At 74.4% G+C, this 115,343-nt stretch carries 87 protein-coding genes, 2 tRNA genes and 1 pseudogene (1 of these 90 running past the window's edge); 53 read left to right on the top strand and 37 right to left on the bottom strand.

The window, feature by feature from the left end:
* The 3 genes from ACIRD3_RS20645 to ACIRD3_RS20635 form a co-directional block, all read right to left on the bottom strand.
* Positions 1-219, bottom strand: partial view of an ATP-binding protein gene (locus ACIRD3_RS20645; RefSeq protein ID WP_402218509.1) — the 5' portion only. The gene continues 1,653 nt to the left of window position 1, outside the view; only the first 219 of its 1,872 coding nucleotides appear in the window; it begins with the start codon at positions 217-219; its stop codon lies beyond the left edge, outside the window.
* Between the two features lie 138 nt (positions 220-357).
* Positions 358-1,368, bottom strand: coding sequence for an MBL fold metallo-hydrolase (locus ACIRD3_RS20640; protein WP_402218506.1), 1,011 nt, complete (start codon positions 1,366-1,368; stop codon positions 358-360).
* A gap of 209 nt (positions 1,369-1,577) precedes the next feature.
* Positions 1,578-2,489 (bottom strand): GNAT family N-acetyltransferase, encoded by a 912-nt coding sequence (locus ACIRD3_RS20635; RefSeq protein ID WP_402218503.1) that lies wholly within the window; start codon positions 2,487-2,489, stop codon positions 1,578-1,580.
* A 282-nt stretch (positions 2,490-2,771) separates the two neighbouring features.
* Between ACIRD3_RS20635 and ACIRD3_RS20630 the strand changes: the two are divergent.
* The 3 genes and pseudogenes from ACIRD3_RS20630 to ACIRD3_RS20620 all read left to right on the top strand — a co-directional run bounded on the left by ACIRD3_RS20630 (position 2,772) and on the right by ACIRD3_RS20620 (position 6,089).
* A pseudogene (locus tag ACIRD3_RS20630) lies at positions 2,772-4,096 on the top strand (DUF692 domain-containing protein).
* A gap of 28 nt (positions 4,097-4,124) precedes the next feature.
* Complete coding sequence (locus tag ACIRD3_RS20625) at positions 4,125-5,237, top strand: TIGR04222 domain-containing membrane protein (RefSeq protein ID WP_402218501.1); 1,113 nt, start codon at positions 4,125-4,127, stop codon at positions 5,235-5,237.
* A gap of 69 nt (positions 5,238-5,306) precedes the next feature.
* Entirely contained in the window at positions 5,307-6,089 is a 783-nt protein-coding gene (locus tag ACIRD3_RS20620; RefSeq protein WP_402218498.1) for a TIGR04222 domain-containing membrane protein, read from the top strand.
* Positions 6,090-6,186: 97 nt separating this feature from the next.
* On the opposite strand, the gene hemQ is transcribed toward ACIRD3_RS20620, so the two are convergent.
* The 3 genes from hemQ to hemE form a co-directional block, all read right to left on the bottom strand.
* Entirely contained in the window at positions 6,187-6,912 is a 726-nt protein-coding gene (gene hemQ, locus ACIRD3_RS20615) for a hydrogen peroxide-dependent heme synthase (protein WP_402218495.1), read from the bottom strand.
* Entirely contained in the window at positions 6,909-8,339 is a 1,431-nt protein-coding gene (gene hemG, locus ACIRD3_RS20610) for a protoporphyrinogen oxidase (protein ID WP_402218493.1), read from the bottom strand. Before hemG ends, hemQ begins: the two co-directional genes overlap by 4 nt.
* Before the next feature lie 127 nt (positions 8,340-8,466).
* Positions 8,467-9,480: a uroporphyrinogen decarboxylase gene (gene hemE, locus ACIRD3_RS20605; RefSeq protein ID WP_402218839.1), complete on the bottom strand. Its 1,014-nt coding sequence runs from the start codon at positions 9,478-9,480 to the stop codon at positions 8,467-8,469.
* Between the two features lie 236 nt (positions 9,481-9,716).
* On the opposite strand from hemE, the gene ACIRD3_RS20600 reads away from it, so the two are divergent.
* From ACIRD3_RS20600 to ACIRD3_RS20580, 5 genes are all read left to right on the top strand, one after another.
* Positions 9,717-10,379: a DUF3000 domain-containing protein gene (locus ACIRD3_RS20600; protein WP_402218491.1), complete on the top strand. Its 663-nt coding sequence runs from the start codon at positions 9,717-9,719 to the stop codon at positions 10,377-10,379.
* 320 nt (positions 10,380-10,699) lie between these two features.
* A complete protein-coding gene (locus ACIRD3_RS20595; RefSeq protein WP_402218489.1) occupies positions 10,700-11,419 on the top strand; it encodes a LuxR C-terminal-related transcriptional regulator in 720 nt (239 codons plus the stop codon).
* Between the two features lie 189 nt (positions 11,420-11,608).
* The gene (locus tag ACIRD3_RS20590) at positions 11,609-12,859 is read left to right on the top strand and encodes an HRDC domain-containing protein (protein ID WP_402218486.1); all 1,251 of its coding nucleotides are present in this window, start codon (positions 11,609-11,611) and stop codon (positions 12,857-12,859) included.
* 230 nt (positions 12,860-13,089) lie between these two features.
* On the top strand, positions 13,090-14,307 hold the full coding sequence (locus tag ACIRD3_RS20585; RefSeq protein WP_402218484.1) for a thiolase family protein: 1,218 nt from the start codon (positions 13,090-13,092) through the stop codon (positions 14,305-14,307).
* A gap of 2 nt (positions 14,308-14,309) precedes the next feature.
* Positions 14,310-16,457 carry a 3-hydroxyacyl-CoA dehydrogenase NAD-binding domain-containing protein gene (locus ACIRD3_RS20580; RefSeq protein WP_402218481.1) on the top strand — a complete coding sequence of 716 codons (2,148 nt, stop codon included), beginning with the start codon at positions 14,310-14,312 and terminating at the stop codon, positions 16,455-16,457.
* 168 nt (positions 16,458-16,625) lie between these two features.
* Here the strand turns inward: ACIRD3_RS20580 and ACIRD3_RS20575 are convergent, their stop codons facing one another.
* From ACIRD3_RS20575 to ACIRD3_RS20565, 3 genes are all read right to left on the bottom strand, one after another.
* The gene (locus ACIRD3_RS20575) at positions 16,626-18,152 is read right to left on the bottom strand and encodes an ArnT family glycosyltransferase (RefSeq protein WP_402218479.1); all 1,527 of its coding nucleotides are present in this window, start codon (positions 18,150-18,152) and stop codon (positions 16,626-16,628) included.
* Positions 18,153-18,301: 149 nt separating this feature from the next.
* On the bottom strand, positions 18,302-20,206 hold the full coding sequence (gene dxs, locus ACIRD3_RS20570) for a 1-deoxy-D-xylulose-5-phosphate synthase (RefSeq protein ID WP_402218477.1): 1,905 nt from the start codon (positions 20,204-20,206) through the stop codon (positions 18,302-18,304).
* Positions 20,207-20,496: 290 nt separating this feature from the next.
* The gene (locus tag ACIRD3_RS20565; RefSeq protein WP_402218475.1) at positions 20,497-21,675 is read right to left on the bottom strand and encodes an ROK family protein; all 1,179 of its coding nucleotides are present in this window, start codon (positions 21,673-21,675) and stop codon (positions 20,497-20,499) included.
* Between the two features lie 566 nt (positions 21,676-22,241).
* On the opposite strand from ACIRD3_RS20565, the gene ACIRD3_RS20560 reads away from it, so the two are divergent.
* Entirely contained in the window at positions 22,242-23,882 is a 1,641-nt protein-coding gene (locus ACIRD3_RS20560; RefSeq protein ID WP_402218472.1) for a PQQ-binding-like beta-propeller repeat protein, read from the top strand.
* A 160-nt stretch (positions 23,883-24,042) separates the two neighbouring features.
* Positions 24,043-26,622 (top strand): aminopeptidase N, encoded by a 2,580-nt coding sequence (pepN, locus tag ACIRD3_RS20555; RefSeq protein WP_402218471.1) that lies wholly within the window; start codon positions 24,043-24,045, stop codon positions 26,620-26,622.
* Between the two features lie 182 nt (positions 26,623-26,804).
* Here pepN and ACIRD3_RS20550 read toward each other — a convergent pair whose 3' ends face one another.
* Together ACIRD3_RS20550 and ACIRD3_RS20545 are read right to left on the bottom strand one after the other, a co-directional pair.
* Positions 26,805-27,032, bottom strand: coding sequence for a hypothetical protein (locus ACIRD3_RS20550; protein WP_402218468.1), 228 nt, complete (start codon positions 27,030-27,032; stop codon positions 26,805-26,807).
* A gap of 117 nt (positions 27,033-27,149) precedes the next feature.
* Positions 27,150-29,360 carry a 4-alpha-glucanotransferase gene (locus ACIRD3_RS20545; protein ID WP_402218467.1) on the bottom strand — a complete coding sequence of 737 codons (2,211 nt, stop codon included), beginning with the start codon at positions 29,358-29,360 and terminating at the stop codon, positions 27,150-27,152.
* A gap of 304 nt (positions 29,361-29,664) precedes the next feature.
* Here ACIRD3_RS20545 and ACIRD3_RS20540 point away from each other — a divergent pair, with 304 nt between their 5' ends.
* Positions 29,665-33,597: a beta-N-acetylglucosaminidase domain-containing protein gene (locus ACIRD3_RS20540; protein WP_402218465.1), complete on the top strand. Its 3,933-nt coding sequence runs from the start codon at positions 29,665-29,667 to the stop codon at positions 33,595-33,597.
* A gap of 161 nt (positions 33,598-33,758) precedes the next feature.
* Here the strand turns inward: ACIRD3_RS20540 and ACIRD3_RS20535 are convergent, their stop codons facing one another.
* Positions 33,759-34,403 (bottom strand): HNH endonuclease, encoded by a 645-nt coding sequence (locus ACIRD3_RS20535; protein WP_402218463.1) that lies wholly within the window; start codon positions 34,401-34,403, stop codon positions 33,759-33,761.
* A gap of 492 nt (positions 34,404-34,895) precedes the next feature.
* On the opposite strand from ACIRD3_RS20535, the gene ACIRD3_RS20530 reads away from it, so the two are divergent.
* The 9 genes from ACIRD3_RS20530 to ACIRD3_RS20490 all read left to right on the top strand — a co-directional run bounded on the left by ACIRD3_RS20530 (position 34,896) and on the right by ACIRD3_RS20490 (position 46,006).
* A complete protein-coding gene (locus ACIRD3_RS20530) occupies positions 34,896-36,077 on the top strand; it encodes a mechanosensitive ion channel family protein (protein ID WP_402218462.1) in 1,182 nt (393 codons plus the stop codon).
* A 318-nt stretch (positions 36,078-36,395) separates the two neighbouring features.
* Entirely contained in the window at positions 36,396-37,586 is a 1,191-nt protein-coding gene (locus ACIRD3_RS20525; RefSeq protein ID WP_402218459.1) for an ROK family protein, read from the top strand.
* Positions 37,587-37,756: 170 nt separating this feature from the next.
* Entirely contained in the window at positions 37,757-39,112 is a 1,356-nt protein-coding gene (locus tag ACIRD3_RS20520) for an ABC transporter substrate-binding protein (RefSeq protein ID WP_402218456.1), read from the top strand.
* Between the two features lie 27 nt (positions 39,113-39,139).
* Positions 39,140-40,156 carry a carbohydrate ABC transporter permease gene (locus tag ACIRD3_RS20515; protein WP_402218454.1) on the top strand — a complete coding sequence of 339 codons (1,017 nt, stop codon included), beginning with the start codon at positions 39,140-39,142 and terminating at the stop codon, positions 40,154-40,156.
* 21 nt (positions 40,157-40,177) lie between these two features.
* Positions 40,178-41,095, top strand: a complete 918-nt coding sequence (locus ACIRD3_RS20510) for a carbohydrate ABC transporter permease (RefSeq protein ID WP_402218451.1) — start codon at positions 40,178-40,180, stop codon at positions 41,093-41,095.
* Positions 41,095-42,417 carry a 6-phospho-beta-glucosidase gene (locus ACIRD3_RS20505; RefSeq protein ID WP_402218448.1) on the top strand — a complete coding sequence of 441 codons (1,323 nt, stop codon included), beginning with the start codon at positions 41,095-41,097 and terminating at the stop codon, positions 42,415-42,417. Before ACIRD3_RS20510 ends, ACIRD3_RS20505 begins: the two co-directional genes overlap by 1 nt.
* 147 nt (positions 42,418-42,564) lie before the next feature.
* A complete protein-coding gene (locus tag ACIRD3_RS20500) occupies positions 42,565-43,584 on the top strand; it encodes an N-acetylglucosamine kinase (protein WP_402218445.1) in 1,020 nt (339 codons plus the stop codon).
* Between the two features lie 152 nt (positions 43,585-43,736).
* A complete protein-coding gene (locus tag ACIRD3_RS20495) occupies positions 43,737-44,336 on the top strand; it encodes a hypothetical protein (RefSeq protein WP_402218442.1) in 600 nt (199 codons plus the stop codon).
* 545 nt (positions 44,337-44,881) lie between these two features.
* Positions 44,882-46,006, top strand: a complete 1,125-nt coding sequence (locus tag ACIRD3_RS20490; RefSeq protein ID WP_402218440.1) for a hypothetical protein — start codon at positions 44,882-44,884, stop codon at positions 46,004-46,006.
* Between the two features lie 167 nt (positions 46,007-46,173).
* Here ACIRD3_RS20490 and ACIRD3_RS20485 read toward each other — a convergent pair whose 3' ends face one another.
* The gene (locus ACIRD3_RS20485) at positions 46,174-46,836 is read right to left on the bottom strand and encodes a response regulator (protein ID WP_402218437.1); all 663 of its coding nucleotides are present in this window, start codon (positions 46,834-46,836) and stop codon (positions 46,174-46,176) included.
* Positions 46,833-48,011, bottom strand: coding sequence for a sensor histidine kinase (locus ACIRD3_RS20480; protein ID WP_402218434.1), 1,179 nt, complete (start codon positions 48,009-48,011; stop codon positions 46,833-46,835). The genes ACIRD3_RS20485 and ACIRD3_RS20480 overlap by 4 nt, the downstream gene beginning before the upstream one ends.
* A gap of 134 nt (positions 48,012-48,145) precedes the next feature.
* Between ACIRD3_RS20480 and ACIRD3_RS20475 the strand changes: the two genes are divergently transcribed.
* Together ACIRD3_RS20475 and ACIRD3_RS20470 are read left to right on the top strand one after the other, a co-directional pair.
* Positions 48,146-49,057: an ABC transporter ATP-binding protein gene (locus ACIRD3_RS20475; protein WP_402218431.1), complete on the top strand. Its 912-nt coding sequence runs from the start codon at positions 48,146-48,148 to the stop codon at positions 49,055-49,057.
* The gene (locus ACIRD3_RS20470) at positions 49,054-49,899 is read left to right on the top strand and encodes an ABC transporter permease (protein ID WP_402218428.1); all 846 of its coding nucleotides are present in this window, start codon (positions 49,054-49,056) and stop codon (positions 49,897-49,899) included. Before ACIRD3_RS20475 ends, ACIRD3_RS20470 begins: the two co-directional genes overlap by 4 nt.
* 27 nt (positions 49,900-49,926) lie before the next feature.
* Here the strand turns inward: ACIRD3_RS20470 and ACIRD3_RS20465 are convergent, their stop codons facing one another.
* The gene (locus ACIRD3_RS20465) at positions 49,927-50,688 is read right to left on the bottom strand and encodes a tyrosine-protein phosphatase (RefSeq protein ID WP_402218425.1); all 762 of its coding nucleotides are present in this window, start codon (positions 50,686-50,688) and stop codon (positions 49,927-49,929) included.
* 185 nt (positions 50,689-50,873) lie between these two features.
* Here ACIRD3_RS20465 and ACIRD3_RS20460 point away from each other — a divergent pair, with 185 nt between their 5' ends.
* The 7 genes from ACIRD3_RS20460 to ACIRD3_RS20430 all read left to right on the top strand — a co-directional run bounded on the left by ACIRD3_RS20460 (position 50,874) and on the right by ACIRD3_RS20430 (position 62,651).
* Complete coding sequence (locus ACIRD3_RS20460; RefSeq protein ID WP_402218422.1) at positions 50,874-51,764, top strand: GntR family transcriptional regulator; 891 nt, start codon at positions 50,874-50,876, stop codon at positions 51,762-51,764.
* A 146-nt stretch (positions 51,765-51,910) separates the two neighbouring features.
* Positions 51,911-53,026: a PucR family transcriptional regulator gene (locus tag ACIRD3_RS20455; protein WP_402218419.1), complete on the top strand. Its 1,116-nt coding sequence runs from the start codon at positions 51,911-51,913 to the stop codon at positions 53,024-53,026.
* Positions 53,027-53,232: 206 nt separating this feature from the next.
* The gene (locus tag ACIRD3_RS20450) at positions 53,233-54,057 is read left to right on the top strand and encodes a hypothetical protein (protein ID WP_402218417.1); all 825 of its coding nucleotides are present in this window, start codon (positions 53,233-53,235) and stop codon (positions 54,055-54,057) included.
* Positions 54,058-54,142: 85 nt separating this feature from the next.
* Positions 54,143-56,161 (top strand): flotillin family protein, encoded by a 2,019-nt coding sequence (locus tag ACIRD3_RS20445; RefSeq protein ID WP_402218414.1) that lies wholly within the window; start codon positions 54,143-54,145, stop codon positions 56,159-56,161.
* Between the two features lie 68 nt (positions 56,162-56,229).
* Positions 56,230-61,020, top strand: a complete 4,791-nt coding sequence (locus ACIRD3_RS20440) for a DNA repair ATPase (protein ID WP_402218411.1) — start codon at positions 56,230-56,232, stop codon at positions 61,018-61,020.
* A 480-nt stretch (positions 61,021-61,500) separates the two neighbouring features.
* Positions 61,501-62,355 carry a methyltransferase domain-containing protein gene (locus ACIRD3_RS20435; protein WP_402218408.1) on the top strand — a complete coding sequence of 285 codons (855 nt, stop codon included), beginning with the start codon at positions 61,501-61,503 and terminating at the stop codon, positions 62,353-62,355.
* Positions 62,352-62,651, top strand: a complete 300-nt coding sequence (locus ACIRD3_RS20430) for a hypothetical protein (protein ID WP_402218406.1) — start codon at positions 62,352-62,354, stop codon at positions 62,649-62,651. Before ACIRD3_RS20435 ends, ACIRD3_RS20430 begins: the two co-directional genes overlap by 4 nt.
* Positions 62,652-62,970: 319 nt before the next feature.
* On the opposite strand, the gene ACIRD3_RS20425 is transcribed toward ACIRD3_RS20430, so the two are convergent.
* The 7 genes from ACIRD3_RS20425 to ACIRD3_RS20395 all read right to left on the bottom strand — a co-directional run bounded on the left by ACIRD3_RS20425 (position 62,971) and on the right by ACIRD3_RS20395 (position 70,653).
* Positions 62,971-64,695 carry an FAD-dependent oxidoreductase gene (locus ACIRD3_RS20425; RefSeq protein WP_402218404.1) on the bottom strand — a complete coding sequence of 575 codons (1,725 nt, stop codon included), beginning with the start codon at positions 64,693-64,695 and terminating at the stop codon, positions 62,971-62,973.
* Between the two features lie 93 nt (positions 64,696-64,788).
* The gene (locus ACIRD3_RS20420) at positions 64,789-65,700 is read right to left on the bottom strand and encodes a diiron oxygenase (RefSeq protein ID WP_402218401.1); all 912 of its coding nucleotides are present in this window, start codon (positions 65,698-65,700) and stop codon (positions 64,789-64,791) included.
* A 228-nt stretch (positions 65,701-65,928) separates the two neighbouring features.
* Positions 65,929-66,981, bottom strand: a complete 1,053-nt coding sequence (locus tag ACIRD3_RS20415) for an alpha/beta hydrolase (RefSeq protein WP_402218399.1) — start codon at positions 66,979-66,981, stop codon at positions 65,929-65,931.
* 148 nt (positions 66,982-67,129) lie between these two features.
* Entirely contained in the window at positions 67,130-68,389 is a 1,260-nt protein-coding gene (locus ACIRD3_RS20410) for an RNA polymerase sigma factor (protein WP_402218396.1), read from the bottom strand.
* Positions 68,386-68,763: a YciI family protein gene (locus ACIRD3_RS20405; RefSeq protein WP_402218394.1), complete on the bottom strand. Its 378-nt coding sequence runs from the start codon at positions 68,761-68,763 to the stop codon at positions 68,386-68,388. The genes ACIRD3_RS20410 and ACIRD3_RS20405 overlap by 4 nt, the downstream gene beginning before the upstream one ends.
* A gap of 152 nt (positions 68,764-68,915) precedes the next feature.
* Positions 68,916-69,944: an RNA ligase family protein gene (locus ACIRD3_RS20400; RefSeq protein ID WP_402218392.1), complete on the bottom strand. Its 1,029-nt coding sequence runs from the start codon at positions 69,942-69,944 to the stop codon at positions 68,916-68,918.
* A gap of 124 nt (positions 69,945-70,068) precedes the next feature.
* Entirely contained in the window at positions 70,069-70,653 is a 585-nt protein-coding gene (locus ACIRD3_RS20395) for a TetR/AcrR family transcriptional regulator (RefSeq protein ID WP_402218389.1), read from the bottom strand.
* 145 nt (positions 70,654-70,798) lie between these two features.
* Here ACIRD3_RS20395 and ACIRD3_RS20390 point away from each other — a divergent pair, with 145 nt between their 5' ends.
* Entirely contained in the window at positions 70,799-72,211 is a 1,413-nt protein-coding gene (locus tag ACIRD3_RS20390; RefSeq protein ID WP_402218386.1) for an amidase, read from the top strand.
* Between the two features lie 113 nt (positions 72,212-72,324).
* Here ACIRD3_RS20390 and ACIRD3_RS20385 read toward each other — a convergent pair.
* Positions 72,325-72,408, bottom strand: a tRNA-Leu gene (locus tag ACIRD3_RS20385).
* A 244-nt stretch (positions 72,409-72,652) separates the two neighbouring features.
* On the opposite strand from ACIRD3_RS20385, the gene ACIRD3_RS20380 reads away from it, so the two are divergent.
* Positions 72,653-74,233 (top strand): AMP-binding protein, encoded by a 1,581-nt coding sequence (locus ACIRD3_RS20380; RefSeq protein ID WP_402218384.1) that lies wholly within the window; start codon positions 72,653-72,655, stop codon positions 74,231-74,233.
* 153 nt (positions 74,234-74,386) lie between these two features.
* Here the strand turns inward: ACIRD3_RS20380 and ACIRD3_RS20375 are convergent, their stop codons facing one another.
* Positions 74,387-75,346 carry a GlxA family transcriptional regulator gene (locus tag ACIRD3_RS20375; protein WP_402218382.1) on the bottom strand — a complete coding sequence of 320 codons (960 nt, stop codon included), beginning with the start codon at positions 75,344-75,346 and terminating at the stop codon, positions 74,387-74,389.
* 84 nt (positions 75,347-75,430) lie between these two features.
* Here ACIRD3_RS20375 and ACIRD3_RS20370 point away from each other — a divergent pair, with 84 nt between their 5' ends.
* A complete protein-coding gene (locus ACIRD3_RS20370) occupies positions 75,431-76,027 on the top strand; it encodes a cysteine hydrolase family protein (RefSeq protein WP_402218380.1) in 597 nt (198 codons plus the stop codon).
* 76 nt (positions 76,028-76,103) lie between these two features.
* On the opposite strand, the gene ACIRD3_RS20365 is transcribed toward ACIRD3_RS20370, so the two are convergent.
* Together ACIRD3_RS20365 and ACIRD3_RS20360 are read right to left on the bottom strand one after the other, a co-directional pair.
* A complete protein-coding gene (locus ACIRD3_RS20365) occupies positions 76,104-76,628 on the bottom strand; it encodes a hypothetical protein (RefSeq protein ID WP_402218378.1) in 525 nt (174 codons plus the stop codon).
* Positions 76,629-76,698: 70 nt separating this feature from the next.
* On the bottom strand, positions 76,699-77,493 hold the full coding sequence (locus ACIRD3_RS20360; RefSeq protein WP_402218836.1) for an SDR family oxidoreductase: 795 nt from the start codon (positions 77,491-77,493) through the stop codon (positions 76,699-76,701).
* Positions 77,494-77,729: 236 nt separating this feature from the next.
* On the opposite strand from ACIRD3_RS20360, the gene ACIRD3_RS20355 reads away from it, so the two are divergent.
* On the top strand, positions 77,730-78,677 hold the full coding sequence (locus ACIRD3_RS20355) for a sigma-70 family RNA polymerase sigma factor (protein WP_402218375.1): 948 nt from the start codon (positions 77,730-77,732) through the stop codon (positions 78,675-78,677).
* Between the two features lie 121 nt (positions 78,678-78,798).
* Here ACIRD3_RS20355 and ACIRD3_RS20350 read toward each other — a convergent pair whose 3' ends face one another.
* The gene (locus tag ACIRD3_RS20350; protein WP_402218373.1) at positions 78,799-79,374 is read right to left on the bottom strand and encodes a nucleosidase; all 576 of its coding nucleotides are present in this window, start codon (positions 79,372-79,374) and stop codon (positions 78,799-78,801) included.
* A 378-nt stretch (positions 79,375-79,752) separates the two neighbouring features.
* Between ACIRD3_RS20350 and ACIRD3_RS20345 the strand changes: the two genes are divergently transcribed.
* The 10 genes from ACIRD3_RS20345 (at position 79,753) to ACIRD3_RS20300 (ending at position 93,200) form a co-directional block, all read left to right on the top strand.
* Positions 79,753-81,165, top strand: coding sequence for a hypothetical protein (locus ACIRD3_RS20345; protein ID WP_402218370.1), 1,413 nt, complete (start codon positions 79,753-79,755; stop codon positions 81,163-81,165).
* A 22-nt stretch (positions 81,166-81,187) separates the two neighbouring features.
* A complete protein-coding gene (locus ACIRD3_RS20340; protein WP_402218367.1) occupies positions 81,188-82,141 on the top strand; it encodes a glutamate ABC transporter substrate-binding protein in 954 nt (317 codons plus the stop codon).
* Between the two features lie 241 nt (positions 82,142-82,382).
* Entirely contained in the window at positions 82,383-83,750 is a 1,368-nt protein-coding gene (locus ACIRD3_RS20335) for a hypothetical protein (RefSeq protein WP_402218364.1), read from the top strand.
* 5 nt (positions 83,751-83,755) lie between these two features.
* On the top strand, positions 83,756-86,356 hold the full coding sequence (locus ACIRD3_RS20330; RefSeq protein WP_402218361.1) for a tetratricopeptide repeat protein: 2,601 nt from the start codon (positions 83,756-83,758) through the stop codon (positions 86,354-86,356).
* Positions 86,357-86,359: 3 nt separating this feature from the next.
* Positions 86,360-87,709 (top strand): PP2C family protein-serine/threonine phosphatase, encoded by a 1,350-nt coding sequence (locus tag ACIRD3_RS20325; protein WP_402218358.1) that lies wholly within the window; start codon positions 86,360-86,362, stop codon positions 87,707-87,709.
* A gap of 107 nt (positions 87,710-87,816) precedes the next feature.
* Complete coding sequence (locus ACIRD3_RS20320) at positions 87,817-89,172, top strand: VWA domain-containing protein (RefSeq protein WP_402218355.1); 1,356 nt, start codon at positions 87,817-87,819, stop codon at positions 89,170-89,172.
* A 73-nt stretch (positions 89,173-89,245) separates the two neighbouring features.
* Positions 89,246-90,460 (top strand): FHA domain-containing protein, encoded by a 1,215-nt coding sequence (locus ACIRD3_RS20315; RefSeq protein WP_402218353.1) that lies wholly within the window; start codon positions 89,246-89,248, stop codon positions 90,458-90,460.
* Positions 90,461-90,616: 156 nt separating this feature from the next.
* A complete protein-coding gene (locus ACIRD3_RS20310) occupies positions 90,617-91,534 on the top strand; it encodes an ABC transporter ATP-binding protein (RefSeq protein ID WP_402218350.1) in 918 nt (305 codons plus the stop codon).
* Complete coding sequence (locus ACIRD3_RS20305; RefSeq protein WP_402218347.1) at positions 91,531-92,676, top strand: ABC transporter permease; 1,146 nt, start codon at positions 91,531-91,533, stop codon at positions 92,674-92,676. Before ACIRD3_RS20310 ends, ACIRD3_RS20305 begins: the two co-directional genes overlap by 4 nt.
* Before the next feature lie 119 nt (positions 92,677-92,795).
* Entirely contained in the window at positions 92,796-93,200 is a 405-nt protein-coding gene (locus tag ACIRD3_RS20300) for a globin (protein ID WP_402218345.1), read from the top strand.
* 99 nt (positions 93,201-93,299) lie between these two features.
* Here the strand turns inward: ACIRD3_RS20300 and ACIRD3_RS20295 are convergent, their stop codons facing one another.
* The 5 genes from ACIRD3_RS20295 to ACIRD3_RS20275 form a co-directional block, all read right to left on the bottom strand.
* Positions 93,300-93,992 (bottom strand): hypothetical protein, encoded by a 693-nt coding sequence (locus tag ACIRD3_RS20295; RefSeq protein ID WP_402218342.1) that lies wholly within the window; start codon positions 93,990-93,992, stop codon positions 93,300-93,302.
* 29 nt (positions 93,993-94,021) lie between these two features.
* Positions 94,022-94,528: an acyl-CoA thioesterase gene (locus tag ACIRD3_RS20290; protein WP_402218340.1), complete on the bottom strand. Its 507-nt coding sequence runs from the start codon at positions 94,526-94,528 to the stop codon at positions 94,022-94,024.
* Positions 94,529-94,664: 136 nt separating this feature from the next.
* On the bottom strand, positions 94,665-96,329 hold the full coding sequence (gene ettA, locus ACIRD3_RS20285; protein ID WP_402218337.1) for an energy-dependent translational throttle protein EttA: 1,665 nt from the start codon (positions 96,327-96,329) through the stop codon (positions 94,665-94,667).
* Positions 96,330-96,577: 248 nt separating this feature from the next.
* Positions 96,578-98,017 (bottom strand): Cys-Gln thioester bond-forming surface protein, encoded by a 1,440-nt coding sequence (locus ACIRD3_RS20280; RefSeq protein ID WP_402218335.1) that lies wholly within the window; start codon positions 98,015-98,017, stop codon positions 96,578-96,580.
* Positions 98,018-98,373: 356 nt separating this feature from the next.
* Positions 98,374-98,934 carry a single-stranded DNA-binding protein gene (locus tag ACIRD3_RS20275; protein WP_402218332.1) on the bottom strand — a complete coding sequence of 187 codons (561 nt, stop codon included), beginning with the start codon at positions 98,932-98,934 and terminating at the stop codon, positions 98,374-98,376.
* Between the two features lie 635 nt (positions 98,935-99,569).
* On the opposite strand from ACIRD3_RS20275, the gene ACIRD3_RS20270 reads away from it, so the two are divergent.
* A tRNA-Arg gene (locus tag ACIRD3_RS20270) sits at positions 99,570-99,645 on the top strand.
* Positions 99,646-100,022: 377 nt separating this feature from the next.
* Here the strand turns inward: ACIRD3_RS20270 and ACIRD3_RS20265 are convergent.
* Positions 100,023-100,634: a TetR/AcrR family transcriptional regulator gene (locus ACIRD3_RS20265; RefSeq protein ID WP_402218329.1), complete on the bottom strand. Its 612-nt coding sequence runs from the start codon at positions 100,632-100,634 to the stop codon at positions 100,023-100,025.
* Between the two features lie 75 nt (positions 100,635-100,709).
* Between ACIRD3_RS20265 and ACIRD3_RS20260 the strand changes: the two genes are divergently transcribed.
* A complete protein-coding gene (locus ACIRD3_RS20260; RefSeq protein WP_402218326.1) occupies positions 100,710-101,258 on the top strand; it encodes a GNAT family N-acetyltransferase in 549 nt (182 codons plus the stop codon).
* Positions 101,259-101,391: 133 nt separating this feature from the next.
* Here the strand turns inward: ACIRD3_RS20260 and ACIRD3_RS20255 are convergent, their stop codons facing one another.
* A complete protein-coding gene (locus ACIRD3_RS20255) occupies positions 101,392-102,912 on the bottom strand; it encodes an MFS transporter (protein ID WP_402218323.1) in 1,521 nt (506 codons plus the stop codon).
* A 188-nt stretch (positions 102,913-103,100) separates the two neighbouring features.
* Here ACIRD3_RS20255 and ACIRD3_RS20250 point away from each other — a divergent pair, with 188 nt between their 5' ends.
* The 3 genes from ACIRD3_RS20250 (at position 103,101) to ACIRD3_RS20240 (ending at position 105,336) form a co-directional block, all read left to right on the top strand.
* Positions 103,101-103,793 carry a TetR family transcriptional regulator gene (locus ACIRD3_RS20250; protein WP_402218321.1) on the top strand — a complete coding sequence of 231 codons (693 nt, stop codon included), beginning with the start codon at positions 103,101-103,103 and terminating at the stop codon, positions 103,791-103,793.
* A gap of 35 nt (positions 103,794-103,828) precedes the next feature.
* Positions 103,829-104,638, top strand: coding sequence for an enoyl-CoA hydratase/isomerase family protein (locus tag ACIRD3_RS20245; protein WP_402218318.1), 810 nt, complete (start codon positions 103,829-103,831; stop codon positions 104,636-104,638).
* A gap of 95 nt (positions 104,639-104,733) precedes the next feature.
* Complete coding sequence (locus tag ACIRD3_RS20240; protein WP_402218317.1) at positions 104,734-105,336, top strand: hypothetical protein; 603 nt, start codon at positions 104,734-104,736, stop codon at positions 105,334-105,336.
* A 101-nt stretch (positions 105,337-105,437) separates the two neighbouring features.
* On the opposite strand, the gene ACIRD3_RS20235 is transcribed toward ACIRD3_RS20240, so the two are convergent.
* Positions 105,438-106,664 (bottom strand): acyl-CoA dehydrogenase family protein, encoded by a 1,227-nt coding sequence (locus tag ACIRD3_RS20235; protein ID WP_402218315.1) that lies wholly within the window; start codon positions 106,662-106,664, stop codon positions 105,438-105,440.
* 158 nt (positions 106,665-106,822) lie between these two features.
* Between ACIRD3_RS20235 and ACIRD3_RS20230 the strand changes: the two genes are divergently transcribed.
* Together ACIRD3_RS20230 and ACIRD3_RS20225 are read left to right on the top strand one after the other, a co-directional pair.
* Positions 106,823-107,464, top strand: a complete 642-nt coding sequence (locus ACIRD3_RS20230; RefSeq protein ID WP_402218313.1) for a TetR family transcriptional regulator — start codon at positions 106,823-106,825, stop codon at positions 107,462-107,464.
* A gap of 124 nt (positions 107,465-107,588) precedes the next feature.
* A complete protein-coding gene (locus ACIRD3_RS20225; protein ID WP_402218310.1) occupies positions 107,589-109,094 on the top strand; it encodes a cellulase family glycosylhydrolase in 1,506 nt (501 codons plus the stop codon).
* A 34-nt stretch (positions 109,095-109,128) separates the two neighbouring features.
* On the opposite strand, the gene ACIRD3_RS20220 is transcribed toward ACIRD3_RS20225, so the two are convergent.
* Entirely contained in the window at positions 109,129-111,153 is a 2,025-nt protein-coding gene (locus ACIRD3_RS20220; RefSeq protein ID WP_402218308.1) for a M3 family metallopeptidase, read from the bottom strand.
* Positions 111,154-111,322: 169 nt separating this feature from the next.
* On the opposite strand from ACIRD3_RS20220, the gene ACIRD3_RS20215 reads away from it, so the two are divergent.
* Complete coding sequence (locus tag ACIRD3_RS20215) at positions 111,323-113,035, top strand: bifunctional 3'-5' exonuclease/DNA polymerase (RefSeq protein ID WP_402218306.1); 1,713 nt, start codon at positions 111,323-111,325, stop codon at positions 113,033-113,035.
* 2 nt (positions 113,036-113,037) lie between these two features.
* On the opposite strand, the gene dhaM is transcribed toward ACIRD3_RS20215, so the two are convergent.
* Complete coding sequence (gene dhaM / locus ACIRD3_RS20210; RefSeq protein WP_402218303.1) at positions 113,038-113,430, bottom strand: dihydroxyacetone kinase phosphoryl donor subunit DhaM; 393 nt, start codon at positions 113,428-113,430, stop codon at positions 113,038-113,040.
* Between the two features lie 136 nt (positions 113,431-113,566).
* Here dhaM and dhaK point away from each other — a divergent pair, with 136 nt between their 5' ends.
* Both dhaK and dhaL read left to right on the top strand, forming a co-directional pair.
* Positions 113,567-114,562: a dihydroxyacetone kinase subunit DhaK gene (gene dhaK, locus ACIRD3_RS20205; protein WP_402218301.1), complete on the top strand. Its 996-nt coding sequence runs from the start codon at positions 113,567-113,569 to the stop codon at positions 114,560-114,562.
* Positions 114,563-114,566: 4 nt separating this feature from the next.
* Positions 114,567-115,193 (top strand): dihydroxyacetone kinase subunit DhaL, encoded by a 627-nt coding sequence (dhaL, locus tag ACIRD3_RS20200; RefSeq protein ID WP_402218299.1) that lies wholly within the window; start codon positions 114,567-114,569, stop codon positions 115,191-115,193.
* Positions 115,194-115,343 lie beyond the last annotated feature (150 nt).

Below are 115,343 nucleotides of genomic sequence, written 5' to 3'. Positions count from 1 at the left end.
CTCGTCGATGGCGCGCCGGAGGCCCTCCTGCGCCTCGCGCTGCTGCTGCTCGGCGCGGGCGAGGCGGCCCTCGGCGACGCGGGCGCGCTCCTCGCCCCGGGTGAGCGCGGTCTCGGCGGCGGCCGCGCGGGCGAGGGCCGCGGCCCGGCCGCGGGCGAGCACGGCCGTGGCCACGGCGGCGACCAGCGCCACGGCGATCAGCGCGATCAGCGTCGTCATCGGAGTCCTCGGGAGTGCGTGCGGGTCGGGCCGGGCAGTGGCGTCGGGGGCGCGGGGGCCGTACAGGCGTCTCGGCCCCGGGCGCCCGGGCCCCGGGCAGCGCGCGGGGGCGGTACGGGCGTCGGCGCCGGACGGGCGTCAGCCCCGGGCGGTGCGCGGGCGCGGGATCCGGGCGGTGTCCTCGGCCAGCTCCCGGGCGACCAGCGCGACCTGGCCCATGGCTTCCAGCGCGCCCGGCGCGGCCGAACCGTCCAGGTGCCGGTACTCGGCCGCGACGGTGAGCACCAGCCGCTCGGGCAGGCCGAGTTCGGGGTGGCGCTGCTCGGCGATCACCCGCCGGGCGGCGTCCAGCGCGGGTATCCCGGCGGCGTGCAGGGTGTGGGCGCGCTCGCGGACGTAGGCGAGGTAGCCGATGTGCTCCTGGACGCCCTCGCGGTCGAGCACCGGGCCGTGGCCGGGGACGAAGATCTCCGCGCCGGTGGCCAGGGCCTGCTCGCAGGCGCCGATGATGTTCTCCAGCGGGCCGGCCCAGTGCGAGGGGTGGTCGCCGGGCTGCTCGGGAGTCGAGGAGAAGATCACGTCGCCGGTGAACACCGCGCGCTGGTGCGGGAGGTGGACGATCAGGTCCCCGCCGGTGTGCGCGGCGGGCAGGCTGGTGATCCGCACGGGGTAGCGCCCGACCTTCAGCTCCAGCTCGCCGGTGAAGACGGTGTCCGGGTGCACCGGCTCGGTGGCGGACCAGTCGAAGGCCCCGAAGTGCTCCTTGAGGTAGCCGCCGAGCAGGGAGTCCGGGTCGCTGTCGGCGACCAGGGCGTGCTGCTGCTTGGGGGTGGGCTCCCAGTGGATGTGCTCCAGGGCCTCGCGGGTGGCGATCACCTCGGCGTCCGGCAGCACCCCGGCACCCCACAGGTGGTCACCGTTGGCGTGGGTGACGACCACCCGGTCGACCTCGACCCCGGCCGGCAGCAGCCGGCGGCTGGCGGCGAGGAACTCCCCGGCCATCGACGGGTCGTAGGGGGTGTCGATCCAGAGCGCGGTGGTCTCCGAGGCCAGCAGTCCGCAGTTGGCCAGGCCCCAGCCCCGCTTCGGGGGGAGCCATACGTACAGGTCCTCGGCAATCGCGCTCACGTTCGCACGGTTGATCGTCATGTGCGCGATTATGCCCATGATGTGCCGACGGCGGGGCAAAACCTGGACGGACGGCCGGAGTTCATGGCCGGTCTCGACCGGGCTGTCCTGATTCGCGCCACGTGGTCGAGACCAGTCGTCTCACTGCTCGGGACGACTGGTGGACACCCCAGCGGCCCGGCCCCACCGTCCCGGTGCCCCCGGCGCCCCGGCACCCCCGGCGCGCCCGGTCACTTCAGGCGCTTGACGCCCTTGCGCTCCCCGGCGCAGCGCTCGTACCCCAGCCAGGCGTTGATCGCCAGCATCGGCGCGTTGGTCTCGTCGTTGGAGGTGTACGCGCGCCGGTAGCCCGCCGCGGCCGCCAGGCGCAGCGACTCCCGCTTGGCCAGCTTGACCAGGCCGCGCCCGCGGAACTCCCGCCGGGAGGCGGAGAACGCGGACCAGTAGCGGTCCACCCCGTCGGTCTGCGCCAGCGTGAACGCGGCCGGCTCGCCGTCCACCACGGCGACGATGCTCATCCCGAGGTCGAAGTCCGGCCGGGCCCAGTTCCCGCGCAGCCACTCCTCGTAGTCCAGGGCGTCCATCGGCACCTCCCCGGGCTCGTCGCGGATGGCGTCCGCATCGACCAGGAACAGCGGGTACGGGTCGGCGGCCCAGTCGGCGGCCGGACGCAGTTCGACGCCGGCCGGCCGTACGGGCGCCTGCGGCAGCGGCAGCGTCAGGTCCCGGCCGCCGAACTGCGCCGCGCGGCGGAGCTCGTAGCCCCGGGCCGTGCCGAAGGCCAGCGAGGCCGGCTCGTCGTCCAGCCAGGTGTGCAGCTCCGTCACCCCGTGCGCGGTCAGGTGCCGTTCGGCCTCGGCCAGCAGCGCGGTGGCCGCACCGCGGCGGCGGAACTCCGGCAGCACGCTGCCGTTGGCGTAGCCGACGCCCGCGGTCGAGGTGCCGCGCGCCAGCCCGCAGCGCACCGCACCGACCACCCGGCCGTCGCACTCCGCGACGAAGGTGCGGAAGTGCTCGTCGGGGTTGGGCTGGTCGTTCAGCCAGAGCAGGGCCTCGGCGCTCATCACCAGGTGCTCCCGGCCGGCCCGGTGGGCGGCGGCCACCGCCTCGGCGTCGGCGGCGCGGAAATCACGGATCGTCAAAGGATTCACAGAAGTCATGGATTCCCACGTTAGCCGGACGGGCTCGTCCGCGCCTCCGACTTTTCCCCCGACAGGGCGCCCACCTGCGGGAATGACCGCAGAACGGACCGAAGTCCCGCACGGCCGGGGCACCAAGCTCAAATAATGCTCTGAGAAGACCGGGTGAGGCTTGGCAGCCTCCTCGCCCGGGGACATCCTCAGCACCACGGCCGCGCGGTCCTGGCGACGACGCCCGCACCGCCCGACGGCCCTCCCACTCAGCCCTCCGAAGGGGGCGAACCGATGACTTCCCCTGCCCTGGACCAGCCCGTACGGGCCACCGGCGACCCCGCCTCCGCCACCCGCCTGGGTGTCGGCCTCGGCTGGCGCAGCGAGATCGACACCGTGGTCGAGCGCCAACCCGGTCTGGACTGGGTCGAAGTGGTCGCCGAGAACCTCTGCGCCGGCCACCTGCCCGACTCGCTGACGGTGCTGCGCGAACGCGGCGTCACCGTCGTCCCGCACGGCGTCGGCCTCGGCCTCGGCGGCGCCGACCGGCCCGATCCCGGCCGCCTCGGCAAGCTCGCGGACACCGCGCTGGCGCTCGGCTCCCCGCTGGTCACCGAGCACCTGGCCTTCGTCCGGGCCGGCGGCCTGGAGGCCGGGCACCTGCTGCCCGTCCCCCGCACCCGGGACTCGCTGAAGGTGATCGCCGAGAACGTCCGGATCGCCCGGGACCAGCTCCCGGTGCCGCTCGCCCTGGAGAACATCGCCACCCAACTCGCTTGGCCGGACGACGAGTTCACCGAAGGCGAGTTCCTCGCCGAGCTGGTCGCGCGCACCGGCGTCCGGCTGCTGATCGACGTCGCCAACCTGCACACCAACCGGGTCAACCTCGGCGTCGACCCGGCCGCCGAACTCGACCGCCTGCCGCTGGAGGCGCTCGCCTACGTCCACGTGGCCGGCGGCACCCTGGTCGACGGCGTCTGGCACGACACCCACGCCCACCCCGTCACCGAACCGGTGCTGGAGGTGCTGGCCGAGCTCTGCGCGCGGGTCGCACCGCCCGGAGTCCTGCTGGAGCGGGACGCCGACTTCCCGCCGCCCACCGAGCTGGCCGGTGAACTGGACGCCATCCGCCGGGTGCTGGAGGGGAGCACCCGGTGATGAGCGGCCCGACCACGGCGCCCGGCGCCGGCCCGGTCCGCCCCGCGGCGGCCGAGGACGGCACCGAGGCCGCCCGGGAGCGCCTGGCCCGGCGCCAGGAGGAACTGCTGGCCGCCCTGGTGGCGGGCGGGCCCGTCCCGCCCGGTTTCGACCCGGCCCAGGTCCGCGCCCAGTCCACCGGCCTCGCCGCCAAACGGCGCGACACCACCGCCAAGGTGGCTCCGGAACTGCCCCGCCTGCTCGGCGCGCAGTACCGGTCGCTCTTCCTCGGCTACGCCCGCACCCACCCGCAGACCGGCGGCTACCGGGCCGACGCCCGGGCCTTCGCGCAGTGGGTGCTCACCGACGGCGGCCCGCTCGCCGCCGACCACCGCCGGGCCCTGGAGCAGTGGCTCCACCCGGTACCCGTACGGCCGCCCGGCCCGCTGGCGCGACTGCGCCGGGCCCTGCGCGGCCAGTGATCCGACGTCATCCCCGGGGGAACCGCCCATGTGGCACAACACCTACTTCGTCATCCCGACCGTCCTGCTGGTGGCCGCCGTCCTGTACGCCTCCCAGGCCCGGCAGCGCATCGGCCACGTGCCCCACCCCAGGGGCCTGCCCGGCCGCGGTCTGCCGCTGCTCGACACCGCCTTCCTGGCCGGCGGTCCTGGCCGGGTCTTCGACACCGCGCTGGTCCGGATGCACATGAGCGAGCAGGTGGTGATCAGCCGCTCCGGCCTGGTCACGCTCACCGGCTCCAAGCCGTACGACGCGGTCGACCAGGCGATCCAGGAGGCCGTCGGCCCCACCGGGAGCCGTGAACTCGCCCCGCTGCGCCGGACGGTGATGCGCTCGGCCGCCGTCCAGCGGATCGGCGACCGGCTCGCCGACCGCGGTCTGCTGCGCCGCCCCGAGCGGCTGCGGCGGGCCCGCACCGCCCGCCGGCTGCTCTGGCTCGCCATGCTCGTCGTCGTCGCCTTCGCCGTCGCCTCCGAGCTGATCGACGACGGCGCCTTCGGCCACGAGCGCCCCGCCCTCTGGTTCCCCGCCGTCCTGCTCGGCGTGGGCGCCGTCTCGCTGCTCGTCACGATGCCGGTCAAGGGCCGGATCACCCCGGCCGGGAAGCGCCAGCTGAGCCTGATGAACGGCTCCCCGTGGACGCCCTCCACGGGGGTGTCGCCCACCCTGACCGGCGGCGCGCTGCTCGGCGCGCTCGCGCTCGGCGGACTGGCCGCCGCAGGGCTGGACAACCCGGAGCTGGAGGCCGCGATGACGGCCGCGGCGGTGCCGGAGGAAGAGGTGGAGGAGGCGGTCCGGCAGGCCTCCGCGAGCGGCTCCTACTCCTCGTCGTCGTCCTCGTCCTCCTCGTCGTCCTCCTCGTGCTCGACCGGCACCTGGTGCGGCTCCTCCTCCGACTCCGGCTCCTCCGGCTGCGGCGGGAGCAGCGGCTGTGGGTCGAGCTCCGGCTGCGGCTCCTCCTCGTCCTCCGGCTGCGGCTCCTCGTCGTCCTCCAGCTGCGGCTCCTCGTCGTCGTCCAGCTGCGGGTCGAGTTCCAGCTGCGGCTCCTCGTCCTCCAGCTGCGGGTCGAGCTCCAGCTGCGGCTCCAGCTGCGGCTCCTGACGTCACAGTTCGGTATCGCGGACCGGGAAGACGTTCCCCGCGCCATCGGGCCAGGCATACAACAAGGCCATGTGGTTGCTCTTCCTGATACCGGCCTGTGTCGCGGCGGTGCTCTCCTGCCTCCGGCTGGTCCGGATGACCGCCACCGCCGACGCCCTCGCCGAACAGGACGGGCCGCGCCCACCGGAAGCCGTCGGCATCGGACTGTACGAGACCGCCTACCTGGCCGGCGGTCCGGACCGGGTGGTCGAACTGGCCCTGGTCCTGATGGCCGGCCGGGGCCGTCTGCACCTGGCGCACACCGGTTGGACCACCGTGGTCGACCCCAAGGGGCGCAGCCGCCTGGAACGGGCGGTCATCGCCACCGTCGGCCCCGAGGGCCAGTGCCGCACCGACGAACTGCGCCGGGCGATGGCCGAGCACCCCACCGTGCTGGAGATCGGCGCCCGGCTCTCGCTGGCCGGCCTGGCCACCCCGGCCCTGGTGCAGCGCAGCACCGTGGTGGTGGTCCGACAGGTGCGGCACGCGCTGCTGCTGACCGTGCTGCTGCTGGCCGCCGCGCTCGCCATCAGCGGCTTCACCGGAGGTGACACCCTCGCCCCGCTCGCCTGGTTCTCGTTGCCGCTGATCCTCACCTCGGGCACCCTGCTGATGGCCCGGGTCGACGTCTACCCGTACACCCGCTGGGCCTCCCCGAGCGGCCAGGAGGTGCTGCGCGAGGTCCGCCCGACCCGTCAGCGCGGCCTCGTCGACGACGAGGAGCGCGAACTGCTCACCGCCGTCGCCATGAACGGCCCGGCCGCCCTCCCCGACGCCCGGCTGCGCGCCGCCCTGCGCCCGCACCGCACCTGACCCGGCGCAGCCGTACGCCCGCAGCCGCCCGCGCGAACGCCCGGAGGCCGGCTCCCCCGCGTCGGGGAACCGGCCTCCGGAGGAGAACCGCGGTCGCTCAGACCAGGCCGTTGATCAGCTCGCTGACCGGCTTGCGGCGGCCGGTGAAGAACGGCACCTCCTCGCGGACGTGCAGCCGGGCCCGGGACGGGCGCAGGTCACGCATCAGGTCGACGATCCGGTGCAGCTCGTCCGCCTCGAAGGCGAGCAGCCACTCGTAGTCGCCGAGCGCGAACGAGGCCACCGTGTTGGCCCGCACGTCGGGGTAGCCGCGCGCCATCATGCCGTGCTCGGCGAGCATCGCCCGCCGCTCCTCGTCCGGCAGCAGGTACCACTCGTACGAGCGCACGAACGGGTACACGCAGACGTAGTCGCGCGGGCGCTCGTCGGCGAGGAAGGCCGGGATGTGCGACTTGTTGAACTCGGCCGGGCGGTGCAGCGCCATGTTCGACCAGACCGGCTCCAGCTGGCGGCCCAGACCGGTGCGGCGGAAGCGGTTGTACGCCTCCTGCAGGTCGTCCGAGTCCTCGGCGTGCCACCACACCATGATGTCGGCGTCCGCCCGCAGACCGGAGACGTCGTACGTGCCGCGCACGGTCACGTCCTTCGCGGCCAGCTGCTCGAACAGCTCGTCCACCTCGGCGGCCAGCGCGGTGCGGTCCTCGGGCAGGGCGCCCTTGAGCTTGAACACCGACCACATGGTGTAGCGGATGACCTGGTTCAGGTCGCGCGCCTTCTTCTTCTCGGGCCGCTGCTCCGGCTCCCGCTCAACGCTCTCAGTCATGCGCCCATTGTCCTCTCCGTGGAACCTTCCCCGGTCGCCGGGGTCAACAGTCTGTCGACGGCCGCGGCCGCGGTGGCGGCCGAGCCGATGCACGCCGGGATCCCCACCCCGTCGTACGCGGCGCCGCACAGCGCGAGCGCGCCCACCCGCTCGGCCGCCGCCCGGACCCTGGCCACCCGGTCCGGGTGGCCCACCGGGTACTGCGGCAGGCCCGCCGCGAAGCGCGAGACGAAGGTGTCGTACGGCCGGGCGGTCAGCCCGACCGCCTCCCGCAGGTCCGCCAGCGAGCGGGCCACCAGCTCCTCGTCCGGCAGGCCCAGCGCCTCCTCCTCGCGGTGCCGGCCCAGCGAGGTGCGCAGCAGGAACGCGTCCGGCGCGGAACGCGCCAGCCAGCCCCACTTGTTGGAGGAGAAGGTCGACGCCTTGATCCGCCGACCGTCCACCGGCGGCACCAGGAACCCGCTGCCGCTCGGGAGTTCGGCCAGGTCGGAGCGCCGGAAGGCCAGCGTCACCAGCGCCATGCCCGCGTACTCGACGGCGTCCAGCTCCCCGGCGGCCGCCGGGGCGTCCTCGCGCAGCAGCCGGGCGGCGGCCGGGGCCGGGGTGGCCAGCACCACCGCGTCCGCGTGCAGCACCTCGCCGCCGGTCACCACCCGCCAGCCGTCGGGGGTTCGCCGCAGCTCGTCCACCGGGGCGTCCGTGCGCAGGTCCACCCCCGCCTTGACGCAGGCCGCGGCGACCGCCTCCGGCAGGGTGCCCAGGCCGCCGCGCAGGCCGTTGAAGACCGGCGTGCCGGCCACCGTCGGCCGGGACGTCAGCTCGCGCACCCCCTCGACCAGCGACCCGCCGCCACGCGCGATCCCCAGCAGCTGCGGCACGGCGGCGCGCAGCGAGATCTCGTCCGCCCGCCCGGCGTAGACGCCGCCCAGCAGCGGCTCGACCAGCCGGTCCACCACCTCCCGGCCCAGCCGGTCGGCGACGTAACGCCCGATCGCGACGTCCTCGCCCACCTCGGTGGGCTCCTCGTGCCGGGCGCGCTCCAGCCCTTCGGCAGTGAGCACCCCGGAGGCCGCCAGCGCCTCCAGATCGCCCGGCACCCCCATCACCTGCCCGCCCGGCAGCGGCCGCAGCGCCCCGCGCGTCCAGATCGCCGCCTTCGCGGTGGTCGGCGGCTCCAGCTCCTCCCCCAGGCCGACCGCCCGCGCCAGCTCCACCGCCTCCGGCCGCCGCGCCAGCACCGACTCGGCCCCGAGGTCCACCCGGACCCCGCCGACCTCCCCGCCCCACAGCTTCCCGCCGACCCGCCCGGACGCCTCCAGCACCGTCACCCGCGCCCGAGCCGGCCCCCCGGCCGCCCCACTCAGGAAAGCGGCCGCAGCCAGCCCCGCGATCCCACCACCGACGACGACGACCCGTGCATCCGACATGCTCCGCAGTCTCGCAGGTCTTTACACCGAACCCTCAATCCCCCGCACGCCCGCTACCGCCACTGAGGGTGTGCGGTGAGCACTGTGGCCCCTCCGGATGTCCGGAGGGGCCACAGGAGATCCCGGGTCAGCGGGCGCTGGTCTCGTGGACGTAGGCGACGAGGCGGGTGAGGGCGTCCGGGTCCATGGAGGGGAGGACGCCGTGGCCGAGGTTGAAGATGTGGCCGCTGGTGCCGAGTGCCTTGGCGGCGTCCAGCACCTCGCGGGCCTTGGCCTCGACGACCTCGGTGGGCGCGAACAGCACCGCCGGGTCGAGGTTGCCCTGCAGGCCCTTGCCCGGACCGACCCGCTCGGCGGCGACGTCCAGCGGCACCCGCCAGTCGACGCCGACGATGTCCGCGCCGGCCTCGCCCATCAGGCCGAGCAGTTCGCCGGTGCCGACGCCGAAGTGGATCCGCGGCACGCCGTACCCGGCGACCGCGTCGAAGACCTTGGTGCTGGCCGGCATCACCGAGCGGCGGTAGTCCTCGGGGGCGAGCGAGCCGACCCAGGAGTCGAACAGCTGGACCGCCGAGGCGCCGGCCTCGATCTGCACCTTCAGGAAGGCCGAGGTGATGTCCGCGAGCCGGTCCACCAGGGCGGCCCAGAGCTCGGGCTGCCCGTACATCATGGCCTTGGTGTTCTCGTGGTTCTTGGACGGGCCGCCCTCGACCAGGTAGCTGGCCAGCGTGTAGGGGGCGCCGGCGAAGCCGATCAGCGGGGTCCCGCCGAGCTCGTCCACCAGCAGGCCGATGGCCTCGGTGATGTAGGGGACGTCGTCCGGCTCGAGCGGGCGCAGCCGCTGGAGGTCCTCGACGGTGCGGATCGGGTCGGCGATGACCGGGCCGATGCCGGGCTTGATGTCGACGTCGATGCCGACCGCCTTGAGCGGCACCACGATGTCGCTGAAGAAGATCGCCGCGTCCACCTTGTGCCGGCGCACCGGCTGCAGGGTGATCTCCTTGACCAGCTCGGGCCGCATGCAGGACTCCAGCATGGGGATGCCCTCGCGGACCTTCAGGTACTCGGGCAGCGAGCGGCCGGCCTGGCGCATGAACCAGACGGGCGTGTGCGGCACCGGCTCGTGCCGGCAGGCGCGCAGGAACGCGGAGTCGTACGCGGCGCCGCGGCGCGCGGGGGTGGTCCGGCCGTCGTTCGTGGCCGCCGTCGTGTCTGCCGTAGTCTCGCTCACGCGTCAAATCTTCGCACGCGTCCCGGGGGCCTCCTTCCGGGCGGTCTCGTCGGTTCCTCCAAGATCTGCCCGGGTTTGCCGTTCCGGCACGCCGCTGGGAGAGAAGTTGCGGCGATAACCCGGGTTCTCGACCTAGTCTTCGGGGCATGGCAGCGGTCGGAGGGCACCCCGCGCAGGGTGGCGGAGCAGGTGGCGGAACGGGTCGCGAGGGGGCGCCGAGCGAGTTCCGGGCTGCCGTGGCGGCCCTGGACGGGGCCCGGCTGCGGCCCGAGGTGCAGCTCTCCCCCGCGCCGGCGCCGCGCCGGCTCGCCCCGCACTCCTTCGCGGTGACCGCCGTGGTCGAGGTGGACGGCGAGGAGCTGGCGGACGGCCGACTGGTCCTGCTGTACGACCCGGCCGGGCAGGAGGCCTGGAACGGGGAGTTCCGGGTGGTCACGATGACCCGGGCCGAGCTGGAGCCGGAGATGGCCGGCGACCCGATGCTCTGCGAGGTCGGCTGGGCCTGGCTGATGGACGCGCTGCAGGCGCACGGCGCCGGGTACGCGGAGCCGTCCGGCACGGTGACCAGGTGCGCGTCCCAGTACTTCGGCGGCCTGGCGGACCGCCCGTCGTCGACCGAGATCGAGATCCGGGCCTCCTGGACGCCGGCCGACGGCCGTTTCGAGCGGCACCTGGCGGCGTGGGCGGACCTGCTCTGCATCAGCGCCGGCCTGCCGCCGGCGGCGCCGGCCCCGCAGGGGCCCGCCGAGGTGCCGTCACTCGGTGGAGTGGTCCCGATGCCCGCCCGGCGACGCCCGCGGTCGCACTGACGGGTGGCGTCCGGGCCCGACGGCACCGGACGGCCGGACGCCACCCCCAGGACTGACGGAGTGTGACTTCCGACCCGCTCTGCGTCAATTAACCGGTCAGAACCGACCGAACTGCATCGAATCTGATCGATTTTGTGCGAATACCAGGCATGTCGCATCAATCATTTGCGCGATTTGTCCGTATTGTTACTCACTAGATCGTGATCTTTCGCTAAAGCCGGGCACGGTAGCTGCCGAAGCAGACTGTGACCCTTTCCGAACGCGGAACACTCCGACCGCCCCCATCGGGGTTCCGTCCGCCACTCCCCGCAGGAGGCCTGGTGTCGGTCCTTCTTGAGCACCCCGCAAACGTGGTCGCCTACCGCCCGACCAAGCCCACCGCCATGGTGGTCATCGCCGATCCCCGCGTCCGAAACACCGTCACCCGTCACCTGTGGGCGCTCGGCGTCCGGGACGTGATCGAGGTGTCCTCGATCGCCGAGGCCCGCCCCCGGGTCTCCACCCCCCGCGACATCTGCGTCGCCGACGTGCACCTGCCGGACGGCTCCGGCCTGACCATCCTCGCCGAGACCCGCGCCGCGGGCTGGCCCAACGGCCTGGCGCTGTCCGCCGCCGACGACATCGGCGCGGTCCGCAGCGCGCTGGCCGGCGGCGTCAAGGGCTACGTGGTCACCGGCACCCGGACGAACGTCGCGATGCCGGGCCGCCCGGGCCTGCCGCTCGGCGCCGCGGGACTGGCCGGCCGGATGCGCCGCCCCGGGATGCCCGGCATGCCGGGCGCCGCAGCCGGTGCCCCGGGCGCCCCCGGAGCCCCCGGCGCGCCGGGCCCGCAGCAGGCCGCCTACCGCGAGCTGTCCGGCCGCGAGGTCGAGGTACTGCGGCTGGTCGCCGAAGGGCAGTCGAACAAGGCGATCGGCGTGGCCATGGGTCTGTCGGCGCTCACCGTGAAGAGCCACCTGGCCCGGATCGCCCGCAAGCTGGGCACCGGCGACCGCGCCGGGATGGTCGCCGTCGCGCTGCGCACCGGAATCATCCACTGAGCCGACCGCTCCGGACCGCCGCGGCGGCCGAGGAGGAACGTTTCCTCGTCGGCCGCCGCGCCGCGTCCGGAGCCCGGACGTGAACGGGCCGGCCCCCCCGCCCCGAGGCACCACCCCACGAGCGGGCGAGCACCTGTCTGACCAGTCCGACAACACTCCCGGTCGCGAGGACCGTCGTACCCTTGGTGGGTGACCGACGCCGTAGCAGCCATCCCAGAAGAAGCAGCCCCGGTCCCGCTCCTCGAGCCGAAGGAGGGGATCCCGCCCGTCGTGGCGGACGAGGAGGGGCTGGCCGCGACGATCGCCGCCTTCGCCGCGGGCACCGGACCGGTCGCCGTCGACGCCGAGCGCGCCTCCGGCTACCGCTACGGGCAGCGCGCCTACCTCATCCAGCTGCGTCGCGCGGGTTCCGGCTCCGCCCTGATCGACCCGATCGCCTGCCCCGATCTCAGCGGGCTCAACGACGTCCTCGCGGACGCCGAATGGGTGGTGCACGCGGCCACCCAGGACCTGCCGTGCCTGGCCGAGGTGGGCATGAGACCGCGGCGCCTCTTCGACACCGAGCTGGCCGGGCGGATCGCCGGCTTCGCCCGGGTCGGCCTCGGACCGATGACCGAGAACGTGCTCGGCCTGAGCCTGGCCAAGGAGCACTCGGCGGTCGACTGGTCCACCCGCCCGCTGCCCGAACCCTGGCTGCGCTACGCGGCTCTGGACGTCGAGGTGCTGGTCGAGCTGCGCGACGCACTCGAACAGGAGCTGGACGCCCAGGGCAAGCTCGGCTGGGCCATGGAGGAGTTCGCCGCGATCGCCGCCGCACCCCGCCCGGCCCCGCGCACCGACCCGTGGCGGCGCACCTCGCAGCTGCACAAGGTCCGCCGGCGCCGTCAGCTGGCCGTGGTGCGCGAGCTGTGGCTGGCGCGCGACCGGATGGCGCAGGAGCGGGACGTGTCCCCCGGCCGGGTGCTCTCCGACGCCGCGATCGTGAACGCCGCGCTGGCCATGCCGCTGAACATCGCCGCGCTGCAGGCCGTCCAGGGCTTCGGTCCGCGGGTGCACCGGCGCCAGCTGGAGCAGTGGCTGGCGGCGGTGCAGCGCGGTCGGGAGATCCCCGAGGCCCAGCTGCCGCCGGCCGCCGCGCCGCACGACGGACCGCCGCCGCCGCGGGCCTGGGCCGAGAAGGACCCGGTGGCCGCCGCCCGGCTCTCCGGCGCGCGCACCGCGGTCAGCGAGCTGGCCGAGCGCCACAACCTGCCCGCCGAGAACCTGATCACCCCGGACCTGGTCCGGCGGGTCTCCTGGGAGCCGCCGGCCGACCGGAGCCCCGAGGGCGTGGCCGCCGCGCTGCGCCGGCTCGGTGCCCGGCAGTGGCAGGTGGACCTGGTGGCGCCGTCGGTGGCCGCCGCGTTCGCCGCGGCCGCCGCCGCCACGGCCCAGGCCTGACCCGCAGGACCCCGGAAGGGGGTGTCGTCCGCACGGACGGCACCCCCTTCGTCGTCCCCGGGAGGAGCTCTCCTGGTCGGACGTGTCGCGGGACACACCGTCGTAACCTTCCGAGGGGCCTGGGCAGGTTGGTTACCGACCGGTAGCATGACCGTGATGCGGCGCCGCTCGGGTCTTCGCCGGCGGCAGCCTGTCCACCTCAAATGTTGGTCCCTGGGAGGAGAGCCCCCGTGCCTCGTACCGCGAGGGACGTCGTCTTCGTCGATGGCGTCCGCACCCCGTTCGGCAAGGCCGGCCCGAAGGGCATCTACCACGAGACGCGCGCCGACGACCTCGTCGTCAAGTGCATCCGGGAGCTCGTGCGCCGTAACCCGAACCTGCCCGTCGAGCGCATCGACGAGGTCGCCATCGCGGCCACCACGCAGATCGGCGACCAGGGTCTGACCATCGGGCGCACCGCCGCCCTGCTGTCCGGCCTGCCGAAGTCCGTGCCCGGCTACGCGATCGACCGCATGTGCGCCGGTGCGCTGACCGCCGTGACCACCACCGCCGGCGGCATCGCCTTCGGCGCGTACGACGTGGTCGTGGCCGGTGGCGTCGAGCACATGGGCCGCCACCCGATGGGCGAGGGCGTCGACCCGAACCCGCGCTTCGTCTCCGAGAAGCTGGTCGACGAGTCCGCCCTGTTCATGGGCATGACCGCGGAGAACCTGCACGACCGCTTCCCGCACATCACCAAGGAGCGCTGCGACGCCTACGCCGTGCGCTCGCAGGAGAAGGCCGCCAAGGCGTACGCCAACGGCGACATCCAGCCCGACCTGGTGCCGATCTCGATCCGCAACACCAACCCCGAGGTCGGCGAGACCGGCTGGGGCCTGGCCACCGTGGACGAGCCGATGCGCCCGGGCACCACGATGGAGTCGCTGGCGGGCCTGAAGACCCCGTTCCGCCCGCACGGCAACATCACCGCGGGCAACTCGGCCGGTCTGAACGACGGTGCCACCGCCTCGCTGCTGGCCGCCGAGGACGTCGCCGAGGAGCTCGGTCTCCCGGTCAAGATGCGCCTGGTCTCCTACGCCTTCGCCGGCGTCGAGCCCGAGGTCATGGGCATCGGCCCCGTCCCGGCGACCGAGAAGGCGCTGGCCAAGGCCGGCCTGACCATCGACGACATCGACGCGTTCGAGGTCAACGAGGCCTTCGCCGTCCAGGTGCTGGCCTTCCTGGACCACTACGGCATCGCGGACGACGACGAGCGGGTCAACCCGTTCGGCGGCGCGATCGCGTTCGGCCACCCGCTGGCCTCCTCCGGCGTCCGCCTGATGAACCAGCTGGCCCGCCGCTTCGAGCAGCGCCCGGACGTCCGCTACGGCCTCACCACGATGTGCATCGGCTTCGGCATGGGCGGCACCATCATCTGGGAGAACCCGCACTTCGAGGGTGGTAAGTGAGCATGAGCAACACCACTGAGCTGCTCCAGCACGGCGCCGAGCTGTTCCCGGGCGAGGTCGTCACGACCGCCCACGTGCGCCACCTGGACCTGCCGCTGCAGGCCGGCAAGCTGGCCCTGATCACCCTGGACAACGGCTTCGACCACACCAAGCCGACCACCTTCGGCCCGGGCTCGCTGCTCAAGCTGTCCGCCGCGCTGGACCAGGTCGAGGCCGAGGCCGCCGAGGGCAAGATCGTCGGTGCCGCGATCACCGGCAAGCCGTTCATCTTCGCGGTCGGCGCCGACCTCAAGGGCGTCGAGCTCCTCAAGGAGCACGCGGACGCGCTGGCCATCGGCAAGGGCGGCCACGAGGTCTTCAAGCGGATCGCCGCGCTGCCCGTCCCGACCTTCGCCTTCTACAACGGTGCGGCGATGGGCGGCGGCGTCGAGGTCGGCCTGCACTGCGACTACCGCACGGTGTCGGCGGGCGTCCCGGCCTTCTCGCTGCCCGAGGTCTTCCTGGGCCTCGTCCCCGGCTGGGGCGGCTGCACCATCCTGCCGAACCTGATCGGTGCCGGTAAGGCCGTCAAGGTCATCATCGAGAACTCGATGAACCAGAACAAGCAGCTCAAGGGCAAGGACGTGTTCGAGCTGGGGATCGCCGACGCGATCTTCGAGCCCGCCGACTTCCTGGAGCAGTCGCTGCTGTGGGCCGCCAAGGTCCTCAAGGGCGACCACGTCGTCGAGCGCGAGGCGATCGACCGCGGCAAGGCCTGGGACGACGCCGTCGCCTGGGGCCGCCTGGTCGCGGACGGCAAGGTGCACGGCGCCGCGCCGGCCGCCTACAAGGCGCTGGACATCATCGCCGCCGTCAAGGACGCCGACCTCGCCGACAAGGCCAGCCTGCAGGCCGGCTTCGACGCCGAGGACGCGGCCCTGGCCGACCTCATCATGAGCGGCGAGCTGCGCAGCGGCATCTACGCCTTCAACCTGGTGCAGCGCCGGGCCAAGCGCCCGGTCGGCGCTCCGGACAAGTCGCTGGCCCGCCCGGTCTCCAAGGTCGGCGTCGTCGGCGCCGGTCTGATGGCCTCGCAGCTGGCGCTGCTGTTCGCCCGCCGTCTGGAGGTGCCGGTGGTCCTCACCGACATCGACCAGGAGCGCGTCGACAAGGGCGTCGGCTACGTCCACGCCGAGATCGACAAGCTGCTCTCCAAGGGCCGCATCGGCAAGGACAAGGCCAACCGCCTCAAGGGCCTGGTCTCCGGCTCGCTGGACAAGGCCGCCGCCTTCGGCGACGCGGACTTCGTCATCGAGGCCGTGTTCGAGGAGATGGGCGTCAAGCAGACCGTCTTCGCGGACCTGGAGAACGTGGTCTCGCCGACCTGCGTGCTGGCCACCAACACCTCCTCGCTGTCGGTCACCGAGATGGCCTCGAAGCTGAAGCACCCCGAGCGGGTCGTCGGCTTCCACTTCTTCAACCCGGTCGCGATCCTGCCGCTGCTGGAGATCGTCCGCGGCGACAAGACCGACGACGCGTCGCTGGCCACCGCCTTCGCCGTGTCGAAGAAGCTGAAGAAGACCTCGGTGCTGTGCAAGGACGCCCCGGCGTTCGTGGTGAACCGGATCCTGACCCGCTTCATGGGCGAGATCCAGAACATCATCGACGAGGGCACCCCGATCGCCGACGTCGAGAAGGCCGTCGAGCCGCTCGGCCTGCCGATGTCCCCGATCGTGCTGCTGGAGCTGGTCGGCCCGGCCATCGCGCTGCACGTCTCGGAGACCCTGCAGGGCGCCTTCCCGGAGCGGTTCACCGTCTCCGAGAACCTCGCCAAGGTGGTCAAGGCCGGCAAGCGCGGCTTCTACACCTGGACGGACGGCCAGCAGGTCCTCGACCCGGAGGTGCTGGAGCTGCTGACCTTCGGCGACTCGGTGCTCACCGAGGAGCAGGTCCGCGCCCGCGCCCTGGAGGCCGTGGCCCAGGAGATCGGCCTGATGCTGGAGGAGGGTGTCGTCGCCGAGGCGCAGGACATCGACCTCTGCATGATCACCGGTGCCGGCTGGCCCTTCCACCTCGGCGGGATCACCCCGTACCTGGACCGTGAGGGCATCTCGCAGCGCGTGAACGGCAAGCCGTTCCTCGCCCCCGGCGTGGCCTCGGTGCCCGCCTAAGGCGTAGCCCCGTACGGAGGAACCCCGGTGACCTGGTGGTCACCGGGGTTCCTCCGTGTGTACGGGCGCTCGGGGAATCGGGCGCTCGGGGAATCGGGCGCCCGGGCGCTCGGGCGCTCGGGCGCTCGGGCGCTCGGGCGCTCGGGCGTGCCGGGCCGGGTGGACGGCTCAGTGCTTGAGGCGGTAGACGACGGTGTCGGCGAAGACGCCGACCATCTCGTAGTGGGTGTCCAGCAGGTTCTCGATCCGGGGCACCATCACGGGCTGGTACGGGGCGATGCCGGAGTCGTCGACGACGACCTCGGGCAGGCCGTTGGCCAGCTCCTTGTCGAAGGTCTGCCAGGCGTTGGAGACGCTGAACTGCTCGCCGACGTTGGCGCTGCCGTCCTTGCCACCGCTGTAGTTGGTGAGGAAGCCGGCGGTCAGGTAGCGGGTGGCGGGCTTGCGGTCGGCCAGCCAGTACAGCTCGGGGTGCATGCCCCAGACCAGCACGGTGTCCTTGGGCGTGGTCTGGGCGGCGACGGCGGTGGCGACCTCGGTGGTGCGGTTCAGCCGCTCCCCCGGCCAGGCCAGCGCGAGGCCCCAGAACACCGTGGCGGCGACCGTGGTGTACACCAGGACGGGCTTCCAGCGGATCGCCGAGGTGGCGACCGCCCCGGTGCCCAGCAGCACCAGCGGCGGGATCAGCTGCAGGTAGTAGTGGCCGAAGAAGTGGAAGCCCACGCTGACCGCGACGACCGAGGAGAGCAGCCAGACCCAGAGGTCGGCGGTCGAGCCGTGCTCCTCGCCGGCCACCGGCAGCGGGCGGTGGCGGTACTTGAGCCAGAGCCGGCGCCCGACCGGGAGCAGGAAGCCCAGGCCGGCCGCCGCCAGGATGGCCGAGTTGCCGAGCGCGCGGCCGATCATCTGCAGCCAGGCGCCGCCGAAGGAGGCGTAGTCGCCGCTGCCGGTGACCACCCAGAACAGGAAGCCCTTGGGCTTGGTGAGGATCACCGCGACCAGCGCTATCGGCAGGATGAACCCGAAGCCGATCTTGAACAGCGCGGGCGGCCAGCGCACCCCGCGGCGGCGGGCGTCCTGGAACAGCATCCAGAGCACCGGCAGCAGGACCGCGCCGCCGGTCTGCTTGGTCAGCGAGCAGAGCGCGACCGCGATGCCGGCGGCCAGCCAGCGGCGCCGCTCGGCGTACCGGAAGGCGGCCACCATCGCGGGCAGCATGAAGACCTCGAAGGTCGCCGCCTGGGTGTCCTCCGGGGAGAGCCCGATGGAGACCAGCAGGTAGAGCAGCCCGGCGCCGGCGCCCGCCCGGTTGCCCCAGCGGCCGCGGGCGATCGAGGCCAGCAGGATCGCGGTGACCAGGTGGGCCACCACGGCCAGGGTGCGCAGCGGCCAGAGCGAGGCGGAGCCGAAGACCGCGAAGCAGGCCTGGTAGAGCCAGGGCAGCAGCGGGGGCTTGCGGTCCACCACGGTGTCGTACAGCACCCCGCCGTCCGCCAGCATCCGGGCCTGGGTGGCCAGGAAGCCCTCGTCCGGACTCCAGACGGGCCGGGCGAAGGACGGGATGTGGGTGATCAGCGCGACCAGTGCGAGAACCGGCACCAGCCTGGTCCAGTACCCGTTGCGGAGGTGGGTACGGACGCGCTCGGGCAGGCGCTCGGCCGGTCCGGCGGGGCGGAGGCGGGTGGGGGTCGGCACGGTTGACAACCTACCGGGCGGGATCGGCGCTGGTGGCGCCGGTCCCGCCATTCAGTGGGATTGTCGGCTTGTTTCGTGACGAACTGTGACGACGTCGGGACGAAAGGCCGTCGGCGATCGGGGCACGACCCCGGCCGGCCCCGCCTCGGTCAGGCGTCGACCGGCGCCGCGTCCAGGCTGGCCACCAGGGCCGTCACCCTGCGGGCGATGTCCGGGGCGTTCAGGCCGATCTCGGCCAGGATCTCGGCCCGGCTCGCGTGGTCCAGGAACTCCTGCGGGATGCCGAAGTCGCGCACCGGAAGGTCCACGTCCGCGTCCCGCAGGGCCTGCGCCACGGCGGCGCCGACACCGCCCACCCGGCCGTTGTCCTCGATCGTGACGACGACCCGGTGCTCGGCGGCCAGGCCCGGCAGGGCCGGGTCCACCGGCTTGACCCAGCGCGGGTCCACCACGGTGGCGGTGATGCCCCGGGCCGCCAGCAGGTCGGCGACCTCCAGGCTGGTGGGGGCCATCGCGCCGACCGAGACGATCAGCACGTCGGCGCGGTGGGCGCCGGAGGCCTCCTCGGCGGCGCGCAGCACGTCCATGCCGCCGATCCGGCCGACCGCGGCGACGGCCGGGCCGACCGTGCCCTTGGAGTAGCGGACCACGGTCGGGGCGTCCTCGACCTCGACGGCCTCGCGCAGCTGGGCGCGCAGCTGGTCGGCGTCGCGCGGGGCGGCCAGTCGCAGGGTCGGGATCACCTGCAGGATCGACATGTCCCACATGCCGTTGTGCGAGGCGCCGTCGGTACCGGTGACGCCGGCCCGGTCCAGCACGAAGGTGACGCCCAGCTTGTGCAGGGCGACGTCCATCAGGACCTGGTCGAAGGCCCGGTTCAGGAACGTCGCGTAGACCGCGAAGACCGGGTGCAGGCCGCCGGTGGCCAGGCCGGCCGCGCTGGTGACGGCGTGCTGCTCGGCGATGCCGACGTCGAAGATGCGGTCCGGGAAGGTCTCCGCGAAGGGGGCCAGGCCGACCGGGTGCAGCATGGCGGCGGTGATGCCGACGATGTCCTCGCGCTCGTGGCCGAGCGCGACCATCTCCTCGGCGAAGACGGACGTCCAGTCCTTGCCCGCGCTCTTGATCGGCAGGCCGGTCTCCGGGTGGATCACGCCGACCGCGTGGAAGCGGTCCTCGTCGTTGTTCTCGGCGGCGTGGTAGCCGCGGCCCTTCTCGGTGAGGCAGTGCACGATCACCGGGCCGCCGAAGCCGCGCGCCTTGGTCAGCGCGGACTCCAGGGCGGTCAGGTCGTGGCCGTCGATCGGGCCGATGTACTTGAGGCCGAGGTCCTCGAACATGCCCTGCGGGGCGATGAAGTCCTTGAGACCCTTCTTGGCGCCGTGCAGCGTCTCGAACAGCTGCTGGCCGACCACCGGGGTGCGCTGCAGCGCGTCCTTGCCCCAGGACAGGAAGCGCTCGTAGCCCTGGGTGGTGCGCAGGGTGGCGAGGTGGTTGGCCAGGCCGCCGATGGTCGGGGAGTACGAGCGCTCGTTGTCGTTGACGACGATGACGACCGGGCGGTCCTTGGCGTCGGCGATGTTGTTGAGCGCCTCCCAGGCCATGCCGCCGGTGAGCGCACCGTCGCCGATGACGGCGACCACCGGGTCGTTCTTGCCCCGGAGCTGGTTGGCCTTGGCCAGGCCGTCGGCGTACGAGAGCACGGTGGAGGCGTGCGAGTTCTCGATCACGTCGTGCTCGGACTCGGCGCGGGACGGGTAGCCGGACAGGCCGCCCTTCATCCGCAGCTGCGAGAAGTCCTGGCGGCCGGTGAGCAGCTTGTGGACGTAGCTCTGGTGACCGGTGTCGAAGAGGATGCGGTCGCGCGGCGAGTCGAAGACCCGGTGCAGCGCGATGGTGAGCTCCACCACGCCGAGGTTGGGGCCGAGGTGGCCGCCCGTCTTGGAGACCTCGGTCACCAGGAAGGTCCGGATCTCCTGGGCCAGTGCGGCCAGCTGTCCGGGCGTGAGCCGGTCGAGATCGCGCGGTCCCCGAATGCGGGTCAGCAGGGCCACCCGTTCCTCCTCGTTCAGTGTTCGCGGACCGTGGGCGGTCCGACGGGCGTCGCTGCCCGGTCCGGCGGCAGGCCGACGGTCGCGGCCGATGCCGACCGGTCGAGTCTAATGTCCGCTTGCCGGACACCGAGCGGCGCGCCCGGTGCCACCGTTCGGTCACCGCCATTCCCGGAGGTCGGCCAGGGGGTGCGGGTCACGCCGGGTTGACGTACGCGCGTTCGACCGTCTTCACGCCGCGGCCGCGCCGGCGGCGGCGGAGCCGGTGCCGCGGCGGTGCGGTCGCGACGGTGCTAGGCACGGCCCAGGGCGCCGGACTCGCCCATCTCGCTCATCACCAGGGCCAGCGCGCCGAGCACCTCGGCCCGGCCGCCGAGGGTGCCCGGGACGACCGACAGCTGGCGGGCGGCACTGGGGATGGCGTAACGGGCCACCGAGTCGCGGATCGGGGCGAGCACCAGCTCACCGGCCTCGGCGAGGTCGCCGCCGAGGATCACCCGGCGCGGGTTGAGCAGGTTGCACAGGGTCGCGACGCCGGTGCCGATCTGCCGGCCGGCGTCGGCGATCACCCGGCGGCAGCCGAGGTCGCCCTGGTGGGCCAGCTCGACCACCCGGGGCAGCGTGAGGTCCGGGCCGAGGGTGGAGGTCAGCAGGGAGAGCAGGTAGCGGGAGCCGACGAAGGTCTCCAGGCAGCCGCGGTTGCCGCAGCGGCAGACCGGCCCGGCCTCGTCCAGGGTGATGTGCCCTATCTCACCCGCCGTACCGCCCGGACCGCGGTAGATCTGGCCGTTCACCACCAGGCCGGCACCGACACCGCTGGCGATCTTGATGTACGCGAGGTCGCTCAGACCGCGGCCGGCGCCCCAGACCAGCTCGCCGAGCGCGCCGAGGTTGGCGTCGTTGTCCACGTGCACCGGCATGCCGAGCCGCTCGCCCAGCTCCCGGCCGGGGGCGATGCCCGTCCAGCCGGGCAGGATCGCGGTGGACCCCAGCGCCCCGGTCTCCACGTCGATCGGGCCGGGCACGCCGAGGCCGACGCCGATCACCTTGTCCGGGCGGAACCCGGCCTGCGCCAGCAGCCGCTCGACCATCGCCTCCGCCCGGTCGAAGCCCTGCTGGGCGGAGACGTCCACGTCGATCGGGGCGCTCTCCTCGGCCAGCACCCGGTGCGCCAGGTTGCCGACCGCGACCCGCAGGTGGGTGTGGCCGAAGTCGATGCCCACCACGATGCCGGCGTCGCCGCTGAGCGAGACGCTGCGGGCGCGCCGGCCGCCGGAGGAGGTGTCGGCGACCACGACGGTGCCGCTCTCCTTCAGCTCCCGCACGATGTTGGACACGGTGGCGGCGGAGAGGCCGGTGCCGCGGGCGATCTCGGCCTGGGTCAGCGAGCCGGCCATCCGCACCGCGCGCAGCACCCGCTCCAGGTTCGCCCGGTGCAGGGACGACTGCGAGCCCGGTGTGTCCGTCGACATGATCCACCCTCCCAGGGCGGGGAACCCTACGCCGGGCGCCCCTTCAATTCCTGAAGGGTACGGCCAGGGGACCGGGGAGGGGGCGCCGAAGGGGGCGGACGGGTGGGGAGGGGTCCGCGGGTGAGGGGCGCCGAGGGGGCGGGGTGGCGGCGCGACGCGAACCGGAGGCAGAGCCGCCGAGGGGGTGCGGTGGCGGCGCGACGCGCACGGGAGGGAGGGGGCGGGCGCCGACGGCCGGTCACGCCGCGGTGTCGGGGGTGGGGGCCGGGTGATCGGGGGGTGAAAGTGTTGCGCGGCCGGGACCTGCGGGGACGGGGTTCGGCGGTCCTGGCGGCGGCCGAAAACCACGCACCACTAGCATGGTGCCCACTTCCACCCGTCCCATCGGAACCGTGGACGGTACCGGCAGGGGGACGCATCCAGACATGACGGGGAATCAGATGGCAGGGGATCACCCTACGCCGGGGGCGGGCGAAACGCCCGGCAGCGGTCCGCAGGACAACCGGGGCGTCTCGTTCGGACGTCCGCCAGGCGGCGGTGTGGATCCGGCCGCCGTAGCGGACCAGATGACGCAGCTCGACGGCTCGGCCGTCCCGGGCCCGGCCGCCCCCGCCGGGCCGCCGCCCGCGCAGCCGCCCGCACCGCCCGGGCAGCCGCCCGTCGGCAGCGCCGAGTACGCCGCGTACGCGCCGACCGCGGCCGGCGGCTTCCCCGCGCAGGCCCCGCCGCCCCCGGCCGGCGCGCCGGTCGGTCCGTACGACCCGATGCCCGGCGCCCCGTACGGCGCCGACGCGGGGCAGGGGTACAACACCGGCGGCTACAACTACCCGCAGCAGCCCGGGTACAGCTACCCCGGCGCTCCCACCGCGCCCAAGCAGCGCAACCCCGTGATGCTGTGGGGCGGGATCATCGGCGGCGTGCTGGCGATCGCGATCGTGGTCGCCCTGGTCGTGCTGCTCAAGGACGACCCGGCGCCCCCGACCCCGGGCCCGATCGCCATCAGCACCGGCCCGGACGGCAGCACCACCCCGGTTCCCGGCCCCGGCCCGAAGGGCGCGACCTTCAACGTCGCCTGGAGCGCCGCCAAGGGTGCCAACGCGGACAGCTCGAACCAGCTGCTCGGCGTCTGGGGCACCGACAAGACCGCCGTCCGCGTCGACAGCAGCGGCATCAAGGCCTACAACCTGACGGACGGCAAGGAGGCCTGGACGATCCCCGTCCCGGCCGGCAGCAAGGAGCTGTGCACCGCCTCGTACGCGTCCAACTCCAAGGGCATCGCCGCCGTCTCCTTCAACACCGGTGACAGCGACTGCTCGACCGTCGGCGCCGTCGACCTCAACCAGGGCAAGCTGCTCTGGAGCGTCAAGGTCTCGGCCGACCGGATGTCCTCGCCGACCCTGGGCGTCACCGAGAACGTCGTCGCCGTCGGCGGCAACGCGGTCGGCGCGCTGAACATCGCCACCGGCCAGCCGGCCTGGCAGTACCAGCCGCGCGACAAGTCCTGCAGCCTGCACGGCCGCGTGGCCGGCCCCCAGATCGCGGTCAGCGACCGCTGCTACGGCACCAGCGGCCCCAAGTCGCAGCTGGTCATCGTCAACGCCGACTCGGGCGCCGCGGCCAGCACGCCGATCACCCTGACCGGCTCCATCGAAGAGGTCGACCAGGTCGTCTCGGACAAGCCGCTCGTCCTGCTGATGTCCAACGGCCCGCAGGGCGACTACGTCCTGCCGTTCGACAAGGACAACAAGCCGGGCACCCAGATGTCCGTCAAGGAGCCCGGCTCGGACAGCCTGCGCCTGTCCGGCCAGGACGAGGCCGTCACCCGGAACGTGGTCAGCGGTTCCACGCTGTACGTCCAGGTCAGCGGCACCAAGCCGGGCATCAACGCCTACGACCTGAACACCGGCAAGCGGCTGTGGGCGGCCACCACGTCGTCGTCCGGCAACGACATGCGCCTGGTGTCCGGCACCGACAAGGACGGCAAGGTCCGCGCCGTCGTCGAGCAGGGCTACGACAAGCCGGCCCGGCTGGTGACCCTCTCGCCGACCGACGGGTCGATGACCGACATCGGCACCATCGCGATGTCGAACGGCCTGGACATCGTCTCCAGCACCTCCGAGTACGTCCTCTCGGACGACGGCAGCGCGATGTACGCCTTCCGCCGCTACAGCTCCACCGAGGGTCCGCTGACCAAGTGGAAGAAGTGACGCCGGGGGCGCCGGGGGTGTGACCCCTCGTCGCGACAGCGCGCGGGCGGGGCGGGTACGGGCGAACGGCCCGTGCCCGCCCCGCCTGTGATTTTTCGGCGGGCCGGTTCGTTGGGCGTGGGAGGATTCGCACCATCAGCCCGACAAAGGAGTGCAGCGAGTGCCCGGCACAAACCTGACCCGCGAGGAGGCCCGTACCAGGGCCGATCTCCTCCGCGTGGACGCCTACGACATCGAGCTCGACCTGGGCTCGGCCCGCGAGGGCGGCACCTTCCGGTCCACCACCGTGGTCCGGTTCACCGCCACCACGCCCGGCGCGGACACCTTCATCGACCTGGTCGCCCCGAGCGTCGAGGAGATCACGCTCAACGGCGTGTCGCTCGACCCGGCGAGCTTCGCCGACAGCCGCATCCCGCTGCCCGGCCTGGCCGCCGAGAACGAACTGCGGATCGTCGCCGACTGCGCGTACACCAACACCGGTGAGGGTCTCCACCGGTTCGTCGACCCGGTCGACGGCGAGACCTACCTGTACACCCAGTTCGAGGTGCCGGACGCCCGCCGGGTCTTCGCCACCTTCGAACAGCCCGACCTGAAGGCCGCGTTCGCGTTCACCGTGCACGCCCCGAAGGGCTGGGTCGTGGTCTCCAACTCGCCGACCCCGACCCCGGTCGGCGACGGCGACACCCAGACCTGGACGTTCGAACCCACCGGCCGGATCTCCAGCTACATCACCGCGCTGATCGCCGGCCCGTACGTCGGTGTCTTCGACAGCTACGAGAACGGCGAGCAGAAGGTGCCGCTGGGCGTCTACTGCCGGCCCTCGCTGCGCGAGTTCCTGGACCCGGAGGCCGTCTTCGAGGTCACCAAGCAGGGCTTCGACTACTTCCAGGAGAAGTTCGACTTCCCGTACCCGTTCCCGAAGTACGACCAGCTCTTCGTCCCGGAGTTCAACGCCGGCGCGATGGAGAACGCGGGCGCCGTCACCCTGCGCGACCAGTACGTGTTCCGCTCCAAGGTCACCGACGCCGCCTACGAGGCCCGTGCCGCGACGATCCTGCACGAGCTCGCCCACATGTGGTTCGGCGACCTCGTCACCATGGAGTGGTGGAACGACCTCTGGCTGAACGAGTCCTTCGCGACCTTCGCCGAGGCCGTCTGCCAGGCCGAGGCCCCCGGCTCCAAGTGGCCGCACTCGTGGACCACCTTCGCCAACCAGATGAAGACCTGGGCCTACCGGCAGGACCAACTGCCGTCCACCCACCCCATCATGGCCGAGATCAACGACCTGGAGGACGTCCAGGTCAACTTCGACGGCATCACCTACGCCAAGGGCGCCTCGGTGCTCAAGCAGCTGGTGGCCTACGTCGGCCAGGACGCCTTCTTCGAGGGCGTGCGGGCCTACTTCAAGCGCCACGCCTGGGGCAACACCCGGCTCAGCGACCTGCTGGGCGCCCTGGAGGAGTCCAGCGGACGCGACCTCAAGACCTGGTCCAAGGCCTGGCTGGAGACCGCCGGCATCAACGTGCTGCGGCCGTCCGTGGTGCTGAACACCGACGGGGAGATCGAGTCCTTCGCCGTGCTGCAGGACGCCCCCGCGCTGCCCGCCGGCGCCAAGGGCGAGGCCGTGCTGCGGCCGCACCGCATCGCGATCGGCCTGTACGAGCTGAACGGCGACGCGCTGGTGCGCACCGACCGGATCGAGCTGGACGTCGACGGCCCGCGCACCGAGGTGCCGGAGCTGGTCGGACGTCACCGCCCGGCCGTCGTGCTGCTGAACGACGACGACCTCACCTACGCCAAGATCCGGCTGGACGAGGACTCCCTGGCCGTCGTCACCGAGCACCTCGGCGGCTTCGACGACTCGCTCCCCCGCGCGCTGTGCTGGGCCTCCGCCTGGGACATGACCCGGGACGGCGAACTCGCCGCCCGCGACTACCTGTCGCTCGCGCTGTCCGGCCTCGGCCGCGAGTCCGACATCGGCGTGGTGCAGTCCGTGCAGCGCCAGGTCAAGCTCGCCCTCGACGCCTACGCCGACCCGGACTGGCGCGAGCAGGGCCTCGCCCGCTGGGCCGCCGCCGCCGAGGAGTTCCTGCGCGCCGCCGCGCCCGGCAGCGACCACCAGCTGGCCTGGGCCCGCACCCTCGCCGCGGTCGCCCGCACCGACGGGCAGCTCGGCCTGCTCGCCGGGCTGCTGGACGGCTCGGTCGAGATCAAGGGCCTCGCCGTGGACACCGAGCTGCGCTGGACGCTGCTCACCCGGCTCGCGGCCACCGGCCGGGCCGACGAGGCCGAGATCGCCGCCGAGCTGGAGCGGGACAACACCGCGGCCGGCCAGGAGCACGCGGCCTCCTGCCGCGCGGCCCGGCCGACCGCCGCGGCCAAGGCGGAGGCCTGGGCGTCGGTCGTCGAGTCCGACAAGCTGACGAACTACGTCCAGGAAGCGGTGATCTCCGGCTTCCAGCAGTCCGACCAGCGCGAGCTGCTCGCGCCGTACGCGGCGAAGTACTTCGCGGCGGTCAAGGGCATCTGGGAGACCCGCAGCCACGAGATCTCGCAGCAGATCATCGTCGGGCTGTACCCGGCGCTGCAGGTGACCCAGGAGACGCTGGACGCGACGGACGCGTGGCTGGCCTCGGCCGAGCCGGCGCCGGCGCTGCGGCGGCAGGTCGTCGAGGCGCGGGCCGGGATCGAGCGCGCGCTCAAGGCCCAGGCGGCCGACCGTGCGGCGGGCGGGCGCTGACGCCGTACCGGGTGCCGCGGACGACTGCGGATAGCCGCGGATAGCCGGAAGGGGCGTCGGACGGGATCGTCCGGCGCCCCTTCGGGGTCGTGCGGGTCCGGGTGGACTCTCGTGCTCGGGTCCGGGTGGACTCTTCGTGCTCGGGTCCGGGTGGACGCGTGGTGCGTTGTCGCGCGGGGTGGTTACTTCTTCTTGCCCTTGCCGTACGGCAGGCCGGCCAGACCGGCGATCACCGCGAAGGCGACGAGCGGGAGAAACACGTACAGGCCGAGGGTCTGGCCCACGCTCAGGCCGGAACCGGGGTCATCGCCGTCGTCCCTGGTGAAGGCCATGGCGGGCGACGTCAGCAGCATCATCAGCGTGACCGTTGCGGAGACCGCGCCGGCTCGCAAAGCGTTCCTCTTGTCCACGTTTCCAACTTACCCGCCGCTTATGGGAGGGCGCGCGTCGGGGTCCGCCTGGCGGGGTGGGGGTGGCCGGGGGCAGCGGGCGGCTCGGCCGAGGGGAGCCCGCGGATCGGCCGGGGGTCAGGGGGTGCGGGGTGCGGGCGGGGCCAGGAGGTGGGCGAGCAGGCGGGCGGCGGGGGCGGCGGCGAGACGGTCGAGGGTGACCGGGTCCCCGGCGCCGTCGGCGACCGGCAGGCGCCAGTTCGGGTACTGGTCCCAGGTGCCCGGCAGGTTCTGCGGGCGCGGGTCCCCGACCAGGTCCGGCAGCCAGACGCCGACCAGCTCCGCCGGGGTCGCCCGCAGGAAGCGGTACAGCACCGGCATCGACAGCGGCTCGCCCGGGGTGAGCAGCCCCAGCGCGTCCAGCTCCGCCCGCCAGTCCGCCAGCTCCGTCGCCGCCTCCTCCTGTTCCTCCCCCAGCGGGCGGGCCAGCAGGCCGAGCCGGTGGCGCAGCTCGACGTGCTCGCCGGAGAGCCGGGCGGCGGTGCTCGGCAGGTCGTGGGTGGTGAGGGTGGCCAGGCAGCCGGGCCGCCAGCGGTCCGGGGGCAGGATGCCGCCGCCGGCCTGCCAGTCCCGCTCGAACCAGAGGACGGAGGTGCCGAGGACGCCGCGTGCCGCCAGCTCCTCCCGGACGCCCGGCTCGACCGTGCCCAGGTCCTCGCCGATCACCGCCGTCCCGGCCCGGTGCGCCTCCAGGGCCAGCACGCCGAGCATCGCCTCCGCGTCGTAGCGGACGTACGCGCCCTCGGTGGGCGGGTGGCCCTGCGGGACCCACCAGAGGCGGAAGAGGCCCATCACGTGGTCGATCCGCAGGGCGCCGGCGTGCCGCGTCGTCGCCCGCAGCAGCTCCGCGTACGGGGCGTAGCCGGCCTCGGCGAGGGCGTCCGGGCGCCAGGGCGGCAGACCCCAGTCCTGGCCGTGGGCGTTGAAGGCGTCCGGCGGGGCGCCGACCGAGATGCCGCCGGCCAGGACGTCCTGCAGGGCCCAGGCGTCGGCGCCGTCCGGGTGGACGCCGACCGCCAGGTCGTGGATCAGCCCGACCGCCATCCCGGCCTCGCGGGCGGCGCGCTGGGCGTCGGCGAGCTGCTGGTCGACCTGCCAGGCGAGCCAGGCGTGGAACTCGACGCGGTCGGCGAACTCCTTCTCCGCCTGCTCGATGTGCTCGCTGTGTCCGCCGTGCTCGATGTGCTCCATGTGCTCGATGTGCTCGCCGTGTGAGCCGTGTGAGCCGTGTGAGCCGTGTGAGCCGTCCGGGTGACCCTCGGGATGCCGCAGGCCCTTCGGCCAGTGGTGCCAGTCGCTGCCGTGCACCTCCGCCAGGGCGTTCCACAGGGCGTACCGGCGCAGCCACTCGCCCTCGCGGCGCCGGAACGCCTCGTACGCGGCCTGCCGCCCGGGCCCGCGCGGGGCCTCGTGCAGCAGCTCCAGGGCCTCGCGCTTGAGCGCCCAGACGGCGTCCCGGTCGATCAGGCCGTCGTGGCCGAGGACCTCCTCGCGGAGCCTGGCCGCCCGGCGGGTCAGGTCCTCGGCCAGGTGCCGTTGCTCCGCGGTCAGGTAGGCGTACTCGGGGACGGCCTCGATCCGCAGGTGCACCGGGTCGGCGAAGCGGCGGGAGGACGGGCGGTAGGGCGACGGGTCGGAGGGGCTGCCGGGCAGGCCCGCGTGCAGCGGGTTGATCTGCACGAAGCCCGCGCCGAGGTCTGCGCCCGCCCACTGGGCCAGCTCGGCGAGGTCGCCGAGGTCGCCCATGCCCCAGGAGCGGTCGGACAGCACGGAGTACAGCTGGGCGAGGAACCCCCAGCTGCGGCCGGGCAGTTGGGGCAGTTTCTGCGGCGCGACGACCAGCGCCGCCTCGGCCTCCCTCCCGTGGGAGGCCGCCTTGAGGGTGTGCCGCCCGAGCGGCAGGTCGGCGGGCAGCCAGTGCGAGTGGCCGCGCGGCAGCTCCCAACTCCCGCCGCCCTCCAGCTCCACCCGCAGCCGGGCGTCCGCCGGCACGTCCAGCGCGGTGCGCCTGCCCTGCCGGACCACCACGGTGGGCGGCAGCAACCGGGCGCGCTGCTCGGCCCGGTGACGCTCCAGCGCCTCCCGCACCTCCTCGGGCGTCCCCGCCGCCACCCCCAGCGCCGCCAGCACGGCGACCAGCGTCCGCGCCCCCACCGACTGCCCGCCCGGCCCCGGGTACCGGGTGTCCACCCCGTACGCCTGCGCCAGCGCGACCAGTTCGGCGGGCGGCGGCGGGGCATCCTGCGCCGGTACCTGCTCGGCTCCGTCACTGTCGTGGTAAGCGGCCACTCGCGACTCCTGCGATGTCTCGGCTACGCCCGGTCAGAACTCCCCAAGTCCTACCCGGGTAACCGTCCGACGACGCTGCGCGACACGACGGCGGGCCGGTGCGCCGTCGCCCTCCGGAGCGGCGGAGGTGCTCCCGGAACGAACGGATCTCCACGTCAGGGGCGGTCGGACGGGTCGTCAGGGGCGGGTCGGGCGGCGGGATGAATCGGGACAAGGTCGGCATAGCCGTCGGCGGCGTTGACACCGGGTTGGGTAGCTGGTGGGGTGGCGGGCGATGTGGTTCTGGCCTGGCGAGGAGGCTCCTGTGCAAGCCCGAGTGTCCGTTGTGGCCGGGCGGCGGCTGAGGTCGCAGCTGGAGCAGAGCCCGGCGTTGCGGGAGGTGTTGCAGCATCCGGCGGCGTTGGCGGCGCGGCGGGCCACGGCGCGGACGTGCCGTCAACTGGCGCCCCGGACGGCGGACCGGCTGATCGCGGACCTCAAGGGGACGGAGCCGCTGCTGGCCTCGGTGCGGGCGGAGCGCGCGGCCGGGCGGCCGGGGCGGCGGGCGATGCAGATCGCGGCCGGGGTCGCGACTGCGGCCGTGGTCGGCGGGCTGCTGGCCGGGCCGTTGCCCTCGGCGGCGTACGCGGCGACGCCGGGGCCGGACGTGGTGAGCACCGCGCCGCAGACCCCGCTGGGGAGCGTGACCGACCCCCAGGTGTTCCCGCGCCCGCAGCAGCAGACCGTGGCGGGCAAGGCGGTCACGGTGCCGGGCGCGGTGACGCTGGTGGCCTCGCCCAAGGCCGACATCGGCGCGGTGCTGGCCGTCCGCGAGGTGTTGAGCATCGCCGGGGCGACCGAGGTGACCCCGCAGGCGGACGGCGGGACGCCCGCCGCCGGCGCGCTGGTGGTGTACGTCGGCGGCCCCTCCGAGGGTGCCGACGGCGAGGTGGACCGGGTACTGCGTCAGCTGTCCGCCGCGGCCGGCGGCAAGGACGGCGGCGCGCCCTCGACCGCGGGGATGGCCCCCGGCGGGTACGTGCTGTCGGCCGGTCAGCTGCCCGCGCAGGGCGGCGGGACGTACGGCGCCGTGGTGCTGGCCGGCACCGACACCACCGGGACCTTCTACGCCGCGCAGAGCCTGCGCCAGCTGCTGGCCGCCGTACCCGCCGGCCAGGGGCAGGCGGCGGGCGCGACCGGGCTCGGCCTGCCCGGCATCACCCTGCGGGACTGGCCGACCGGCGCGGCCGTGCGCGGCACCGCCGAGGCCTTCTACGGCACCCCGTGGACCGCGCAGCAGCGGCTCGACCAGGTCGACTTCCTCGGCCGTTCCAAGCAGAACTTCTACCTCTACGCCCCCGGTGACGACCCGTACCGGCTCTCCCGCTGGCGCAACGCCTACCCCGCCGCCCAGGCCGACGAGCTGCGCGAACTCGCCGACCGGGCGCGCCGCAACCACGTCACCCTCGGCTACGCCATCGACCCGGGGCAGTCCCTCTGCTACAGCTCCGGCAAGGACGCCGACGCGCTGGTGGCCAAGCTGGACGGGCTGCGCAAGCTCGGCTTCACCGCCTTCCAGCTGCAGTTCCTGGACGTCAGCTACGACGAGTGGCACTGCGACGACGACCGGGACGAGTTCGGCACCGGGCCCGCCGCGGCCGCCAAGGCCCAGGCCGCGCTGGTGAAGAAGGTGCAGGACCGGCTGATCGCCAGGAACCCGGGCCTGGCGCCGCTGTCCGTCGTCCCGACCGAGTACCACCAGCAGGGCGCCACGCCGTACCGCAAGGCCCTCGCCGCGGCGCTGCCGGACGGCGTGCAGGTGGCCTGGAGCGGGGTCGGCGTGATCCCGGAGAAGATCACCGCCGCGCAGGCCTCCGACACCGCCGACCTGTACGGGCACCCGCTGGTCACCATGGACAACTACCCGGTCAACGACGCCAGCCCGGACCGGCTCTTCCTCGGCGCCTACACCGGACGCGACCCGGGGGTGGCCACCCGCTCGGCGGTGATGGTCACCGGTGCGATGCAGCAGCCGGTGGCCTCCCGGATAGCCATCGCCACGGCCGGCGACTACGCCTGGAACCCGCTCGGCTACAAGCCGGACGAGTCCTGGCAGGCCGCCGTGCGCTCGCTGGCCGGGCCGACCGGCGCCGCCGCGACGCCCGCCGGGGCGGCCCTGCCCGCCGTCACCGCGCTGGCCGGCAACAGCGTCTCCTCGCCGCTGTCCAAGCAGGAGTCCGGCTACCTGACGCCGCTGCTCGACAAGTTCTGGGCCGCCGCCGAGCCCACCTCCGGTGCGGCCCCCGACCTCGCCAAGCTGATAGAGGCCGCCGGCCCGCTGCGGGAGGCCTTCGCCGCGATGGCCAGCGCCCAGCAGACCCTGGCCGGCACCCCGGCCACCGCCCAGCTGGCCGGCGAGGCCGCGCCCTGGCTCGGCCCGCTGCGCGACTACGGGCTGGCCGGGCAGGCGGCGCTGAACATGCTGCTGGCCCAGCACGGCGGCGACGGCACCGCGGCCTGGAAGGCCCGGGTGGAGCTCAACCGGCTGCGCGAACAGCTCGACCGGGCCCCGGCCACCATCGGCACCGGCGTGCTCGGCCCGTTCCTGGAGCGGGCCGTCCGGGCCGCCGACACCTGGGCGGGCGTGGTCAGCGGCGGAGTCACCGCGACCACCAGCATGGGCACCGCCCAGGACCACCTGCCCGGGCTGATGACCGACGGCGTGGCGGACACCTTCTACTGGAGCTCCGCTCCCCCGCAGCCCGGCGACACGGTCGGCCTGGACCTCGGCGCCGGGCGCCCGGTCAGCGGCGTCACCGTGCTGATGGGCGGCTGGGGCAACGGCCCGGACGCCCGCACCGCCGCGGACGACTACATCCGCGACGGCGTGCTGGAGTACTCCACCGGCGAGGGCGGCTGGAAGCAGCTCGCCGTGGTCAAGAACCAGAAGACGGTCAGCGCCCAGCTCCCGCCGGGCACCCTCGTCCGCGGCGTGCGGCTGCGGGCCACCGCCGCGCAGAAGACCGCCGTCGCGGTGCGCGAGTTCACCGTCAGCGCCCCGGACGACTCCCCCGCCGCCGTCACCGGCGGGCCGGACGCGCTGCCCGGCTCCTCCGCCGCCGCCGTGCTGGACGGCAACCCGGACACCGCGTACCGGGCCGCCAAGCCGCCGACCGCGCAGGACCAGCCGCTCACCGTCGAGCTCGGCGCCGCCCGTCCGCTGGACCGGCTCACCGTGCTGACCGACCCGGGCGTGCGCGCCACCGCGACCGTCGCGGTGCGCCGGGCCGACGGGACCTGGGCGGACATCGGCACCGTGCAGCCCGGCTACAACGAGCTGCCGGCCGGCGGACTGGTGGCCGACGCGTTCCGGCTGACCTGGAAGCCCGGCGGCGACCCGCCCGTGGTCAACCAGGTCATCCCCTGGTATGCGGACGCCCCGGCGGCCCGGCTCAGCCTCTCCGACCCGGCCCTGGACGTGGTCACCGGCGCGTCCTCGCCCGTCCAGACCCGGGCCACCGTGGAGGCCGGCCGCCCCGAGGGCACCACCGGCGAACTGCGCGCCGAGGTGCCGGCCGCCGCCAAGGGCCTGACCGTGACCCCGGCCGGCCCGGTGACCGTGCCGCGCGGCGGCCGGGTCGGCGTACCGCTGCTCGTCGCCGCCGCACCCGGCACGCCGTCCGGGACGTACCAGGTGCCGGTGCAGTTCGTGGCCGGGACGACCGCCGTCAAGCAGCTGCTCCAGGTGCACGTGGTGCCGCCCACCGGCGGGGCCGACCTGGCGCTCGGTGCCAAGGCCACCTCTTCTGGCGACGAGACGGCGAACTTCCCGGCCTCCGCGGTCACCGACGGCGACCCGAAGACCCGCTGGTCCTCCCCGGCCAAGGACGACGCCTGGGTGCGGCTGGAGCTGCCGCAGGCGACCAGGCTGGGCGCGGCGGTACTGCACTGGCAGGCCGCGTACGCCTCCTCGTACAAGATCCAGGTCTCGGCGGACGGGAACTCCTGGACCGACGCGGCGACGGTGGACAACGGCAAGGGCGGCGACGAGACGGTCCGCTTCGACGCTCCCGGGGTCCGGTTCGTCCGGGTCCAGGGCGTGGCGCGGGCGACCAAGTACGGCTACTCGCTGTGGGGGGTCGAGCTGTACGCGGTGACCCCGCCGGCCCAGCCCCAGCCACCGGTCGGCCAGCCCGCTCAGCCGGGCGGTGCGGCGGGTGCGCCGGCGGCCCCGCCCGCGGCGACGCCGAAGCAGTAGGAGCGGTACGGAGGGACGGGGTGCCGGGGCCCGTGGGCCGAGCCCGGTGCCCGGCCCGCGGCCGGGAAAAAGGGCGGGCCGCCGGCTCCCCGGTGCGGGGGGCTCGGCGGCCCATGAGGCGCGTACCGTCGGTGTGACGGGGGGCCCTTGTGTCGCTTCGGTCAGGCGGAGAGCGGTTCGGGCTGCTCGCCGCGGCGGACGGGGCTCGGGTGGGCGACGTGCGCCCGGCCGATCGGGACCGAGTGGTTGGGCTCGGTATGGTCGTGGTGCTCGTACTCGCCCCACTGCGGGGCGCGCAGCTGGTCGGCGGCGCCGTACGGCTCCAGGTAGGGGCGCCAGCGCGGGTCCTTGATGCCGGTGCCGATGATCCGCCAGGCGAGACCGCTGGGCGGGGCGGGTGGTCGTTTCATCCGCCAGCCCAGTTCGGTGAGGTGGCGGTCGGCCTTGGTGTGGTTGCAGCGGCGGCAGGCCGCCACCACGTTGTCCCACCGGTGCTGGCCGCCCCGGCTGCGCGGGATGACGTGGTCGACGCTGGTGGCGGCGGCCCCGCAGTAGACGCAGCGGCCGTGGTCGCGGGCGAACAGCGCCCGGCGGGTGAGCGGGACGGGCCCGCAGAACGGGACCCGCACGAAGCGGGTCAGACGGACGACGGACGGCGCCGGAAGGGCGCTGGTGGCGCTGTGCAGAGTGACTCCCGAGTCCTCCAGGCTGACCGCCTTGTGGTTGAGGACCAGGATGAGTGCGCGGCGCATCGATACGACGCCGAGTGGCTCGTAGGACGCGTTGAGGACCAGGACATGCGGCACGGATGCCTCCTTGGACGCCTGCGGCGCGTGGCTCGCGCCGGGACGAGCGGTTGGATCGCACAACGAGTGCGCGATCTCCCCCAGTGTCGCCTTACGCCTTTGTACGGCGCCACCACTCCTGTGTAACGGACCTGACGTGAACTCCGGGTGTGGTCTCTGTCATAAGCGGTATGCCCGGGGGACGGTCGGGTTGCACTCTGGTGCCGTCCGGGCACCGCCCGGTGGCCCTCCCGGGGGACGGATCGGCCGTCCGGAGCAGCATTCGGCGGGTGTGGCAAGGCCTCCGGGCCGGATTGCCGGGGGAGCGCACCGGAGCGTTGACGGGGCGTCCGGGCCCTTCCGTACGCCCTTCGGCGGCTTCCGGCGGGGCCGCGGGCGTCCTTCGGCGTGTCCGGCCGGGTGTTCGGTGCCGGTTAGGCTAAGGCGCACGGTCCGCGGGCCGCTTGCCGGCGGTGCGGACCCGCCACGCCACCCAGCAAGGAAGGTCCGCACGTGTTCAGCTCCGGCGCCACCGGTCTGTCCGACGCGTCCCCGACGCCCTCCGCCCCGACGCCGGCCCCCAGCCCCACCGCGCAGCTGCCCAACCTGGACCTGCGGATCCCGACCAGCGCGCAGGAGGTCTCGGACACCACCAAGCAGGCCGCCAGCTGGTTCGACACCCACTGGCAGTCCTGGCTGGCGTCCGGGCTGCGGATCGTCTTCATCGTGGTGCTGGCGATGGTGCTGCGGGCGGTGGTGCGCAAGCTGATCACCCAGCTGATAGGGCGGATGGCGCGCACCCCCGAGCACCAGGAGGAGAGCCGGCTGGGCGGGCTGCTGGCCAACACCGGGGTGGTGAACCCGGAACGGCGCCAGCAGCGCTCGGAGGCGATCGGCTCGGTGCTGCGCAGCGTGGCCTCCTTCACCATCCTGGGCACCGCGGCGCTGATGGTGCTCTCCGCGCTGGGGGTCAACCTGGCGCCGCTGCTGGCGAGCGCCGGTGTGGCCGGTGTGGCGATCGGTTTCGGCGCCCGCAACCTGGTCACGGACTTCCTCTCCGGGGTCTTCATGATCATGGAGGACCAGTACGGCGTCGGCGACGAGATCGACACCGGGGTGGCCACCGGCACGGTGCTGGAGGTCGGCCTGCGGGTGACCAAGCTGCGCGGGGCGAACGGCGAGATCTGGTACATCCGCAACGGCGAGGTCAAGCGGATCGCCAACATGAGCCAGGGCTGGTCGACCGCCTCGGTGGACGTCCAGATCGGGTACAAGGAGGACCTGGTGCGGGCCGAGGACCTGATCGTGCAGACCGCCGAGCAGATGGCCAAGGAAGCCCCGTACGACGAGCTGGTCTGGGCGCCGGTGTCGATCCTGGGCGTGGAGTCGGTGGCCGCGGACTCGGTGATGGTGCGGGTCGAGGCCAGGACCGCTCCCGGCAAGGCCGCGGTGGTCTCCCGGGCGCTGCGCCAGCGGCTGAAGGTGGCCTTCGACGGCGCCGGGATCAAGGTCAAGGAGGAGGCCCCGACGGCCGCAGCGGCGGCGGCGGCGATGGCCGCCGCCGCGACCGGCGTGGTGATCACGCCGACCCCCGCCGCCGAGCAGACGGCACCCTCCGCGCTCGCCGACCCGAACTCGGCCCGCTTCAAGGCCACCGAGCCGATACCGGCCCCGCGGCCGGAGCAGGCGCCGTAGCGCAAGCCCCCCACAAGCCGAAGTGCGGCCCGGACGGTCCAACCGTCCGGGCCGCACCCTTTGGGGGAGCGGGTGTTCGTCTCCGGACGCCCGGTTGCGGCACCCGGGGGCCGGTGGGGCGGTAACGCTTCGGCATCCTCCGTTCCGCTGGGCATTGACACCCCGCCGAGGGGGCGCCTACCGTCCTTGCCAAGCGACTGGAAAGTTTCCTAACAGTTCAGGGCGGGGCTCGCGCCCCGTCGTGCGGGGGTCGCTCGAAAGCCTTCCGAGGGCCACCCGGAGGGTTTCCCGACCAGCCGAACGAGGAGGATTCCGGGCATGACCAAGAGCACCGCCAAGGCCCACCTCGCCGGCACCCCGAGCCTCCTGCGGGCCATCAACGACCGCGCCGCCCTCGAACTCCTGCTGGAGAACGGGCCGCTCTCCCGCACCCAGATCGGCAGCCTGACCGGGCTGTCCAAGCCCACCGCCTCCCAGCTGCTGGCCCGGCTGGAGGCGGCCGGGCTGGTCGTGCCGGTGGGCACCACGGCGGGCGGGCCGGGGCCCAACGCGCAGCTGTACCAGGTGAATCCGGCCGCCGGGTACGTCGCCGGGCTGGACGTCACCAACAGCGGGATCCGGGTCGCGGTCGCCGACATCACCGGCACCACGCTGGCCGAGCACACGGTCAGCACCAAGGGCGTGCCGGCCGCCGGGACCGTCCCGAAGGTCGCCGCCGCGGTCGCCGGGGCGGTCCGGGCCGCCGGGCTCGCCGAGGGCAGCCTGCGCACCGTCGCGATCGGTGTGGGCGGCGCCCCCGACCCGGTCACCGGCAAGCTGCGGTACGCCTCCCACCTGCCCGGATGGCACTCGCCGCGGCTGGTCGAGGAGCTGTCCGAGGCGATCGGCGCACCGGTGTCGATCGAGAACGACGTGAACCTGGCCGCCGTCGCCGAGCAGGCCTCCGGCGCGGCGGCGGGCTTCGAGGACTTCGTGCTGCTCTGGGCGGAGGCGGGCGTCGGCGCCGCGATCGTGATCGCCGGGCGGCTGCACCGCGGCTTCACCGGCGGCGCCGGGGAGGTCGGCTACATGCCGGTGCCCGACTCCCCGGTCGAGTGGGACTCCCGCCGCCGCAACTTCGGCGGGTTCCAGGCCCTGGTCGGCGCGCCCGCCGTCCGGGCGCTGGCCCGCGAGCACGGGCTCGGCGCGCCCACCGCGGAGGAGTCGATCGCCCGGGCCCTGGCGACCCCGGGCAGCGGCGACGCCTTCCTCACCGAGCTGGCCGGCCGGCTCGCCGTCGGCTTGACCGTGATCATCGCCGTCGTCGACCCCCAGCTGGTGGTCCTCTCCGGCGCGGTGCCGAGCGCGGGCGGCGAACGGCTGCGCGCGCTCGTCGAGGACGAACTGGCCAAGCTCTCCATCGCCCGGCCGGAGGTGAGAAGCAGTGCCCTGCCCGGCTCCCCGGTCCTGCTCGGCGCCCTGCAGCGGGCCCTGGCGGACGCCCGCGAGGCGGTCTTCTCCACCCACTGAACCGCCGGTCCGCTGAAGCTCCTGTCCACCGAAGCGCCTGTCCACGCAAGCCCCGTTCCACCGACACCCGCCCGCCCTGACGCTCCCCCTGCACCCACCTCTCCCCCAACCCCCGAACGCGGGCCCGGAGGCGATGACGCCTGCCCGCGCACCCCCAGGAGGACCTCGAAGTGCACGCCACCACCTCCCGCAGAGGCCGCCGCACGATCGCCGCCGTCGCCGGCAGCGCCGTCCTGGCCCTGCTCGCCACCGCCTGCACCGGTTCCAGCGACTCGGGCGGCAACGACGACTCGGCCAGCGGCAAGGACGTCACCATCACCTTCTGGCACGGCTGGAGCCAGGACAACGAGACCAAGGCGATCAACGACAACATCGCCGCCTTCGAGAAGGCCCACCCGAACATCCACGTCAAGGCCGTGGGCAACATCCCGGACGACAAGGTCAACCAGGCCCTGCGGGCCGGCGGCGACGACGCGCCGGACGTGGTGTCCTCCTTCACCACCAACAACGTCGGCATGTTCTGCTCGACCAAGGCCTTCGTCGACCTCAAGCCGCTGCTCCAGAAGAGCGGCATCGACCCGGTGAAGACCTTCCCGGCGGCGATGCTCAACTACACGCAGTTCCAGGGCAACCAGTGCTCGCTGCCGCTGCTCGGCGACGCGTACGGCCTGTACTACAACAAGAAGGCCTTCGCCGCCGCCGGCATCACCGCCCCGCCGAAGACCTTCAGCGAGTTCGCCGAGGACGCCGCCAAGCTGACCGTCGCCGACGGCGACTCGTACAAGCAGCTCGGCTTCATGCCGCTGTACCACGGCTACGAGTCCACCACCGAGCACTTCCTCGGCCAGTACGGGCCCACCTACTTCGGCGCCGACGGCAAGTCGAACCTCGCCACCGACCCGAAGGTCGCCGCGATGCTCACGTGGCAGAAGGGCCTGGTGGACCAGCTCGGCGGCTACGCCAAGCTGGACAAGTTCCGCGCCACCTTCGGCGAGGAGTTCAGCGCCAAGAACCCCTTCCACACCGGCCAGGTCGCGATGGCCATCGACGGCGAGTGGCGCACCGCCTCGCTCGCCGAGAACAAGCCCGACTTCGAGTGGGCCACCGCCGCCTTCCCCGTCCCGGACGACCAGGCCGACACCTACGGCCGCGGCTACCAGACCGGCACCATCGTCGGCATCGCCGGCACCAGCAAGAAGCAGGCCGCCGCCTGGGAGCTCGTCAAGTACCTGACCACCGACACCGACGCGGTCGTCAACTTCGCCAACGCGATCCACAACGTGCCCAGCACCTTCGAGGCGCTCGACTCGCCGAAGCTGGTGAGCGACGCCAACTTCAAGACCTTCCTGGACGTCGCCAAGAACGCCCACTCCGGCACCACCCCGGCGGCCGTCAACGGCGGCGGCTACATCGTCTCCCTGCAGAACCTGGGCTACGACTACGAGTCCGGCAAGCAGACCGACCTCCGGGCCGGCCTGGCCGCCACGGCCAAGCAGATCGACACCGACATCGCCCAGGCCAAGTAAGCGCCGGGAACGGCCCACGGAGCTCCCATGTCACTCGCGTTCGGCACCCGCAGGGGAAGCGGCCGCACGGCCGGCGCCGGACCGACCGACCCGGCGGCGCCCTCCACGCAGCACCTGCTGCGCCGGAAGCGCCGCCGGGAGGCGGCCCGCACCCTCGCCTTCCTCTCCCCCTGGCTGATCGGGTTCAGCGTCTTCTTCGTCTACCCGCTGGTCTCCACCGCCTACTTCTCCTTCACCTCCTACAACGGCTTCGGCCAGCCGGCCTTCAACGGCCTCAAGAACTGGGACTACGTCCTCGACCAGCTGCCGACCTTCTGGCAGGGGCTGCGCAACACCCTGTGGCTGGTCGTCGTCATGGTGAGCCTGCGGGTCGCGTTCGGCCTCGGCGTCGGGATGCTCATCACCAAGGTCAAGACCGGTGCCGGCTTCTTCCGCACCGTCTTCTACCTGCCGTACCTGGCCCCGCCGGTGGCCGCGACCGTGGCCTTCGCGTTCCTGTTCAACCCGGGCACCGGCCCGGTCAACCACCTGCTCGGCGAGCTCGGCCTGCCGCAGCCCGGCTGGTTCGCCTCCCCGGACTGGTCCAAGCCCGCGCTCACCCTGCTCGCCATGTGGGGCGTCGGCGACCTGATGGTCATCTTCATGGCCTCGCTGCTGGACGTCCCCCGGGAGCAGTACGAGGCGGCCGAGCTCGACGGCGCTGGCCCGTTCCAGCGGTTCCGGTACGTCACGCTGCCGAACATCTCGCCGATCATCATGTTCGCGGTGGTCACCGGGGTGATCCAGACCATGCAGTACTACACCCAGGCGATCGTCGCCGGGAAGGTCGCCAGCGGCATCGCCGGCAACTCCGGCCAGCAGTTCGAGCCGGGCTACCCGAACGGCTCCACCTGGACCCTGCCGCAGATGGTCTACAACCTCGGTTTCCAGCGCTTCAACTACGGCGCGGCCTGCGTCGTCGCCCTGGTGCTGTTCGCCATCTCGATGGCCGTCACCTCGATCCTGCTCCGCCGCCGCTCCGGCTTCCTGGCGAGCGACGACTAGCGGGCCAGTGAGGACCTGATCATGACCCTTGGCACCACGCCCACCGAGGCGCCGGCCGCGGCCGGCCCCGCCCGTACCGCCCGTACCGGCGGGCCCGCCGCCCGGGCCGCCCGGCGCCGCGCGCTGCTCGACTGGGTGGCCGTGCACGCGCTGGCCGTCGCCGCCGCGCTGTTCTTCCTGCTGCCCTTCGTCTTCGTCTTCCTCACCTCGGTGATGTCCGACCAGCAGGCGCTCACCACCGACTACTGGCCGGCCACCTGGCAGTGGGGCAACTACGGCAAGGTCTGGGACACCCCCGGCTTCCTCACCTGGTGGCGCAACACCCTGCTCTACGCCGGGCTCGGCACCCTGCTGACCATCGTCTCCAGCCTCCCCGTCGCCTACGCGCTCGCCAAGTTCCGCTTCCGCGGCCGCAACCTGGCGCTGATGGCGGTCATCGCGATGATGATGCTGCCGCCGCAGGTCACCGTCATCCCGATGTACCTGTTCTGGGCCAAGCAGATGGGCATGGGCGGCTCGCTCTGGCCGCTGATCATCCCGATGGCCTTCGGCGACGCCTTCTCCGTCTTCCTGCTGCGCCAGTTCCTGCTGACCATCCCCAAGGAGTACCTGGAGGCCGCCCGGATCGACGGCTGCGGGGACCTGCGCACCCTGCTGCGGGTGGTCCTGCCGATGGCCAAGCCGGCCATCGCGGCGGTCGCGCTGTTCCAGTTCTTCTACTGCTGGAACGACTACTTCGGCCCGCAGATCTACGCCAGCAACAACCGCGGGGCCTGGACCCTCAGTTACGGACTGGAGTCCTTCAAGGCCGCCCACCACACCAACTGGAACCTCACCATGGCCGCCACCCTGCTGGTGATGGCGCCGGTGATCGTCCTCTTCTTCTTCGCTCAGAAGGCCTTCATCGAAGGCGTGACACTGACAGGGGTCAAGGGCTGATGTCCGCACCGAAGACGTCCGGAGCCACCGGAGCCGCCTCGCTCAAGCTGGCCATCGTGGGCGGGGGTTCGACGTACACCCCGGAGCTGATCGACGGCTTCGCCCGGCTGCGCGACACCCTGCCGATCGGCGAACTGGTGCTGATCGACCCGGCCGCCGAACGGCTGGAGCTGATCGGCGGCCTCGCCCGGCGGATCTTCGCCAAGCAGGCGCACGCCGCGCGGGTCACCGTGACCACCGACCTCACGGCGGGCGTCGCGGACGCCGACGCCGTCCTGCTGCAGCTGCGCGTCGGCGGGCAGGCCGCCCGCGACCGGGACGAGACCTGGCCGCTGGAGTGCGGCTGCGTCGGGCAGGAGACCACCGGTGCCGGCGGGCTCGCCAAGGCGCTGCGCACCGTCCCGGTGGTGCTGGACATCGCCGAGCGGGTGCGCCGGGCCAACCCGGACGCCTGGATCGTGGACTTCACCAACCCGGTCGGCATCGTCACCCGGGCGCTGCAGACCGCGGGGCACAAGGCCGTCGGGCTGTGCAACGTCGCCATCGGCTTCCAGCGCAAGTTCGCCGCGCACCTCGGCGTGGACCCGGAGCTGGTCCGGCTCGACCACGTCGGGCTCAACCACCTCACCTGGGAGCGCGGGGTGACCCTGCTCGACGGCCCGGGCACCCCCGGCGGCCGGGAGGTGCTGCCCGACCTGCTGCGGGACCACGGCAAGGAGATCGCCGAGGACCTGCACCTGCCGCAGGCCGTGATCGAACGGCTCGGCGTCGTACCGTCCTACTACCTGCGGTACTTCTACCAGCACGACGCGGTCGTCGCCGAGCTGCGGGAACAGGGCTCCCGGGCCGCGCAGGTCGCCGAGATCGAGCGGCAGCTGCTGGAGCTGTACGCCGACCCCGCCCTGGACACCAAGCCCGAACTGCTCGGCAAGCGCGGCGGCGCGTTCTACTCCGAAGCCGCCGTCCAGCTGATCGCCGCCCTGCTCGGGACCGGCGGAGGCACCTCCGTCCAGGTCGTCAACACCCGCAACGACGGCGTGCTGCCCTTCCTGCCGGACGACGCCGTCATCGAGGTGCCGGCCGAGGTCGACGCGGCGGGCGTGCGGCCGCTGCCCCAGCGCCCGCTGGAACCGCTGTACGCCGGCCTCGTCGCCGCCGTCACCGCGTACGAGCACCTCGCCCTCGACGCCGCCCTGCGCGGCGGACGCGACCGGGTCTTCGACGCGCTGCTCGCCCACCCGCTGGTCGGCCAGATCGACCTCGCCGACCAGCTCACGGACCGCCTGCTCGCCCACAACCGCGAGCACCTCGCCTGGGCCTGACCCGGCCCGCCGGTGCCCGGCCGCCGCCCCCACCGGGCGGCGGCCGGGCACCGCGAGGAGAGCGTCCGCACCCGCCCGGGGACCTCTCGGCGGGGCACCTCCGGCCGCCGCACCGCGACCGGACCACGTACGAGCCGCGGGGACCTGATGACCCACCAGCCCGAACCACTCCTGCCCGGCGTCCTCGCCATCGACGCCGGGAACTCCAAGACCGACGTCGCTCTGATCGGCGCCGACGGCACCGTCCTCGGCACCGCCCGCGGCGGCGGCTTCGCACCCCAGAAGATCGGCGGCGCCGCAGCCGTCGCCGGCCTCGCCCCGCTGGTCGAACAGGCCGCCGCCGCGGCCGGCCACCCGGCCTGGAACGGGGTGCTCACCAGCCACGTGAGCGCCTGCCTCGCCAACGCCGACCTGCCGGTGGAGGAGGAGGCGCTGCGCAGGGCCCTCGAATCCCACCCCTGGGGCGCCAGCACCACCGTGGCCAACGACACCTTCGGCCTGCTGCGGGCCGGCACCGACGGGCCGCGCGGGGTCGCGGTCGTGTGCGGCGCCGGGATCAACTGCGTCGGCCTCCTGCCCGACGGCCGCACCGCCCGCTTCCCCGCCCTCGGCGAACTCACCGGCGACTGGGGCGGCGGCTCCGGCCTCGCCGTCACCAGCATGTGGCACGCCGTCCGGTCGGAGGACGGCCGCGGCGGACCCACCGCGCTCGCCGCCGCCATCGCCGACCACTTCGGCCTGCCCAGCGCCGGCGCCGTCGCCGAGGCCGTCCACCTCGGGCAGCTGCCGAGCGCCCGGCTGCACGAGCTCGTCCGGGTGCTGTTCGCCGTCGCCGACGACGGGGACGCCGTCGCACGTGACCTGATCGACCGCCAGGCCGACGAGATCGTCCGGCTCGCGGTGGTCGCGCTCGGCCGGCTGGACCTGCTGGACTCCCCCACCCCGGTGGTGCTCGGCGGCGGCGTCCTCGCCTCCCGGCAGCCGCTGCTGCTGGACAACCTCACCGCCCGCCTCGCCGAGGCCGCGCCGCTGGCCGAGCCCCGGATCGTCGTCGCGCCGCCGGTCCTGGGCGCCGCACTGCTCGGCCTCGACCACCTGAAGGCGGACGCGGCGGCGCAGTCGCGGCTGCGCGAGGCGTACGAGGGGCCCCGGACGATGGCGGCCTGACGCCGCCTCACCGAAAACCCCCACCGACCTCGCCCACCGACCTCCCTGCCCCCGACGGATCCGCACGTCCGCCGGGGGCAGGGAGCCGTACTCCCGGGCCCGTCGTGTCGCCCGAGTACCGGCGAACGCCGCCGCCCGGGGAAACTGGTGTCATGGCCGTGCCCCGCAACCTCCTCGCCGCCGCCCTGCTGGCCTGCGGCGCCGCAGCCGCGCTCACCGGCTGCACGCCCGCCGAGTCCCACCCGACGGTGGCCGCCGCCTCCGCCGCCGCGGTCGCCGACGAGGCGGCCGACGGCCTGCTGGACGAGGACGACGAGTTCCTGGAAGAGGAGGAGGACGAGGCCTACTCCCCCGCCGCCGGACCGTCCGCCACCGGGGCTTCGACCGCCGGGCCGGAGTGCACGGCCCCCGCCGAGCTCCCCGGCCACGAGGTGCTCGTCGTGGTCGCGGCCGGCCCCGCCGAGATCACCGCCCAACCCGCCCGCCACACCTGCGACCCCGCCCGCTACGTCCCCGCCGGCAGCCCCGTCCACTACGGCTTCGCGGCGGCCGGCGTGACCGCCACCCTGGTCGACCGGCCGCACGGGGACCCGGCCAAGGCGGTACCCCTGCCCGAGCTGATCACCCACCTCGACGACTGCCTGGCGGAACGGGACCCGGCGGACCCGTTCGGCTGCCACGGGAACGCCTACGACGTGGTGCTGGACTCCCACGGGCGGATCATGCGGATCGGCGAGCTCGCGGGGCCGTGAGGGGGAAGGGGTCCGGCCGGGGACGAGTCCCCGACGGGCGCGGCCCTGACGCGCGGGTACCAGAGGGGCGGCGGGGTACGGGTGGGCGTCCGCGGTGGCGGCGGTGTTCCCGCTGGTGGGGGGGTGGGGCCGGTGCCGGGTGCCGTCCCGGCGGGCGTCGGGCAGGTCCCCCGGCCGGGGCGGCGGCGTGGTGGGCCCCGGGGGCCGGCGCGGCGCATACGGTGTAGAACCTCCCCGCAACTGTTGACATTCGGCTGAGCTACGCGCGTCAGCCGCCCCCCAGCTGCGGGTTTTTGACGTTCTATACCTCCACCGGAGCCTCCCTTGGGGCGGGTCTTACTCGCGGCCTCGTTGACCCGGTTTCAGCGGCTCTGCTTTGCTTCCGGCCGTCGACGACGAACCGGGCCCCCAACCCCGGTGCGGCGACCGTCCCTGACCGGCGGTCCGCCGTTCCGGCCTGCCGTCGTCGCGCTTCCCTTCGTCCCCCCACGGTGCCGCCGCGCCCCACCGGTGTGCGGTCGGCGCCCGAGAGAGGAACCCTCACGATGGGCATCTCCCCCACCTCCCGCTCCTCCCGCTCCTCCCGCCGGACGCGGGTCCGGGCCCTGACCGGGCTCGGCGCGCTGGCGCTCGCCACCGCCGGTTTCGCCGCCGCCCCGGCCGCCCAGGCGGACCAGCCGGTGCCCGAGACCGCCGGGCACACCCACCCCTACCGGCACGGCACCGTCCCCACCAAGGAGGCCTCCGCCGCGGCCACCGGGAAGCGCACCACGAACCTCAAGTACGGCGGCGGCGTCGACGGCATCGGCGTCACCACCGGCGCGCCGAAGGTCTACCTGGTCTTCTGGGGCACCCAGTGGGGCACCCAGGGCACCGACACCAACGGCTACACCACCCTGACCGGCGACCCGATGGGCGAGGCCGTCCGCGCCCAGCAGCTCTTCAAGGGCCTGGGCACCAACGGCGAGACCTGGTCCGGCGTCATGACCCAGTACTGCGAGGGCGTCGCCACGGGCGCGACCAGCTGCCCGGCCACCGCCGCCCACGTCGGCTACCCGACCGGCGGCGCGCTGGCCGGCGTCTGGGTGGACTCCTCGGCCGCCGCCCCGGGCCAGGCCACCGGCAACCAGCTGGCCGCCGAGGCGGTCAAGGCCGCCGGGCACTTCGGCAACACCACGGCCGCGTCCAACCGCAACGTGCAGTACGTCGTGCTGTCGCCGACCGGCACCCACCCGGACGGCTTCAACACCGCGTCGGGCAACTTCTGCGCCTGGCACGACTGGAACGGCGACACCACGCTGAGCGGTGGCGCGGCCGCCTCCCCGTACGGCGACGTAGCGTTCACCAACGACCCGTACGTGACCGACATGGGCACCTCCTGCGGGCAGAACTACGTCAACAGCGGCAGCGCGGGCCTGCTGGACGGCGTGACCATCGTGTACGGCCACGAGTACTCGGAGACCGTCACCGACCAGAACCCGGCCGGCGGCTGGACCGACTCGACCGGCTACGAGAACGCCGACAAGTGCGCCTGGAAGGGCACCGGCGGGGTCGGCGGCGCGCAGAACGTGGCGATGGCGACCGGGTCCTTCGCCATGCAGGGCACCTGGGCGAACGACTACAACAACGGCGCGGGCGGCTGCGAGATCTCGCACCCGGTCGTGCACTGACGCCCGGCGACCGGTGACGGTCGGGCGGGGACGGCTCGACTGACGGCGGTCGGCCGAGCGGAAGCGCCGGGGCGGGCTGTGCGGGCCCGCCCCGGCTTTTCGCGCGCCCGGGCGCCCGTGTTCCCGGAGCCCGTGTTCCCGGAGCCCGCGCGCCCGGGGGCCCGGCGCTACGGGGTGACCAGGCCGAACTCGTAGGCCTGGATGACCAGGTGGACGCGGTCGCGGGCGTCGAGCTTGGTGAAGAGCCGGGCGACGTGGGCCTTGGCGGTGGCCACGCTGATGGTGAGCTCCGCGGCGATCTCGGCGTTGGACAGGCCGCGGCCGACCAGGGTGAGCACCTCGCGCTCGCGCTCGGTGACGCTCCCGGTGACGGCCCGCCGGGGGCGGTCGGCCGCGCCGGCGGCCGGGCGCGCGGCGAACTCGCCGATCAGCCGGCGGGTGATGCCGGGGGCGATCAGCGCGTCCCCGGCGGCGACGACCCGGATGCCGTCCAGGATGGTCTCCAGGGCGAGGTCCTTGACCAGGAAGCCGCTCGCGCCCGCCCGCAGCGCGCCGTACACGTAGTCGTCGTCGTCGAAGGTGGTGAGGACGAGGACGTGGGTGGGCAGGTCCGGGTCGGCGGTGATCCGGCGGGTGGCCTCGATGCCGTCCGTGCCCGGCATCCGGATGTCCATCACGGCGACGTCGGGGCGCAGCCGGGCGACCAGCTCGACGGCCTCGGCGCCGTCGCCGGCCTCGCCGACCACCTCCAGGTCCGGGGCGTCGGCGATGAGCACGCGCAGCCCGGTGCGGATGAGCGGCTGGTCGTCCACCAGAACGACGCGGATCACGGTCCCACCTCCACGGGGATCGGCAGTCGGGCGGCGACCAGGAAGCCGCCTCCGGGGCGCGGGCCGGCGGTGAACTCGCCGTGCAGCAGGGCGACCCGCTCGCGCATGCCGGCGATGCCGTAGCCGGTCCCGGGGGTGGCGCCGGTCGGGCCGGCGCCCAGGTCGACGACGGTGACGGCGAGTTCGCCCGGCCGGTGGTCGACGGTGACGTGGCAGTCACGGGTGCCGGAGTGCTTGACCACGTTGGTCACCGCCTCCTGGACGATCCGGAAGGCGGCGAGGTCGACGTCGGCCGGCAGCGGGCGCGGTTCACCGCTGCGGGTCACCGCGACCCGGACGCCGGCGCCCGCGCCGCGCTCCACCAGGCGGTCCAACTCGGCCAGGCCCGGGGCGACTTCGAGCGGGGCGGACTCCGGTTCGCCGGCCCGCAGCGCGCCGAGCATCCGGCGAAGCCCGGCCAGGGTCTCCCGGCTGGTGGCCTCGATGGCGTTCAGCGCGGCCCGGGTCTCGGCGGGCTGGGTGTCCATGACCCGGCTGCCCATGCCGGCCTGGATCGCGATGATGCCGATGGCGTGCGCGACCATGTCGTGCAACTCGCGGGCGATCCGCAGCCGTTCGGCGGTGACGGCCTGCACGGTGGCGCGGCCGCGCAGGGCCTCGGCGTGGGCGCGGCCCTGGTGGATCGTGTTGCCGATCAGCCAGGCGATCAGGACGGTCGCGGCGAGACCGGCGTAGGCCAGCGGGTTGATGGCCTGGCCGTGGACGGCCCCCCAGAGGAACAGTCCGACGAGCAGGACGAGCGGCATCCCCAGGGCGGTGAGCGAGACGGCGCGGGAGCGGGTGGCCGCGCAGTAGCCGACCACGGCGTCCGCGATCAGGAACTGCAGCGGCGCCGTCTCGGGGACGGTCCACATGCCGAGCGCGTAGACGCTGCCCGCGAGCGCCACCGCGACGGCGGCCAGCGGCAGGCGGACCAGGAACGTCGCCACCAGGGTGGTGACCACGGCCGTGACCACGAGCGGCATGTCCTCGGGGTTGCCGTGGTACTCGAGGAGGTGGCGCAGTTCGTCGGGGCGGGTGAAGAACCGGATCACCACCAGGGTCGCCCAGAACGCCCCCACCCACAGGCCGGCGGGCAGGCGCCTGAGCAGCGGCGGGCGGGCTTCGGTGATCATGACGCGATGGTAGCCGCGGCCCGTCCGGCGGGGCATCGGCCCGCGGGCGTACGTCCCGGGGCCAGTACCGCGGTGGGCGGTTGTGGCCCGCCGCCCGATGCCGGGGCGGGGCCGCGACCGGCAGCGTTCTCCCCGTGATCGAGATCGAGCGACTGACCAAGCGGTACGGCGCCACCACGGCCGTCGACCAGTTGACCTTCACCGTCCGGCCCGGCGCCGTGACCGGCTTCCTCGGCCCCAACGGCGCGGGCAAGTCCACCACGCTGCGGATGATCCTGGGGCTCCACGCCCCGAGCGAGGGCAGCGTCACCGTCGACGGCGTGCCCTTCGCGAACCGGCCGCGCGGACTGCGGCACGTCGGCGCGCTGCTGGACGCCGGCGACGTGCACGGCGGCCGCAGCGCCCGGGCGCACCTGTCGGCGCTGGCCCGGAGCAACCGCATCCCGCTGGGGCGGGTGGACGAGGTGCTGGCGGAGGTCGGGCTCGCCGAGGCCGCCGGGCGGCGGATCGGCGGCTACTCGCTGGGCATGAAGCAGCGGCTCGGGATCGCGGGCGCGCTGCTCGGCGATCCACCGGTGCTGCTGTTCGACGAGCCGCTGAACGGGCTGGACCCGGAGGGCGTGCTCTGGGTGCGCGGGCTGTTCCGCCGCCTCGCCGCCGAGGGGCGCACGGTCTTCGTCTCCAGTCACATGATGGCCGAGATGGAGCACACCGCCGACCGCCTGATCGTGATCGGACGCGGCCGGCTGATCGCGGACGAGGGCCTGGCGGAGTTCTCGGCCCGCAACGCGGTGTCGTCGGTGGCGGTGCGGACACCGGAACTCGCGCTGCTGGCCGAGGTGTTGCGCAGCGAAGGAGCCGACGTGCGGGAATCGGACGCCCGGTGCGGGACGGTGACCGGCCTGCCGGTCGAACGGGTCGGTGAACTCGCCCTGCGGCACGGCGTGGTGCTGCACGAACTCGCCCTCCGGACGTCGTCGTTGGAGTCGGCGTTCCTGTCCCTGACCGCCGACAGTGTCGAGTACCTGGCTGGAGAGGCCCGATGAGCACGACCCTCGCCGTTCGTCCCGTGGGGCAGGCGCCCCGGTTCGCCGATCTGCTCGCCGCCGAGTGGATCAAGCTGCGCTCGCTGCGGTCCACGTACTGGGTGCTGGCACTGGCCTCGCTGGTGGCGATCGCGGTGAACCTGAACGCCGTCCACTCCGACCTGACGTACATCGACCACGCGCCCCCGCCGCCGCCCGGCCTCCCGGCGTACCGGTACGACCCGCTGTTCCACGGGCTCGGCAACGTCGCGGGCGACCTGATGGCGATCGCGGCCGGCAGTCTCGGCGCGATCACCGTTTTCGGCGAGTACACCACCGGCCTGATCCGCACCACCTTCGCCGCGGTACCGGACCGGCGGGGCGTGATCGCGGCCAAGGTGCTGCTGGTCGCCGGGATCACCGCGCTCGCCGGGGCGGTGGTGTCGGCCGGGTCCTTCTTCGCCACCAACGCGATGCTCGCCTCGCGGCACCTCGGGCTCTCCATCGCCGACGAGGGCTGCCTGCGGGCCGTCCTCGGCTACGCGGCGATCGTGCCGGTCTGCGCGCTGATCGGGATGGCGCTGGGCGCGCTGCTGCGGCACGCCACCGCCTCGATCGTGTCCCTGGTGCTGCTGATGTTCGTCCTGCCGCTGATGTTCGGCGGGGACCGCTACCGGTGGCTGAAGGAGATCGGCACCCATCTGCCGCTCAGCACCGTCAGCCGTCTCACGATCAGGCCCGACTCCTCGGCCACGATGGGGAAGTACGCGCCCACCGTGACGGACGCGTGGATCACCATGGGGCTCTGGGCGGTGGTCGCGGTGACGGTGACGGTGGTGCTGGTGCGGCGACGGGACGTGTGAGGCGGGGGCCGTCACCGCGGCGGCGGGTCAGACCGCGACGGCGCCGGCCTTGGTGCGGAAGGCGGTGAGGGTGGCCGCCGGGACGCCGCAGGCGGGCAGGAAGGAGGCGGCGCCGCCGTGGTGGGTGCGGACGCGGTCCAGGAAGACGGACATCGCCTCGGCCGGGGCCTCCAGGAGCGGGGCCGGGATGGTGAGGTTGCGGCCCCGGGAGTCGGTGACCCGCGAGGTGGTGCGGTCGTTGAGGGCGGTGCGGTGGCGCTCGGCGAGGCCGGCGAAGATCTGCGGAAGGGCGTCGGTGGTGCGGGCGTAGTCGGCGACGATGAGCTCGGCGGGGACGTCGAGGAGGTCGAGGAGCAGCGCGGTCAGCAGACCGGTGCGGTCCTTGCCGGCGGCGCAGTGCAGCAGGACGGCGCCCGGGCGGACGGTGGCCTCGACGGCGGCGGCGACCGCCTCGGGGGCGGACTCGGCCAGCAGCACGTAGAAGTCGCCGAGGTCGGCGGCGGTGGCCATGGTGGCCATCCGCGCGGTGAGGGCGTCGGTGGCGGGGTTCACCGGGGCCGCGACGACGGCTATGCCGGCCGCCTCGGCGGCGGCCCAGTCGGCGGGGTGGGTCTCGCGCGGGTCGCGCAGGTCGACGATGGTGCGGATGTCGCAGGCGCGCAGCTGGGCGACGGTCGCCTCGTCGGCGGCCGGGAACGGCTGGGCGGAGCGGTAGAGCACACCCGGGCGGAGCCGACGGCCCTCGGGGTCGCCGAGGACGGCGGCGTCGCGGAAGTTGACCAGGGACATGCGGGAGGCCTTTCGGTGGAGCCGCGCCCGGAGGAGCAGGACATCTAGACGTCTAGATGTCTAACGCCTCCCGGGGGTGCCGGGCAAGCCGCGGCACCGGCGCATCCCTCCATCCCACTCCTGTCGGCGGTCGGCGGCGACCGGGAGCGGTCGGCCGCGCCCCGCGGGCTTCGTAGGATCGGTTCGTGGCCACCAACCAGCCGAGCGACGGGCAGCAGGGCGACGGGCGGCGGAGCGCCGAGCAGCAGGGCGACCGGCATCCGGGCGCCGAGGCGGCCGAGCGGCCGAGGACCCCGCTGTACCGGAGCCTGGCCCGCCGGCTCCAGGAGCGGATCGACACCGGGGCGTACCCGGCCGGCACCCGGCTGCCGAGCGAGCCGGAGCTCAGCGCCGAGTTCGGCGTCAACCGGCTGACCGTGCGGCAGGCGGTCGCGGAGCTGGAGCGGGCGGCCGTGGTGGAGATCCGCCGGGGCGTGGGCACCTTCGTCCGCCCGCCCGCCGTCCGCGTGTCGATCACCGTGGACCCGCGCAGCCAGCGCTTCGACCTCGGCAGCGTGCACGCCGCCCTGCCCGACGTCGGCCGGGGCGAGGACGAGGGCGCGAACGGGGGCGACAACGGGGGCGGCGGAGCGGGGGACGGCGAGTTCGTCGTGGCCGCGCCCCCGGTGAGCGGCACGGCCGAGGACACGGAGGCGGCCCGGCAGCTGGGCCGCGCGCCGCGGGAGCTCTCCCGGGTGGACTCGGTGATCCGACTGGGCGGGCGGGCCCGGGCGGCCTGCAGCTACTGGGTGCCGTTCGGACCGCTGCCCGCCGAGCTGCTCCGGCCGGGCCGCGCCGGGAACCTGGTGCTGGACCTGGCGCGGGCGGCCGGGGTGGAGCTGGAGTACGACTGGCGGGCCTTCGGCGCGGTCGGCGCGGACCTCGCGGACGCCGAGCTGCTGGGCGTCCCGCCGGGCACCGCGCTGCTGGTGCGCGAAGGCGTCAGCTGCACCCCGGACGGCACCCCGGCGCTGTACGTGCGGCGGCGGATCGACGGCAGCAGCGCGCGGTTCGTCCTGCACTTCCGGGACCGGTAGGGCCGGGCGTCCGGCCGCACCGGCACCCGGCTTCCGGGTGCCGTGCGGGACGGCTCCCCGGGGCGGCGGCACCGGCCTTCGGCCGTACCGGTCCTGCTAGTGTTCAGCGCCGCATTACCAGGTCGTACGGGGGATGGCAGGACACGGTGACCGAGGGGATCGAACACGACATACCCACCGAGCTGGCCGAGGCCTACCTCGTCCTGCTCGCCGACGTCTCGCGCACCGGACGGCTGCTGCGCCGCGGCGAACTGGAGGGTCTGCGCAAGCTCGGCGAGCACTGCGCGGAGGCCGGGTACGGGCTGCGCGAGGTGGTGGCGCACTGCCTCGCGGCGGCGCGCCGGGCCTGGCAGACCCTGCCCGGGGCGGCCACCGCGACCAGCGTCACCGAGCTGCGCCGGACGGGCGACGCCGTGCTCGCCGTCACCGACGCCGCGCTGGCCGCGCTCGGCGAGGGCCACGAGCGCGCCCAGCGCCTGGCGGTCCGTCAGGCGGAAGCGGCCCGAAGGGAGTTCATCGACGACCTGCTGTTCGGCCGCAGCGACCTCGGCCTGCTCGCCGAGCGCGCCGAGCACTTCGGGCTGCGGCTGGCGAGCGCGTACACGGTGGCGGTCGCGGTGGGCGACGAGCCGTTCGCGGACGTGCACCCGCTGGTGCACCGGGTGGAGCGCGAACTGGCCGGACGGTTCGGCGAGCGGGACGTCCTGCTGGCCGGCAAGGACGGCCGGCTGGTCTGCATCGCCCCGGACAGCGAACGGGCCGTGCTGGAGGCCTTCGCCGACCTGACGCTGCGCCCCGGCCCCGGCTACCGCCCGGTGCTGCGGGTGGCCACCGGCCGCCGGCACTCGGGCCCGAGCGGGGTGCTGCGCAGCTACGAGGAGGCACTGGACGCACTGGACTACGCCCGGCGCCTCGACCTGCCGGCCAAGCAGCTGAAGGCCGAGGAACTGCTGGTGTTCCCGGTGCTGATGCGCGACCGGGCGGCCATGGCGGACCTGGTGCGCAGCGTCCTCGGCCCGCTGACCGAGGCGCGCGGCGGCGCCCGCCCGCTGCTGGACACCATCGCGGTGCAGGCGGAGGCCGCGTACGTGAACGCGGAGGCGGCCCGCCGGCTCGGGCTGAGCGTGCGCACCCTGGGCTACCGGCTGGAGCGGATCAAGGCGCTCACGGGGTACGACCCGTCGGACGCGCTGCAGCGCTTCACCCTGGAGACCGCGGCGATGGGCGCGCGGCTGCTGAACTGGCCGGAGCAGCCCCTCTGACCCCACGCGCGCAAACCCGCGCGCAGGAGCTGCGACGGCCCGGCGACCGACCTGTTGCCGGGCTGTCGCAGTGTCACGGGGGCCGTCCGTACCAGGCTGTCAAAAGGCCGTAAAGATTGCCGGATCCTGGCAATGTGCCGCCGGCTCCGGGACTGCCATGATCTCCCCGGCGCCGAAGCGCGGTGCCGGGGGAAGGGCGGGGGAGCGTGGCCGGGACGGGGGGATTCTTCGCGGCCGCGCTGGCCTTTCCGACCGCGCTGTTCAGCTTCGCGCTGGTGGTGGTCGTCGGGTACTGGCTGGTGGTGCTGCTCGGGGGACTGGGGTTCGGCGCCGTGCACGGGGGGCACGGCGGCGGGCACCACCCGGGTGCCGATCACGTCGGTCACGGCGGGCACCTCGGCCAGGTCGGCCACGTGGGTCACGTGGGTCACGTCGGGCACGGTGCCGGGGGGCACGGTGTCGGGGGGCACGTGACGCACGGGACGACCGGCGGTCACGGCACCGGGGGGCACGGCACCGGCGGCCACGGCCCCGACGCGGGCAAGGACGCCCACGCGGGGGCCGGCCGCCACGGGGGCGCGCCGGACGCGCTGGGGCTGGGCGGGGTGCCCGTGACGGTGGCGGTGTCGCTGCTGGTCGCCCTCGCCTGGTTCGTCAGCCTGGCCGGCACCGTGCTCACCTCGGGGGCGCCGGCGCGCGGCGGTGTGTTCGTCGTCGCGCTGGTCGCCTCCTGGGCGGGCACCAGGGTGCTCGTCAAGCCGCTGCGGCGGCTGTTCCCGCAGGACCGGCCGACCACCCGGGGGGACTTCGTCGGCCGGGTCTGCGTGATCCGGACCGGCCGGGTGACGGGCGGCTTCGGGCAGGCCGAGGTCACCGCCGAGGACGGCTCCACCGCGACCGTCCAGGTCCGCACGCCCTCCCCGGAGCCCGGGCTGACCGTCGGGCGGACCGCCCTGATCTACGACTACGACGCCGAGGGCGAGCACTTCCTGGTGGCCCCCTTCGACCCGTCACCGCCGGGCCTCGACTGACGCCGCCGCGTCGGCCGGCACCCCGTCGCACTCCGCCGTTCACTCCACTCCTCGCACCGTCCCGCCATCGTCAAAGGACTCCGTGATGGACACCATCGCCGTGGGTTTCGGCGTACTCGTCGCCGTCGTGCTGCTCATCGTGCTCGCCATGCTGCTGTTCGTGGGCCGCCTGTTCCAGAAGGTCGAGCAGGGCAAGGCCCTGATCGTCTCCCGGACGAAGAAGGTGGACGTCACCTTCACCGGCACGATCGTCCTGCCGATCCTGCACAAGGCCGAGCTGATGGACATCACCGCCAAGACGGTGGAGATCCACCGGGCCGGCCGGGACGGTCTGATCTGCCGGGACAACATCCGCGCGGACATCCGGATCTCCTTCTTCGTCCGGGTGAACAAGACCGTCGAGGACGTCGTCAAGGTCGCGCAGTCGATCGGCACCGCCCGGGCCAGCGATCCGCAGGCGATCCAGGACTTCTTCGCCGCGAAGTTCGCCGAGGCGCTCAAGACCGTCGGCAAGCAGCTGGACTTCACCGACCTGTACACCCACCGGCACGAGTTCCGGGACCAGATCATCGCGGTCATCGGCACCGACCTCAACGGCTACACGCTGGAGGACGCGGCCATCGACCACCTGGAACAGACCCCGATGAGCCAGCTGGACGGCGACAACATCCTGGACGCCCAGGGCATCCGCAAGATCACCGAGCTGACCGCGATCGAGCACGTGCGCACCAACGAGTACCAGCGCACCGAGGAGAAGGAGATCACCCGGCAGAACGTCGACGCCCGGGAGACCGTCCTGGAGCTCGAACGCCGCCAGGCCGACGCCGAGATCCGCCAGCGCCGCGAGATCGAGACCCTGCGGGCCAAGGAGGACGCGGTGATCGCCCGGGTGCAGGAGGAGGAGCGGCTCAACGCGCAGACCGCCTTCCTGCGCACCGAGGAGCTGCTCGGGGTGCAGCGGGAGAACCAGGCCCGCGAGGTCGCGGTGGCGCAGAAGAACCGCGAGCGGGTGATCGCGGTGGAGAACGAGCGGATCGAGAAGGACCGCCTGCTGGAGGTCGTCGGCCGCGAGCGGGAGACCGAGCTCGCCACGATCGCCAAGGAGAAGGAGGTCGAGTCGGCCAAGCGGGACGTGGCCGACGTGGTCCGCGAGCGGGTCGCGGTGGACCGGACCGTCGCCGAGCAGGAGGAGGCCGTCAAGACGCTGCGCGCCACCGAGGAGGCCGAGCGGGTCCGCAAGGCCGTCGTCATCCAGGCCGAGGCGGAGGCGCAGGAGCGGCTCGTCAAGGACATCAAGGCCGCCGAGGCCGCCGAGCAGGCCGCCGCGCACAAGGCCCGCGAGGCGCTGGTGCTGGCCGAGGCCCGGCAGCGGGCGGCCGAACTGGACGCCGCCGCCAAGATCCGGATGGCCGAGGGCGTCCGGGCGGAGGCCGCCGCCGAGGGCCTGGCCCGGGTGCAGGTGCGGGAGCAGGAGGCCGCGGCGGTGGAGAAGGTGGGTCTCGCCGAGGCCGCCGTCCAGGCCGAGAAGGCCAAGGCCGCCGCGCTGGAGGTCGGCGCCAAGCTGAAGGCCGAGGCCGAGGGCCTCACCGAGAAGGCCGTGGCGATGGCCAAGCTGGACGAGGCCTCGCGCGGGCACGAGGAGTACCGGCTGCGGCTGGCCGCCGAGAAGGACGTCCGGCTGGCCGGGCTGGACGCGCAGCGGCAGATCGCCGAGGCGCAGGCCGCCCTGGTCGCGGCCGGGCTGGAGAAGGCCAAGATCGACATCGTCGGCGGGGACTCGGTGTTCTTCGACAAGCTGGTGCAGTCGGTGACGGCCGGCAAGAGCGTGGACGCCTTCGTCGGCCACTCGCAGACCGCGCAGACCCTGGCCGGGCCCTGGCTGGACGGGCGGGCGAGCTTCACCGAGGACCTCACCAGGGTGCTGTCCTCGGTCTCCACCGCGGACGTGCAGAACCTGACGGTGTCCGCGCTGCTGATGAGGCTGATCGGCTCGGGCGCCGGCGAGCAGTCCGGACAGCTGCGCCAACTGCTGGATTCGGCACGGAAGCTGGGCGTCGCCGAGACCCCGATCGGGGCGCTGGCCGCGATGAACGGCTCCAAGTAGCCGCCCGCGCCCCGCAGTCACCCCCGACGTCACCCGAGTTCACCCCCTGAGCACCCGAGGATCTGACCGTGGACGCCCTCGACGCCCGGCTCGACGCCGGCACCTACGAGGTCCTGCGCGACCGGCTCGCCCGGGCCGCCGCCGAACTCGCCGACCGCGCAAGGGCGTTGAACGCCCGCCGGGTCGAGGAGTTCGGCGGCGGGGAGCTGCGGCTCACCGGCACCGGGCGGCTCACCACCGCCCGGGCCTGCCTCCCGCAGGACCTGACCGCCGCCGGCGGGCTGCTGCTGCTCGGCACCCGCCCCACCGGGGTCGTGGCCGGCGCCGAGGACTTCACCGACGTCCTCGGCCTGCACCACCCCGACCTCTCCCCCGCCCCCGCCGAGGGCACCCTGCTGGACGACCCCCGGCTGCGCCAGGACCTGGCCGACCTGCGGCGCTACTTCCGCGACGCCCGTCTGGAGCGGCTGCGCCCGGCCGGGGGCCGGCTGCTCGCCGTCTTCCGCACCGGCCCCACCGCCGCCGACGTCCGGGTGCTGCGCTGGCGCCTCGAGGACGGCGCCGACGACGCCCGGCCCGCCTACCTGGACGGGCGCGGCGAACGCGACCACACCCCCGCCGACGGACAGCAGCTCGCCTGGACCGCCCTCACCCGCGACGACCAGCTGCCGGCCGGCCCCGGCCGGCCGCCCCGGGCCGACCTGGCCGGCGAGCTCCACCTCGGTGTCGACGGCGGCCGGTTGACCCTCGCCGCCCCGGACGGCCGTGAGCTGCACCGCGAACCGCTCGCCGAGGCCCTGCAGACCCTCGCCGACGCGCAGATCGCCCACGCCCGGCTCGGCACCCTGCTGCTGGTGCGGGTGCGCCCGTACCAGGAGGAGACCGTCCGGCACCTGGTGGTGCACCTGCCCACCGGCGCCGTCACCCGGATCGACCCGCTCGGCCAGGCCTGCCTGCGGCTGCCCGCCGACCAGGGCGTGGCCTTCCCCGGCGGCTGCCACCTGGCGGACGGCACCGTGCGCACCTTCGACCAGCCGGTGGACGGCCTGGCGTACGAGCGCACGATCGTCTCGCCCAACGGCGAGGACGTGCTGTACGAGTTCCGCGCCCCCGACGGCCGTGCCCTGCTGCAGCCGTACAACAGCGTCCGCCAGGAGGCCGCCGCCCCGCTGCCCTGCCAGGGCTACGCACTGCTCGCCGACGGCACCCTGATCGCCCTGCGCCCGGCCGAGGACGGGCCCACCCGGCTGCACCCCGTCCAGCTCTGGCAGACCCCGTTCACCAGCGAGCGCTTCGCGGCCGAACAGCCGCCCGGCACCGGCCCGTTGGCCCGGATCGGGAACGCCGACCTGGTCCGCGGCCTGGCCGACTGCCTCGCCCTCGCCCGGCTGGCCGCGGCCGGCGCCGACACCCCGGCCGGCCACCGCGCCGTCCTCGCCGCCTGCACCCGCACCGCCGACCGGCACCACTGGCTCGGCCAGAGCGGCCTCGGCGACCTCACCGCACCGCTCGCCGAGATCCGCGACACCGCCCGGCAGGTCATCGCCGAGTACGAGGCGATCGCCCGGCTCACCGCGCACGCCGCCGGGCAGACCGACGAGGCGGCCGAGCACGTCGAGGGCCTGCTGCGCACCGCCCGCGGCGAGACCCTCGCCGACGCCGCCGAGTGGGTCGACCGGCTCGCCGGACTGCGCCGCGCCCAGGGCCGGGTCGAGGCGCTGCGCGACCTGCCGCGCGCCGACCCGGAGCGGATCGACGCGCTCGCCGCGCACCTCGCCGAGGGCCTGGCCGAGGCCGCCGTCCGGGCCGTCGGCCGGCTCGCCGAACCCTCGGCCTTCGAGCCGCACCGCGCCCGGGCCGCCGCACTCGCCGAGCGGTGCGCCGCCCTCGCGACCGCCGCCGGGGCCGAGCCGCTCGGCCTCGAACTGGACACCCAGACCGAGGCGCTGCAGACCGTCTCGGAGCTGGTCGGCACCCTCGACCTGGCCGACGCCACCACCCGCACCGCCATCCTGGACCGGCTGGCCGACGTCCTCGGGCTGCTCAACCGGGCCCGGTCCGCGCTCACCGTGCGCCGACGGGAGCTGCGCACCCGGGAGGCCGCCGCCGAGTTCGCCGCCGAGACGGCCCTGCTCGCCCAGGCCACCACCGCCGCGCTCGCCGCCGCCGACACCCCCGAGGCCTGCGACGACCGGCTCGGCCGGCTCCTGCTGCGGATCGAGCAGCTGGAGACCCGCTTCGCCGACGCCGACCCGGCCCTCGGCGAGCAGCTCGCCGACCGGCGCACCGAGATCCACGACGCGCTCACCGCCCGCCGCCAGCACCTGCTGGAGGAGCGGGCCCGCCGGGCCGACCGGCTGGCCGCCTCCGCGGAGCGCGTCCTCGCCACCCTGCACCGGCGGCTGGCCGCCCTGGACACCGCCGCCGAGATCGACGCCGCGCTCGCCGCCGACCCGACGGCCGTCAAACTCCGCGAGCTGGCCGGCCAGTTGACCGCGCTCGGCGACCGGGTCCGGGCCGAGGAGCTGACCGGACGGCTGCGCGCCGCCCGCGGCCGCGCCCACCGCGCGCTGCGCGACCGCGCCGAACTCGCCGGGGACGGCCCCGGCACCCTGCGGCTCGGCCGGCACCTGTTCGCCGTCACCACCCAGCGGCCCGAACTCGTCCTCGTGCCCTGGCGCGGGCGCCCCGCCTTCACCCTCACCGGCACCGACTACCGCTCCCCCGTGACCGACCCGGCCTTCGCCGCCACCGCGCGCTACTGGGACCGGCCGCTGCCCTCGGAGACCCCGCGGCTCTACCGCGCCGAGTACCTCGCCGCGAGCCTGCTGCTGGCGGCCGAGTCGGGCCCGGCCGGCGACGGCCCGCTCCGCGACGCGCTCGCCGGACCGTTCTCCGGCTCGCTCTCCGGCTCGCCCGGCGACGCGCTCGCCACCGACGCGGACCTGCTGGAGTACGTCCGGCGGGCCGCCGAGCGCCGACCGGACGAGGGCTACCAGCGCGGCGTGCACGACCACGACGCGGCGCTGCTGCTCCGCGCCCTGATCGAACTCGGCGCCGAGGCCGGCCTGTTGCGGCACCCGGCAGCCGTCCGGGCGGCCGCGCAGCTGTACTGGGCGCACGGCGCCGACGAGCGCCAGCGGCTGCTCTGGCACACCCGGGCCCGCTCGCTCGGCCTCGCCCGGCAGGCCTTCGGCGGCGCCCCGGTGCTGGACGCGCTGGCCGAGCTGGCCACCGAGCTCTCCGCCGCGGTCGCCGGGTTCGTCCCCGGAGCGGACGCCGCCGGGCCGTACCTGGTGGCCGAACTCGCCTCCGCGGAACCCTCGTTCGTCCACTCGGCCGGAGCCGCCGCACTGCTCGACAAGTTCCGCGCCGCCCCCGAGTCCACCGGCCTCACCGAGGCGCTGGCCGCCCTGCCCGACGAGCCCGGGCTGCTGCCCGTACGACGCCGGCTCGCCACCGCCTGGCTGGCGGCGAGCGCCACCGACGCCGACCCGGCCGACCTCGCCGAGGCCGTCGCCGTCCTGCTCTGCCCGTCCCTGCCGCGCCGGCCCGTGGAGGCGGCGGTGGGCACCCGGCTGACCGGGCTGCTCGGCGACCACCCGCGGCTGGTCGGCGGCGCGCTCGACCTTCGCCTGGACGAACTCCTCTCCAGGGTGATGGAGTTCGAGGAGGTCGAGGTGCCCGGCCACCGGGCCTACCAGAAGCTGCGCGGCGAGCTGCTGGCCGCCGAGCACGCCCGGCTGCGGCTCGACCAGTACCGGCCCGCCCCGCTCAACGGCTTCGTCCGCAACCGGCTGATCGACCAGGTGTACCTGCCGCTGATCGGCGACAACCTGGCCAAGCAGCTCGGCACCGCGGAGCCCGGCGGGCCGGTGGACCGCAGCGGCCTGCTGCTCCTGGTCTCCCCGCCCGGCTACGGCAAGACCACCCTGGTCGAGTACCTCGCCGAACGGCTCGGCCTGCTGCTGGTCTCCGTCAGCGGCCCGGCGCTCGGCCACCGGGTCACCTCGCTGGACCCGGCCGAGGCCCCCGACGCCACCTCCCGGCGCGAGGTCGAGAAGCTCAACTTCGCCCTGCACGCCGGCGACAACGTGCTGCTCTACCTGGACGACGTCCAGCACACCTCGCCCGAGTTCCTGCAGCGCTTCATTCCGCTGTGCGACGCGCAGCGCCGGATCGACGGCGTCTGGAACGGCGAGGCCCGCGAGTGGGACCTGCGCGGCAAGCGCTTCGCCGTCGTGATGGCCGCCAACCCGTACACCGAGTCCGGCCGGCTCTTCCGCCTGCCCGACATGCTCGCCAACCGCGCCGACGTGTGGAACCTCGGCGACGCCGTCGCCGGGCGCGAGGACCTCTTCGCGCTCAGCTTCATCGAGAACGCGCTGCCCGCCAACGCCCACCTGGCCCCGCTCGCCACCGCCGAGCGCGCCGACCTGGACACCCTGCTCGCCCGGGCCTCGGGCGTCCCCGGCGGCACCCTGGCCGGCGCCTGGCCCGCCGCCGCGGTGGAACGGATGACCGCCGTCCTGTCCGGCCTGCTGCACCTGCGCTCCACCGTGCTGGCGGTCAACCGCGCCTACCTGGACTCCGCTGCCCAGGACGACCGCAACCGCGCCGAGCCCCCGTTCCTGCTCCAGGGCTCGTACCGCAACATGGCCAAGCTCGCCCAGCGCCTCGACCCCGCGCTCACCCGGCCCGAGCTCGACGCCCTCCTCACCGACCACTACCGCGCCGAGGCCCAGCCGCTGGGCGCCGACGCGGAGGCGCAGCTGCTGAAGCTGGCGCAGCTGCGGGGCGCGCTGACACCGGAACAGGCGGAACGCTGGGCCGAGCTCAAGCGCGCCTGGCGGGGCTGATACGGCCGGCGCGGCAGAAGCGCCGGCACGGCTCGGGCACCGGCGCGGCGCGGCTCGGGCACCGGCGGGGCTCAGGCACCGGCGGGGCCGAAGCACCTCTCACGGGGCTGGGCGCCGACCCGGGGGAGCCGGCGCCACCAGGGCGCAGGTGCTGCGCGCCGTCGCGGTCGAGACGCTGCTGTGCGTGGCGGCCGGCACCCTGCTGGGCGGGCTCGGCACGGCCGTCAGTCCCGGCGGTTCCCGGGCCGCCCTGACCCACCCGGTCGGCCCGACCCCGGTGGTCGTGCCCTGGGACGCGCTGGGCACGCCGGCCGGCTGCTGCGCCGTCATCGCCCTCACGGCGGCGGTGGTGCCGGCCGCCCTGGCGCTGCGCGAGGGGCCCGGCCGCGGAAAGTGCTACCAGCGTACGAACCCTCCCGGCGGGTCAACCACCGTGGCGCCGCCCGGAGTCGGCCCCCGCCCGCGGCTAGCGTGTCCGGCATGGGCGCTCAGCAACTCGATCTGGCCGGACTGCGCCGGGTGTACGGGCGGACCGGCAGCCGGTGGTTCTACACCCGGGTGGCGCGCAACGCCCGGCACTGGGGGTGGACCGAACCGGGGCAGTCCAAGTGGCGGCTGTGGCGGGCCCAGCGGCAGCTGGAGGACGTGCTGGGGCGCAAGCTGGCGCTGGCGCCCGGAGCCCGGGTGCTGGACGCCGGCTGCGGGGCCGGGGTGGTGGCGCGCGCGATGGCGGCCCGGTTCGGACTGGTGGTGGCCGGGGTCGACGTCCTGGACTTCCACCTGGCCGAGGCCCGTCGGCTCAGCGCCCGCGCCGCGCTGGACGGTCGGACCGCCTTCTCCTGGGGCGACTTCCACCAGCTGCCTTTTCCCGAGGACGAGTTCGACGGCGTCTACTCGATGGAGACGCTGGTCCACTCCTACGACCCGCCGCGCGCCCTGGCCGAGTTCCACCGGGTGCTGCGCCCGGGCGGCCGGCTGGTGCTGCTCGGCCCGATGAGCACCGCCCCGCTGGACGAACTGGATCCGGACACACGGGCGTTGCTCGAACCGTACCTGGACGCGATGGCCATGACGGGCGCCAAGCTCTACCACGCCCGCAACCTGCCGGAGCTGCTCACCGCGGCCGGGTTCGAGGTCGAGGAGGCCCTGGACGCCACGCCGTACTACACGCCCACCTCCGAGGCGGTGTACGCGTACTTCCGGCTGCCGTGGGAGCTGCTGCGGCGGGTCGGCGATCCGGCGAAGTGGCTCAACCTCCGTTCCACGGTGGAGATGTACGCCGTCCGCCGGTACGTCGCCTGGTACGTCCACACCGCCGTGAAGCCGTCGAGGTGAGTGCCGCCGCGAACGGACGCCCCGCCCCGCTGCCGTACCCGAACGGCCGGTTCTGCGTCGGGCGGGTGCGCGAGCTGCCGCCCGGGCGGGTGCGGACGGCGCGGCTGACGGGCGAGGACGTGGTGCCGTACCGGACCCGCCGGGGCGCGGTGCGCGCGGTCGGGCCGTTCCGGCGCTGGGCGCGGCGGTTCTACCCGGGGGCGAACCCCGTCGAGTCGGAGGGGAACGACCCGGCGGGGAACCCCGTCGGCCCGGTCGGGAACCCCGTCGGCCCGGCGGCGGCTCCCGTGGAGTGAGCCCCGCCGTCCGGCGCGGACAGCCGTTCCCACACCGGGTCGGGCAGCCCGGGGACCGTCCGTCCCTCCGACTGCCACAACCGGGCCAGCTCGGCATAGATGGGGGCCTCCTGGTCGGGTTCCGGAGGGTGCCCCGCTCCTTGCAGGATCGTTTCTTCGGCCGACCGCCACCGCGACGCCGGCATCGCCCCAAAACTACTCACATCCGCCCAACGCGCCCCCCGCACCCCGGGTCACGGCCGCGTCAACGGACGGCCCGCGCATCAACCCCCCGCGGGCCGCCGTCGTTCGTACCGCACCCACCGCCGCCCGGCGCCGCCTACCGCCGGCGGCCCGCCGCCAGCAGTTCGGACACCGTGGCGAGCTTCACCCGGGGCCGCCCCTCCGCCGCGCCCCGCTCGCGCTCGGCGCGGTCCACCGCCCGCAGCTCCTTCAGCCCGACCGCGTCCGGCCGCCGACGCCGCACCAGCCGGGCGAAGTCCTTGCGGCCCGCCTCCGGGACGGGCAGCGCGCGGGCGGCCGCGTCGTCCAGCAGCGCGTCCACGGTCTCCCGCGCGCAGGCCCGGTTGGCGCCGATCCCGCCGGACGGACCGCGCTTGGCCCACCCCACCACGTACGTGCCCGGCAGCGGCTGCCCGGTCGCCGGGTCGACGACCCGCCCGCCCCGGTGCGCGACCGTGCCGCCCCGCTCGTCGAACGGGAGCCCCGGTACCGGCACGCCGCGGTGCCCGATCGAACGCACCACCAGCCCGGCCCGCAGCACGTCCTTCTCCCCGGTGGCCTCGACCCGCTCCCCGTCCACCGGCGCGGTCCGCTCGACGGTCAGGGCCTCGACCCTGCCGTCCCCGGACAGCTCGACCGGCGCGGAGAAGAACCGCAGCACGATCCGCCGCCCCGCCCCCGGCTGCGCCGCCCCGTCGTACCGGACCAGCGGCAGACCGGCGAGCAGCGCGGCCCGCGAACCCCGCCCGGCCCCCGGACCGGCGGCCGACGGCGCTTCCAGGGCCGACGGCTCCCCCGAGGCCGACGGCGTCCCCGAGGCCGCCTCGATCGCGGCCCGAACCTCCGGATGGTCCTCGACCACCAGCTCGACGCCCGGCAGCTGCCGCAGCGCCAGGAACTCCGCCCCGGTCCACGCCGCGTGCTCCGGGCCCCGCCGGGCGAGCAGCACGACCTCCCGCACCCGGCCGCGGCGCAGCGCGGCGAGGGCGTGGTCGGCGATGTCGGTGGCGGCGAGCCGGTCGGGGTCGGTGAGCAGGATGCGGGCGATGTCCACGGCGACGTTGCCGTTGCCGACCACCACCACGCGCTCGGCCGAGAGTTCCACCGCGTCGGCCGGCACGGTCGGATCGGCGTTGTACCAGCCGACGAAGGCGGTCGCGGGCAGGCTGCCGGGCAGGTCCTCGCCGGGGATGCCGAGCCGGCGGTCGGCCGCGGCGCCGACCGCGTACACCACCGCGTGATGGTGGGCGGCGAGCTCCTGATGGGTGAGGTCGGTGCCGATCTCCACGTTCAGGTGCATCCGCAGCCGCGGGTCGTGGAAGACGCTCGCGAAGCTCTCCGCGATCCGCTTGGTGGACTGGTGGTCGGGGGCGACGCCGTGCCGCAGCAGACCGCCGGTGACCGGCAGCCGGTCGATCATGGTGATCTCGGCGCTGGTGCTGCGCAGCAGTTCCTGCGCCGTGTAGCCGGCGGACGGCCCGGTGCCGACCACCGCGATCCGCAGCGCGCCGAGCTCGCCCGGCAGGCTGCGCGGGAAGGTGGGCCGGCCCCAGGCGTGGTCGTTGGGGTGCTCGCGGAACCAGTCCCGGTTGAGGTCGCCGAACACGGTGTCCGGTCCGCGCAGCCGGTCGACCGGGTACACCGCGTCCACCGGGCAGGCGTCCGCGCAGGCCCCGCAGTCGATGCACGCCCGCGGGTCGATGTACAGCATGTCGGTGGTGCCGAACTCCGGCTCGTCCGGGGTCGGGTGGATGCAGTTGACCGGGCAGACGGACACGCACGAGGCGTCGTTGCAGCAGGTCTGGGTGATCGCGTAGGCCATGGCCGGGGTGGAGTCCTCGCTGCGCGTGGGGGATCGGTCTCGGTCTCGGGGGTCTCTCGGTCTCGGGATTCGCAGGGCTCGCCCGACGGACCGTCAGAGCATGTGCACGCGGCGGTAGACCGCCGCCGCGCGGCCGGTGAGCAGCCCGGCCTCGGCGAGGAAGGCCATCAGGTGCCGGGAGCTGGTGCGCATCATGGCCTTGCGGTGCTCGTTGGCCCGCACCTCGGCGAGCGCCCGCCCCACGTCGAGCCCGGCGGCCTTGTACACGCCGGGGTGGACCATGCTGGTGACGATGACGTACGCGCCCACGGCGATGCCGGTGGCCGAGGTGCGCCGGCGGGCCGGGCTCGCGTACCGCATCCGCTCGCGGATCTCCTGCCGGGCGAACTTCATGTGCCGCGACTCCTCGACCACGTGGATCCGGGAGGTGCCGCGGACGATCTCCAGGACGTTCTCGCCGCGCATCCAGTCGCGCTGCATGACGTCGAGCACCTCTTCGGCCACCAGGATGCCGCCGTACGCCAGTTCGCCCTTGGCGAGTGCCTTGAAGGCGCGCCCGGCCTGGGCGATCACCTTGTTCGGACGGTAGGCGGGGACGCCCATCTTCTCGCAGGCCCGGGCGAACATGATCGAGTGGCGGCACTCGTCGGCGATCTCGGTGAGCGCGAAGCGGAACTCGGCGCTGGCGGGGTCCTTGAGGTACTGGTCGCGCAGCACCATCTGCTGGAGGATCATCTCGAACCAGATGCCGGTGTTCATGATCGAGCAGACCTCGTGCCGGGTCAGGGTGATCCGCTGGCGCTCGGTCATCTCGTCCCACAGCCGGGTTCCGTAGAGCGTGCTCCACTCGGGGTTGAGGCCGTAGTGCTCCTCCGGGAGGGGGGCGTCCCAGTCGATCTCGGTCGAGGGGTCGAAGGAGAGGGTGGCGGCCGACTCCAGCAGCCGCTTCGAGACGTCGTCGTCGGCGGTGGTGTGGCCGTGCTCCGTCGGCCGGGTGAGAGCCATGGCTGCCTCCAGGTGCCTGCCCCTGCGGGTTCCCGCTCACCCGCTTATTAGACGGACAGTACAATAAGAGCCCGCCGCCGAGAACCCCCCGCGCGACGGTGAACCGGTGTGCGACCGGCGCGCGGCCCCGCTCCGGACACGGCGCCCCGGGCCCCGTGCGGACACGACGGAGGGCGGGGCCCCGTCGAGGCCCCGCCCGGTCGCGCTCCGCTCCCCTCCCGCCGCCGGCTACGCGGCTTCCAGCGCCTTCCGCAGCGCCTCGGCCGCCTCGGCCGTCGCCTCCCGGAAGCGGTGGCCGATGCCGATGTAGTTGGCGTACCCGTGGATGAGGTCCGGCTGCCGGCTCAGCCGTACGGCCACCCCGGCCTCCTCCAGCGCCCGCGCGTACGCCTCGCCCTCGTCGCGCAGCGGGTCGAAGCCCGCGGTGCCGATGTACGCGGGCGGCAGGCCGGTCAGGTCCTCGGCGAGCAGCGGCGAGAGCCTCGGGTCGGTGCGGTCGGCGGGCGCGGGCGCGTACCGGTCGGCGAACCAGTCCATGTCGGCGCTGGTCAGGAAGAACCCGTCGGCGAACAGGTCGCGCGAGGGGCGCCGGACCGAGGCGTCCGTCGCCGGGTACAGCAGCAGCTGGAACACCGGGGCCGGGCCGCCCCGCCGCACCGCCTGCTGGGCCGCGACGGCGGCCAGGTTGCCGCCCGCGCTGTCCCCGCCGATCGCGATCCGCTCCGGGTCCGCGCCCAGGTCGGCGGCCTTGGCGTGCGCGTAGTCGAAGGCGGCCAGCGCGTCCTCGGCCGCCGCCGGGAACACGTGCTCGGGCGCCAGCCGGTACTCCACCGACAGCACCCGGACGCCCGCCCGCTGCGCCAGGAACCGGGCGACGTGGTCGTGGCTCGCCCGGCTGCCGACCACCCAGCCCCCGCCGTGCAGGTAGACCAGCAGGCCGGACCCCTCCGCCAGACCGCCCGGGGTGTACAGCGTGGCGGCCGACTCGCCCTGCTCCCGCGGGATCCCGACGGGCCGCGCGGCCACCTCGTGCAGCGTGCGCCCGCCCACCAGGTGCCGCGCGTGCTCCATCGCGGCCCGCGAGGGCTCGACCCCGCCCGGCATCACCAGGGCCGCCCCGGACTGCCGCTGCAGCTTGAGTATCAACTGCGCGTCCAGCGCCAGGGTCTGCCCGTCCCGCACCACCGGCTTGCCCGCGATCGCGCGCCGCAGCCCCTCCGGCAGGGCGTACAGGACCCGGATGACGGCGGCCTGGATCCGGACGGGAAGGGGGATCGTCATCTCTTCTGCCTCCTGGGGCGGTACGGCCTGGATCGGGAGCCCGTGATTCGGGAGCCCATGATGGGGCCGTCCCGGCCCGGCCGGAAGCCCTCTCGACGCGCTCTGAACCCGCCCTCGACCCGCCCCGGTGCGGCGATGCCGCTCGCCCCTACCCGTTCACCCCGTCCTCGGCCCGGCGCGCCCGGGCGGTCAGGTGGCGGCGTTCCGGGGCGCTGGCGGTACGGGCGGCGGCCTCCCGGTAGGCGCGGGCGGCGGCGGCCGGATCGGTGCCGAGGCGCTCCAGCAGGTGGGCGCGGACCGCCGGGAGGCGGTGGTGGCGGGCGAGGCGCCGGTCGGCGGCGAGGGCGTCGAGCAGGGCGAGCCCGGCCGCCGGGCCGTGCACCATCGCCACCACCACCGCCCGGTTGAGGGCGACCACCGGGTTGTCGTCGAAGCGCAGCAGCAGGTCGTACAGCGCCAGGACCTGCGGCCAGTCGGTGGCCCCGGCGGTCCGCGCCTCGCCGTGCACCGCGGCGATCGCCGCCTGCACCTGGTACGGCCCGGGCCGCCCGGCCGGCAGCGTGGCGGCGATCAACTCCAGTCCTTCGCGGAGCAGTTCGCGGTCCCAACGGTCGCGGTCCTGCTCGTCCAGCGGCACCGGCGCGCCGTCCGGTCCGGTGCGGGCCGGGCGGCGGGCGTCGGTGAGCAGCATCAGGGCGAGCAGTCCCGCCGTCTCGGCGTCGCCCGGGGCCAGGCGCAGCAGAAGCCGGGTCAGCCGGATCGCCTCGGCGGCGAGCCGCGGCACGGTCAACTCCTCGCCGCCGCTGGCCGTGTAGCCCTCGTTGAAGATCAGGTACAGCACGTGCCGGACCTCGCCCAGCCGCCCGGCGCCGCCCTCCCCCGCGGGCGGCACCAGCCGTCCGCCGGCCGCCTTCAGCGTCTGCTTGGCCCGGCTGATCCGCTGCGCCATGGTCGCCTCGGGCACCAGGAACGCCGCGGCGATCTGCGCGGTGGTCAGGCCGCCGACGGCGCGCAGGGTCAGCGCGATCCGGCTCGGCACGGACAGCGCCGGGTGGCAGCAGAGGAACAGCAGCGCGAGCGAGTCGTCCGCCGCCGGGTCGGGCGCGTCGGCCGCCGGGGCGAGCAGCGCCGACTGCGGGGTGGCCGACGCCAGCGACTCCTCCCGCCGGCGCCGCGCCGCCTCGCTGCGCACCCGGTCCACCAGCCGCCGGTCCGCGACGGTCGCCAGCCAGCCGCCCGGGTTCGCCGGCACGCCGTCCCGCGGCCACTGCAGCGCGGCCGCCAGCAGCGCCTCCTGCACCGCGTCCTCGCACACGTCGAACGCCCCGCCGTGCCGCCGCACCAGCGCGCCGAGGACCTGCGGCGCCAGTGCGCGCAGCAGGCCCTCGACCTCCGTCGGCTCGCTCACGCGCCGGCCGACGGCTCGTCGGCCGGCGACTCGTGCAGGATCGGCCAGAGTTCCACCGGCTCCACGTCCGCGAACGGCATGTCGGCCGCGATCCGCTGGGCCCGCTCCAGGCTCTCGCAGTCCAGCAGGTAGAAGCTGGCCACGTACTCCTTGGTCTCCAGGTACGGCCCGTCGGTGACCACCGGCACGCCCTGCGCCCGCCGCACCAGCTGCGCGGCGGCGGCGTCCGCCAGCCCGTAGGCGCCGATCAGCTCGCCGGTCTCCCGGTACCTGGTGTTGAACGCCTCCTGCGCGGCGATCGCCGCCGGCCACTCCTCGGCCGGGAAGGCGTCCCACTTGGCCTGGTTGCCGTAGATCATCGCGACGTACTTCATCTCGGGGGTCCCTCCGGTCCCGCGCGCCCCTCCGGCGCGCTGTCACCTCCCAGTCGGAGCCGTGGGGCGGCGTCTCGACACCGGCCGGAGGATTTCTCCGGAGAATCTCCCCGGAGGTCCTTCCGCCTCCCGTCGGCGCCCCGGGGCGGGGCTCAGCGGCCGCGCCGGTCCTCGGCGTCGAAGGCCGCCAGTGCCCGCGCCCCCGGCTCCAGCGAGCGCCGCAGCGCGGCCAGGACGGACGCCTCCAACCCGCCCAGGGCCTCGGCGAGTTCCTCCGCCGCGTCCTGCGCGACCTCCGCCGCCACCGCCTCCGCCGCCGTGCGCGGCCCCAGCTTGCCGACCGCGGCCGCCGCCCGGGCCGGCGTGAGCAGCTCCGACGCCCGTACCAGCAGCCAGGCCGGCACCCCGGCCGCGCCCTCCGGCGGGGGGAGGTACGGGCGGGCGCCGCCGTAGCGCCCGTCCTCGGCGAAGGCCCGCTGCTTCACCTTCACCAGCGGACGCTCCCGCGCCCCCGGCGCACCGGCCTCCCGCCACTCCCCCGCGGGCTTGAGGACGTACCCCTCCGCGAGGTTGTCCGCGAGCTCGGGCAGCCCGAACAGCGCGGGCACCCGGCTGGGGAAGCGCACCGGCAGGTCCTGCAGGGCGTGCCGCGCCCCGGTGCCGAGCAGCGGTACGCAGGCCAGCCCGGCGGTGCCGGCGGCCGTGCGCAGGGCGCGGTCGGCGATCCACCACCGGCCCCCGGGCGTCTCCACGGTGGCGTCGAACGGCAGCCAGCGCAGGCCGGGGTGGTACCAGACGCCGGTCTGCACCGGGTCGACCCCGGCGGCGGCGGCCACCCCGGGGTGCGGGTAGCGTCCGCCGGCCAGCTCGCCGTAGACCGTCACCGTGGCGTCGGGGCCCCACGTCCCGCGCAGCGCGGCGGCGAACCGGGCCGCGGCGACGGCGACCCCCGGCCAGATCCGGCTCACCCCGAAGAAGCCGTCCAGCCCCTCGTCGTCCAGCAGTTCGCGTCGCTTCGCGGGCCGCACCGAACCGCCCTCGCAGACCACCGCGAAGTGCGCGCCGTGCACCTTCTCCGTCGCGGTCCACTCGCGGGCGCCGGGCCCGCCGGAGCGGCCGCGCGCGGGGATCTTGGGGTAGGGCCGCAGCTCGGACCCGTCGAACGCCGTCGTCTCGGACACGGACAGGATCCTCGCGGCCGGGCCCGCCGAGCGGCAACCGGTTTCGCCGGGGGCCGACGGCCCGCCGTCACGCGGACGCGCCGCTCAGAGCCGCCACTCCGAGCGCACGGCGCCGACGCGGGGCTCAGCGGCGCTCCCGGAGTCCGTCCAGGTGTGCCCGCAGGACCTCCTCGGCCTCCGCCGCCGTCCGGTGCCCGATCAGGACGTGCGCGGTGAGCCCGTCCGCGAGGGCGAGCAGCGCCCGGGCCTCGGTGCGCGCCCACGGCGCCCCGCCGGAGGCCTCCGCCGTCAGCCGCGCCACCAGCTCCTCCAGCGCCGCGTAGCTGCTCCGCAGGGTCCGCGCCAGCCCGGCGTCGACCGCGGCCGCGGCGACGAAGGCGAGCCAGACCCTGGCCTCGGCCCGGTGCTCCTCGCGCAGCAGCGCCACCTCCCCGGCGACCAGGCCGAGTTCACCGGCGGCCGACCGGGTCGGCCCGGCGGCCAGCCGGGCGCGCACCCGCTCGGTGACCCGCTCGCCGACGTGCGCGAGGGCGAACCGCAGCATCTCCTCCTTGGTGCGGAAGCAGCGCTGGACGGCGCCCATCGACACCTCGGCGCGGATGGCGACGTCCCGCAGGGTGACGGCCCCCAGCCCGCGCTCGTCCACCAGCGCGCAGACCGCGTCGGCGATCTGCCGGCGGCGGCCCTCGTGGTCGACCTGCTTGGGCATGTCCGCCTCCTCATCGCCGGCCCGCCCCGGGCCCGGCCCGTTTATTCGATGCGATCGTATCGCTTCCGGGCTAGGGTGCCGATGGTTCCGATGCGGCCGCATCGGAAAGAGGCGCATCGGAAAGAGCCCGAGGAGTCCCGCCCCCATGCCCCTGTGGAGCAAGCCCGCCACCGCACTCGCCGCCGCCGTCCGCACCGGCGCGGTCTCGGCCCTGGAGGTGGTCGACAGCCACCTCGACCGCATCGCCGAGGTCAACCCGCACCTCAACGCCGTGACCCGGCTCCTCGCCGACGAGGCCCGCGCCGCCGCCCGGCACACCGACCGCCGGCTGGCCGCCGGCGAGGACCCGGGCCCGCTCACCGGCGTGCCGTTCACCGTCAAGGAGTGCACCCCGATCGCGGGCGTGCCCACCACTTTCGGCACCCCGCACTTCCGCGACCACGTCGCCCCCGCCGACGCCGTGCCGGTCGCCCGGCTGCGCGCCGCCGGGGCGATCCCGATCGGCCACAGCAACCTGCCGACCCTGATCCTGGCCGGGATGCACACCCGCAGCGAGCTGTACGGCGACACCCGCAACCCCTGGGCGTCCGACCGCACCCCGGGCGGCACCAGCGGCGGCGACGGCGCCGCGGTCGCCGCCGGCCTGGCCCCGCTCGGGCTCGGCAACGACTCGGGCGGCTCGGTCCGGATCCCGGCCGCCTTCTGCGGCGTCGCCGCCCTCAAACCGACCACCGGCCGCTTCCCCGCCGACCAGCGCCTGATCGGCCCGGACGACCCCGGCCCGGCCTCCCAACTCCTGGTCACCGACGGCCCGTTGGCCCGTACCGTGGCCGACCTCCGGCTCGCCTGCGAGACCCTGGCCGGCACCGACCCGCGCGACCCGCGGGCCGTCCCCGTCCCGCTGTACGGCGAACCGCTCGGGCGGCCGGTCCGGGTCGCCGTCGTCGCCGACCCGGGCGGCCGCGGCGTCCACCCCACCGTCCGCCGGGCCGTCGAGACCGCCGCCGACGCGCTGCGCGACGCCGGGTACGACGTCCGCGAGGTCCCCGACGTGCCGCGGCTGGACGAGGCGCTCGACGCTTACCACCGCCTCACCGTCACCGAGTTCGCCCCGAGCTGGCCCGCCGTACGACGGCTGCTGGGCGAGGGCGGCGACCGCTACGTCGAGCTGACCATGCGCGGCGCCCCGCCCGCCGACGCCCCCGGGCTGATCCGGCTGATGAGCACGTGGATGGGCATCCGCCGCTCCTGGACGGAGTTCCTGCAGGAGTACCCGCTGGTGCTGGGCCCGGTGTTCACCGAGCCGCCGGTCGAGCCCGGCCTGGAGTCCCGGGACCAGGCGGGCCGCGACCGGGTCGCCTCCGCGATGCGGCTGTGCTCGGTGACCAGCTTCGTCGGCGTCCCGGCCGTCGCCGTCCCCACCGGCCTCGCCGAGGACGGCCTGCCCACCGGCGTGCAGCTGATCGGCCGGGCGTTCCGGGAGGACCTGTGCCTGGCCGCCGCCCAGGCCGTCGAGGACCGGCTCGGCGTCCTCACCCCGATCGACCCGCGGCCGTAGCGCGGACCCCGGCCCTCGCCCCCGCGGCCCCGGCCCTCGGCGTCGGGGCCCGGGCCTGCCGGGGGAGACGACAGAACGGCCGGTCGATCCGAAGATCGACCGGCCGTTCGCTGTGCGCGAGGGGGGAGTTGAACCCCCACGCCCTTTCGGGCACTGGAACCTGAATCCAGCGCGTCTGCCTATTCCGCCACCCGCGCATCTGGGTGATGGGTTAACTATAGACCATCCGGAGGGGTGCCTCCGACCACGTCGGGATGACGCCGCCCCTCCACCCCGCCGAGCCCCGCCCGCACCACCTCCGCACTCCGTCGGCGATCCGTCCGCACTCGGCCGGCGATCCGTCGGCGATCCGTCCGCGCTCCGTCCACGATCGGTTCGCACACCGGACGAAGAAGGCCGGAATGCGGATGGGGCACGAAGGACGCGGGCTAGTCTGTGGAGATGGTTGCGAACACCGAAGAAGTGGCCATGAACGAACCGGAGTTCATCAGCGCCCCGGCCCTGATCCTCCGCTCCCTCGCCGCCGACCCCGCCAGACGGGCCGTCACCACCGCCGACGGGGAGGTGATCACCGCCGGCGACTTCGCCGCCGCCACCTACCGCCTCGCGCAGGAACTCGCCGCCCGGGGCGCGGCGCGCGGCACCACCGTGACCCTGCTGACCGGCAACACCGCCGAGGCGCTGAGCGCCCGGTACGCCGCCGGGCTGGCGGGTGCGCGGGTGGTGAACCTGTACGACGGCATGAGCGCACCGACCCTCGCCGAGATCACCACGAGCGTCGACACCACCGTCCTGCTCGTGGACGCCGAACGGTACGCGACGGCCGCCGAGTTGCTCCCGCTCGTCGACGTGCCCACCGTCCTCACCCTGGGCCCGGGCCCCGAGGCCTCCGGGGGCACCGCCCTCGGCGAGGACGCCGTCGCCGCCTCCGCCCGCCGGCCCGCCGAACCGCCCGCCGTCCGGATCCGGCCGGACGACGACCTCGGCATCCGCCACACCGGCGGCACCACCGGCATCCCGAAGGGCATCCTCAGCCTGCACGGCCCCTACCGGAGCGTCTTCGACATCCCGTACGGCGGCGGTGCCGACGCCGACCCGCCCCGCTTCCTCGCCGCCACCTCGCTCGCCCACCTCGCCGGGCTGTTCTGCGACCTGACCCTGCACGGCGGCGGCTCGGTGGTCCTCCAGCGGTCCTTCGACCCGGGCGAGGTCCTGGCCGCGGTCGAGCGCGAGCGCATCACCGACCTCTGGGTGCTGCCGCCGCTGCTCTACCGGCTGCTGGACCACCCGGCGATCGGCCGCACCGACCTGTCCGGCCTGCGCCGGCTCTCGTACGGGGGCTGCGCCGCCTCGCCGGCCCGGATCCGCGAAGCGATCGAGGTGTTCGGGCCGATCCTGGTCAGCGGCTACGGCCAGTCGGAGGCGCAGAACGTCGCCATGCTCGCCCCGCACGAGCACGACCGGACCGGGCACGACGGCCGACTCCCGGTCGGCAAGCCGCTCCCCGGCGTGCAGGTGGTGATCCGCGCCGCCGACGGCACCGAGCTGCCGACGGGCGAACAGGGCGAGATCCACGTCCGCTCGGCCGCCGTGATGGCCGGGTACTGGAAGCGGCCCGACCTCACCGCCGAGGTGCTGCGCGACGGCTGGCTGAACACCGGCGACATCGGCCACCTCGACGAGGACGGCTACCTCTACCTGGCCGACCGCCTGAAGGACACGATCATCGTGGTCGGCGGGCACGTCTACCCCAGCGAGGTGGAGGAGTTGCTCCTCACCCACCCGGCGATCGCCCGGTGCGCGGTCTACGGCGTGCGGGACGCCGAGGACGCGGAGCACGTCCACGTCGCCGTCGTCCCCGCACCGGGACAGCGGCCCGAACTGGCCGACATCCGCGCCTTCGTCACCGCCCGCAAGGGCCGGATGTACGCACCGGAGGCCCTGCGCGTCCTGGACGAGATCCCGCTGACGGCCGTCGGCAAGCCGGACAAGAAGCTCCTCCGCGCCTCCCCCACGGCCTGAGCCCACCGCCGGTCCACAGGACCCCCGCCGAACCCCTCGAAGATCCCCACCGGACTTCACCCCACCGAGCGGTTTGGCTCAACGAACCACCACCCCGCTGCCGAGAAGCCAGAAGGGGTGGCGGCGCTGAGGGCCGCCACCCCTCCCCACTCCCTAGCCCTCCTCCCGTCCCCGGAAGGAGCGGCGGTACTCCCGCGGGGCCACGCCGACCCGGGCGGTGAAGACCGGGCGGAGGGAGACGGCCGAGGTGAAGCCGCAGTGGGTGGCGACGGTGTCGACGGGGAGGTCGGTCTCCTCCAGGAGGCGCTGGGCGGTCAGGACGCGCTGGTCGAGCAGCCAGCGGGTCGGGGTGGTGCCGGTGGTGGCGGTGAAGCGGCGGGCGAAGGTGCGCTCGGACATCAGGGCGGCGGCGGCCATCCGGGGGACGGTCCAGGGGGAGTCGAGGGAGGCGAGGATCTCGGCGCGGACCCGGGCGAGGGGGTCCTCGGCGGCGGGGGCGGGGACCGGGGTGGGGATGAACTGGGCCTGGCCGCCGGCCCGGAAGGGTGCGGTGACCATCGCGCGGGCGATGGTGGCGGCGGCCTGCTGGCCGTGGGCGGTGCGGACGAGGTGGAGGCAGAGGTCGATGCCGGCCGCGACGCCGGCCGAGGTCCACAGGCCGTCCCCGCCGGTGAAGAGGACTTCGGGCCGGACCGTCACCGCCGGGAAGCGGCGGGCGAGTTCGGGGGCGAGCGCCCAGTGGGTGGTGGCCTCGCGGCCGTCGAGCAGGCCGGCCTCGGCGAGGACGAAGGCGCCCGCGCACAGGGAGGCGATCGGGATGCCGCGGGCGCGGACGGCCCGGAGGGCGGCGAGGACGGCGGGGTCGCGATCGGCGCCCGGGTCCTCGACGCCGGGGACGACGACGAGGTCGCAGTCGGCGAGCGCGGCCGTCCCGTGGTCGGGGACGCGTTCCAGCCCGCCGCCGAGCCGTACCCGGGCGCCGTCCGGTCCGCAGATCCGCAGGTCGAAGGCGGGCAGCCCGGCCCGGGAGCTCCGGTTCTCCCACACCTCGCCGATCACGGCGTAGTCGAAGGCCCGGACCCCGTCGAAGATCAGACACCCCACGGTTCGCATGGGGGAAATCTATGGCAGGAACCTATCGATGGGTGTCGTCTCTGCCCATCACGTCCCGGGCCCGCGGGCCAGCACGATGGACGCATGACGAACACCGACGCCTTCGACGCCCCGCTCACCCTCGACTCCGACGCCGTCCTGATCCTGATCGACGTCCAGAAGGGCTTCGAGGACCACGACTTCTGGGGCCCCCGCGACAACCCGCAGGCCGAGCAGCGGATGGCCGAGCTGGCCGCCGCCTGGCAGGCCACCGGCCGCCCGATCGTCACCGTGCAGCACGCCTCCGCGTCCGGGCCGCTGGCCGAGGGCACCCCGGGGTACGAGCTGAAGGACTTCGTCGCCGGGCTCACCCCGGCGCTGCACATCACCAAGACGGTCAACAGCGCCTTCTACGGCACCCCCGACCTGCACGCCTGGCTGCAGCGGCGCGCCACCCGCCAGCTGGTGGTCACCGGGATCATCACCAACGTCTGCAACGAGACCACCGCCCGGATGGCCGGCAACCTCGGCTACGACGCCGTCTTCCCCATCGACGCCATGCACTCCTTCGACATGACCGGCCCCGACGGCACCACCGTCCCGGCCGCCGAACTGGCCCGCGCCACCGCGACCACGCTGCACGCGATGCGCTTCGCCAAGGTGGTGACGACGGCGGACGTCCTGGCGGCCGCCAAGGCCTGACCGGCCGGACCCCGCCCACCACCGGGCGCCGGCCGGCCCCGGGCGGCGCCGACCGAACCGGGCCGCTCCCGACCGGCTACGGCGTGAGCAGCGGCCGGTACGCGAGGCCCTCCTCGGCGTTGAGCAGCACGTACGACTCCCCGAGGCCGAGCGCGACCTCCCGCAGCCGCGCCAACGCCGCCTCCGCGGTGGGGACTTCGAGCCCGAGGGCGGCCGCGGCCGGGGCCCGTTCGGCGAGCAGCCCGGGGTCGTCCTCCAGGTAGTCCTCGACGGCCTCGGCGTGCTCCCGCGCCGTCAGCTCCCGGCAGTCCCGCCAGAACGGCGCGGCCAGCAGCAGCCGGACCAGTTCCGGCAGTCCGACGGCCAGCAGGGCGGCGCCGCCCTCGGAGTCGGCGTACAGCACGGGCCGTTCCTCGCCGCCCTCCCCGCAGAGGAAGTAGGTGCCGCCGGCGCCGTCCTTGGCCACCACCTCCAGGGCCTCCCCGGATGCGAGCACCACCTCCTCGACGTGCTCGTAGGTGCGGGAGGTGTCGAACTCGCCCGGCCAGGTGAGGTAGTCGTCGGCGGCGGGGTGGGTGCGGATCGCGTCGAGGAGGGACATGGCGGCCACCCTACGGCGCACCGCCGACAGGACGGCCGCCGACGGGAACCGCCGCGGACCGACGGGGGGTTCAGGCCGCCAGCCGCTCCGCCAGGTACTCCTCCCAGGTCCGCCGCCCGTGCTCGGCCCCGGCCAGGGTCAGGTTGTCGCCGGCCCGGTAGGCGCGCCCGACCTTGCCCGGCACCCGTACGGGCAGCTGCCGGCGGCTGCGGCCCCGCGCCGCCAGGTAGCGCCTGGTCAACTCGCCCATCTCGTACACCGTGGGGCCGGCCAGGTCGGGCACCCGCCCGGCCGGCCCGGTCAACGCCGACTCGACCAGCCGGGCGGCGACGTCGCGCACGTCCACGGGCTGCCAGCGGACCCCGCCGGGCGCCGGGACGACCGGCAGCTTCGCCATCTTCTCGACCACCGTGAACGCCAGGTCGTGGAACTGCGCGGCCCGCAGGATCGTGTACGGCAGTCCCGAGCCGGCCACCGCCTCCTCGGCCGCGTGCTTGGCCCGGAAGTAGCCGAGCGGGATCCGGTCCGCGCCGATCACCGAGATGTACACCAGGTGCCGCACGCCGGCCCGCCGGGCGGCGTCGACCAGCAGCCGGGTGGCGGCGTCGTCGCCCTTCGGGCCGCCCGCGAGGTGCAGCACGGTGTCCACGCCGGCCAGCGCCGTGTCCAGCCGCGCGGCGGCCTCCGCCGGGTCGCCGAGCAGGTCGCCGCGGACGTACGCCACGCCGTCGGCGGCGGCGCGCTCCTGCCGGCTGAGGACGCGCACCGGGTGCCCGGCCGCGCGCAGCAGCGGCACCACCTGCCGGCCGAGGGTCCCGGTCCCGCCGGTGACCAGCACCGGGGTCCTCGCCTCGGCGCCCTCCACCTCGGCGCTGTCCACCGAAGCGCTGCTCGCGCCGGCGCTGTTCACCTCGGCGCTGTTCACCGAAGCGCTGTTCACCGAAGCGCTGCGCGCCTCGGGGTCGTTCGCCTCGGGGTCGTTCGTCACGAGATCCACGGTCGTCTCCGATTCGTCCCGGGCCGGGAGTTGATCTCCCCGCCGCCGCCGTTGTTGGGTGGCTCCTGCTGCTCTGACCCACGGCGACGAAGGAATGTGACACGGTGGACGAGAATTCCGCTCCGGAGGCCCGCGGCGCCGGAGCCGCGCTGTTCGAGGAGCACCGCCCGCACCTGAAGGCCGTCGCGTACCGGATGCTCGGCTCGATCAGCGAGGCCGAGGACGCCCTGCAGGAGGCCTGGCTGCGGTACGACCGCACCGACACCACCGGGGTGGAGAACCTCGGCGGCTGGCTGACCACGGTGGTCTCCCGGGTCTGCCTCAACCTGCTGCGCGCCCGCGCCCAGCGCCGTGAGGAGCCGCTGGAGCCCGCCGGGCCGGACGGCGAGCCGGGCCCGCCGCGGATCCCGGATCCGCTGCTGCGGCGCGAGGGCGTGGTGGACCCCGAGCAGGAGGTGATGCTCGCGGACTCGGTCGGGCTGGCGCTGATGGTGGTGATGGAGTCGCTGTCGCCGGCCGAGCGGGTCGCCTTCGTGCTGCACGACCTGTTCGCCGTGCCCTTCGACGAGATCGCCCCGCTGATCGAGAAGACGGCGGCCGCGACCCGTCAGCTGGCCAGCCGGGCCCGCCGCAAGGTCCGGGGGCAGGCGCCCGCCCCGGATCCGGACCTCGGCCGGCAGCGGGTGGCGGTGGACGCCTTCTTCTCCGCCGCCCGCAACGGGGACCTGGACGCGCTGCTGGCCGTGCTCGACCCGGACGTGGTGCTGCGCTCGGACGGCGGGGCGGTCATGGCCCGGCACACGGTGGTGCTCTCGGGCGCCGCCACGGTGGCCGGCCAGGCCGTGCTCTGGGGCACGCTGTCGCCGTTCGCCCGCCCGGCGCTGGTCAACGGCACCGCGGGCGCGGTGGTCATCGGCGACAACGGCCGGGCGCTGTCGATCATGGCGTTCACCGTCGTGGGCGGCGCGATCGTCGGGATCGACGTGCTCACCGACCCGGAGCGGCTGGCCGCGCTGGACCTCTCGGACTTCCGGGACGTCCGGAGCGCCTGAGGGAACGGGGGCGGGCGGGCCACCGCCCGCCGCGGGGTCCGGGTCCAGGTCCGGGTCCGGGTCCGGGTCCGGGTCCGGGTCCCGGTCCCGGTCCCGGGGCGCCGTCACCGCCCGCCCGTCGTCACCACCCCTGCGCGGTCACCCAGGCGGCGAGGTGCCGGGCGCAGTCGTCGACCGACTCCCGCCAGGTCTGCGCGGCGCCCTCCCCGGCCTCGTCGCTGACGTGCTTGACCAGCCGCACCGGCACCCCGGCCCGGTGCGCGACGGCGGCGAGGGCGTAGCCCTCCATGTCGACCAGGTCGGCGTGCTCGGCGAGCCGGTCGCGGGCGGCCGGGTCGGAGACGAACAGGTCGCCGGTGGCCAGCACCGGTCCGTCGCCCTTGCCGATCACCAGCGGGGGGCCGTACTGGTGCCCGGTGAGCTCCTGCAGCGTCGCGCTGTCGAGGTCGTGCTGGATCACCTGGACGACGTGGTGGGTGCCCTCCCAGCCGGGACGCAGCGCACCGGCCGTGCCGAGGTTGATCACCTCGGAGGGCTTCTCGCCCTGGGCGAGGACGGCGGCCAGCGCGGCGGCGGCGTTGACCTTCCCCATCCCGGTGAGCAGCACGGGCAGCCGGTCGTCCAGGTGGGCCGCCTCCTCGCTGACGGCGAGGACGAGCAGCGGACGGTCGGGCGAGATCGTTCCAAGCAGGCGCATGTCCCCATCGTACGGAGCGGGGGGGTGCCGTACCCGGGAACGCGCGCGCCCCTCGACCGGCGCCCCGCCCTCCGCCCGTTCGGCGGGAACCGCGCGGGGTGCGGGCCGCGTCGGACGGTTCGCCACCTCTCCGTACGGGCCCGGGCGGCACCGGGCGACGGCCCGCGGAGGCGTGCGGGAACCGTGCACGACATGCTCAAGATCGGCGCAAGTCGGGTGTGGCCGGGGGGAGTCGCGGCCATACTGCTGCCATCGGCCGGGCCCCGGGGAACGGGCCGGCTCCAGGGGAGGATGAGGCGGGTGGCGACACCAGTAGGCAACGGCGCACCGGGCGCCGGCATCCCGGCACGGCCGGAGCGGCCGCCGGGAGCGGTGGCCGTGACGGGACCCCCGGTGCTCGCGAAACCCGGCGGCCCGGCGGCGCCCGGCCCCGGCGGCGCGGTCGCCCGGCGCCCCCGGGCGGCCGTCGTGACCGGCGTCCGCGCCCGGCTGGCGCAGGCCACCCGGACCGCGCCGGGCCGGCTGCGGCTGGCCGGGGCGGTGCTCGCGGTGCTGACCGTGGCCTTCGGCGCGCTCACCGCCTGGCAGTTGGAGACCAGGGCGCAGGCCGCCGACCGGGTGGTCTCGTACAGCCAGCCGCTGAGCCGGGACGCCGCCGAGATCCACCGCAACCTGGCCGACGCCGCCACCACCGCGGCGAGCGGCTTCCTGTTGGCCGGCGCCGAACCGGCGGACGTCCGGGCCCGCTACGAGCAGGACCTGGCGACGGCCGCCAAGCTGGTCGCCGAGGCCGCCGCCCGGACCACCGCGACCTCTCCCGCGCAGGGCTCACTCGCCCGGCTGAACCAGCAACTCCCGGTGTACTCCGGTCTGGTGGAAACAGCCCGGGCGGACAACCGGCAGGGCATCCCGCTCGGCGGCGCCTACCTGCGGTACGCCTCCGAGCAGATGCAGACCGTCCTGCTGCCGGCCGCCGCCGAGCTGGCCGCCGCCGAGGACAAGGAGCTGGCGGACGACTACGCCGCGGCCACGTCGGTGCCGTGGGGCGCGTACGGCCTGGCGCTGGTCACCCTGGCGGCGCTGGCCTGGGTGCAGCTGACGCTGTTCCGCCGCACCAACCGGGTGTTCAACATCGGGCTGCTGGGCGCCACCGCGGCGGTGCTGGCCGGCGCGCTCTGGCTCACCGTCACCGGGCTGACCACCAGTGCCGCGCTCGAGCGCAGCGACACCGAGGGCGCGACGCCGCTGCGGGCGCTCAACTCCGCCCGGGTCGACGTGCTGACCGCCCGGCTGGCGGAGAACCTGCACCTGGTCGCCCGCGGCTCCACCGCCAAGTACGCCGACCAGTGGACCAAGGCCACCGGGCACCTGGAGGACGCCGCGGCCGGGGACCAGCCGCTGGAGCGGCGCTCCGGCTCGCTCCCGGAGGCCGTCCGGCTCGCCCCCGCGGCCGCCGGACCGAGCGTCCGGGACGCGGCGGCCCGCTTCGACGAGTGGCGCGCGAAGCACGACGCGGCCCGGAAGCTGGAGGTCGACAACGCCGACTACCAGGGCGCCCTGGACGCCACCGTGACGGCCGCCGCCGACGCGCCCACCGCCGACGCGGCCTTCAACGCCACCGACCGGGCGCTGGCCCGGGCCGCCGACGTCGAGCAGCAGCAGTTCACCCGGTCCGCCGAGGGCACCGGCGGGGACCTGCGCGCCACCGCCGTCGCGGCCGCGCTGCTCGGCCTGGTGGCCGCGGCCGCCGCGCTGCGCGGCCTGGGCCGTCGACTGGCCGAGTACCGGTAACCGGCAAGGGGGAAACGGACAGATGCGCAAGGGAACCGTACGTACCAGGCCCGCCGCCGCGGCGGCGCTGCTGGCGGCCGGCGCCGCGGTGCTCGCCGGGGGCGGCCCGGTCGGCGCCGCACCGGCCGGGCCGGCCACCGCACCGGCGGCCGTGCAGCGGACGCAGGGGGAGCAGCAGGACCAGGCCGACTGCGACGTCTACAAGAGCGTCCCGCCGAGCACCGAGGACGGCCCCGCCGTGAAGGCCGTCAAGGCCAAGCGGAGCCTGGTGATCGGCGTCGACCAGAACAGCTTCCGCTGGGGCGCCCGCAATCCGAACACCGGCCAGATCGAGGGCTTCGACATCGACCTCGCCCGGGCCATCGGCGCCGCCCTCATGGGCGATCCGGAGAAGGTGGTGCTCAAGCCGGTGGCGACCGCCGACCGGGTCGACGCCATCAAGAAGGGCCGGGTCGACCTGATCGTCCGCACCATGACGATCAACTGCAAGCGGATGGAGGACGTCGCCTTCTCCAAGCCGTACTTCAACATCAGCCAGCGCGTCCTGGTGCCCAAGTCCTCGCCCGCGAAGGACGTCGACGAGGCGATCAGGGGCAAGCGGGTCTGCGCCGCCGACGGCTCCACCGCCCTGAACGTGGTCAAGGACAAGAAGACCGCCGGACAGGTCGTCACCGTGGAGAACCAGCTGGACTGCCTGGTGCAGATGCAGCTCGGCAAGGTCGACGCCACGGTGACCGACAACGGCCTGGCGGCCGGTCAGGCGGCCCAGGACCAGACCGTGCGGATCGTGGACGGCGAGGCGCAGCCGGAGGTCATCGGCGTCGCCATGCTGAAGGAGAGCCCCGACCTGACCGCCCGGGTCAACCAGGTGCTCGCCGACTACTACGCGCGCGGCGACTGGGCCCGTTCGTACGAGCACTGGCTCAAGCCGTACATGCTCAACGAGGCCGACCGCTACTGGCCGGGCACGCGCTGAGGCGTCCGGGGCGAGGGTCCGGGCAGGGGACGATGGGCGGACGGGGGGCGGACGGGGCGCGCGGGCCGGGGCGTTGACGCGGTCTTGACGCCCCGCGCCCGTTCCGCCCGAACGGCCACCGGCTAGGGTTCGGGACGATCACCGCGGGGAGACCGGTGGTGGACACGGGGGTTGTCGTGGGATCACCCGGCTCGCGCGTCAGGCGCGCCGGGCTCGCACGCGAGGAAGGAAGGACACCGCGGTGGCGGCATCGGCTGGCCCGGTTCTGAGCCGGGAGGAGGTGGACCGCGCGCTCGCGCGCCTCGGCGCGGAGCGGGACGCGGTCGAGTCGGCCCTGCTCTCGCTGCAGGACCACCCCGGCCTGCGGCTGCTGGAGGGCGCCGAGTTGGCCGGTCGCACCCTGGAGCGCTGGTCGGTCGCCGGGAAGGGCCTGCCGCTGCTCTGGGCGCTGTTCGACCGCTACTCCGAGGCGCTGGCCTCGGCCCGCGCCGTACGGGCCCGCAAGGCCAAGCCCGGTGCGCCCGAACTCGCCGAGCTGAGCGAGCTGTTGACCGGGGACGCGGTGACCGTCCCGGGCGGCGCGGTGCCGGACGGGCCGCAGCTGCTGGGCGCGCCCGCCAAGCTGGTCGAGCGGATCAGCCTGGACGCGCTGATGGCCCGGATGAACTCCTGGTACGCCACGGTGCTGGAGGTTGTCAGCGCCGCCGACGCGGTCTGGTCGGCGCTGCCGGCCCGGATCGACCTGCTGCTGGCCGAGCTGCACCGGGTGCGGACGCTGGCCGGCTCGCTCGGCGTGCGGGCGGGCGGCCACCCGCTGGCCGACGACCTGGCCGGGCTGGAGCAGGACCTCACCGAGCTGCGCGCCGAGGTGCACGGGGACCCGCTGGCGCTGTGGCGCCCGGCCCGGGTGCCCGCCCAGCGCGGCACGGTCCCGGAGGGGTCGGCCTTCGCGGGCCCGGCCGGGGTGGTGGACACCGAGCGGTTCGACCGGGCCGGGCGGGCGCTGGACGGCGTCCGGCTGGAGCTGGAGGACCTGCTGCGGCTGCGCGACGAGGCCGAGGAGCGGCTCCAGGGCGTCGGCGACCTGCTGCAGCGGGCCGACGTCACGCTGGCCGAGGCCCGCCGGGCGCGCGGCGAGGTGCTGGCGAAGATAGCGTCCAGCGACGTCCCGGCGGTGCCCGGCCCGGCCTCGGCGCTGCGCGAGCGGATCGTCGCGGCGCTGGAGCTGCGCCAGGCCGGGCAGTGGGGCCGGCTGGCGCCGCTGCTGGACGCGCTGGAGGACGCCGCCGCCAAGGAGCTGGCCCGGGCCCGGCAGTCGCTCACCGAGGTGACCCAGCCGCTGGCCGTCCGGGCCGAGCTGCGCGGCCGGCTGGACGCCTACAAGGCGATGGCCGCCCGGCTGCGGGTCGCCGAGGACCCGGAAGTGATCGAACGGTACGAGAAGGCGCGCTGGCTGCTGTGGAGCGCGCCGTGCGACCTGCGGGCGGCGGCCGCCGCGGTGGCCCGGTTCCAGCAGTCGCTGCGGCCGGCCCAGGCCGAGGCGGAGGCCGCGCAGGCTCAGGAAGCGGCCGGCCAGGCGCCGGTCGACGGACAGGTTCAGGGGGGCTGAGGTTGATGGGCGAGACGTGCGTACGGCCGGAGTGCTCCGGCAGCGGCAGCATCGACGCCGACGGTTACTGCGACGAGTGCGGCCTGGCCCCGGCGGGGACCTCCACGGTCGCCCCGGCGGGCTCCGCGCCGGGCGCCACCCCGGGCTCCCCGACGGCGGGGGCCCCGGCGGCCGCCGGTCCCGGCTCGGCCTGCCCGCGCGACTGCTCCGGCACCATCGACGCGGACGGCTACTGCGACGAGTGCGGCTTGACCCCGCCCGGCGCGGACACCGGCGTCACCCAGCCCTACGTCCCCTCCGCCCGGGTCTCCCCGGACTCCGGCCGCAGCGGCTCGGTCCGCTCGATGTCGGCCCGCACCGGCTCGGCCCGCTCGATGTCCGGCCGCTCCCGTTCGCACCGCTCGACCCGCACCGGCAGCAGCCGCTCGGTCTCGGTGCGCTCCACCCGGGGCAGCGCCAGTGCGGGCACCCGCAACCGGCTGGGCGCCGGACTGGTCACCGTGCCGACCGTCGAGACCGCCGACCCGGCCCGGGCGGTGCTGGCCAACCCCGAGGTGCCCGAGCGCAAGCGGTACTGCTCCAAGTGCGAGGCCCCGGTCGGGCGGGAGAAGAACGGCCGCCCGGGCCGCCCGGACGGCTTCTGCACCAAGTGCGGCACGCCGTACTCCTTCACGCCCAAGCTGCGCCGGGGGGACCTGGTCGGCGGGCAGTACGAGGTGGTGGGCTGCCTGGCGCACGGCGGGCTCGGCTGGATCTACCTGGCGGTGGACCGGCGGCTCGACGACAAGTGGGTGGTGCTCAAGGGCCTGCTGGACACCGGGGACGAGGACGCGCTGGCCGCGGCCGTCGCCGAACGGCGCTTCCTGGCCGAGGTGGACCACCCGAACATCGTCCGGATCATCAACTTCGCCGAGCACCCGGACCTGCGCACCGGCTCCACCGACGGCTACATCGTGATGGAGTACGTCGGCGGCAAGTCGCTCAAGGACATCGCCAACGACCGCCGCACCCCGGACGGCCGGCGCGAACCGCTGCCGGTGGAGCAGGCGATCGCGTACGCGCTGGAGGCCCTGCCGGCCCTGGGCTACCTGCACGGCCGGGGCCTGGTGTACTGCGACTTCAAGATCGACAACGCCATCCAGAGCGGCGACACGCTCAAGATCATCGACATGGGCGCCGTCCGCCGCCTCGACGACGACGGCCCGATCTACGGCACCATCGGCTACCAGGCGCCGGAGATCGCCACCGACGGCCCCTCCCCGGCCTCCGACCTCTACACCGTGGCCCGCACCCTCGCGGTGCTCACCTTCGACTTCCAGGGCTACAGCACCACCTACCGGGACTCGCTGCCCGGCCCCGAGGACGTCGAGGTCTTCGCCCGGTACGAGTCGTACTACCGCCTGCTGGTGCGCGCCACCGACCCGGACCCGGCCCGCCGCTTCGCCTCCGCCGAGGAGATGACCGACCAGCTGACCGGCGTGCTGCGGGAGATCCTCGCCCTGCAGAACGACCGGCCCTACCCCGCGCTCTCCACCCTCTTCGGCCCCGAACTGCGCGTCGTGGACACCGAGTTGGTGCTGCCCACCGAGCAGGCCGGGCAGCTTCGGGTGACCGCCCTGGACCCGGCCGCCGCCGCCCTCGCCCTGCCGATCCCCCGGGTGGACCCGGGCGACCCCAACGCCGGCTTCCTCGCCACCCTGCTCTCCCCCGACCCGGAGGAGGCGCTCGTCGCGCTGGCCGGCGCCCCCGCCGTCTCGGTGGAGAGCCGGCTGCGCGAACTGCGCGCCCTGCTCGAACTCGGCCGCCACCGCGAGGCCGTGACCCACCTCGACGCGCTGGAGCAGGACCACCCGGACGACTGGCGGGTGGTCTGGTACCGCGGACTGACCGCCCTGGTCGGGGCCGCCTCCGAGGGCGAGACCCCGCCCGGAGCCGAAGGGCGCGCACCGGGCCGGGAGCGCCCGGAGGCGAGCGGGCGACTCACCGCTCTGCGGGCCGCGGCCGAGGCCTTCGACGCCGTCTACGACGCCTTCCCCGGCGAGGCCGCGCCCAAGCTGGCCCTCGCCATCTGCGCCGAGCTGCTTGGCGACGGCGGCGACGCGGCCGAGTTCTACCGGCTGGTGTGGGCCACCGACCAGGCCTACCTGAGCGCCGCCTTCGGGCTGGCCCGGGTCCGGCTGGCCGAGGACGACCGGGCTGGCGCGGTCCACGTCCTGGAGTCCGTCCCGGCCACCTCCAGCCAGTACACCGCCGCCCGGATCGCCACCGTCCGGGCCCGGCTGCGCGAACGGGCCGCCACCGACGAGCTGGCCGCCGACCTCGACGCCTCCTCCGCGCAGCTGACCGCGCTGCGGCTGGACGACCGCCGCCGCGAGGAGCTGTCCGTCGAGGTGCTCGGCGCCGCCCTCGGCTGGCTCGGCGCCGGCTCGGCCGGCGCCCGGCGGGGCACCGAGCTGGTGGTGCTGGGACGTCCCGCGCAGGAGCGGGAACTGCGCTTCGCCCTGGAGCAGTCCTACCGGGTACTCGCCCGGTTGGCCGACCGGGCGGAGACCAGGATCGAGATGGTGGAACGGGCCAACCGTGCCCGTCCCAGGACGTGGGTGTAGCCGATGCCGCAGCAGACCGAGTGCCCGAGCTGTTCCGAGCCGATGGACCCGGAGGACGCCTACTGCGGCTCCTGCGGGGCCGGTCGGGACGGCCGGACGGCCCCGGGCGCGATGCCCGCCGGCTGGGCCGCCGCCCGGGGCGGGGCCGTCCCGCAGCAACGCGGGCCGGTCTGCGTGCACTGCGGGCAGCCGCAGGTCACCGCGGACGGCTACTGCGAGGGCTGCGGCGGCGCCCAGCCGCGCCCGCGCGACCACATGGAGAAGGCGCTCGGCGGCGTCGCCGGGGTCAGCGACCGCGGCGTGCGCCACCACCGCAACGAGGACAGCTTCACCGTGGCCGCGACCTCGCTGCCCGGCGGCGAGCCGGTCGTGGTCGCCGTGGTGTGCGACGGCGTCTCCTCCTCCGACCGCCCGGACGAGGCCTCGGCGACGGCCGTCGACGCCGCCTCCGAGTCGCTGCTGACCTCGCTGGAGGCCGGCCAGGACCCGACCGGGGCGATGCGGGCGGCCATCGCCGACGCCGCCAAGGCCGTCGCCGACCTGGCGACCGACGGCGCCGGCCCCGCCCGGCCCGACCTCAACGCGCCCGCCTGCACCTATGTCAGCGCGATAGCCGCGGGCGGCCGGGTCACCATCGGCTGGGTCGGCGACACCCGGGCGTACTGGATCCCGGACGACCGCGCCGCCGCCGAGCCCTTCCGGCTCACCCAGGACGACTCCTGGGCGGCCCGGATGGTCGAGGCGGGGCTGATGGGCGAGGCCGAGGCGTACGCCGATCCCCGCGCGCACGCCATCACCGGCTGGCTCGGCGCCGACGCCGAGGAGGTCGTGCCGCACACGCTCGACTTCACCCCGCACGTCCCCGGGGTGGTGCTGATCTGCACCGACGGCCTGTGGAACTACGCCGAGGCGGCCACCGACCTGGCGTACTACGTCCGGCCGGACGCCCGCACCGAGCCGCTCGCGACGGCACAGACCCTGGTGAAGTTCGCGGTCGCCGCCGGCGGCCACGACAACATCACCGTCGCCGTGCTGCCGATCGACCCGCCGGCCGCCCCGGTCGAGGAGGCCGAGCCGACCCCGACCGCGCTGGACCTGCCGGTCATCACGGCCGGCCGGCCCGTCCCGGAGGACGACGAGGACCACGACCCGACCCTGCCCGACCTCCCGGTGATCGGCTCCCCCGCCGCCCCGCTGCCGCCGGCCACGCCCGCACCTCCGGCGGTGCCCCCGGCGGTTCCGCCCGCGCCCCCGGCGCCCCCGGCACCCCCGGCGGCGCCGGTCGGCCCGGCCGCCGCACCGCCCGTCGCACCGCCCGTCCCGCCGCAGCCGCCGCACCCGCCGACGGCCTGACGGCCGTTCGCGCGACGCCGCGGCAGCACGGTCCGCCGGCCCGGGCCGGCGGACCGCCCACCGTCCTGATCGCATCCACCCCTCACCCGACGGGAGCCGAACGCCCCATGGCAACACTGGCGAAGCCGAACCTGCCCAGGTTCGACGTGGAGATCTTCCAGAACGAGTACCTGGCCGACGGCGCCCGCGAGGTCAACGCCATCGTCACCGTCACCTCGACCGGTGGCGGCACCTCCGGCGGCCGCCCGCTCGGGATCACCGACGCCGGCCCGGCGGGCGCCGATTCGGCCGCGGCCGTGGTGCTCCTGGTGGACTGCTCGGGGTCGATGGACTACCCCAAGACCAAGATCAACGGCGCCCGGGAGGCCACCGCCGCCGCCATCGACGCGCTGCGCGACGGCACCGCCTTCGCCGTGGTCGCCGGCACCCACGAGGCCCGCGACATCTACCCCGGCGACGGCACCCTCGCCACCTCCTCCCCCGCCACCCGCGAGCAGGCCAAGGAGGCGCTGCGCCGCCTCACCGCGGCCGGCGGCACCGCGATGGGCACCTGGCTGGCCAAGGCCGACCAGCTGTTCCTCACCCGGCGCGACATCGCCATCCGGCACGCCGTCCTGCTGACCGACGGCAACAACGAGCACGAGTCGGCGGAGGACCTCGCCCGCACCGTCGAGCGGGTCACCGGCCACTTCACCGCCGACTGCCGGGGCGTCGGCACCGACTGGCGGATCGACGAGCTGCGCAAGATCTCCTCCGCGCTGCTCGGCACCGTCGACATCGTCGCCGAGCCCTCCGGCCTGGCCGAGGACTTCCGCTCGATGATGGCGGGCGCGATGGGCAAGCAGGTCGCCGACGTCGCCCTGCGGATCTGGACCCCGGCCAACGCCACCGTGAAGTTCGTCAAGCAGGTCGCCCCGGCGGTCGAGGACCTGACCGGCCGGCGCGCCGAGGCCGGTCCCCGCGCGGGCGACTACCCCACCGGCTCCTGGGGCGACGAGAGCCGCGACTACCACGTCTGCGTCGAGGTCCCGGCCGCCTCGATCGGCAACGAGATGCTCGCCGCCCGGATCAGCCTGGTGCTGCCCCCGCAGGTCGGCGGCGGCGCCCCCGAGGTGCTCAGCCAGGGCCTGGTCAAGGCGGTCTGGACGGACGACCTGGCCTCCTCCACCCGGATCAGCCCGCAGGTCGCCCACTACACCGGGCAGGCCGAGCTCGCCTCCTCCATCCAGGAGGGTCTGGAGGCCCACCGCGCCGGTGACGTCGACCGGGCCACCGCCAAGCTGGGCGCCGCCGTCCGGATCGCACACGCGACCGGGAACGACGGCACCTACAAGCTGCTGCAGAAGGTGGTGGACGTGGTGGACCCGAAGGAGGGTACGGTTCGGTTCCGTAAGAACGTGAGCGAGGCCGACTCGATGACCCTTGAGACCCGGTCGACCAAGACGGTACGTGTGAAGAAGTGACCGCTGAAGACGTGACCGGGCCGGCACCCCGGCGCGACGCCGCACCGAGCCGGCCCGAAACGAGGGGGACCTGATGCCGATCTGCCCGAGGGGCCACGAGTCGCAGGCCGAGGACTGGTGCGACTTCTGCGGCTTCCCGATGACCCCGCCGGCCCCGAACCCCGGCGCCCACGGCGGCGCGCCGGCCGGGTACGGGCCCGGGGCCGACCCGGGTCCCGGCGCACCCGCCGGGTACCCGCAGCACGGCGGGGCGTCCTTCGGCGCGCCGCCGCCCCCTCCGCCGATGCCGCCGGGGGCCGTCCCGCCGCCCGGGGCACCCCAGCCGCCGCCGGGCGCGTACCCGCCGCCCGGGGCCGTCCCGCCTCCGGGGGCCTTCCCGCCCCCCGGAGCGCAGCAGGGCCTCACGGAGGGTCTGACCCTCTGCCCGATCTGCCGCAGCCCGCAGACCGGCCGCTTCTGCGAGGAGTGCGGCTACGACTACGAGCTCTCCACGCCCTCGCGCCGCCAGGCCCCGGCCGCCGGCCCGGCCCAGCCCGGTCCGGCGCAGCCGCCGCCGCTGAACATCCCGGCGTCGTACGGCGGTGCCCCGCAGCAACCGCAGGCCCCGTACGGCCAGGCGCCGCACGAGCAGCCGCCGGCGGTGCAGCAGGCGGTGGCCCCGCCCGTCCCGCAGCAGCCGCAGGCCCCGGCGCAGCCGCACACCTACGGCTACCCGCCCCCGGAGGGGGCCTTCCCCGAGGCCGCGCTGCGCGAGGACTCCGGCCCGGTGTACGCCCAGCCGGCCGGTCCCGGTCCGAACAACCGCGGCGGTGACTTCGGCACGTCCTTCCACCTCGCGCCGCCGCTGTCGCAGGAGGCGGCCCCGGCCGAGCCGGTGCGGACGACCTGGATCGCCGTGGTCGCGGCCGACCGGGACTACTTCACCGACATGATGGCCCGCAGCGGCCCGGAGGCGGCCGGGCTGTTCTTCCCGCCGTACTGCCCCGAGCGCCGGATCCCGCTGACCGGCCGCGGCCAGCTGCGGATCGGGCGGCGCAGCCAGCACCGCGGCACCGTGCCGGAGATCGACCTGTCCGTCCCGCCGGAGGACCCGGGCGCCTCGCACCAGCACGCGCTGCTCGCCGAACAGGCGGACGGCAGCTGGGTGCTGGTGGACCAGGACTCGACCAACGGCACCACCGTCAACGGCGGCGCGGAGCCGATCGCCCCGCACACCGCGGTGCCGCTGAACGACGGCGACCGGATCCACATCGGCGCCTGGACGACCATCACGGTGCACCGGGCCTGACCGACCCGTCCGGGGTCCGGCGGGGGCGACGTCCGCCGGGCCGCGCGACACTCACCGTGTCGTGCGGCCCGGCCTTGTCGCGGTTTCCTCAGGAGATCCCCAAATTCACGTCCCGGGTGTGCACCTGAGGGTCCGAAAGCCCTACCCTCAGGGCACATGACTGCAGCGATATCCGCCGACGGCATCCGTCAGCGGTACGGGGATGTGCAGGCCGTCGACGGGGTGTCCCTCACCGTCGAGGCCGGCGAGTTCTACGGGATCCTGGGCCCCAACGGCGCCGGGAAGACCACCACCATGGAGATCCTGGAAGGCGTCCGGAAACCGGACGAGGGCCGGATCGAGCTGCTGGGGATGGCTCCCTGGCCGCGCAATCCGAAACTGCTGCCGCGCATCGGCGTGCAGTTCCAGGCCTCCGCCTTCTTCCGGAAACTGACGGCCCGGGAGACCATCCGCACCTTCGCGTCGTTCTACGGGGTCGGCCCCAAGCGGGCCGATGCGATGCTGGAGCGGGTCGGTCTGGCCGACAAGGCCGAGACCCTGACCGAGAAGATGTCCGGCGGCCAGGCCCAGCGCCTGTCGATCGCCTGCGCACTGGCCCACGACCCGGAGCTGGTCTTCCTGGACGAGCCGACCACCGGCCTCGACCCGCAAGCCCGGCGCAACCTCTGGGACCTGCTGCGCGACATCAACGCCGAGGGCCGCACGGTCGTGCTCACCACGCACTACCTGGACGAGGCCGAGGTGCTCTGCGACCGGGTCTCGATCATGGACCACGGGAAGGTCCTGCACACCGGTGCCCCGGCGGCCCTGATCCGCGAGATCGACGACACCGTCCGGATCAGCGTGGCCTCCGGCCAGCTGCCGCTCGAGCGGGCCCGCGAGCTGCTGACCGCGGCCGGCGCCGACCTCGCCACCCTGGAGGACGACACCGTCTCGCTCTCCGTCTCCACCCGCCTTCCGGCCCCGGTGCTCAGCGTCCTGGCCGAGCAGAACGCGCTGCGCGGCCTCGAAGTGCGCGGCGCCACCCTGGAGGACGTCTTCCTCCAGCTGACCGGACGGGAGTTCCGCGCATGACCTCCACGACCTCCACCGAGCCGAAGGTCCCCGCCCAGCGGGGCGGTTCGGCCGGCGCCGCCGGCGAGCGGGAGCGGGTCAGCGCGTTCTGGAGCCTGTCCCGCGCGATGCTGCTCGGCATGAAGCGCGACCGCACCGCGACCTTCTTCATCCTGCTCTTCCCGCTGGTCTTCCTGGTGTTCTTCGGTGCCGTGACCAAGGGGTCCGGCAGCCCGCACGCCAAGGTCGCGCAGGTCGGCGCGGTGAAGCTGTTCGACTCGATGCAGGGCGACGAACGGACCGGGCTGAACGAGGTCCTCACGATCACCAGGACCGACGACGAGTCGGCCACGCTGGAGAAGGTCCGCAAGGGCGACTTCGACGCGATGATCAAGCAGGGCCCGGACGGCAAGGTCGAGCTGCGCTTCACCGCCGCCGACACCGTCCGCGCCGGCGCCGTCCAGGGCATCCTCAACTCGGTGGTCCAGAGCGCCAACCAGGAGGCCAGCGGGCAGAAGCCGGCCTACGTGCTGGACGCCCAGCAGGTCGAGGACAAGTCGCTCAAGCCGATCCAGTTCCTCACCCCCGGCCTGCTCGGCTGGGCCATCGCCACCGGCGCGGTGTTCGGCGCCGCGCTGACGCTGGTCAACTGGCGCAAGACCAAGGTGCTGCGCCGGCTGCGGCTGGCCCCGATCAGCGCGGGCACGGTCGTCAGCTCCCGGATCGTGGTCTCGCTGCTGACCGCGCTGCTGCAGACCACCGTCTTCCTGGTCGTCGCCACGAGCTTCTTCGGGCTCAAGCTCACCGGCGACTGGTGGCTGGTCATCCCCCTGGTGATCTGCGCGACGCTCGCCTTCATGTCGATCGGCCTGCTGGCCGGTTCGGTCGCCAAGACCGAGGAGGCGGCCAACGGCATCTCGCAGATCATCGTGCTGCCGATGTCCTTCCTGTCCGGCTCGTTCTTCCCGCTGGACGGCGCCCCGGGCTGGCTGAAGGCCGTCTCCGAGGTCATGCCGCTGCACTACCTGGTGACCTCCGCGCAGTCGGTGCTCACCCGCGGCGGCGGCGTGATGGACGCGGTGCCGACCATGGGCGGCCTGCTGCTCTTCGCGGCCGTGCTGACCGGCATCTCCTGGAGGCTGTTCAAGTGGGAGGACGCCTGACCGTCCGCCGCTGACCGTCCCCCGCGGACGGCCGGCCCCGCCCGAGGGGGTCGTACGCCTCAGGTCCCGCGTCCCGGGTCCCGGTGTACGGCCCCCTCCGCGTCTGCGACCATGGTCGGGTGAGCGAGATCCGGCGAGGCACGTTGAGCGAGGAGACCTTCTTCGACCAGGTCGGCGGTGAGCCGACCTTCCGACGGCTGGCCCACCGGTTCTACGAGGGCATCGCCGAGGACGAACTGCTGCGGCCGATGTACCCCGAGGGCGACCTCGGCCCGGCCGAGGAGCGCATGGCGCTGTTCCTGATGCAGTACTGGGGCGGCCCGCGCACCTACAGCGACCGGCGCGGCCACCCGCGGCTGCGGATGCGGCACGCGCCGTTCAAGGTCGACCGCGCCGCCCACGACGCCTGGCTGAAGCACATGCGGGCGGCGGTCGCGAGCCTGGAGCTGGAAGCCGACCACGAGCGGCAGTTGCTGGACTACCTGACGTACGCCGCCGCCTCGATGATCAACACCGAGGGCTGAACACCGCGGGAGCCACGCCCGGCGGGGCCGGCCGGTCGGCCCGGGCTACCTCAGCGAGCGGAGCTGCCTCAGCGGCCGGGACTACGTCCACGGGCGGAGCTACCTCAGCGGGCTGAGCCCGAGCCCCGCGCCCGGCGCGGCCGCGGTGCGCACCGCCACCGAGCCCGCCGGCGCGCTCAGCCGCAACCAGCCACCCGCCCGGTGCACGGACAGCGGGGCGCCCGGCGTCAGGAAGCCCATCACGTACGCGGCGTGCACCGCCCGCAGCGGCAGCTCCGGCAGCGCGGACACCGGCCGGGACCAGATCTCGTCGGCCAGCGCGTCCAGCACCGTACGGGTCCGGTGGTGGGCCGGCACGGCCTCGCTGCGCTCGCGGAACTCCCGCACCCCGGCCATGAGTTCGGGGTACACCTCGGCCACCGGCGGGGCCCCGGCCGGCCGCCAGCCGGTGCGCGGCGGCAGCAGTCCGGCCCAGGCCGGGCCGGTCACCGGCGCGGGCAGTGCGACGGTGCCCTCCGCCACGTCCACGCCGTCCAGCAGTTGGCCGGCCGAGACGGTCAGGTCCACCGCCTCGTCGAGGCCGCCCAGCCGCGCGGTGCGGATCGCCAGCGCGCCCGAACCACCCAGCGGCAGCCGCCCGAAGGCGGCCAGCACGCCGTCCTCGGCCCCCGGCCCCACCGCCTGCAGCCGGACGGCCGCCGCCTTGTCGAAGCGCAGCAGGCGCAGCAGGAAGGCGGAGAGGTCGGCGGCCTCCCCGGCGTCGGTCAGGGCGAGACGGGCGGTGACGGTCAACGCAGCTCAGCTCGAATCATCGGGTGCGGTCAGACGGCGGCGGGCACGCCGGCCCGGTCGGCCTGCACGGCCTGCACGGCCTGCTCAGCCTGCACGGCGTGGTCGGCGTCATCGGCGTCGTCCATGAAGCGCGAGAGGAAGGCGCGCTCCACCGGCGAGATCCGGCGCGGCCGGCCCTCGGCCAGGTCGTAGGGGACGACCACGGTGGACGCCCGGACGTACACGGTCTCGGTGCCGTCCTCGGCGACGTCCTTGATCTCGTACGCGACGGTCAGCGAGGCGCCGCCGATCTTCGTCACCCGGGTCTCGATGGTGACCGGCTCCGGCCGGTGCACCAACGGACGCTTGTAGTCGATCTCATGGCGCGCCACCACCGAACCGCCGGCGAACTCCCCGGCGCCGGCCTCGGCGGCCTGGGTGAACATGAAGTCGATCCGGGCCTCCTCCAGGTAGCGCAGGAAGACCACGTTGTTGACGTGCCCGAAGGCGTCCATGTCGGACCAGCGCAGCGGACAGGCGTAGATGTGGCGGGCCACGGGTGTTCTCCTCGGTGTGCGGTCGCCCGCCGCCGCTCCCCCGGCGCCGACGGGCGGCGACGGACGGTGGCGGCGGGCCGCGGCCCGGCAGGCCGCCTGGGGTGGCAGTCTGCCGGGCCGTCGTGACAGCCGGATGTCAGCCTCGGGTCAGCTTCTTGTACGTGGCCCGGTGCGGACGGGCGGCGTCGGCGCCGAGCCGCTCGATCTTGTTCTTCTCGTAGGACTCGAAGTTGCCCTCGAACCAGAACCACTTGCTCTCGCCCTCGTAGGCGAGGATGTGGGTGGCCACTCGGTCCAGGAACCAGCGGTCGTGGGAGATGACCACGGCGCAGCCGGGGAACTCCAGCAGGGCGTTCTCCAGCGAGGAGAGCGTCTCGACGTCGAGGTCGTTGGTGGGCTCGTCGAGGAGCAGCAGGTTGCCGCCCTGCTTGAGGGTCAGCGCCAGGTTCAGGCGGTTGCGCTCACCACCGGAGAGCACGCCGGCCGGCTTCTGCTGGTCCGGGCCCTTGAAGCCGAAGGCCGACACGTAGGCGCGGGACGGCATCTCGACCTGGCCGACGTTGATCCAGTCCAGACCGTCGGAGACGACCTCCCAGAGGGTCTTCTTCGGGTCGATGTTGGCGCGGCTCTGGTCGACGTAGCTGATCTTGACCGTCTCGCCGACCTTGACCGTGCCGCTGTCCGGGGTCTCCAGGTCCTGGAGCATCTTGAACAGGGTGGTCTTGCCGGCGCCGTTCGGGCCGATGATGCCGACGATGCCGTTGCGCGGCAGGGTGAAGCTCAGGTCGTCGATCAGGACCTTCTCGCCGAAGGCCTTGTTGAGGTTCTCGACCTCGATGACGACGCTGCCCAGGCGCGGGCCCGGCGGGATCTGGATCTCCTCGAAGTCCAGCTTCCGCATCTTGTCCGCCTCGGCCGCCATCTCCTCGTAGCGGGCCAGACGGGCCTTGGACTTCGCCTGGCGGCCCTTGGCGTTGGAGCGGACCCACTCCAGCTCTTCCTTGAGGCGCTTGGCGCGCTTCGCGTCCTTCTGGCCCTCGACCTTCAGACGCGACTGCTTGGTCTCCAGGTAGGTGGAGTAGTTGCCCTCGTACGGGTACGCGCGGCCGCGGTCGAGCTCCAGGATCCACTCGGCGACGTTGTCCAGGAAGTACCGGTCGTGGGTGACGGCCACGACGGTGCCCTTGTACTTCTCCAGGTGCTGCTCCAGCCAGTTCACCGACTCGGCGTCCAGGTGGTTGGTGGGCTCGTCGAGCAGCAGCAGGTCGGGCGCCTCGAGCAGCAGCTTGCAGAGCGCGACGCGGCGGCGCTCACCGCCGGAGAGCTTGGTGACCGGCCAGTCGCCGGGCGGGCAGCCCAGCGCGTCCATGGCCTGCTCCAGCTGGGCGTCCAGGTCCCAGGCCTCGGCGTGGTCCAGGTCCTCCTGGAGCTTGCCCATCTCCTCGAGCAGGGCGTCCGAGTAGTCGGTCGCCATCAGCTCGGCGATCTCGTTGAAGCGGTTGAGCTTCCCCTTGATCTCCTTGACGCCGTCCTCGACGTTCTCCAGAACGGTCTTGGACTCGTCCAGCGGCGGCTCCTGGAGGAGCATGCCGACGGTGAAGCCGGGCGAGAGGAAGGCGTCGCCGTTGGACGGCTGCTCCAGGCCGGCCATCATCTTCAGCACGGTGGACTTACCGGCACCGTTGGGGCCCACGACGCCGATCTTCGCTCCGGGGAGGAAGCTGAGCGTCACGTCGTCAAGGATGACCTTGTCTCCGTGAGCCTTGCGCACCTTGCGCATCGTGTAGATGTATTCCGCCACGTGAGATCGCTCCGGCGTCGTCGGGAGTAATTCGGCTTGCAGCCTTCCATTGTGCCGCACCCGGCCGGGAGCCCCGAACCGCCGGGGTGCCCCTCGGGGGTATCCCGGCCCGGCGCGCGCACCGCGGGCGCCCGGCCCGGCACTCACCGCCCGCAACGCGAAGAGCCCGGCCCCCCGCAGTGGTTGCGGGGGGCCGGGCTCCGCTCAGGGCCTCAGGAGGTCAGTGCCTCCGGGGCTCGTGGAGCGGATCAGGCGGTGGTGCGACCGTGGCGGCCACGACGGCGCAGGACGAAGACCGCGGCGCCACCGGCCACGACCAGGCCACCGGCGACGGCGGCGAGGATCGGGGTGGAGTCACTGGCACCGGTCTGGGCCAGACCGCCGGTGCCCGGGGCGGTGCTGGTGGGCGCCGGGGTCGGCTGGCCGGCACCGGTGCTCGGGGTGCCGGACGGGGTGCCCGACGGAGTGCCGGTCGGGGCCGGGGTGGACGGGCCGGGGGTCGGCGTGGTGCCGGTGCCGGTCTTGCAGTCCAGGACGCCCTTGAACTCGCGGCTGTAGCCGTTCGGGCCGGAGACGGTGATGTCGTACGCGGTCTTCTCGTCGACCTTGACCAGCACGCTCTCGGTCTTGCCCGGCTGGACGGTCAGCGACTGCTTGCCGACCGTGACGGTGCCGGCCTCGTCACCACCGTTGGTGACGGAGACGCGCACGCCGCCGTTGGCGCACTCGACCTTGGCGGTGCTGTCGATCAGCGCGCCCTTGCCCTGCTTCCAGGTGGCCTTGGCGGCGTCGGCGACGTTCAGCTTGGTGGAGCCGGCCAGGATCATGGTCTGGCTGTGCTCCTCGCGGGTGTACCCCTTGCTGAGGAAGACACGGCCGCTGGGGACCACGGTGGAGGCGCTGGCGGTCACCGTGACCGAGCCGTCCGGGGTGCCGGCCGGCACGTCCAGGAACAGCTGGGTGTCCTTCGGGATCGGGCCGGTCACCGAGCCGCCGACCGGCTTGTTGTCCGCGCCCAGCAGCTTGACCTTGTCGGTGGCGTCGCCGGTGACGGCCAGCTTCACCTCGGAGGCGCTGGAGTTGAGGGTGAACGGGCCGAGCTTGCCGCCGGACTTGCCGGAGACCGAGTCCGGGCTGAGGGTCAGCGAGGGCTTGGGCTCCGCGGCGATGCCCTTGTTGGCGGCACCCGTCAGGTAGTCGCGGAGCTTCTTGGCGTTCTCGTCGCGCGGGACGGCGTTCTTGTTGTCCGAGTACTTCCAGATCGCGGCCTGGGTGCCGGCGGCGGCGGCCTCGGGGCTCAGGCTGCCCGCGCCGGCGGCCTTGGCGAGCACGGTGAGGTCCTTGACCTGGGGGTACGAGTTCTCCAGGATCCAGCGGATCTTGGCGGCGGCCTCGACCTTGTTCTTGTCGCCGAGGGAGCTGGAAGCCCAGTCCGACTCCTGGTACTGGATCTTCTTCCGGATGTCCACCGGGAAGCCGAAGTCGATGCAGTACGTCTGCAGCTCACCGTCGGCGGTCTTGAGCGTGAACAGGCCGCCGTCGACGGTGCCCTCGCCCTCGACGTCGATCTTCTCGCTGATCATGGTGGGCTGCACCACGGCGGTCACACCCGCACCCGGGGTGTCCGCGGCGACCGCCGCACCGGCCGCGAACAGCCCTCCGCCCAGCGTCAAGCCGGTCGTGAGCATGACAGTGGTTATCCGGGACAGACTCCGCCCCTGCCTCTGGAACATCTGGGATCCCTCCGGGCCGGACCGCCGCCGATGGGGCGGGCCCGCCGACTTGCCGTGCCGCGCGTGCCCCCTGTGGCACTGCTGCGGGTTTGAACCAGACGAATCCTATTGACCCCCAGAGGCCCCGAAACCCCCATGCGAAATCAGGACAGTTCCGTATCTGGATCGTTATCAACCCCCTCAAGTTCCACACAAGCTGACGGACGACCAGAAACTCCTCGCCACTTTCTGTTATCCGGTCAGGATTGCGCGAGCGGGCGCAACAGCATTCTCGATCAACATATTTGTCGACAGAGCAGGTCGCCGACCGGTCAGTTCAGCGCCGCCTGTTCGCCACCTCCCCGTCCACTCCCGGACACCTCCTCCGGACCGCCCGTCGCCACCGAGCCCGCCGCCGGGGCCATCGCGGCGGCCTTGCGCGCCTCCAGTGCGCTCACGATCCACTCCGGCACCGCCTCGCCCCCGGGCTCCGCCGCCGCCGGGGCGCCGCCGCCCATCGGCTGCCCGCGCACCCCCGCGGCCCAACGGAACGCCGAGGTACCGCGGGTGAGGTCGTGTCCGACCGATCGGGCGTCGATCTCCACCCGTGTCCGCTTCACCTCGCCCTCCGTCCACTCCCGCACCCGCAGCCGACCGCTCACCAGCACCGGATCGCCCTTCGCCAGCGAGCCGATCAGGTTCACCGCCAACGCCCGCCAGGCCGTCACCGTCACCCACTGCGTCTCGCCGTCCACCCAGCACTCACGCTGCCGGTCGTACCGCCGCTCGGTGCAGCCGAGCCGGAAGTGGGCCATCGGCACCCCGCCGGCGGTTTCCCCGTAGCTGACCTCCGTCGCGACATTGCCGAGCACCGTCACATGCGTCTCGCTCACGGCACACTCTCCGTTCTCGCCGATGCACCGTACGGAATCGACCGGTGCGCGTTGAGCGTGTACTTCAGGAGAAATCCGGGCCAGTGACTTCCGAAATCCTGTGGATAACTCGACCCGGTGGGAATCAGTTGTCACTCGCAGGGGTGAATTTCGGCCTTCCCGGGAGCGCTTCGCCCTCGCCTCTTCGCGGCCATGACAACAAACCCGCTGATCGACGCCCGCCGGACGCGCGCCGGAACGCCCGCCGGGGCCCCGTCCGCGCACGTCATCCGACCGGTACAACCGCGATTAGCGCCCCCCACCCACGCCATCGGCGGCACATTCTCCGTGTCGAATCCATAACGGGTGAGGAGGCAGCCCCGTAACGACTGCACAACGTCCGGCGCGGAACACTCCCAGACCGCTGCACTCACGGCGTTCACCTGCGATTATCGGACCGCTCCACCGAACCGACACACCAACGACGGTGTCGTCACACCCGGCCGAGGAACTGGACACCCTTATCCTGTCCCCGACAGGGCGAGGGCCCACCAACCCCCACCCCCACCCTCAGGTACGGGGCCGGACCACGCGCGCCCCGGCGCTCGTCGCCCGATCCCGGCAACGGTCACGCCCTCCGGGGCGCCGCCCGTCCCGCCCCCATAGCTCAGCGGATAGAGCACCCGCCTTCTAAGCGGTAGGTCGCAGGTTCGAATCCTGCTGGGGGCGCCACCCTGCAATTCCCGCAGGCCACCGCCGCCACCGCGACCATGCGTAGCGACTCGGGTTCGCCCGGTAATGCCAAGCACCCACCGCGCATAACCCGTGACAATGCGTGTCATGCCCGCCGCGAAAACCCGCCGCCGGCCTTTGGCCGTCCGGCCCGCCTTTGCCCTGGCTCCGGAATGGCGCGGTTCGGACAACCGCACAGACCCCTCGAACGGCGGAAATCCCGGGCGAATCCCCCACCCCGGAGCATTCCGCCGGGCATGGGAGAACCCCCGCCGGCCCGCCGCTCCCCCAGGCCGACAGACCCGACCGGTCCGACCGGCCCGACCAGCCCGACCGGTCCGACCGGTCCGACCAGCCGGACCGACCCGAGGGGTCCGTCAGCCCGCCAGTCCGGCCAGGTGCGCGTCCAGCAGGGCGGTCTGCCGCTCCGCCGGGAACTCCTCGGGGGCGAACAGCGCCTGCACCACCAGTCCGAGCACGAAGGCCTGGGCGCCGGCGGCGATTTCGGCCGGATCGGCCTGCGCCGGGAGCTCCCCGAGCCGCTGGGCGTCCGCGACGAGCGCGGTGAGCGCCACCCGCGAGCGGGCGTAGCGGCCCGCGTGCGCGGCCGCCAGCTCCGGATCGGCCAGGGCGTGGTCCCAGGAGCCCACCCAGATCCGGTTGTCGGCGGCGGCGTCCCGGTCCAGCGGCAGCACGTCGAGCAGCGCCGCCCGCAGCCGGGGCAGCCCGGCGGGTGGCGGCGGACTGCCGTCGGCTGGCGCGGTGCGCCGGGGGCGGGCGGTCGAGCGCCGGTCCAGCTCCTCCAGGGCGTGGCTGAGCAGCGCCCGCTTGTTCGGGAAGTAGTGCGTCAACATCCCGGTGGAAGCGCCGAGTTCGGCCGCGACGGCGCGCAGGGTCAGCCCCTCGAAGCCGCGGGTGGAGAGCACCCGCCACACCCCCTCGGACACTTCCGAGCGGCGGGCGTCATGGTCTCCACGGGCCGGTGTCATGGGGCTATCGTACATACCAAACGTTTGTTATGAATGACTCCGACCAGTCGTGCACCACCCGCGAAAGGGCCGCCCGTGTTTGCCGTCCCGCTCACCGACCACGCCGAACTGCGCCCGCTGGAGCCGTGGCAGGCCCCCGAGTTCCTGGCCCACATCGACCGGGCCCGCGCCCACACCGATCCCTGGATCCCCTGGGCCACCTTCTCCACCGACCTCGACTCCGCCCGCGCCACCCTGCAGCGCTACGCCGACGGCCAGGCCGCGGACCAGAAGCGGATCTACGGCATCTGGCGGGACGGCACGCTGGTCGGCGGCGTGATGTTCGTGAGCTTCGACACCAAGTCCGGCGTGTGCGAGATCGGCGCCTGGACCGAGCCGGCCGGCGAGGGCGGCGGTCTGATCACCGCCGCCGTGCGGCAGCTGCTCGACTACGCCTTCGTCACCCGCGGCCTGCACCGGGCCGAGTGGTGGTGCACCTCCGTCAACGCCCGCAGCCGCGCCGTCGCCGAGCGGGTCGGGATGACGCGGGACGGCGTGCTGCGCGAGTGGTACCTGCACAACGGGGTCCGCCTGGACAAGGAGATCTGGGCGATCCTGGCCTCGGAGTGGGCCGCCCGGGGCTGAGACGCCGAACGGGCGGGGCCCGGTGGACTCCCCCGCAGTCCACCGGGCCCCGCCCCGCACGCCCGGCCGCCGTACGCCCGGCCGCCCCGCCCCGCACGCCCGGCCGCCCGGTCCCCCGGTCCGGCCCGCCCGCTCAGGCCGCGAGCACCGGCCGGTCCTCCTTCGTCCCGGTCCCCGCGGACCCGGCCACCTCGGCACCGCTGATCCGCCGCAGCCGCCACACCAGCAGCACCGCCAGTACGAGCACCCCGCCGGCCGACAGGAAGACCACGTCCACCGCGTCCGTGAAGGCGCGCACCGCGTGCTCGCGCGCCGGGCCGGTGAGCGTACGGACCGCGCCGAGCGGCCGCCCCGGCTCCCCGGCCGCGAAGGCCCGGGCCAGCACGGTGCCGAACAGCGCCGCGCCGAGCGCATTGCCCAGGTTCTGGAAGAACCGGACGCCGGTGGTCGCGACGCCGAGCTGGTGGGCCGGCGCGGCCTCCTGCACCACCGTGATCAGCTGACCGATCAGCTGGCCCAACCCGGCTCCCAGCAGAGCGAGTTCGAGCTGGACCGCCCACAGCCCGGTGGTCGGCCCGCTCAGCCCGAGGAGCAGCAGGGCGAGCGCCGCGCAGCCCGAGCCGATCGTCAGCAGGGTGCCCGTGGCGATGCCCCGGGTGCTCAACCGGCCGGCCAGCAGCCCGGAGGCCGTCATCCCGACCGCCATCGGGATCAGGTACAGGCTGGCCGCGGTCGGGGCGACGCCCCGGGCGACCTGCAGGTAGAGCATCACGTGGACGATCGAGCCGACCATGCCCATCCCGACCAGGCCCTGGACGGCGAAGCCCAGTCGCACGGCCGGGATCCGGAACAGCGACAGCGGCAGCACCGGCGCGGCGGCGACGGCCTGGCGCCACAGGAACAGCCCGAACACGGCGAGGGTGCCGGCGGCCAGGCCGAGGATCACCGGGGAGGTCCAGGCGTAGTCCTTGCCGCCCCACTCGGTGACCAGCAGCAGTCCGACCGCGAAGGCCGCCGCGAGGCCCGCGCCGAGGAAGTCCAGCCCCTGACGGCCCGCCGCCTTCGGCAGCTTGACCACCAGGGCGACGCCGACCAGCACCAGCAGACCGAGCGGCAGGTTGAGGTAGAAGATCCAGCGCCAGCCGAGGTGGTCGGTGAACAGCGCCCCGATCAGCGGGCCGACCGCCATGCCGAGGCCGGCGACGATCCCGCCCACCGCGCCGCCCTTGCCGCCGCCTCCGCCCTCCTCCGGGTCCTTGAACTGGGCGATGACGACCATGGTGACGCTCATCAGCCCGCCGCCGCCCATGCCCTGGACGGCCCGGAAGGCGATCAGCTGCTCCATCGACTGCGCCGCCCCGCACAGCGCCGAGCCGAGCAGGAAGGTGGCGACCGCGCCCATCAGCACCCGCTTGGCGCCGTAGCTGTCGCAGAGCCGGCCGTACAGCGGCAGCAGCGCGGTGGCCGCGAGGGCGAAGGCGCTGATCAGCCAGGGCAGCCGGTCGACGCCGTGCACGGGATCGAGGTCGCGGACGATCGGCACGGTGGCCGCCGACACGATGTTCATGTCGAGCACGGCCAGCACGATCGTGACCAGGCAGAGGAGCATGCCCAGCTTGCGCTGGGCCGGTGTCATCAGGGCGGTGGTCGCCATCGGGAAGTCCCCCCGGGATCCGTGGAGTTCGGGCCGGACCGGTGCGGTCCGGCGGGCACGGCACCACCATGACAGGATTTTTGTACCTGGTCAATGCTTAAGCTCAGAACATGTTTCATCCCAGCCAATGAATGATCTCGATCAATCAATAATCCCGGTCAATGGTTGTTCCTGGTACAGTCGCCGCCATGGCGACCCACTCCGGCTTCGGCGGCCCCGACCACGGCTTCGACCTCGACGCGCTCCCGCTGCGCGAGCGCAAGAAGATCCAGACCGGCATCCGGCTCTGGCGCACCGCCGTCGGGCTGTTCGCGGAGCGGGGCTTCGACCAGGTGTCGGTGGCCGAGATCGCGGCCGCCGCCGAGGTGTCCAAGATGACCGTCTTCAACTACTTCCCCACCAAGGAAGACCTGGTCATGGGCCCGATGGAACAGCACCTCGACGAGCCGGCCCGGGTGGTCCGCGAGCGCGCCCCGGGCACCTCGGCGGTGGTGGCGCTGCGCGAGCACTTCCTGGCCGCACTGGAGCGCTTCGACCCCTCCACCGGGCTGAGCGACGACCCGGTCGTCCTCAACGTGGTCCGGGTGATCCACCAGACCCCGGCCCTGCTGATGCGCGCCACCGCCGGCTTCGACCAGAAGGCCCAGACCCTACTGGCCGCCGAACTGCTCGCGCAGGACCGGGCCCACGACGAGCTCACCGCCAGGGTCGCCGCCGCCCAGCTGCTGGCCGCCCGACTGACCCTGACCGGCGAGAACCAGCGCCGGATGCTGGCCGGCGAGCGCGCCGCCGACTCCCTCGACGCCGCCCTCGACGCGACCCGCCGCGCCTTCGCCCTGGTCGAACGGGGACTCGGGGACTACTGCGCCGACACGCCCTGAGAAGGTGTGCGTACCACGATCATCCGGAGGTACGCATGGACCAGCCCCTGCTCACCCGGGGACGCACCCCGCTGCCCACCGACGTGGACGGCCTGCGCGCCCACGTCGGCGAAGACGGCGTCGCCGTGCTGGAGTTCGCCCGCCCGCGGCGCCGCAACGCCATCACGCTGGCCATGTGGCAGGCCCTGCCCAAGCTGCTCTTCCGGATCGCGGAGCAGCCGGGCGTGCGCGTCCTGCTGGTCACCGGCGCCGGCGGCACCTTCAGCGCGGGCGCGGACATCGACGAACTCGCCGAGGTCTACGCCGATCCGGACAGCGCGGACGCCTACCACGCGGTCAACGTCGCCGCCGAGGAGGCCCTGGCGGCCTTCCCGCACCCGACGATCGCCGTGGTGCACGGCGCCTGCGTCGGGGGCGGCTGCCAGTTGGCGGTCGCCTGCGACCTGCGGTTCGTGGCGGACGACGCCCGGATGGGCATCACCCCGGCCAAGCTCGGCGTGGTCTACCCGGCGGTGCCGACCCTGCGGCTGGCCCGGCTGGTGGGACCGTCCCGGGCCAAGTTCCTGCTGTTCTCGGGCGAGTTGCTGCAGGGGCTGCGGAACACCGTGATCGGTCTGGCCGACCGGGTCGTGCCCGCGGCGGAACTGGACGCGAACGCGCTGGAGTTCGCCCGGCTGCTGACGCAGCGCTCACCGCAGACCATCGGCGCGGTGAAGGCCGCCCTCGCCGTCCCGCCGGAGCAGGCCGCCGAGGCGCTGGCCCCGTGGGAGCGCCGCTCCCGGGAGGCCTCGGACGTCCACGAGGGCCTCGCCGCCTTCCTGGAGGGCCGCCCACCGCGCTTCTGAGCCCCTCCCGCCGGGGGCCGCGCCGAGCCGCGTCGACCCGTACCGCCCCCTTCCCTTCCCCCTTCCCCCCTTCACGCCTCACCCCGGAGCACCCGATGACCACCGAGCCCGCGGCCGCCCCCACCGTCCGGACGACCTGGGCCCGCCGGATCACCGACGGCGTCGAGCCGAAGAACGTGATCATCGCGGTGCTGCCGCTGATGGGCGTCCTGCGCTACGGCTGGACGGGCCTCGGCTGGGCGGCCTTCGCGGCCCTGTTCGCGGCCGTCATCCCGACCCTGTTCATCCGACGCGGCATGCGCAAGGGCACCGTGGAGGACCGCCACGTCGGTCACCGGCAGCGCCGGCTGACCGTCCTCCCGTTCATCATGGGCTCGGTGCTGATCAGCTTCGCGGTGATGATCCTGCTGGACGCCCCGTCCGACATGACCGCGATGGTGCTGGCGATGTTCGCCTCGCTGATCCCGATCCTGGTGATCACCGCCTGGTGGAAGGTCTCCGTGCACACCGCCGTCGCCGCCGGCGCGGTGGTCTGCCTCGCCGTCGCGCTCGGCCCGCTCTGGCTGCTGCTCGGCCCGGTGGTCGCGGTGATCGGCTGGTCCCGGGTGGTGCTGCGGGACCACACCACCGCGCAGACCGTCGTCGGCGCGGCGGTGGGCGCCCTGACCGCCGGGCTCACCTTCTGGCTCGCCCGCTAGGCCCTCTCTTTCGGATCTTGCCGGGCCGCCCCACCCCCGGGCACCGCACCCCGCCACCGGCCGCCGCGCGCCGCCACCGGGCGCCGTCGCACCGGCACCGCTCAGCGGATCGGCATCCCCGAGATCGCCCGGGCGATCACCAGCCGCTGGATCTCGCTGGTGCCCTCGAAGATCGAGTAGATCGCGCTGTCCCGGTGCATCCGCTCCACCGGGTACTCCCGGGTGAAGCCGTTGCCGCCGAGGATCTGCATCGCCTGCGCGGTGACGTACTTGGCCGTCTCGCCCGCGTACAGCTTGGACATCGAGCCCTCGGCCGCGGTGAACGGCTGGTTGGTGGCCGCCATCCAGGACGCCCGCCACACCAGCAGCCGGGCCGCGTCGATCCGGGTCTTCATGTCGGCGAGCTGGAACGCCACGCCCTGGTTGTCGATGATCGGACGGCCGAACTGCTCACGGGTCTTGGCGTAGTCCAGCGCGACCTCGTACGCGGCCCGGGCGATGCCGATCGCCTGCGCGCCGACGGCCGGACGGGAGGCCTCGAAGGTGGCCATCGCCGCGTTGCCCTTGCCACCCGGGCGCTTGACGCCCTCGCGGGCCCGGGCCAGCCGCTCGTCCAGCTTCTCCTTGCCGCCGAGCAGGCAGCTGCCGGGCACCCGGACCCCGTCCAGCACGACCTCGGCGGTGTGCGAGGCCCGGATGCCGTGCTTCTTGAACTTCTGGCCCTGGCTCAGCCCGGGGGTGCCCGGCGGGACGACGAAGGAGGCCTGGCCCTTGGCGCCGAGCTCCGGGTCGACGGTCGCGACCACGACGTGGACGGCGGCGATCCCGCCGTTGGTGGCCCAGGTCTTGGTGCCGTTGAGCACCCACTCGTCCTTGGCCTCGTCGTACACGGCCCGGGTGCGCAGCGCGGAGACGTCGGAGCCGGCGTCCGGCTCGGAGGAGCAGAAGGCGGCCACCTTGAGGTCGTCGGGCGTGCCGAACATCTGCGGGGTCCAGGTGCCGATCTGCTCGTCGGTGCCGTTGGCCAGCACGGCGACGGCGGCCAGCGTGGTGCCGACGATGGACAGCCCGAGGCCCGCGTCGCCCCAGAACAGCTCCTCCATGGCGATCGGGATGCCGACGCCGGAGGGGTCGAAGTACTGCTGGGCGTAGAAGTCCAGCGAGTAGATGCCCAGCTTGGCGGCCTCCTGGATGATCGGCCAGGGGGTCTCCTCGCGCTCGTCCCACTCGGCCGCGGCCGGGCGCATCACGTCGGCGGCGAAGCCGTGCAGCCAGTCGCGTACGGCGAGCTGGTCCGCGCCCGGGTCCAGCGAGAACGTGCTGCTCATGGTGCTTGCCTCCGAAGACGTGTGCGGCCGACCGGGGTGTTACCTCGGGTAACATCGTCGGAGTCTGCTACTGATTGGTAACCGGTGTCAACGCCCCCGCCGGGGTGCGGGCACCCCGGTCGACCCCCGACCCCGCCCCCGACCCCGAGGAGCAGCGCATGTCCCGAGAGCCCCGCCGCGAGCAACTGCTCAACGCCGCCGACCGGGTCATCCAGCGCGAGGGACCGACCGCCAGCATGAACGCCATCGCGGCCGAGGCCGGCATCACCAAACCGATCCTCTACCGCCACTTCGGCGACCGGACCGGCCTGATCAGAGCCCTGACCGAGCGCCACACCAGCGGCCTGCTGACCGCCGTGCGGGCCGCCCTCGCCGAACCGCTGGAGCGCCGCGACCGGGTCGAGCACGTCCTGGACACCTACCTCGCCGGGATCGAGGCCCGCCCCCAGGTCTACCGGCTGCTCACCCACCCCGAACCGGGCGACCCGAGCGGCGCCGGCAACGCGCTCGCCCCCGCGCTCAAGCAGATCGCCGAGGAGATCACCCGGGCCGTGCAGAGCCAGGTCGACCTCGGCGCCGACCGCGACCTGCTCGCCGAGGCCTGGGGCCGGGGCATCACCGGCATGGTGCTGGCCGCCGGGGACTGGTGGCTGGAGACCAGGCCCTGCTCCCGCACCCGGATGGTGCAGGCGCTGGCCGACCTGCTCTGGGGCCGCCTCGCCGCCGCCGCGGACCTGCCGACGGCCGTCCTGCCGGCCGCACCCGCCGAACCCGCACCCGCCGAACCCGCCGCCGGCTGAACCGTTTCGGCGCGCCCCCGCCGAACGGCCGCCGCGCGCAGGCACCTTGAGTGCACGACCCTTGTGCGGCGCGCGACACCACGGGCATCATCGGGCCCCCACCCCCCGCCGTGCGAGGTCCCCGATGCGCCTGCGCCGCACCGCCGTCGCCGTACTGCTCGCCGCCACCGCCATCCTCACCGCCGCCCCGGCCCAAGGCGCCCCCGCCCCGGACGCCCCCGTCCCGGACGCCACGAGCACCGAGCTCCCGGCGCACGGCGCCCCGGCCGCACACGTCCCGACCGGCACGGCCACCGACCCGGACGGCCGCACCTCCCTCACCGACGCCCACGGCCGCCGACTGCACCTGCGCGGCTTCAACCTCGACAAGTACGCCGAGGCCACCGAGGCCGACCTCACGTCCATCGCCGCCCAGGGCTTCACGCTGGTCCGGCTGCCGGTCTCCTGGACCAGGCTGGAGCCGACCCGCGGCCACCTCGACCCGGTCGAGCTGCGCCGACTGCGGCAACTCCTCGGCCGGGCCGACCGCCTGGGCCTGCTCGTCCTGATCGACTTCCACCAGGACGTCTACGGGCCGCAGTTCGGCGGCGGCACCAACGGCATCCCGCCGTGGGCCACCCGGGACGACGGCCTGCCCTTCACGCCGGACCCGGACGACTGGTTCGCCGGCTACTTCCAGCCCGCCGTCCAGGCCGCCTTCCGCCACCTCTACGACGACCCCGACCTGCGGGCCTGGCAGGCCGACTTCTACACCCGGCTCGCCCGCGAACTGCGCGGCCACCGCTCACTGTTGGGCTACGACCTGTTCAACGAGCCGTTCGGCCCGGTGGACGGCGACCCGACCGACCCGGCCGTGCTGGCCGCCGCCTCCGCCGCCCTGGAACAGGGCCGGCTCGCCGACATGTACCGCCGGCTGATCACCGCCGTCCGCCGGGCCGACTCCCGCGCCTGGCTGTTCGTCGAGCCGACCGTCCTGGTCGGCCAGGGCGTGCCCACCCGGCTGCCCGGCTTCACCGACCCGCGCCCCGGCGCGCCCCGGCTCGGCTACGCCCCGCACTTCTACGACACCGCCGTCGAGAACGGCGCCGACTGGGACCCCTCCGACGGCTTCGTCGAGCGGTACGCCGCCGCGATCACCGCCTACCCCGCCGCCCACCGCCTGCCGGTCCTGGTCGGCGAATGGGGCCCGCCGAACTCCCGTACGCCGGGCAACACCCTGCTGGTCCGCCGGCAGGTCGCCGCGATGGACGGCTTCGCCGCGGGCTGGACGATGTGGTACTGGTGCCGGGGCGGCGGCGGCTACTGCGCGCTCGACCCGGCCGGGCACCCCGCGCCCGGCGACGAGCCCGCCTTCGGCCCCTACCCGGCCGCCGTGGCCGGCAGCGACGTGCGCACCGACCTGCGCGCCGACGGCGGGACCGTCCGCTGGACCGACGACGGCACCGGACACACCGGCGAACTCGTCCTCCCCCCGGCCGCGTTCCCGCACGGCGCGCGCGTCGCCGTCTCCCCGGCCGGCGCCCGGGTCGAGGTCGAGCAGCCCGCGGACGGGCACGCGGGAACCGTACGGATCCGGCTCCCGCACGCCCGCCCCGGCACCGCCGTGACGGTCACGCTCACCGCGCGGTGAGCGCGGCCGTCACGCCGGGACGGCACCCGCCGCGCTAGAGCAGCCCCCGGCGGGCCAGCAGCGGCCCGGTCTCCGGCGCCCGGCCGACCACCGCGCGGAAGGACTCCAGCGGGTCCCGGCTGAACCCGCGCGCCAGCAGCTCGCGCCGGAACAGCTCGCCGCTCTCCCGCACCGACCGCCCGTTGCCCTCGAACCACTGCACGGTGTCGGCGTCCAGCACCTCCGACCAGATGTACGCGTAGTACGCCGCGCTGTAGCCGTTGGCGAAGACGTGCTGGAAGTAGGCCGTCCGGTAGCGCGGCGGGATCGCGTCCACCGCGATCCCGGCCGCCGCGAGCGCGCGCGCCTCGAACTCCTCGGCGTCCGCGATCTCCTCGCCCACCGGCACGGTGTGCCAGGCCCAGTCCAGCAGCGTGGCCGCCAGGTACTCCACCGTGCGGAAGCCCTGGCCGAAGCCCTCGGCCGCCGTCATCCGCTCGACCAGCTCGGCCGGCAGCGGCTCCCCGGTCTCGTGGTGGCGGGCGTAGTTGGCCAGCACCTCCGGCCGGACCATCCACATCTCGTTGACCTGCGAGGGGAACTCCACGAAGTCCCGCGGCACCGCGGTGCCCGAGAACAGCGGGTACCGGACGTCCGAGAACAGCCCGTGCAGCGCGTGCCCGAACTCGTGGAAGAGCGTGCGCACCTCGTCCCAGGACATCAGCACCGGCTCGCCCGGCGCCGCGCGCGGGATGTTGAGGGTGTTCAGCACCACCGGCCGCTGCCCGGTCAGCCCGGACTGCTCGACCAGCGAGTCCATCCAGGCACCGCCGCGCTTGGACGCCCGGGCGTGGAAGTCGCCGATGAACAGGCCCAGCGGGGTGCCGTCCTCCTCGAACACCTCGAAGACCCGCGCGTCCGGGTGGTGGGCCGTCAGGTCCGTCCGCTCGGTGAAGCCCAGCCCGTACGCGAGGTTCGCGGCGAAGAACACGCCGTCGCGCAGCACCCGCTCCAGCTCGAAGTAGGGGCGCAGCACCGCCGCGTCCACCTGGAAGGCGTCCTGCCGCACCTTCTCCGAGTAGTACGCCCAGTCGTGCGCGGCGATCTCCTCGATCCCGTCCGCGGCGGCCGCCCGGGCCAGCTCGGCGGCCTCCCGGCGGGCGTTGGCCACGGCCGGCCCGACCAGGCGGGCCAGCAGGCCGGAGACGGCCTCCACCGTCCCGGCCGTCTCGTCCGCCACCACGTACGCGGCGTGGCTCGGGTGCCCCAGCAGCGCGGCCCGCTCGGCGCGCAGCGCGGCCATCCGGATCGCGATCGGGCCGTTGACGTCGACGGCCCGGCCGAGCGAGGCGTCGAGCAGCCGCCGGCGCACCGAGCGGTCGGTGAGCTGGGCGAGCTCGGGCTGGCCGGAGGTGTTCTTCAGGCTCAGCACGTACCTGCCCTCGTGGCCGAGCACCCGGGCGTTCTCGGCGGCGCCGGCGATCGCGTCCTCGGACAGCCCCGCCAGCTCCTCGGCGGAGTCCAGGACCAGCGCGGAGGCCCGGTTCGCGGCGTTCACGTTCTGCTGGAACGTGGTGCCCAGCACGGCGAGTTCGGCGTTCAGCTCGCGCAGCCGGGCCTGCTCGGCCTCGCCCAGCCGCGCGCCGGAGCGCTCGAAGCGGGCGTACCGGCGCTCCAGCAGCCGCAGCGACTCCGGGTCCAGGCCGAGCTCGGCGCGGGTACGGTACAGCGCCTCGATCCGGGCGAACAGCGCCCGGTCCAGGTGGATCGCGTCGTGGTGGGCGGCGAGCAGCGGGCTCACCTTGGCGTCCACCTCGTCCAGCAGGTCGGTGGTGTCGGAGGAGGACTGGTTGCGGAACACCGCGTCCACCCGGCGCAGCACGTCGCCGGAACGCTCCAGGGCCACCAGCGTGTTCTCGAAGGTCGGCACGCTCGGGTCGGCGGTGATCGCCGCGATCTCGGCCAGCTGATCGGCCATCCCGCGCTCGTAGGCGGGCAGGTAGTGCTCCTCCCGGATCTCCGCGAAGGGGGGCAGCTCGTAGTCCAGCGTGCTGGGCCGGAAGAACGGGTTCTCGGTCATTTCGCCGACCCTACGCGGTGTCACCCACCCTGCCTATGCGCCCCTCCTCCCGTTGTCGTACCCACCGGTTACCGTCAGCGCAGGAGGCCCGCGACCAGTGGGCCGCAAGCCCCGCGCACCCGTGCCCGTACCCGCACGTCCGACCGCGCGCCGGAGAGGAGCAGCCCCCGTGGCACCCAGGACCGCCCTCGCGCCCGATCCGCACGGCCCCGGCGGCCGGCTCCAGCCGCTGGACGACGCGGGCGCCCCGCTCGGGCCGCCCGAGCAGGTCCGCGACCTGGCCGCCGCGGTCGCCGCCCGGGAGGCCGCGGAGCACCCGCGCTGGGTCTGGGCCGCCGCCGACTCCGGGTACGCCCCGCTGCTGCCGCGGCTGCCCGACCGGCTCGCCCGCTGCCACGACCTGCGGCTGGTCGAGGCCCTGCTGCTGGGCCACGAGGGCCGGTTCGGCGCGCCGCGCTCGCTCGGCGCCGCCTGGTCCCGGCTGCACGGCCTGCCCGTCCCGGCCGACCTGCCCGAGCCCGGCCTCCCCGGCGCCGACGACGGCCAGGACACCCTCTTCACCCTGGACCGACTGCAACTGCCGCCCGGCGCGGACCCGTTGGCCGCCGTGGTGGCCGTCCACGCCGAGCAGCAGCGCCGGATCGCCGCGATCGCCGACCCGGCCGCCCGGCAGCGGTTCCGGCTGCTGGCCGCCGCCGAGTCGGCCGGCGCCCTGGTGGCCGCCGAGATCGCGCACGACGGCCTGCCCTGGCGCGTCGACGTCCACGACCGGCTGCTCACCGAACTGCTCGGCCCCCGCCCGACCGTCCCCGGCACCCAGCCGCGGCTGCTCGCCGACCTCGCCGTCGAACTCCAACAGGCCCTCGGCGGCAAGCCGTTCAACCCCGACTCGCACACCCAGGTGCTGCGCGCCTTCGCCGACGCCGGCATCCAGCTCGGCTCCACCCGCTCCTGGGAGCTCAAGGGCGTCGACCACCCGGCGGCCCGGCTGCTGGTCCGCTACAAGGAGCTCTCCCGGATCCACGTCGCGCACGGGTGGGCCTGGCAGGACGCCTGGGCCCGCGGCGGCCGCTTCCGGCCCGAGTACGTGGTCGGCGGCGTGGTCTCCGGCCGCTGGGCCAGCCGCGGCGGCGGCGCCCTGCAGATCCCGCGCATCCTGCGCCGGGCCGTGGTCGCCGACCCGGGCTGGCTGCTGGTGGTCGCCGACGCCGCCCAGCTGGAGCCCCGGGTGCTCGCCGCGCTCTCCCAGGACGCCGGGCTGGCCCGCACCGCGGCCGGCGGCGACCTGTACGAGGCGCTCGCCGCCACCGCCTTCCAGGGCGACCGGGAGAAGGCCAAGCTCGGCCTGCTCGGCGCCATGTACGGGCAGACCAGCGGCGACATCGGGCCGCTGCTGAACACCCTGCGCCGCCGCTACCCGGCCGCGATGGGCTACGTCGAGGCCGCCGCCCGCACCGGCGAGGACGGCGGCGTGGTCGCCTCCCGGCTCGGCCGGGTCTGCCCGCCGGCCTCCGCCGACTTCCTCGACCTCACCGAGGCCGACACCGCGGGCGAGGCCGGCGGCCGCACCGCCCGCGCCCGCGGCCGCTTCACCCGCAACTTCGTCATCCAGGCCAGCGCCGCCGACTGGGCCCTCGCCCTGCTCGCCGCGCTGCGCCGACGGCTCGGCGAACTCCCGACGGCCGGGCCCGCCGACCGCCCCCACCTGGTGTTCTTCCAGCACGACGAGGTGATGGTGCACACCCCGGCCAACCACGCCGACGAGGTGGTCGCCGCCGTCACCGAGGCCGCCGACGAGGCCCGCCGGCTGGTCTTCGGCGACACCCCGGTGCGCTTCCCGCTCACCACCGCCGTGGTGGACTGCTACGCCGACGCCAAGTGACCTCAGAGCTTCCGGAAGCCGCGCGCGTCCTCCGCCGCCGCGACCACCTCGGCCAGCCCCGCCCCGGTCGAGGCGGTGACGGCGGCGGCCACCGCGCCCTCCACGAACGGCGCGTCGACCAGCCGCACACCCGGGCGCGGCTCGTCCTCCAGCACCGTCACCGCGGTGAGCACCGAACTGCCGAGGTCCGGCAGCACCACCACGCCCGCCCCGCCGTCCGCCCGCGCGATCGCCCCGGCGATCAGCTCGTAGCTGGTGCCGAGCCCGCCGTCCTCCGTCCCACCCGCGACCACCACCCGCACCCCGTCCGGGGCGAGTTCGCCGAGCAGCTCACGCAGCCCCTCCGCGAGCCGGGCGCTGTGCGAGACCAGGACGATGCCCACGTTTTCGCTCATGCCCTCGACCCTACGGTCCGATCCCACTACTCCGGGAGAGTGACCGGAAACGCGCGTGTCGCCCCCCGTGCCCACCACCCCCGTCTGGCGTAGCGTCGCATTGACGGCCGTAGGTCACCCGAGGGAGCGAAGAGCATTGAAGAAGCTGATCAACACCCCGGAAGGCGTCCTGGAGGACGCCCTGGCCGGAGTCGCCGCCGCCCACCCGGAGCTGACGGTGGACATCCCCAACCGGGTGATCACCCGGGCCACCCGTCCGGCCGGGCCCAAGGTCGCGCTGATCTCCGGCGGCGGTTCCGGCCACGAGCCGCTGCACGGCGGCTTCGTCGGCCCCGGCATGCTCGACGCCGCCTGCCCCGGCGAGGTGTTCACCTCGCCCGTCCCGGACCAGATGCTGGCCGCCGCCAAGGCCGTGGAGAACGGCGCCGGCGTCGTCTTCGTGGTGAAGAACTACACCGGCGACGTGATGAACTTCGAGCTCGCCGCCGAACTCGCCGCCGAGGAGGGCCTGGAGGTCCGCACCGTCCTGGTCAACGACGACGTCGCGGTCGAGGACTCCACCTGGACGGCCGGCCGCCGCGGCACCGGCGCGACCGTCCTGGTCGAGAAGACCGCGGGCGCCCTCGCCGAGCGCGGCGCCCCGCTGGACGAGGTGGCCGCCCTCGGCGAGCGGGTCAACGCCGCCTCCCGCTCCTTCGCGATCGCGCTCACCGCCGCCACCGTCCCGGCCGCCGGCAAGCCCGGCTTCGACCTGCCGGAGGACGAGATCGAGGTCGGCGTGGGCATCCACGGCGAGCCCGGCCGCCGCCGCGAGAAGCTCCGCCCGGCCCGCGACCTGGCCGCCGAGGTCGTCGAGACCATCCTCACCGACCACCACCTGACCCCGGGCGACGAGGTGATCGCCCTGCTCAACGGCCTGGGCGCCACCCCGCTGCTGGAGCTGTACGTGGTCTACGGCGAGGTCGCCGCCCGGCTCGCCGAGCGCGGCATCACGGTGGCCCGCAGCCTGGTCGGCAACTACGTCACCAGCCTCGACATGGCGGGCTTCTCGCTCACCCTCACCAAGGCCGACCCCCAGCTGCTGGAACTCTGGGACGCCCCGGTCGACACCCCCGCCCTCAAGCGAGCCTGACACCATGGACTTCGACACCCCGCAGGCCGAGGCCTGGATCCGCGCGATCGCCGCCGCCGTCGAGAAGGACCAGTCCCGGCTCACCGAGCTGGACTCCGCCATCGGCGACGGCGACCACGGCAGCAACCTCAACCGCGGCTTCGCCGCCGTCCTCACCACCCTCGACGGCCTCCGCCCGGACAGCCCCGGCGCCGTCCTCACCAAAACCGGCACCACCCTCATCTCCAAGGTCGGCGGCGCCTCCGGCCCCCTCTACGGCAAGGCCTTCCGCGCCATCGGCGCCGCCCTGCCCGGACCCGCCGACCCGGCCGCCCTCGCCGAGGCCCTCTCCGCCGGCCTGGACGCCATCCGCCTCCTCGGCAAAGCCGACCCCGGCGACAAAACCATCGTCGACGCCTGGACCCCCGCCGTCGCCGCCTTCCGCGCCACAGCCGCCACCGGAGCCCCCCTCCCCGAAGCCGCCACCGCAGCCGCCGAAGCCGCCGAACAGGGCGCCCGCGCCACCACCCCCCTCCAAGCCCGCAAAGGCCGCGCCTCCTACCTCGGCGAACGCAGCATCGGCCACCAAGACCCCGGCGCCACCTCCACCGCCCTCATCTTCCGCACCCTCGCCACCACCCTCACCCCCTGACCCCACGCCCCACCCACAGCACCCCCACCCACCCACCCCCTCACCCCACCCGACCAGGCGAGAGGGAGTGCTGCGGAAGGGGCGGCGCAGGGGGTGGCCCGGAGAGGGGCGTTGCGGGTGATTTTCAGACTGCCAACGGCGCCCAGCGCT

Source organism: Kitasatospora sp. NPDC093550, assembly GCF_044764985.1.
Classification (GTDB): domain Bacteria; phylum Actinomycetota; class Actinomycetes; order Streptomycetales; family Streptomycetaceae; genus Kitasatospora.
This window is presented reverse-complemented; position numbering and strand designations above follow the sequence as displayed.

Coding starts and splice junctions, on each gene's coding strand:
- ACIRD3_RS20365 (WP_402218378.1), bottom strand. CDS start 76,628: ATGTCCCTCCTCGACGCGATCCGCACCCACCCCGCCGCCGACGACTAC.
- ACIRD3_RS20480 (WP_402218434.1), bottom strand. CDS start 48,011: ATGATCACCGAAGCCCGCCCGCCGCTGCTCAGGCGCCTGCCCGCCGGC.
- ACIRD3_RS20325 (WP_402218358.1), top strand. CDS start 86,360: ATGCCGCAGCAGACCGAGTGCCCGAGCTGTTCCGAGCCGATGGACCCG.
- ACIRD3_RS20405 (WP_402218394.1), bottom strand. CDS start 68,763: ATGAAGTACGTCGCGATGATCTACGGCAACCAGGCCAAGTGGGACGCC.
- ACIRD3_RS20255 (WP_402218323.1), bottom strand. CDS start 102,912: ATGGCGACCACCGCCCTGATGACACCGGCCCAGCGCAAGCTGGGCATG.
- ACIRD3_RS20580 (WP_402218481.1), top strand. CDS start 14,310: ATGAGCAACACCACTGAGCTGCTCCAGCACGGCGCCGAGCTGTTCCCG.
- ACIRD3_RS20495 (WP_402218442.1), top strand. CDS start 43,737: ATGGCCGTGCCCCGCAACCTCCTCGCCGCCGCCCTGCTGGCCTGCGGC.
- ACIRD3_RS20515 (WP_402218454.1), top strand. CDS start 39,140: ATGTCACTCGCGTTCGGCACCCGCAGGGGAAGCGGCCGCACGGCCGGC.
- ACIRD3_RS20380 (WP_402218384.1), top strand. CDS start 72,653: ATGGTTGCGAACACCGAAGAAGTGGCCATGAACGAACCGGAGTTCATC.
- ACIRD3_RS20470 (WP_402218428.1), top strand. CDS start 49,054: ATGAGCACGACCCTCGCCGTTCGTCCCGTGGGGCAGGCGCCCCGGTTC.
- ACIRD3_RS20490 (WP_402218440.1), top strand. CDS start 44,882: ATGGGCATCTCCCCCACCTCCCGCTCCTCCCGCTCCTCCCGCCGGACG.
- ACIRD3_RS20235 (WP_402218315.1), bottom strand. CDS start 106,664: ATGAGCAGCACGTTCTCGCTGGACCCGGGCGCGGACCAGCTCGCCGTA.
- ACIRD3_RS20245 (WP_402218318.1), top strand. CDS start 103,829: ATGGACCAGCCCCTGCTCACCCGGGGACGCACCCCGCTGCCCACCGAC.
- ACIRD3_RS20420 (WP_402218401.1), bottom strand. CDS start 65,700: ATGGCTCTCACCCGGCCGACGGAGCACGGCCACACCACCGCCGACGAC.
- ACIRD3_RS20350 (WP_402218373.1), bottom strand. CDS start 79,374: ATGCGCCTGCTTGGAACGATCTCGCCCGACCGTCCGCTGCTCGTCCTC.
- ACIRD3_RS20425 (WP_402218404.1), bottom strand. CDS start 64,695: ATGGCCTACGCGATCACCCAGACCTGCTGCAACGACGCCTCGTGCGTG.
- ACIRD3_RS20435 (WP_402218408.1), top strand. CDS start 61,501: ATGGGCGCTCAGCAACTCGATCTGGCCGGACTGCGCCGGGTGTACGGG.
- ACIRD3_RS20510 (WP_402218451.1), top strand. CDS start 40,178: ATGACCCTTGGCACCACGCCCACCGAGGCGCCGGCCGCGGCCGGCCCC.
- ACIRD3_RS20445 (WP_402218414.1), top strand. CDS start 54,143: ATGGACACCATCGCCGTGGGTTTCGGCGTACTCGTCGCCGTCGTGCTG.
- ACIRD3_RS20330 (WP_402218361.1), top strand. CDS start 83,756: ATGGGCGAGACGTGCGTACGGCCGGAGTGCTCCGGCAGCGGCAGCATC.
- ACIRD3_RS20230 (WP_402218313.1), top strand. CDS start 106,823: ATGTCCCGAGAGCCCCGCCGCGAGCAACTGCTCAACGCCGCCGACCGG.
- ACIRD3_RS20560 (WP_402218472.1), top strand. CDS start 22,242: ATGACGCAGCTCGACGGCTCGGCCGTCCCGGGCCCGGCCGCCCCCGCC.
- ACIRD3_RS20220 (WP_402218308.1), bottom strand. CDS start 111,153: ATGACCGAGAACCCGTTCTTCCGGCCCAGCACGCTGGACTACGAGCTG.
- ACIRD3_RS20310 (WP_402218350.1), top strand. CDS start 90,617: ATGACTGCAGCGATATCCGCCGACGGCATCCGTCAGCGGTACGGGGAT.
- ACIRD3_RS20625 (WP_402218501.1), top strand. CDS start 4,125: ATGTGGCACAACACCTACTTCGTCATCCCGACCGTCCTGCTGGTGGCC.
- ACIRD3_RS20240 (WP_402218317.1), top strand. CDS start 104,734: ATGACCACCGAGCCCGCGGCCGCCCCCACCGTCCGGACGACCTGGGCC.
- ACIRD3_RS20305 (WP_402218347.1), top strand. CDS start 91,531: ATGACCTCCACGACCTCCACCGAGCCGAAGGTCCCCGCCCAGCGGGGC.
- ACIRD3_RS20370 (WP_402218380.1), top strand. CDS start 75,431: ATGACGAACACCGACGCCTTCGACGCCCCGCTCACCCTCGACTCCGAC.
- ACIRD3_RS20565 (WP_402218475.1), bottom strand. CDS start 21,675: ATGTCGACGGACACACCGGGCTCGCAGTCGTCCCTGCACCGGGCGAAC.
- dhaM (WP_402218303.1), bottom strand. CDS start 113,430: ATGAGCGAAAACGTGGGCATCGTCCTGGTCTCGCACAGCGCCCGGCTC.
- ACIRD3_RS20525 (WP_402218459.1), top strand. CDS start 36,396: ATGACCAAGAGCACCGCCAAGGCCCACCTCGCCGGCACCCCGAGCCTC.
- hemQ (WP_402218495.1), bottom strand. CDS start 6,912: ATGACTGAGAGCGTTGAGCGGGAGCCGGAGCAGCGGCCCGAGAAGAAG.
- ACIRD3_RS20395 (WP_402218389.1), bottom strand. CDS start 70,653: ATGCCCAAGCAGGTCGACCACGAGGGCCGCCGCCGGCAGATCGCCGAC.
- ACIRD3_RS20225 (WP_402218310.1), top strand. CDS start 107,589: ATGCGCCTGCGCCGCACCGCCGTCGCCGTACTGCTCGCCGCCACCGCC.
- ACIRD3_RS20390 (WP_402218386.1), top strand. CDS start 70,799: ATGCCCCTGTGGAGCAAGCCCGCCACCGCACTCGCCGCCGCCGTCCGC.
- dhaL (WP_402218299.1), top strand. CDS start 114,567: ATGGACTTCGACACCCCGCAGGCCGAGGCCTGGATCCGCGCGATCGCC.
- ACIRD3_RS20265 (WP_402218329.1), bottom strand. CDS start 100,634: ATGACACCGGCCCGTGGAGACCATGACGCCCGCCGCTCGGAAGTGTCC.
- hemG (WP_402218493.1), bottom strand. CDS start 8,339: ATGTCGGATGCACGGGTCGTCGTCGTCGGTGGTGGGATCGCGGGGCTG.
- ACIRD3_RS20250 (WP_402218321.1), top strand. CDS start 103,101: ATGGCGACCCACTCCGGCTTCGGCGGCCCCGACCACGGCTTCGACCTC.
- ACIRD3_RS20640 (WP_402218506.1), bottom strand. CDS start 1,368: ATGACGATCAACCGTGCGAACGTGAGCGCGATTGCCGAGGACCTGTAC.
- ACIRD3_RS20505 (WP_402218448.1), top strand. CDS start 41,095: ATGTCCGCACCGAAGACGTCCGGAGCCACCGGAGCCGCCTCGCTCAAG.
- ACIRD3_RS20375 (WP_402218382.1), bottom strand. CDS start 75,346: ATGCGAACCGTGGGGTGTCTGATCTTCGACGGGGTCCGGGCCTTCGAC.
- ACIRD3_RS20315 (WP_402218353.1), top strand. CDS start 89,246: ATGCCGATCTGCCCGAGGGGCCACGAGTCGCAGGCCGAGGACTGGTGC.
- ACIRD3_RS20465 (WP_402218425.1), bottom strand. CDS start 50,688: ATGTCCCTGGTCAACTTCCGCGACGCCGCCGTCCTCGGCGACCCCGAG.
- ACIRD3_RS20600 (WP_402218491.1), top strand. CDS start 9,717: ATGGCAGCGGTCGGAGGGCACCCCGCGCAGGGTGGCGGAGCAGGTGGC.
- ACIRD3_RS20340 (WP_402218367.1), top strand. CDS start 81,188: ATGCGCAAGGGAACCGTACGTACCAGGCCCGCCGCCGCGGCGGCGCTG.
- ACIRD3_RS20280 (WP_402218335.1), bottom strand. CDS start 98,017: ATGCTCACGACCGGCTTGACGCTGGGCGGAGGGCTGTTCGCGGCCGGT.
- ACIRD3_RS20415 (WP_402218399.1), bottom strand. CDS start 66,981: ATGACGATCCCCCTTCCCGTCCGGATCCAGGCCGCCGTCATCCGGGTC.
- ACIRD3_RS20620 (WP_402218498.1), top strand. CDS start 5,307: ATGTGGTTGCTCTTCCTGATACCGGCCTGTGTCGCGGCGGTGCTCTCC.
- ACIRD3_RS20320 (WP_402218355.1), top strand. CDS start 87,817: ATGGCAACACTGGCGAAGCCGAACCTGCCCAGGTTCGACGTGGAGATC.
- ACIRD3_RS20500 (WP_402218445.1), top strand. CDS start 42,565: ATGACCCACCAGCCCGAACCACTCCTGCCCGGCGTCCTCGCCATCGAC.